The sequence below is a fragment of the Pseudomonas sp. EL_65y_Pfl2_R96 genome, assembly GCF_963970905.1.
In the GTDB taxonomy this organism is placed as follows: domain Bacteria; phylum Pseudomonadota; class Gammaproteobacteria; order Pseudomonadales; family Pseudomonadaceae; genus Aquipseudomonas.
Window position 1 is genome coordinate 1 of sequence record NZ_CAXAQH010000002.1, and the last position, 115,343, is coordinate 115,343.

The 115,343-nt window shown below is 60.5% G+C and carries 24 protein-coding genes and 1 pseudogene (1 of these 25 running past the window's edge); 14 read left to right on the forward strand and 11 right to left on the reverse strand.

What is annotated here, in order from left to right; all coding sequences use genetic code 11:
- The first annotated feature begins 226 nt into the window (after window positions 1-226).
- The 6 genes and pseudogenes from AACY49_RS03040 to AACY49_RS31740 form a co-directional block, all read left to right on the forward strand.
- Window positions 227-2,950 (forward strand): type I polyketide synthase, encoded by a 2,724-nt coding sequence (locus AACY49_RS03040; RefSeq protein ID WP_339521567.1) that lies wholly within the window; start codon window positions 227-229, stop codon window positions 2,948-2,950.
- The gene (locus AACY49_RS03045; RefSeq protein WP_339521568.1) at window positions 2,947-13,470 is read left to right on the forward strand and encodes a non-ribosomal peptide synthetase; all 10,524 of its coding nucleotides are present in this window, start codon (window positions 2,947-2,949) and stop codon (window positions 13,468-13,470) included. Before AACY49_RS03040 ends, AACY49_RS03045 begins: the two co-directional genes overlap by 4 nt.
- Window positions 13,471-13,635: 165 nt before the next feature.
- Window positions 13,636-23,496 (forward strand): non-ribosomal peptide synthetase, encoded by a 9,861-nt coding sequence (locus AACY49_RS03050; protein ID WP_339521569.1) that lies wholly within the window; start codon window positions 13,636-13,638, stop codon window positions 23,494-23,496.
- Complete coding sequence (locus tag AACY49_RS03055) at window positions 23,493-27,911, forward strand: HAD-IIIC family phosphatase (RefSeq protein ID WP_339521570.1); 4,419 nt, start codon at window positions 23,493-23,495, stop codon at window positions 27,909-27,911. The genes AACY49_RS03050 and AACY49_RS03055 overlap by 4 nt, the downstream gene beginning before the upstream one ends.
- A gap of 528 nt (window positions 27,912-28,439) precedes the next feature.
- Complete coding sequence (locus AACY49_RS03060; protein WP_339521571.1) at window positions 28,440-29,090, forward strand: tyrosine-type recombinase/integrase; 651 nt, start codon at window positions 28,440-28,442, stop codon at window positions 29,088-29,090.
- Between the two features lie 283 nt (window positions 29,091-29,373).
- A pseudogene (locus AACY49_RS31740) lies at window positions 29,374-30,495 on the forward strand (TolC family protein); the annotation flags it as partial.
- 201 nt (window positions 30,496-30,696) lie between these two features.
- Here AACY49_RS31740 and AACY49_RS03070 read toward each other — a convergent pair.
- From AACY49_RS03070 to AACY49_RS03110, 9 genes are all read right to left on the reverse strand, one after another.
- Complete coding sequence (locus tag AACY49_RS03070) at window positions 30,697-31,695, reverse strand: helix-turn-helix domain-containing protein (protein WP_258700288.1); 999 nt, start codon at window positions 31,693-31,695, stop codon at window positions 30,697-30,699.
- 88 nt (window positions 31,696-31,783) lie between these two features.
- Window positions 31,784-33,262 carry an aldehyde dehydrogenase family protein gene (locus tag AACY49_RS03075; RefSeq protein ID WP_339521572.1) on the reverse strand — a complete coding sequence of 493 codons (1,479 nt, stop codon included), beginning with the start codon at window positions 33,260-33,262 and terminating at the stop codon, window positions 31,784-31,786.
- A 73-nt stretch (window positions 33,263-33,335) separates the two neighbouring features.
- The gene (locus AACY49_RS03080) at window positions 33,336-34,184 is read right to left on the reverse strand and encodes a VOC family protein (RefSeq protein ID WP_339521573.1); all 849 of its coding nucleotides are present in this window, start codon (window positions 34,182-34,184) and stop codon (window positions 33,336-33,338) included.
- Between the two features lie 22 nt (window positions 34,185-34,206).
- A complete protein-coding gene (locus AACY49_RS03085; RefSeq protein ID WP_339521574.1) occupies window positions 34,207-35,853 on the reverse strand; it encodes a bifunctional 3-(3-hydroxy-phenyl)propionate/3-hydroxycinnamic acid hydroxylase in 1,647 nt (548 codons plus the stop codon).
- 21 nt (window positions 35,854-35,874) lie between these two features.
- Window positions 35,875-36,696, reverse strand: a complete 822-nt coding sequence (locus tag AACY49_RS03090; protein ID WP_339521575.1) for an IclR family transcriptional regulator — start codon at window positions 36,694-36,696, stop codon at window positions 35,875-35,877.
- A 2-nt stretch (window positions 36,697-36,698) separates the two neighbouring features.
- Window positions 36,699-37,550 (reverse strand): fumarylacetoacetate hydrolase family protein, encoded by an 852-nt coding sequence (locus AACY49_RS03095; RefSeq protein WP_339521576.1) that lies wholly within the window; start codon window positions 37,548-37,550, stop codon window positions 36,699-36,701.
- 347 nt (window positions 37,551-37,897) lie between these two features.
- Window positions 37,898-39,346, reverse strand: coding sequence for a carotenoid oxygenase family protein (locus AACY49_RS03100; protein WP_339521577.1), 1,449 nt, complete (start codon window positions 39,344-39,346; stop codon window positions 37,898-37,900).
- 35 nt (window positions 39,347-39,381) lie between these two features.
- On the reverse strand, window positions 39,382-40,563 hold the full coding sequence (locus AACY49_RS03105) for an MFS transporter (protein WP_258700295.1): 1,182 nt from the start codon (window positions 40,561-40,563) through the stop codon (window positions 39,382-39,384).
- A gap of 55 nt (window positions 40,564-40,618) precedes the next feature.
- On the reverse strand, window positions 40,619-41,611 hold the full coding sequence (locus tag AACY49_RS03110; RefSeq protein ID WP_258700296.1) for a SphA family protein: 993 nt from the start codon (window positions 41,609-41,611) through the stop codon (window positions 40,619-40,621).
- A 564-nt stretch (window positions 41,612-42,175) separates the two neighbouring features.
- On the opposite strand from AACY49_RS03110, the gene AACY49_RS03115 reads away from it, so the two are divergent.
- Window positions 42,176-42,442 (forward strand): Arm DNA-binding domain-containing protein, encoded by a 267-nt coding sequence (locus AACY49_RS03115; RefSeq protein ID WP_258700297.1) that lies wholly within the window; start codon window positions 42,176-42,178, stop codon window positions 42,440-42,442.
- Between the two features lie 396 nt (window positions 42,443-42,838).
- Here the strand turns inward: AACY49_RS03115 and AACY49_RS03120 are convergent, their stop codons facing one another.
- Window positions 42,839-43,048, reverse strand: coding sequence for a hypothetical protein (locus tag AACY49_RS03120; protein ID WP_258700298.1), 210 nt, complete (start codon window positions 43,046-43,048; stop codon window positions 42,839-42,841).
- A 740-nt stretch (window positions 43,049-43,788) separates the two neighbouring features.
- Here AACY49_RS03120 and AACY49_RS03125 point away from each other — a divergent pair.
- The 6 genes from AACY49_RS03125 to AACY49_RS03150 all read left to right on the forward strand — a co-directional run bounded on the left by AACY49_RS03125 (window position 43,789) and on the right by AACY49_RS03150 (window position 112,333).
- Entirely contained in the window at window positions 43,789-63,765 is a 19,977-nt protein-coding gene (locus AACY49_RS03125) for an amino acid adenylation domain-containing protein (RefSeq protein ID WP_339521578.1), read from the forward strand.
- A 57-nt stretch (window positions 63,766-63,822) separates the two neighbouring features.
- Window positions 63,823-78,702, forward strand: a complete 14,880-nt coding sequence (locus tag AACY49_RS03130; RefSeq protein ID WP_339521579.1) for an SDR family NAD(P)-dependent oxidoreductase — start codon at window positions 63,823-63,825, stop codon at window positions 78,700-78,702.
- Window positions 78,699-90,785, forward strand: coding sequence for an SDR family NAD(P)-dependent oxidoreductase (locus AACY49_RS03135; RefSeq protein WP_339521580.1), 12,087 nt, complete (start codon window positions 78,699-78,701; stop codon window positions 90,783-90,785). Before AACY49_RS03130 ends, AACY49_RS03135 begins: the two co-directional genes overlap by 4 nt.
- Window positions 90,782-92,191, forward strand: coding sequence for a cytochrome P450 (locus tag AACY49_RS03140; RefSeq protein ID WP_258700302.1), 1,410 nt, complete (start codon window positions 90,782-90,784; stop codon window positions 92,189-92,191). Before AACY49_RS03135 ends, AACY49_RS03140 begins: the two co-directional genes overlap by 4 nt.
- 67 nt (window positions 92,192-92,258) lie before the next feature.
- Complete coding sequence (locus tag AACY49_RS03145; RefSeq protein WP_339521581.1) at window positions 92,259-104,636, forward strand: SDR family NAD(P)-dependent oxidoreductase; 12,378 nt, start codon at window positions 92,259-92,261, stop codon at window positions 104,634-104,636.
- 80 nt (window positions 104,637-104,716) lie between these two features.
- Window positions 104,717-112,333 (forward strand): SDR family NAD(P)-dependent oxidoreductase, encoded by a 7,617-nt coding sequence (locus tag AACY49_RS03150; protein ID WP_339521582.1) that lies wholly within the window; start codon window positions 104,717-104,719, stop codon window positions 112,331-112,333.
- A 37-nt stretch (window positions 112,334-112,370) separates the two neighbouring features.
- On the opposite strand, the gene AACY49_RS03155 is transcribed toward AACY49_RS03150, so the two are convergent.
- A complete protein-coding gene (locus AACY49_RS03155) occupies window positions 112,371-113,237 on the reverse strand; it encodes a class I SAM-dependent methyltransferase (protein WP_339521583.1) in 867 nt (288 codons plus the stop codon).
- 211 nt (window positions 113,238-113,448) lie between these two features.
- Here AACY49_RS03155 and fabD point away from each other — a divergent pair, with 211 nt between their 5' ends.
- On the forward strand, window positions 113,449-115,343 hold the 5' portion of the coding sequence (gene fabD, locus AACY49_RS03160; RefSeq protein WP_258700306.1) for an ACP S-malonyltransferase. The gene runs 103 nt beyond the window's last position; only the first 1,895 of its 1,998 coding nucleotides appear in the window; it begins with the start codon at window positions 113,449-113,451; the stop codon falls past the right edge of the window.

Genomic DNA, 115,343 nt, shown 5'->3' on the forward strand with positions numbered 1-115,343 from the left:
CCGCGACGATTGGGAGCAGACACTGGAGACCCTCGGGGCGCTCTATCGTCAAGGATGGGTACCAGACTGGAAAGCGTTTTATGCCGGTTGCGGTGGCCTGCAGGTCGAGCTGCCAGCGTATGCCTGGGACCGCCCCGTTACGCTCTCGACGCGCCCTACGTCGACTAATCCATACCATTTGCCACTCGCACCTGTCGTACCTCAACGGTTTATGAGAGCCGACACCATGGACGCTAGCCAGGTGTGCTACCTGAAAAGGCTGGTGGCGAGTAATGACATCTATTTGGAGCACCATCGCCTGTTCGGCCACATTGTGGCCCCTGGCGCCATGCATGTGGCGATACTGATTACCGTCTTTAAAGATCTCTATAACGATCAGCTGTTTTCGCTCAAGGACATCATTTTTCTCCAGCCATTGCGTTTTGAGGATGATGAAGAACGCGAGATCAAAGTGGATATTCATGTCAGTGCTGACGCGATGGCGCGTTATACCTTGTCCAGCCGCAGAGTGTTCCACCAGGACGTAGTCGTGGACGCTGAACAGGATTGGATGACCCACCTGGAAGGTTACGCACTGCCTCTGGGAGCGAGCGACCTGGATGTGGATCGAGTCACACCACTCACCGCTGCATTGTTCGACCAATCGCGGCAATTCGATGCACAGGCTTTTTATCAGGACTTCAAAAACCGTGGGTATGACCTTGGCAAGGAATACCGCTGGCTGCAGCAGGGTACGTTTGATCGACATCTGTGCACCTGTTCGCTGGCCAATCCTTTGGCCGTGAATACTTCCGGGGAGTACCTGCTGTCGCCGGGTCTGATTGACTCTTGCTTCCAGATGATGGGGGTCAGCCTGACAGCCGATACCGCGATCATGGAAACCGGTGACATTTACATCCCCTTCCATATTGAAAACATCACGGTTCACCAGTGCGAGCTTACTCAAGGTGGCCTGATAAGCCAGGCCCGCGTGACCCAAGGGGATGAACGCAGCAGTGAGGTGTATGGGGCGATCAGATTGCAGAACAATCACGCCGAGCTGATTCTCGATATCCAGGGTTTCTCGGCAAAGAAAGTTGAAGGCTTCGTGCCAGAGTTGTCTCGCCCTGGCCTCTCGAGGCTGCTCTATCAGCCGGTCTGGAAGCGGGGCGAGTTGGTAGCGCAGGGTGATGCACAGACGCAACCGAACTACTGGTTGATCTTTGGTGATGATGGGGGCGTCGCCTCGGAGTTGGTTTCGTTGTTGCGAAAGGCTGGAGCTGAATGCTTGCTGATACGCAGAGAGGAGGCAGCTGAATATGCCCTTTCTGCAGACACAACACGTCCATCACTTATGGCGTCATTGCTTGCTTGTGCGCCAGCCGCCGGCAAGCGTGTTGGCGTGGCTTATTTATGGGGAGTGGACACGCCTGCCGTCATGGGCACGCAGGAGCAAGCAGCGAAGCACCTGCTGGAGCCATTGTTGACGATAGTACGCGAGTGTGCCGAATACGAGCATGCCGAGGCGATCAGGAAAGTTGTTGTCGTGACGCGGGCTGCGCAGACCCTGGATGGGCAGCGGGCCGCCACGTCACTGTTGCCGGCCTCGCTCTGGTGTGCGGCACGTGTCGCGGCCAATGAACTGACCTCTTTGTCGACGCTGTCTGTTGATCTCGACCCAGCTGCAACTCAGACGGATATTGCGATTTTGGCACAGTGCATGAGTGCTTCGACTGGTAAGGAAGAGTATGTGATCAGGGAGGGCAGCATCCATGTGCCTTCGCTGGTGGCCAAGAGCCTTGGCGGTGCGGTAGAGGGCGCCGTGGTGCATCCGGATAGTACTTACCTGATCACCGGTGGCCACGGTGACCTGGGCATGCTGACCGCTCAGGCCCTCATCGAACATGGGGCGAAGCATATCTTGTTGATGGGGCGCAAACCGCCGACCAGCCTACAACTGACGCGCCTGGCTTCGATGAAGGAGCAGGGAGTGAACGTTGCCACCTGTTGCTGTGACGTCGGTGACAGGCAAGACCTGGAGCGGGGACTTGCTCCTGCGTTAGCACTGCTTCCTCCGCTCAAGGGAGTTGTGCACGCAGCGGGTGTCAGTGACGACGCCTTCGTGCTCAATGAAACCTGGGAACACTTCTGGCAGGTCGCTCAATCAAAGATGGCCGGCGCCTGGAACCTTCACGAGGTGACCCGTCCACATGAGCTTGATTTTTTCATTCTTTATTCGTCGATAGCGTCAATTCTGGGCCCGGCAGGGCAGGCTGCTTATGCCAGCGCGAATGCCTACATGGACGCCTTAGCCCAGTACAGGCGCACACTTGGCGCTCCTGCGCTGACCGTTAACTGGGGTGGCTGGTCAGAGACGGGAATGATGGCGAAGGTCAGCCAACGCAACATCGGCCGTATGCAGAATGCCGGTATCGAACTGCTACAGCCAGAGTCCGGGTTCGCCTTGATGAAGAGGATGTTCAGCTCTGCCGATGACCAGTGGCTGGTTGTCTCGCTGAATGAGAAGAAGCTCAAAGCCAATGTGAAACGAGCTGACTTCCCTCTCATGTTTAAACGAATGGCCTTCCTGACCGACCCGCTCATGGTTGAAGGCGTCGGTGGTGATGCGCAGCCCTCCAGCGAGAGGCGAGCAGAGCCTCTGGAGCTCAACGAGGCAGGGATCAGAACCTATCTCACGGGACTGTTGGAGTCTACGTTGCTGGAAAAAATAGAAGCGTCTCAACATCACAAGTCGCTGGTTTCCCTAGGGCTTGATTCGATGATGGCTTTGGAAATTAAGACATGCATAAAAAATGATGCAGGAGTGGACATCCCGATCCTCAAGCTGCTGGAAGGCGCTTCCATCGACTCCCTCTGTACGCTCATTTCGTCCCAGGCTGTTCCGAATGGAAATGCGGGCGATGCTCATCAAACCTTGAACGCCACTCGTCGCGTGAGAATTGAACTATGAATGCTAATGAACTCTTGCGGGTCCTGTCAGAGGCGAACGCGGAACTTGAAGTGAGTGGCGACAAGTTGTTCGTCGACTGCGGTGAGCATGCCTTGACCAACGCCCACATGGAGGCCTTGAAAGTCCACAAGGCGGTCATCAAAGACATCATCGTCAATGAGATAGGGGAGGGGACGGTTCTGCCGCTGTCGCACCGGCAACGTGATATGTGGACAGTCTGGAAACTCAATCCTGCCAGCGCGGCCTACAACATCGCGTTTTCAGCAAAGCTGCAGCCGGGTGTCGACCAAGTCAGATTGTGCAAAGCGTTTTCCATACTGTTGATGCGTCATCGCATCCTGCTGTCACGCTTTGTCGAATTGGCCGGTTTACCTTTTCAGGCGTTTGACAAGGGCCTGGCTCCTCAGGTTGTCAGTCACTCGGCCAATAACCTGACCGCCGAACAGGTCAATGAGCTGCTTGAGATGGAATCGGATCGCGCGTTCGATCTGAAGCGTTGCGCACCGATCCGGGCCTCGATTCTGGAAAATACGTTCCCTGATACAGGGGCAGCAGAAGCTTACCTGACATTGACGGTACATCACATTGCAGCTGACTTCGTCTCGCTGGGAATATTGACTCGGGACCTGTCGCATATCTATTTCGGCCTGGAGCAGGGGGCGTTGGAGGCCCCCGAGCCAAAAAACGCCCAATATGTAGATTTTGTCCGATGGGAAGCCGAACAGCTTCACGCCCGGGGTGAGGCATTGGCCGAGTACTGGATTCAGAGAATCCCCGAATCCCTGCCGACACTGGAGATGCCGAGTGATCGTCCGCGGCCGGTAGTCTCATCGGGGGCAGGGGAATGCCATTCCGTTCCAATTGATCCGGAAACCTGGCAGCGCTTTTCAGCACTGTCCAAAAAGTGCGGTGTAACGCCTTACATTGCGACGTTGGCATTGATTGAAATATTGCTCTACCGCTACACAGGGCAAAAGGACTTGCTGATTGGTTCGCCTGTTTCCAACAGGGACATGATGGCGGCGCAAGAGGCTATTGGTGACTTCGTAAACCCGGTGGTATTCACGTCCGATATTGAGCCCGGCGAGCACTTCGAAGTGTTGCTGACCAAGGTCAGGGATACGGTGCTGGGGGCGTTGGAAAACCGTATCTATCCGTTCTCCTCTCTGGTTCAGGCCGCGAATCCGCCTCGAGTGGCAGGGGCCTCGCCATTGTTCCAGGTGTCGTATATCTGGCACCAGGGCAGCTTTGAGGGCCTGGCAGAAGAAAACGCACCAACCGACAACGCACTGTATAGCCAGGTCATGGACTCCTCTCGCGTCAGAGGCTCGGCAAACGATATCAGCTTCATCATCGTGCAGATGAATGAAGAAGTTCAGCTGCGACTGACTTACAGCACCGACCTGTTCGACAGGCCGACCATGTCTTTGTTGGCGCGGCACTTTCTGACGCTGATGAAAAATGTCATTGAGCAGCCACGTCAAGCGATCGGGCAGTTATCCATGCTGGCCGACGAAGAGCGGGCGCTGCAACTCGAACAGTTCAATCAGACACAGGTCGCTTATCCCGGGCAACGTTTGATCCATCATTACTTTGAGCAAGAAGCAGGGAACAACCCGAATGCGTTGGCTGTTATTGCCGGTGCTGACAAACTGACTTACCACGAGCTGAACGAGCAGGCGAATCGACTTGCTCATCAACTTATCCTGCTCGGTGCCGCCGCTGACAAACCGATCGCGATTTGCGTTGAGCGTTCTACCAGCATGATGATCGGGCTATTGGCTATTCTAAAGTCTGGCGCCCCTTACCTGCCGCTGGAGACGTCGTACCCCCAGCAGCGTCTGGACTATATGCTCGAACATGCGGCGCCCCAATTGCTGGTCTCGGAAAGCAAACAGGCAGCTCGATTTACCGATTATCAAGGGCTCACTGTACTGCTTGATCGTCCTGGGGACTGGGCGGATCAATCCTGCTCAAACCCTGGTCGGGCGATAGGCGGCGAGCAGCTTGCCTACTGCATATATACCTCGGGTTCCACGGGTGAACCCAAAGGAGTAATGAACACGCATGGAGCGATCCTGAACCGGCTGCAATGGATGCAAGCAACCTATCCGATAGGGAGCAATGATCGTGTTTTGCAGAAGACCTCATTTTGCTTTGACGTGTCAGTCTGGGAGCTTTTCTGGCCTTTGATGACCGGTGCCGCTGTCGTAATGGCCGATCCGGTTGCATACCGTGACCCCGTCTATCTGCGTGACCTTGTCGAAAGCGCTGGCATTACCGTCTTGCACTTCGTGCCCGCCATGCTGCAAGGGATAATGGATGCCGGCCTGAAATGGGAAGGGGCCAGGCTGCGCTACGTTTTCTGTAGCGGCGAAGCGCTGAAGTCCGCCACCATGCACAAGGCCTTGCGACTTTGGCCCGACTGCACGCTGCATAATCTTTATGGTCCGACGGAAGCTGCCGTTGATGTGACCTATTGGCAATGTGTTCCCAGCCAAGAGCACACCGGTGTCCCTATTGGCATGCCGATCGCCAATACCAGAATTTATATTCTCGATGCCGAGATGAATCTCTTGCCGATAGGGGCCAAAGGGGAGATTCATATCGGTGGCAGTGGGTTGGCCAGAGGCTACCTGAAGCGTCCCGATCTCACCGCAGAACGTTTCGTCCCTGATCCTTTTGATCCGCAGGGAGGTGGGCGGTTATACCGTACGGGGGACCTGGGCCACTACCTGCCTGATGGCAACATTCAATATATCGGTCGAGTCGATCACCAGGTAAAGATTCGTGGATTTCGCATCGAGTTGGGTGAGATAGAGGCAGTCCTCAGTGGCCTGGACGACGTCAGCGATGTCGCCGTGCTGCTGCATGAGGAGGCCGATGGCGATAAAAAACTGCTGGCGTTCGCCGTTGCCTTGACGGGGCGTGAGTTGAACGCTGATCGCTTGCGCGAAGCCGCATCAAAAAAACTGCCGGAGTATATGGTGCCGGGAGTGTTTGTTCTTCTCGATGCGATGCCCATCACGGCCAACGGCAAGATAGATCGCAAACAGTTACCCATCCCCCAGGACCTGCGCGTCAATCGGCGCGACAGCTACATCGAGCCGAGTGGTGAAGTCGAGGTGGCGTTGGCCTTGTTTCTGGCCGAGTTGCTCAAGCTTGATCGGGTGGGAGCACAGGACAGTTTCTTTGACCTGGGTGGGCATTCCCTCCTGGCTATTCAGCTGTTGTCGAAGATCCGGGAAACCATGGGCCTGGATATTTCACTACTCGATTTTTTCAATGCGCCTACGGTCGCCGGGCTGGCACGCAAGATAGCAAAGGTCCAGACGCCAGCCAGGGAGCTACCGCCCATGATGGCAGTGCCTCGTGGAGAGTTGTTGCCCCTGTCTTTTGCGCAGGAAAGACTTTGGTTCCTGAGCCAGCTTGAACCCGAAAGCGGGGCGTACAACGTGCCCGTGACGTTGAGAATCACCGGCCCATTGGATACGCATGTCATGGAGCGGGCGCTGAATGCACTCGTAGCGCGCCATGAAATCCTGCGCACGCGTTTTGTGACACGAGAAGGCAAGCCACTGCAACATATCGAGTTGCCTGCGTGTGTGAGCCTGTCGGTCATTCGCCTGGAGCATCTGCCTGAGCAGGAGAGGGAGCGTTCGGCGTTGGCGCTGTGCCGTGAACAGGCCGCGCTACCTTTCACATTAACCGACGCAAGGTTGATCAGGGCGCACCTTTATCAGTTGTCGGCGCGGGTATTCATTTTCAACGTCACTCTCCATCACATCATTACCGATGGTTGGTCGCTCGGCGTCATGGTCCAGGAGCTGGGTGTGCTCTATCGGGCGTTTTGTAATGACACAGAGACCGGGCTTGCTGCGACAGAGCTGCAATATGCCGATTACGCGTCATGGCAGCGTGAATGGTTGCTGGGAGGGGAGCTGGATCATCAGCTGCAGTACTGGCGTGAGTCGCTGGCGAATGCACCTACGGCGCTCAATCTACCGACTTCCTTCCCGCGCCCGGCGAAACAGGGCTATCGCGGTGCCGTTCACGCTCATGTGCTGGATGCGCAATTGATCGACTCCCTCAATCGCCTCAGCCAAGCGCAGGGCGCAACGCTGTTCATGACCTTGATGAGCGCCTTCAGCGTGCTGCTTGCCCGCTACAGCGGACAGAACGACTTGTGTATCGGTTACCCGATCGCGAATCGTAGCGGCGAGAGTCTTTCGGGCATGCTGGGCTTGTTTGTCAACAGCCTGGTACTCCGTACTCAACTGGATCCGCAGCAACGGTTTACGGAGCTTTTGTCCATGACTCGGCAAAAGACTCTCGAGGGGTACATGCATCAGGATGTGCCTTTTGAAAAACTGGTCGATGCCTTGCAGCCTTCTCGCGCCTTGACGCGCTCACCGCTGTTCCAGGTCATGTTCGCGCTGCAGAACGTCTCACAGCAGATGCCTGAGATCGCGGGGCTGTCTTTTGACAGGCTCGATCTGGACATCGGCATCGCCAAGTTGGATCTCAACGTTACGGCCAGCGAGTCGTCGCTTGGTCTGGAAATGGGCTTCGAGTACAACACCGATCTGTTTGATGCTGATCACATCGCTCGTATGGCGATGCATTTCGAACAGCTCCTGCGAGTCGTCGTGGCGGCGCCGGAAACCCGCATTGGTGGTATTCAGTTTCTTGGCCGGCAAGAGCAAGTCAGGCAACGTGAGTGCTGGAACTCGACCGCAGTGGCCTATGATGACCGTGCAGAGAGCGCAGTGGCGTTGTTCGAGCAGCATGCCATCCGTACACCAAAGGCGATAGCCATCGAACTGGACAATGGTCAGCAGGTTTCCTATGAGGTCCTGAATGCCAAGGCGCAGGAGATTGCCGATTTCCTTCACTGTGCGGGTGTCGAGAAGGGGGCCATCGTAGGGCTCAGCGTCGAGCGTTCTTTCCTGCTCATTGCCGGTGTATTGGGGATCATGAAGGCCGGGGCGGTGTTGCTCCCGCTTGATCCTGGCTATCCCGTCGCTCGCACCAGGTATGCACTCACCCACGCCAGCGCCGCGATGGTCCTGACCCAGAAGCACCTGGTTGCTGAGTTGCCGGAAACCCCGGCCCGTCAGGTCTGTCTGGATGAGCCGTGGCCTTGCGCTGTGCAGGGGCAAGTAGAAACAGCTGTTCAACCGGCCGATCTCGCCTATGTGATATACACCTCCGGGTCCACCGGCAATCCTAAAGGTGTGATGGTGACGCAGGAGGGGCTGACAAATCTGCTGCTTGCAATGAAGGAGAAAACCGGCCTCGACCATCAAGGCGTGGTACTGGGGTTGACCTCCTTCTCCTTCGATATCGCTTATCTGGAAATGCTGCTGCCGCTTGTCTGCGGCGCTCGGCTGATTCAGCCTTCCTCGTCGAGGGTGGCTGACTTCCAGGCGTTGGCCAAACTGTTGAATCGCAGCGACCTGACCCTCGTGCAAGGAACGCCTGCCACGTGGCGAATGCTGCTGGAACAGAAGGTATGGCAGCGCCAGGCTTCATCGTTCTCGATCTTGTGTGGCGGCGAAGCGCTGCATGCTTCCCTGGCGGACGAACTGCTAAGCGCCGGTATTCGCGTCTACAACATGTATGGCCCGACCGAAACGACCATCTGGTCCTCGATGTATCAACTCACGTCTGATGAAACACTGCAGACGGTCCCCATTGGCTACCCTCTGGCCAACACGGCCATTTACATTACTGATGTCGAGATGAACCTTTTGCCTACAGGAGCAATTGGTGAGATTTACATTGGTGGTGTTGGGTTGGCACGGGGCTACCTGCATCGGCCGGATCTCACGGCCGAACGGTTTGTCCCTGATCCCCTCAGTACTCGGGGAGGAGAGCGGTTATACAAGACCGGTGATCTGGGTTTCCTTTCTGAAGAGGGTTGCCTCAACTTTGTGGGGCGCTCCGATCATCAGGTAAAAGTACGTGGGTTCCGCATCGAACTCGGCGAAATTGAATCGGTACTCAATGGGGCTCCCGGTGTCAGTGAGGCTGTGGTGCAGGTGCATACCCAAGAGGAGGGTGATGCACGGCTGATCGCTTACGTGGTTGTTGAAGAACAAGCACAGGTGAAAACCGCATTTCTGCGCCAGTACCTTGGCCAGCGGCTGCCGGACTATATGTTACCTGGGCTGTATGTCTACCTGGATAGTCTGCCCCTTACGCCTAACGGGAAAGTCAATCGCCTGGCGCTTGCTGCTTTGGAGCATCAAGTTCAGAGTGTCGAAGAAACACGTGCCATGCCCAACACCCAGACTGAAAAGCGCCTGGCCGGGATCTGGTCTCACGTGTTGAAGCGCGACGCCAGCAGTCTCAGTGAAAACTTCTTTGAGTCAGGTGGCCATTCGCTTTTGGCTGCTCAAATGATATCGAAGATACGTGAAGACTTTGAGATTGAGCTACCACTGCTGGCCTTGTTTGATAATCCGACACTGGGTGCACTGGCTCGCGCAATTGACGAACAGGACCAGGTGACGAGCGACGACGTTCCACTGTTGGTAAGCGATCTTTCCCGTCTTGAGGAACCGTTCGCCTTGACCTCTGTGCAACAGGCCTATTGGGTCGGGCGCCGTGAGTCGATGGTGATGGGTAATATCGCTACCCATGTTTATTCCGAGATCACCTTCCCTGAACTGGATGTGTCCCGGCTGAGCACTGCCTGGAACCGTGCGATTCAACGCCACCCGGCATTACGCAGTATTTTTCTGGCCAACGGGACTCAGCAGATCCTTCGCGACCCGGGTACCTACGAGATTGTGTACCAGGACCTGAGCGCCGCCGCCCCCCAGGAGTCGGCAAGACAGTCTGAGACATTGCGTGCCGCCATGTCCCATCAGGTATTCGAGCCTCACGTCTGGCCTTTATTTGAGCTCAAGGTGCTGCGAAGTGCGCAGGAATTCAGGTTGTTCGCCAGTATCGATGCGCTGATCATGGATGCCTGGAGCTACCAGATTCTCCTTGCGGATGTCGTTGCCAGCTATCAGGACTTGCAGGTTGAGCCTGAGCCGCTGTCGCTTTCTTTCAGGGACTACGTTTCATGGACGGAGAAAGTCAGGGAGACCTCCGGTTTCAGCAACGCCAAGCGTTACTGGCTGGACAGGCTCGCCACGTTGCCGGCCGCCCCCAATCTACCGTTACTGAAACGACCTGAAGAGGTCAGGAAACCGCAGTTCGAACGCCGTGACCGCTTCCTCAGTGCCGCACAATGGCAAGGCTTGCAGAAGCGTGGGCAGCAACTCAACGTCACGCCGACAGTGGTATTGCTCACCGCGTTTACTCAGGTGTTGTCGCGGTGGAGCGGTGATGAGACGTTTGCCCTTAACTTGACGTTATTCAATCGTCCACCTCTTCATCCCCAGATCAATCAGTTGGTCGGCGATTTTACATCGACGACGCTGCTTGAGGTCGGTGGCATGGCAGATGCCTTCGGTACCCGGGCCGTTGCCATGCAGAGGCAACTCTGGGCAGATCTGGAGCACGTTGCCTTCAGTGGACTGGATGTCATTCGTGCATTGGCCCAGCGCAGCTCTGATGGCAAGCCGGGCTTGATGCCGGTGGTCTTTACCAGCGCGATTGGTTTTGGCTCGGCGCAGGAGGGTGAGCTGGATGCCGATGGGCTGCTCGCAAAACTTGGAGCGGATGTCGACTATCAGATCAGCCAGACCCCTCAAGTATGGCTCGACCATACGGTACGCGAAGCGCAGGGGCGTCTGTATCTGTGTTGGGATGCCGTCGAGGAGCTTTTCCCTGACGGCATGCTCGATGCGATGTTCGAGGTGTATCTGGAGCTGCTGGAGAAACTGGCAAGCGATGAATCCGCTTGGCGAGTCCCTTTCGGCAATACATTACCTGCTGGCCAGCGGGCCACGCGTGAGCAGTTCAATGCGACGAGCGTCCCTCGTCAAGCCGCCACTCTTTCAGGGCTGTTTGTCGACTCCGTGGCTCGGCGTCCACACGCGCTGGCACTTATCGCGCCTGACAGGACGTTCACCTATGAGGAGCTTTATCAGGCTGCCGCGAGTGTCGCACAACAATTGATGCGCATCACCCAGGGGCGAAATGAACTGATCGCCGTAGGGCTGGAAAAGGGATGGGAGCAAGCAGTGGCCTGTCTGGGCATTCTGCTTGTTGGGGCTGCGTACGTCCCCATTGATCCTGATTTGCCGCAGCAGCGCCAATCCGCGCTATTTGTGCAGTCGGGTGTACGCCTGGTGATTGTGGGGGCACTGCCGATGGCGTCAGCGACAGTCAATGGCGAGCCGCAATTTCTGTCACTTTACGCGCTGCTTGAAGCATCTTCCGTGCAGGTACCGCTGATTGAGCCGAAGCAAGATGATCTGGCTTATGTCATTTTCACTTCCGGTTCTACCGGAACGCCCAAGGGTGTAGCCATTGACCACCAAGGGGCTTGCAATACCCTGGTCGATCTGAACAAGCGCTTTGGTGTTGATGAGCACGACAGAGTCTTTGGTCTCTCATCCTTGAGTTTCGATCTCTCGGTGTTCGATATATTCGGTACGTTGGCGGCCGGTGCAACGCTGGTTATTCCCGGGAAGAAAGCTACACACAATCCAAGCGAATGGTGCCGGCTGATTGTCGAACACGGAGTAACCATCTGGAACTCGGTGCCTGCGTTGATGGGGCTATTGATCGATTACGTCCACGACCGAAAACTCGACATATCCGCGAAGCTGCGCCTGGTCATGCTCAGTGGCGATTGGATTCCTCTGCCTCTCGTCGCTCAAGTGCACAACGCATTGCCATGCGCCGAGTTGATCAGTCTGGGGGGCGCGACGGAAGTGTCTATCTGGTCGGTGTTTTACCCGGTGGAGACGGTCCCGGATGGCTGGTTGAGCGTGCCATATGGTGGTCCGCTGGAGAACCAGTGCTGCTACATCCTTGATGAAAAAGGAAATGACTGCCCTGACTGGGTAACCGGCGAGCTCTACATCGGTGGACGTGGTGTAGCCAAGGCGTACTGGGGCGACGCCGTAAAAACAGCCAACAGCTTTATCCCTCACCCTAATACCGGAGAGCGGATTTACAAGACAGGCGATCTGGCCCGTTTCCGTCCTGAAGGGCTGATTGAGTTTATCGGCAGAAAAGATACCCAGGTCAAACTGCACGGTAACCGAATTGAGCTGGGGGAAATCGACGCTGCCGTTGCACCGTCGCTGGCCAGTCAGTGCATTACATGCCTGGAGAAGAGAGCAGGAAAAGTGGATGCTCTGGTCTCATATGTCGTCGCGCCGAAGGAGGCGAGCGGTATGGGGGGCGAAGGTGCAGCGAGTGAGCTGAAGGCGCGGATACGCAAGCATCTGTTTGCCACTTTGCCAAGCTACATGGTGCCCAAGGAAATCATCCTCATTGATCAGCTACCGCTGACGGGCAACGGGAAAGTGGATCGGCAGATGCTGGCCCGCAAGTACGACAGCGTGCTGGCCAGCGCCTCTGTGATTTCTGATGACAACGCCCCGGCCAGCGTGAGTTCGACGGCCCGGGATATTGCACAGATGGTGGCAGGCATCCTCGCCCTTGACAGCGTTGAGCCTGAGGAAAACTTGCTCGAGAAGGGAATGACCTCCCTCGAATTCATTCGAGTTTTCAACCTGATTGAGGAGCGCTACCAGGTACGCCCGGACATTGCCGAGCTCTATCGTGAGCCCAGGGTTTCAACGCTGGTCAGAAGTATCGAGAAGCATCAAGGGGTCGTCAGTCAAACGGTAAGCAGCTCCGATGAGCTCCTGGTACTTCCCGAACAGCGAGCGGCGTTCAAGGGCTCACGAAAATATCTGCGGGAGCAAGGGATTACTGGTGAAAAAACCTCGTTCCAGTATGGAACCGGCTTTACCGAGGCTACGCATATCCAACGCCTGATGCAGAGAAAGACGGCCAATGAGTTTGCCGATCGGCCGGTGGGGTTCGATGAGTTTATTTCCTTGCTCAACATGCTGTCTTTCGTTGAGCAGGGTGGAGCATTACGCGCACTTTATCCTTCCGCGGGTGGGCTCTATCCGGTGCAGGTTTACGTACAGATAGAAAGGGGGCGAGTCGCGGGCTTTGAAGAGGGCGCTTATTACTTCCACCCGATCAACAAGCAACTGGTCCGGTTGAGCCAAAGCACGCCGATCACGGCGCAAAATCATTATCCTGCGAATCAACTGATGGCGGCAGCCACCTCGTTCACGTTGTTCCTGGTGGCCGACTTGTCTGCGATCAGTCCCTTGTATGGCGATGCAAGCAGAGACATGAGCTTGATTGAGGCGGGAGCAATGCTGCAGTTGTTGATGACGGACTGTCAGAACTACGGAATCAACTTGAGGCCCATCGGCGGCGTTGTTTTTGATGGTGCCAGGGACGCATTGCAATTGTCTTCGCGGCATCTGCTGCTGCATACCATTCTGGCGGGGGCCTCGCCGCAGGCCGCTCATCAACTGTCCGATCCCGAGACCAGCGGGTACATACATCTGAGTATTTAAGGGCTGTACGGCAGCGCACGCCACGCATCCGAGTGAGGTTTCATACCGATGCGTGGTTCTGCGCGCCCCCTCAATTAAAGCTGGTATGTCCAAGAGCGTATTTGTTCGCGTGGATATCTCCAGGATGACTTCGCGCCTATCAGGCAGATCAGGAAGGATCGACGAATGGAAAACTTGCTTGAAAGCCTCTTTCACCTAGGTGTTGAGCTTCGCTCACAATCGGAAGAGCTCAATATTCGCTGTGAACAAGAAGGTGTTCTCAATCAATGGCTTCCGAAAATACGGCAGTATAAGAAGAGCATTATCAATTTCATCCCGGATGGGCATTGGGTAGGCCTGGACTTCTGGGAAGAAAGAAGAAAGAGCGGGATTGCAACGGTTTCACCCGTGACGTTTGCTCAAAGGCGCCTGTGGTTGATGCATGAAATGATGGGCGCCGATAGTGCGCCCTACAACGAGACCTCGATATTCTTGTGTCGGGAATCGCTGGATATCCCACGATTCAACCAGGCACTCAATGACGTCATAACAAGGCACAGTGCTTTACGTACCCGATTCGAGCAGGACGTTACCGAGCTCAACGCAGTAGTCGAAACAGGCGAGCAATATACGGTCGAGTTGGTCGACCTGCGTTTTGTACCTGGGCGTAAACGTCCATCCCTGAGAGGCCTGGTGCAGGAGCTGGCCAAGCGTCCTTTTGATTTGAATGTTGCTCCGTTGTTTCGGGTGAAGTTGTTTCGCCTGAAAGATAGTGCCTATCTCCTGTGTTTTGTGTTTCACCACATCATCACTGATCGGTGGTCGGGCAATATCATCGCCAGCGACCTAGTCACGGCTTATTTGCATCGCTGTCGGGGCGAGAAAGACTCCCCTTTGCCTTCTCTTCCCTTCAGTTTTATCGATTATGCGTACGAGGACGCCCAGGGCGGCGATCAAGCGCATCTGAAAGTGTGCACGGACTATTGGTCCGCAACACTTGCAGACTCGCCCGCTACATTGAGTTTGCCTTTGGATCGGGCACGGCCGCCGGTGCAAACCTATCAGGGCGCACGCCATCGCTTTGCTCTGAAACCTGAGACGGTTGATCGACTGGCCACACTGGGGGCACAGCATGGATGCTCAAGGTACATGTCGCTGCTGGCCATATTCGCGCTGTTTCTGTCCAAATATGCTTCGCAGAATGACGTGGTTATTGGTACCCCGGTTTCAGGTCGATCGAAGAAAGAATATGAGTCACTGGTAGGGCTGATGGTCAATACCGTCGCTTTACGTATAGAGCAGCATGACAACGACAGCTTCTATCAGTACCTCGAAAAGGTGCGTGAGGTCTGCCTGGGGGCCTTCGCTCATCAGGACTTGCCATTTGACGCCGTGGTCGATGCGGTACAACCGGCGCGATCCAAGAGTTATTCTCCGTTGTACCAAGTGATGTTCACCCATCAAGTGAACAATCGCTCGTCAGGTACGGAATCCGGATTCTTTGAAATGCTGGATTTCGATGCGCAACTGGCAAAGTTCGACTTGACGCTATCCATTGACGAAATGCCGGGCGCGGCCGTCTGCTTCTTCGAATACAACACGGATTTATTCGACGCAAGTACGATCGCCCGCTTTGCTGAGCACTTCAATAATCTTCTGCTGGACGCGATACAGCACCCGGAGAACCGTTGTTCGTCGCTGCGTTTAGAAGACCTCAATGCATCGCTTGGTCAGTTGGCCGACTGGAACATGACGGGTCGCGCCTATCCACAGGGAACCCTGGTCCATCAGCTTTTTGAACAGCAGGTGGAACGAACGCCTGATCAGGTCGCGGTAGCCAGCAAAGGTCAGCAATACACATACGCCGAGTTGAACGCGCGTGCCAATCAGTTGGCGCGCTACCTGCGGGCTCAAAGTGTCGGGCCCGACAGCCTGGTGGCGGTTTTCGTAGACCGTAGTGTTGACATGATGGTTGCGATTCTGGGGATATTGAAAGCCGGTGCCGCTTATTGCCCCGTGGATCCTGGCTACCCACTCGAGCGTATCGAGTACATGCTCGAAGATGCAGCCCCCAAGGTTGTATTGACTCAGGAAAAACATCGAGCAGCCTTGCCCGCATGCTTGGCACCCGTACTGGCGCTCGATACGCAATGGGCCTCTGTCGACCCGTACGCCCGCGATAATCTGAGCGACGTCTCTTCGCTCACTACTCCCGATCATCTGGCCTATGTCATCTACACCTCCGGTTCGACAGGAAATCCGAAAGGGGCAGGTGTTCACCATCAAGGTGTCGTGAACCTGCTGAGCTGGTATGCCAACGACTTCGCCTTGGACAATAACGATCGGTTCCTGATCGTGACCTCATTCAGTTTCGACCTGACTCAAAAGAACCTGTTCGCAAGCCTTCTCTGTGGAGGGAGGCTGTGTTTGAGCGAAGAGCCCTTCGATCCGGACGTTATCCTTGAGGAAGTGGAGTCCCTGAAAGTCACGACATTGAACCTGACACCCAGTGCCTTCTACGCTCTCGCAGAAGCGGATTCGCCAGCGGGCCAACTGTCGAGCCTGCGCCGGGTATTCCTGGGTGGGGAGCCGATCAATATGTCGCGCTTGTTGTTCTTGCGCGAGCGGTATCCCGAGCTGGAACTGATCAACTCTTACGGGCCAACAGAGTGTTCCGATGTTGTTGCGTTTTATCGCTTGAACTCGGACTGGAGTCGTTATTGCAACACGTTGCTGCCCATTGGTCAGCCGATTGCAAACACTCAACTCTATATCCTTAACTCACGGGGGCAATCACTGCCTATTGGCGTCAGTGGCGAGATTTTCGTGGGTGGTGTCGGTGTCGGGCGCGGCTACTTGAATCGGCCAGAACTGAATGAAGAGCGGTTCGTACCTGATCCTTTTCTCGGGCTGGCGGGTTCACGCCTATACAAAACAGGGGATCAGGGATTCCGCCGGGCTGACGGCACCCTAATTTACCAGGGACGCGACGATCATCAGGTGAAAATCAGAGGGTTTCGCATTGAACTGGGTGAAATCGAAGCGCAACTGGACAGTTCTCCTCATGTGAAAACGTCTGTGGTGATCGCCCGTGAGGATCATCAGGGTGATAAACGGCTGGTCGCCTACATCACCGCCAAGGAAGGTGAAACCGTTGAAATAGAGCCGTTGCGCACTTCAATAAAATCGACCCTTCCTGACTATATGCGGCCCTCGGCCTATGTTCTGCTGGAGGATATGCCGCTGACACCCAGCGGAAAACTCGACCGTCTGGCTCTTCCCGTTCCAGAGTTCTCGCATTTGCAGATGACCGCCTATGCGCCTCCAGTGGGGCCCCTGGAAATTGCACTGGCCGAAGTTTGGCAAGATATCCTGGGTATTGAAAAAGTAGGTCGTCACGACGACTTTTTCGAACTGGGTGGTCACTCGCTGCTGGCGATGCAGATGAACGGAAGGATTCGTCAGAAACTCAAGCATGAAGCCCGACTGAAGGATGTGTTTGAGTACGCGACGATTGAGCGTTTGGCGACTCGCCTTCGTGCGGTCACTCAGTCTTCCGAGCGGTCGATGGTTGCCATTTGCCGAGAGGATCCATTACCGCTTTCGTTCAGCCAGCAAAGAATGTGGGTCCTGAATCAATTTGATGGGTTAGGCAGTACTTATTCGATACCGGCTGCCGTGCTGATGAAAGGTCCGGTGCGATCGGAGGTTTTTTCGGCGGTGTTCGATACGCTTGTCGAGCGGCACGAAACCTTGCGCAGCGTCTTTCCATGTGTGGATGACACGCCTGTACAAGTGATCAAACAGGTGGTCAAAGGCTCGCTCAAGCACATCGACCTCAGTTCTGTGCCCGTTGTGGCGCGGGAAAGAGAGAGGCAACGCCTTCTCTCCAGTGAGGCGGCGGCGCCTTTTGATCTCGAGCGTGGCCCGCTCATCCGTGCCAGCCTGGTGCGTCTGGACGTGGACGAGCATTTGCTGTTGGTTACGATGCACCACATCGTTTCCGATGGCTGGTCGATGGGCGTACTTATCAACGAAGTGGCTTCGCTCTACCAGGCCTATGTGCAAGGCAAGCCATCCCCGTTACCCGAACTGCCGGTGCAATACGTTGACTTCGCCCACTGGCAACGGCAGTGGCTGGCAGGTGGGGTGCTGGCTGACCAGCTTGCCTACTGGACCCAGCGCCTGGCCGGTGCGCCAGTACTGTTGACGTTGCCCACGGACCGCCCGCGGCCGGCGATGCAGAGTTACCGTGGCGACAGCCTGACATTCAGCGTACCGGCCGCGGTCAGCGGTGGGTTGGCCGCACTGGGTAAAAAGGCCCATGGCACCTTGTTCATGGTGTTGACGGCAGCGTTCAACCTGCTGTTGTCACGCTACTCTGGCCAGAGCGACATCTGCCTGGGCACGGCGGTGGCCAACCGTACGCGGATCGAAACCGAGGCGCTGATCGGCTTCTTCACCAACACACTGGTCTTGCGGACGCAGGTCGATGAAACGGTGACGTTCGAGTCGCTGCTCGATGAAGTGCGCCAGACCACGCTGGATGCCTACGCCCATCAGGACGTGCCGTTCGAGCAACTGGTGGAGACACTCAAGCCGGTGCGTCATACCAGTCATTCGCCGTTGTTCCAGGTCATGCTGGTTTTGCAGAACGCGCCGCTGGGCAGCCTTCAATTGCCCGGCCTGGTTCTCGAACCGATGGAGATGCCGAGCACGACCGCGAAGTTCGATTTGCTGCTGGTGATGGAGGAGCGGGGCGGGGAGTTGCATGCCAGCCTTGAATACAACACCGATCTGTTCGATCGCAGCACGGTGCAACGGATGGCGCAGCATTTCACGCGTCTGCTGGAATCGGTGGTGGAGGCGCCCAACTGTCCTCTGCATGAACTGACGATGATTGATGAGGCGGAGTTGACCCGGGTCACGCTCGACTGGAACGACACCCAGGTTGATTACCCGGCGATGGCAACCTTGCAGCAGATGGTCGAAATGCAGGTGGCACGCACGCCGCAAGCCCCGGCCCTGGTATTTGAAGGGCAGGTGCTGACCTATGCGCAGCTCAATGGTCGGGCGAACCGGCTGGCCGGTTATTTGCGTGAACGAGGAGTGGGGCCTGATGTCCGGGTGGGCGTGTGCCTTGAGCGCTCACTGGAAATGGTGATTGTCCTGCTGGGGATCGTGAAGGCCGGTGGCGCGTACTTGCCGCTGGACCCTGGCTTTCCGACGCAACGCCTGGCGTACATGTTGGAAGATGCAGCACCGGCCCTGGTGCTGACCCAGGCCGCGAGCGCCGCCTGCTTGCCTGAGCACTACCCTCATACCTGGATCATCGAGGAGTCCGAGCTGGCAGGCTACAGTCTGGACAACCCGGTCACCGATACCGGTGCCCAGCACCTGGCCTATGTGATTTACACCTCCGGTTCCACAGGTCGGCCAAAAGGTGTGGCGGTGGAGCATGCCGGGATCGTCAACCGGTTGCAGTGGATGCAGGAGGCTTATCGGCTGGAAGCGACGGATCGGGTGTTGCAGAAAACGCCGTTCAGCTTTGATGTCTCGGTCTGGGAGTTCTTCTGGCCGTTGGCCTACGGTGCGACGCTAGTCGTCGCCAAGCCAGGTGGGCACCAGGATGTGGACTACCTGGCGCGGCTGATCGCACATGAAGCGATCACCACGCTGCACTTTGTTCCGCCGATGCTGGAGGTCTTTCTCACTACCGCGGACATGGCCGACTGCCGCTCGCTGAAGCAAGTGATGTGCAGCGGGCAAGCGTTGCCATTGGAGCTGCAGCAGCGGTTTTTTGAAGGTCTTCCCGACGCTGCCCTGCACAATTTGTATGGCCCGACCGAAGCGTCGGTGGACGTTACTTTCTGGACGTGCGACCCCGAGTACACGCAGGGCTGCGTGCCGATCGGACGACCGATCGCCAACACCCGGATCTATCTGCTGGATCAACAGATGAACCCGGTTCCCGCAGGCGTGGCGGGCGAACTGTACATTGGCGGGATCGGATTGGCGCGGGGCTATCTGGGGCGCGCCGACCTGACCGCCGCAGCCTTCGTGCCCGATCCTTTTGGCCCGGCGGGCGGGCGCTTGTACAAGACGGGCGACTTGGCTCGTTACCGTTCGGCGGGCGAGATCGAGTACCTGGGGCGTCTCGACCACCAGGTGAAGATCCATGGGCTACGTATCGAACTGGGGGAAATCGAGTCACGACTGGCGCGTTACCCAGGTATCCGAGAGGCGGTGGTGTTGGCGCAGGAAGATCGGCCGGGAGAAGGCCGGCTGGTGGCGTATTACACCCTGGTGAGCGGCGACGAAGCGATCGCGTTGGGCGACCTGCGCGAACACCTGGGCAGTGCACTGCCCAGCTACATGGTGCCGCACAGCTACCTGCTGCTGGCTGCGTTGCCGCTGAGCGCCAACGGCAAGCTTGATCGACGTGCGTTGCCGAAGGTAGCGAGTGGGGAAGAGGCACACCGGGCATACGAGGCACCGGTTGGCGAGGTGGAAGAGCAACTGGCGGCGCTGTGGGAAGAGATGTTGCACGTGGCGCCAGTAGGGCGTCATGACAATTTCTTTGATCTTGGCGGCCACTCGTTATTGGCGACCCAGTTGGTTTCCAGGATTCGGCGATCGTTCACTATTGAGTTGCCTTTACGCAACCTGTTTGAAATGCCGACAATCAAGAGCCTGGCCACGTACATTATCCAGGAACAACAGAGCAGTACTGGAGCCTTGCCAACGGTTACGTCGATAACGCGCAAGGAACCACTGCAATTATCCTTTGCACAGCAGCGTTTGTGGTTCATTGATCAGTTGTCGGCGGGTGATTCAACCTACAACATGACGGTGGCTCTTCAGTTATCCGGAGAGTTGGATCTCACTATCCTGGCCAGCATTTTCAACGAAATCATTCGTCGTCATGAAGTACTGCGCACCACCTTTACTACCTCTGACGGGCAGCCAAGCCTGCGTATTGCTGCAAGTCAGACGCTAGAGCTGATAATTACCGACCTGGCAGTCGACCCTCACGTCGATAAAAACCATTCGATTCAGCAAGAGCTACAGAGGGAAACACAGACTGGATTTGATCTGAGTAGCGGGCCACTCATGCGGGTGCGTTTGCTTCGCCTTGGCACCAACCAGTTTATTGCCGTGATAACGATGCACCACATCGTTTCCGATGGCTGGTCGATGGGTGTACTTATCAACGAAGTGGCTTCGCTCTACCAGGCCTATGTGCAAGGCAAGCCATCCCCGTTACCCGAACTGCCGGTGCAATACGTTGACTTCACCCACTGGCAACGGCAGTGGCTGGCAGGTGGGGTGCTGGCTGACCAGCTTGCCTACTGGACCCAGCGCCTGGCCGGTGCGCCAGTACTGTTGACGTTGCCCACGGACCGCCCGCGGCCGGCGATGCAGAGTTACCGTGGCGACAGCCTGACATTCAGCGTACCGGCCGCGGTCAGCGGTGGGTTGGCCGCACTGGGTAAAAAGGCCCATGGCACCTTGTTCATGGTGTTGACGGCAGCGTTCAACCTGCTGTTGTCACGCTACTCTGGCCAGAGCGACATCTGCCTGGGCACGGCGGTGGCCAACCGTACGCGGATCGAAACCGAGGCGCTGATCGGCTTCTTCACCAACACACTGGTCTTGCGGACGCAGGTCGATGAAACGGTGACGTTCGAGTCGCTGCTCGATGAAGTGCGCCAGACCACGCTGGATGCCTACGCCCATCAGGACGTGCCGTTCGAGCAACTGGTGGAGACACTCAAGCCGGTGCGTCATACCAGTCATTCGCCGTTGTTCCAGGTCATGCTGGTTTTGCAGAACGCGCCGCTGGGCAGCCTTCAATTGCCCGGCCTGGTTCTCGAACCGATGGAGATGCCGAGCACGACCGCGAAGTTCGATTTGCTGCTGGTGATGGAGGAGCGGGGCGGGGAGTTGCATGCCAGCCTTGAATACAACACCGATCTGTTCGATCGCAGCACGGTGCAACGGATGGCGCAGCATTTCACGCGTCTGCTGGAATCGGTGGTGGAGGCGCCCAACTGTCCTCTGCATGAACTGACGATGATTGATGAGGCGGAGTTGACCCGGGTCACGCTCGACTGGAACGACACCCAGGTTGATTACCCGGCGATGGCAACCTTGCAGCAGATGGTCGAAATGCAGGTGGCACGCACGCCGCAAGCCCCGGCCCTGGTATTTGAAGGGCAGGTGCTGACCTATGCGCAGCTCAATGGTCGGGCGAACCGGCTGGCCGGTTATTTGCGTGAACGAGGAGTGGGGCCTGATGTCCGGGTGGGCGTGTGCCTTGAGCGCTCACTGGAAATGGTGATTGTCCTGCTGGGGATCGTGAAGGCCGGTGGCGCGTACTTGCCGCTGGACCCTGGCTTTCCGACGCAACGCCTGGCGTACATGTTGGAAGATGCAGCACCGGCCCTGGTGCTGACCCAGGCCGCGAGCGCCGCCTGCTTGCCTGAGCACTACCCTCATACCTGGATCATCGAGGAGTCCGAGCTGGCAGGCTACAGTCTGGACAACCCGGTCACCGATACCGGTGCCCAGCACCTGGCCTATGTGATTTACACCTCCGGTTCCACAGGTCGGCCAAAAGGTGTGGCGGTGGAGCATGCCGGGATCGTCAACCGGTTGCAGTGGATGCAGGAGGCTTATCGGCTGGAAGCGACGGATCGGGTGTTGCAGAAAACGCCGTTCAGCTTTGATGTCTCGGTCTGGGAGTTCTTCTGGCCGTTGGCCTACGGTGCGACGCTAGTCGTCGCCAAGCCAGGTGGGCACCAGGATGTGGACTACCTGGCGCGGCTGATCGCACATGAAGCGATCACCACGCTGCACTTTGTTCCGCCGATGCTGGAGGTCTTTCTCACTACCGCGGACATGGCCGACTGCCGCTCGCTGAAGCAAGTGATGTGCAGCGGGCAAGCGTTGCCATTGGAGCTGCAGCAGCGGTTTTTTGAAGGTCTTCCCGACGCTGCCCTGCACAATTTGTATGGCCCGACCGAAGCGTCGGTGGACGTTACTTTCTGGACGTGCGACCCCGAGTACACGCAGGGCTGCGTGCCGATCGGACGACCGATCGCCAACACCCGGATCTATCTGCTGGATCAACAGATGAACCCGGTTCCCGCAGGCGTGGCGGGCGAACTGTACATTGGCGGGATCGGATTGGCGCGGGGCTATCTGGGGCGCGCCGACCTGACCGCCGCAGCCTTCGTGCCCGATCCTTTTGGCCCGGCGGGCGGGCGCTTGTACAAGACGGGCGACTTGGCTCGTTACCGTTCGGCGGGCGAGATCGAGTACCTGGGGCGTCTCGACCACCAGGTGAAGATCCATGGGCTACGTATCGAACTGGGGGAAATCGAGTCACGACTGGCGCGTTACCCAGGTATCCGAGAGGCGGTGGTGTTGGCGCAGGAAGATCGGCCGGGAGAAGGCCGGCTGGTGGCGTATTACACCCTGGTGAGCGGCGACGAAGCGATCGCGTTGGGCGACCTGCGCGAACACCTGGGCAGTGCACTGCCCAGCTACATGGTGCCGCACAGCTACCTGCTGCTGGCTGCGTTGCCGCTGAGCGCCAACGGCAAGCTTGATCGACGTGCGTTGCCGAAGGTAGCGAGTGGGGAAGAGGCACACCGGGCTTACGAGGCACCGGTTGGCGAGGTGGAAGAGCAACTGGCGGCGCTGTGGGAAGAGATGCTGCACGTGGCGCCAGTAGGGCGTCATGACAACTTCTTTGATCTTGGCGGCCACTCGTTATTGGTTGTCCAAATGATTTCCCGGATCAGGAAAACGTTTGAGGTGGAGCTACCGATCGCCGAAGTTTTCAAGTTGCCGGTTCTATCCGCGCTGTCCGATGTCATCTATCAGTCGTATCTCCAACAGTTCGACGCGTCTGAGCTGGAGCGTATCGCTGCCGAGTTTGATGGGTTGAGCGAAGCGGAGCTTCAACTGATGCTAGCCGAGAGCGATGACGATTTTGAAAGCCTCCAAGGCCAGACACTACCAGGAGAGAGTCAGTGAGTGATTTGCAAGGTATGGAAACCCGGCCATCGAACTTGGAATTGATCAAGCGTGAGCTGTTGATGAGACGGCTCAAGCAGCAACCAGCGCTTCGCGTACAGAAAGGCACCATGGCCCCGATACCGCGTGCGGACAGAACCCGGGGATGCGAGTTGTCGTGGGCCCAGGAGCGAATCTGGTTTCTGAGCCAGCTGGAAGGTGTGGGCGAGGCCTATCACATGACCTGCTTGTTAAGGCTCAGAGGAGTGCTCGATCATGGTGTTTTGCAAGCGGCACTCAACACACTGGTGGAGCGGCATGAGGCGCTGCGGACCACGTTTATCAGCGAGGAGGGGCGTCCTTTGCAGGTCACGCACCCTTCACAGAGTCTGCTGATCGATTATGTCGATTTGAGCGACCAAGGGCCGGACGTGGCTGATGCCCAGGCCCGCCAGCTCGCGCAGAAACTGTCCCGGCGGGCTTACTGTTTCGAGCAGGGGCCTTTGATTCGGTGCCAGCTTGTCTGCCTGACCGATGAACAGCACCTGCTCACGATAGCGATGCATCACATCATTTCGGACGGTTGGTCCCTCAATATTCTCATGAATGAGTTGGCGGCACTGTACAGCGCTTATTTGCAAGGTGCCGACAATCCCCTGAAGTCATTGGCGATACAGTACGGTGACTATGCGGTCTGGCAGAGAAGTGCCCTTTCAAGCGAGCTGTTGAACATTCAGTTGGATTACTGGAAGTCTCGCCTGGAGGGTGCGCCGGCGACCCTGGAACTGCCTGCGGACTTCCCTCGTCCAGCGATCCAATCGTTCACCGGTAATACGCACACAGTTGTCCTGGCCTCATCTGATCTTGAGAGGGCGAGGCAGTTAGGCAAAGACAAGGGATGGACTACGTTCATGATCATGTTGGCCACGCTTCAGCTTCTGCTGGCGCGCTGGTCGGGCCAGAACGATATTGTCGTGGGAACCGTGACTGCGGGGAGAAACCGATCTGAAACTGAGTCATTAGTCGGTTGCTTCATGAACTTTTTGCCCTTAAGGGGCAGCGTGGATTATGAACTCAGTGTGGAAGCGTTCTTGAGACAGACGCACGAACACGTGGTGACGGCTTTTACCTATCAGGAATGTCCATTCGAAAAAATCGTGGAGGCTATCAACCCGGTCAGGAATGTGGCTTACAACCCTCTGTTCAACGTGGGTTTTCTTCTCCAGAACTATCGCGATGCCGTCAGTTTTTCCCAGGGCAGCAACAATAAGGGTGGAGTTGGCGAACGCTCCCTGGTCGCCGAAATCGTCGATCTGCCTGTGGTGTCTTCACTCTTGGATTTACGTTTTGTGGCGACGGAAGAGGGCGACGGTATAAAGCTGAGCTGTGAGTACAACACGCAGTTGTTTGAAGAAAAGAGCATCAAGGACCTTCTGGGTGCCTATCAGCTGTTCTTCTCTCGATTGGTCTCGTCTTCAACGGTGCCGCTCGCCAGTTTCAAGCTTGGTGCGCCGCTGGTCGAGCAGGTCAAAGCGTCGAGAAAAAGAGAGAAGAAACTGCATGTCAACATCTCGTCCAGCTTCACTGCAGAATACATTCTCCCCGCTATCAAGTTCTGGAGCGACGCTCTGGGTTCGACGGCTGTCGTTAACTTTTCACCCTATAACCAAGTCATTCAGACACTGCTCAATCCTGCCGGGATATTTTCCAACGGTCTCGGTGACTTGAATGTCTGCTTGCTTCGCTTAGAAGATTGGCTGAATCAGGCGGACTTGAAATCCGCGACGGGGCCGTCCGTGGAAAGAATGACCGAGCAGTTGCAAAGCCATCTGCTGGAGTTTGTTCATGCGGTAAAAACATACGGTAGCCATAGCACGCGCCAGCTAATGCTTTTGTGCTGTCCATGTTCGGATGCAGTTAGGCAGGCCCCGCAACTGTATGAAGCCTTGGCGTCGGCTGAGCGGCATCTAAGTGAGCAGGTCTCATCGATGAGCAATGTGCATTGTATTCTCTCGTCTGCTTTGATTGCCCGCTGTCCGGCGCTCGAATGGAACGACAGCTATGCCGAGGAGTTGGGACATGTTCCATACACCAGTGAGGCGTTTGTCGTACTGGGTGAATCTATTCTGCGGCATTATCACGCGCTCAGTTATCCGCCGTATAAGGTGATTGTTCTAGATTGTGATAACACCCTGTGGAGCGGTGTGTGTGGCGAGGTGGGGGCAGAAGGTGTATTGCTTGACGAGCCAAGTGAAACGCTGCAGCGCTTCATGCGTGATCAGTTGGAACAAGGCATGCTGCTATGCCTATGCAGCAAGAATGTCGAGGAGGATGTGTGGGAGGTTTTCTCCAAACGCAAGGATTTTCCTTTGCAACGCGAACACTTTGTCGGCGCTCGAATAAATTGGCAGCCCAAGAGTGAAAATATCCTGAGCCTGGCGAGAGAACTGAACCTGGGAGTCGATAGCTTTATTTTTATAGATGACAACCCAGTAGAGAGCGCTGAGGTTCTGGCCAGCCTTCCCGACGTATTGACGTTGAATCTGCCTGCCGATCGCACGCAGACGGCAACCTTTCTGCAGGGCGCATGGGCTTTTGACAAAGTCCGTGTGACAGATGATGCCAAAGGTAGAGCGGCTCAATACGTGCTTAACAAAGAGCGGGATGCTTTGAGAAAAACGGCCTCGAACTTTCAGGAGTTTTTGGCGGGGCTTGAGATAAAAGTCAATCTCGGCGAAATGCGGGAAGAACAGCGACTACGCATTGCCGAGCTGACGCAGCGTACAAACCAATTCAACCTTTCTACTCGGCGGCGTAGCGTGGCCGAGATTGAAAATTTACAAAACGAAAAGGAGCTGACTTTTCTTACCGCTCAAGTTGAGGACCGTTTTGGCGACTATGGCTTGACCGGTGGCGTTTTCTATCGGGCGTGTGCCCCCGTGCTTGAATTAGATACGTTTCTCTTGAGCTGTCGAGTGTTGGGCAAGGGTGTCGAATATATTATTTTGAATAAATTGGCCACCCTCGCGCTTGAACAGGCTTGTCGATATATCATCGCGCCGTATCTACCCTCCGCAAAGAACGAACCTGTTCATAACTTCCTGATATCGTTGGGGGCGATAAGCTGCACGGGGCGTGATGGTGTTACACACTATTTTGTTATTGAAGCACGTGAGGCGCTGACGGCACGTTATGAAACCGGCTTGAGTCAGGAGGGGGGTGGTGACTTACCCACGCTGGTCGTTGCTGGCCACACCAGTCATCAGGATGCCAGGACGCGCGTGGAAAATTTGCGCAGAATTTCAGAGGCGTTCAGCGTGGCCGGAAGCGTCCTGAGTCACATCGAGAAAAACGAAGTCGCCCAAACCTCGTGCTCTCGTCAGGCGTTCGTTTGCGCATGCACGCCCATAGAAGTCGAAATGGAAAAAATATGGTGTCGCGTGCTGGGTATCGACCGAGTGAGTCGAGAGGATAATTTTTTTGAGATTGGCGGTCATTCCCTGCTGGTTATCAGGCTTTATCAATCGGTCCGTGACAAGTTCGGTGTAACCCTTCCCATGTCTACCATCTTTACGTCTCCCTCATTGAGAGCGTTTTCCAACTTGTTAGAGGCTCCTTCAATCACACATTCATTGCTGACGCCACTTGGCGGCATCGGCGAGCAGCGCATATTTTTCATTCATCCCGCAGGCGGTACGGTGTTTGGCTACAGGCCTTTGGCGCAGAGGCTGCCGCAGTCGATGAGTGCTTTCGCAATACAGTCCCCAGAGGTGGCGGGATACGACTTGGCCGATTACACCCTTGAAAGCCTGTGTGAGTGCTATGTGGAGGTGATCAATGAGTTTTACCCCGTAGGTAAGCTTCGGTTAGCGGGTTGGTCACTAGGTGGAAAAATTGCCTTTCGTATGGCGATGCTGTTCGAGTCGAGGGGACGGAAAGTGGAGTGGCTGGGCCTTTTGGACTCAGGCTTTGACACCGACTTTCATGACAGCCATGAAGCCTTCCTGGCCTCCGTTTTTCTGCACTTAAATGCGGACGATCTGATGCTAGATCCCGATTTGCGTGCTGTGCTGACGCGGGTCCAGGCGTTCGCGCGGACGATAGAGGGGGATTTTGAGCACGTTATTCGTGAAAATCCTGAATGGCTACTGGAGCATGGCGTGGCCGATCATCATTTGGAGTTCTTGCATCAGCAGTATCTTATTCAGCGTGCGCATGCCGCCTTGGACTCGCAATTCGAGCCTTATGCCATCAATGCTCCGTTGCATGTGATATGGGCGGCGGATTCGTTGCACTCGAAAGAGTCGACACCAATGGACTGGTTGTTGTGGACAAAAGAAAAGTCGGGCAGTACGCAAATGACTCTTCACGGTAGACACTCCAACGTAATCACTCTGCCAGAGAATATTGATTTGATAATAAAGTCTTGGACTTGATTGAATGGTAAGGAGCCGATAAACCTATCTACCCACGCCCTTTAAGCGGTGACATGGTGTCCACCATCAAAAGATGGTGGGCACTATCTTGGCTAGCTTTTGCGTGGGTCAGGAGTGGGTATTGAGCGTACGGTTATGGGTAGAATCCAATAGCGTAGCTTGGAATCACTCCTTCTTGACCCTTGATACACCCCAAAAACAAGACCAGAATTGAGTCCTTTCCTGCTCTGGCAAGAAAAGAAACCCCTTGGATTTCAATGGGTCGGACGCCAGATGTGAGTCTCGTTTCCCGCTCCAGATGTTGATCTACAGATGTCTACTGAGATCTGTAAGTCATTGAAAATAGAGGCTTTGGCCTCTTTTTTCGTTCCAGTGATTTCTACTGAAAACCACCCCCAGCCACGCTTTTTTTGTACATCAAAACGTACATCGAAATCCGGGCTCAGGATGTGCCAGTTTTCAGATAGATGATGCATTGCTGGAACCCGTACATCTCTCCTCAATCGATCGAGACGAGGAGATGTACATATGCCTTTGACTGATACGGCTGTTCGCCACGCAAAAAACCTCGGAAGAAATTACAGCCTCAAGGATATGGACGGCTTGCACCTATTCGTCAGTTCGACGGGTGCCAAGAGCTGGCATTTTCGTTTCACCTGGTTAGGCAAGCCGGCTCGCATCTCCTTGGGAATGTATCCGGAGTTGAGCCTTAAAGACGCTCGTTTTGCTCGCGACAATGCGCGTACCCAAGTCGCGAAGGGGATCGATCCTCGAGCCGCTCGAAGAGAGGATCGTCTCGCTGCCTTGGCTGCTGATGAGAATTCTTTTGCTGCAGTCTTTCTTGCCTGGCGAACCTTCAAGGCGGTTACATTGAAGCTCGGACGCCAAACCTCGCTTTCTCAGATTGATCGTATTTTTGCCAAAGACGTTTTGCCTTTGCTTGGGCCTCTACCTATTGCCGAGATTTCTCGTCAGCACTTGATCGAATTGCTGCGTAGGATTGAGAGTCGTCAGGCGTTCACTACCGCGGAAAAATGCCGGACCTGGCTCAACCAATTGTTCCGCTATGCCATGGTTGAAAAGGGACTGATGACCAATCCCTCAGCAGATCTCGATATTGTCGCCATTCCCAAGCCGCCAGTGACAAACAACCCTGGGAGGTATTGCGAACGGAGATAGAGCCATGTGCACCGTTGGTCTAAGGGGTTTCCACTCACCGTTCAAGCAGCAAATCCGGATACCTACCATCGTACTTTGCGATGGCTCATAACGCAGGATGCGATTGGTGTCGTTGAGGTCCGACTCACTAGAGTTGGCGCTGCACCGCGCCGTTGGTTGGCGTTTGGGGCGCCACAACAACAAGAACAAGGTATCGGCAGATGAGTGAGTCCAGATCCGGCACAGCGATCATCCCGTGCGCCAAGGGCAGGCTGTTTTTCCATGACCGTGCGAGGAGTTGGACATGCTCGTATTGAATCGCGTGCTCGGAAATCTGTCGGTTGGGGGTAAGCTATTGTTGGGTTTTGGCTTGGTGCTGCTGGTGACCCCGGGGGTCGCGCTCACGGCGTTTCGTTCCCTGGGTGTGCTGCAGCAGCGCGGTGAGCAATCGCGTCAGGAATCATCGATCCAGGCCCTGATCCTGCGTGCGCGTATCGACGAGAAAGCATTCGCCCTGGATCTCGCCCCGCAGCGCCTGGAGCAAGTCCGCGAGACGATCGGAAAACTGAATCAGCAACTCGATGATCACCCGACCAACAGCGCAACGCACGCCACCGTTCGCACGGCCGTCAGCGTTTACCTGGAGCAGTTCCTCGGCTATGCCGATTCGTTGCGTCGGGCTCGCGAAGCGCGACTGCGCATGCAGGCACTGGCGCAGACGGCTGGCGACAGTTTTACCCTGCTGTTTCTCGACCAACTGGATGCGCTTAACGCTCGGTTAGGGCAGGGGACGCCGCCGAGCAGCGATCAGATGGTGTTGCTTGAGCAGACGGCCGCGTTGCGGGATAAGCTCGCCAAGCTGCGCTACAGTGAGCTGGTGGCCGAAGTGGCCACGGCCTGGCTGACCCTGGCGGCTGACAACGAGCGCCTGCACCTGGCCCAGGAGACCTTGCGCAGCCAGCAGGCGACCTACGAATTGACCCAACGCAGCCACGCCTTGGGCGGCTCCTCCGGTCTTTCCGTGGCCCAGGCGCAAACCACCGTGGAGTCGGCGCGGGTCGACGCGGCGGCGTATGAAAGCCAGATCCTGCAGGATCGCAACGCATTGCGCCTGCTGGTGGGCAGCGACATTCCCGAAGAGTTGTTACCGGGCGCGTACCTGGAATCGGCCGCGGCGCTGGTGCAGGTGCCGGCAGAGCTGCCTTCCAGTCTGTTGCAACGACGCCCCGATGTGCTGGCCGCCGAGCACACGCTCAAGTCGGCCAATATCGACATCGGCGCCGCCCGTGCGGCGTTCTTTCCCAGCATCAGCTTGACCGCCAATGCCGGTTCCTCAAGTTCGGCCTTGTCCGGTCTCTTCAAGTCCGGCAGTGGTGCCTGGACGTTTGCCCCGAGCATCAGCCTGCCGATCTTCGATGCCGGCAGTATGTGGCAGTGAGTAAGCTCAGTTCCCACAGAGGATTTGTGGTGAACACTGAATCCATGAACCCCTGAGCCACCCTTGTGGGAGCGAGCTTGCTCGCGATAGCGTCAGCACATTCAACATCCCTGCCAGCTGATCCACCGCCATCGCGAGCAAGCTCAGCTCCCACAGGGGAATGGTGAACCATAGGAATTGGAAACTGGCTCAAGCCGCCGTCGATTTTTCCCGACAGTCACTCGCGGTGTCGCGGAATAGCCGAGGCGACATGCCGAACGTCGATTTGAAATGCCGGCTGAAGTGGGAGCTGCTGCCATAGCCCCAGGCGTAGGCGATCTCGGTGAGCGAGCGGTGGGCATGTTCCCGGTTGCGCAGGTCTTCGGCACAACGTGACAGGCGCCGCTGCCAGATGTATTCGCTGACACTGCACCCCAGTTCATCCTGGAAGGCGCGGTGCAGGCTGCGCACCGAGCACTGTTCGGCGTTGGCGATGCGTTCGATGGTCAGGTCGCGGTCGGCCAGGTGGCGCTCGATGTACGCCTTGAGGCGGTTTTGCTTGAAGAAGCGGAAGTCGTGTTCGAGTTGCTTTTCTTCCTGTTTGTTCTTCAGCGCGTTATCCAGCAGCCCGGTGATGCTGTCACCGATCAGCCCGGCCGAATGGTTGTTCAGCAAGGGGTATTGGTTGTAGGCATCGCTGATCAGGTGCATGAGCATCCGCCCCAGTCCATTGCGACCGTTAAGGTGCATGTCGGCGGTTTGCGCGAGCTGCCCGGATGCCCCCTGGAATAGCAGGATGAAGTGTTCGCAACCTTGCGTGCTGGTCACGTTGAAAGGTTTGCCGCAGTCCACCAGGAGCATTTCGTCAGGGGCCAGCACGCTGCTTTGCTGGCCCTGCTCGAAATGACTGACGCCAGCTACCTGCATGATCAACATGCGCGGCGTGTCGAGGGCGTCGATCGCTTTGCTCAGGTGGCGCGAATATCGATGGGCGCTGGCGGTCATTCGACAGAAACGCAACTGGCCCAGGTCCCCGTACTCCAGCCGACCCTGGAAGTTGCTGTCATGCAACGGGTCGATGAACGTCGATTCCAGCCGTTTTATATAGTCCGGCGTACGCCCCAGGTGATCGCTCATGAACTCTTTCCATTTCATCAGGCGGTCGGAGCGAACAACCTGATCGGTGGACACGCAGGCTAAATGGTTCATTTTTCGCCTCTATTTATTATTGTTTTCTGACGGATCGGGCAAAGGGGTCGATTTGCCCGATCCGGGTCTGATCAAGGGTGCCAAAGACTCAGAACGGGTAGTGATGGCCTCCGGGCTGCCAGGTCACCCAATGGGCACGGGTAAACTCATCCAGGGCATAGTGACCGTTGAAGCGACCGAGGCCGGAATTCTTTTCACCACCGAACGGGGCATTGGGTTGGTCATCGACGGTGATGTCGTTGATATGGGTCATGCCCGCCACAATGCCACGGGCGAAATTCAAGCCACGGGCCATGTCCCGGGTGAACACGGCGCTGGACAGGCCATACTCGCTGGCGTTCGCCAACGCCAATGCATGGGTTTCGTTTTCTGCGACCAGCAGCGGTAGCAGGGGGCCGAACGTTTCATCGCGGGCCAGTTCCTGATCGGCTGCTACTTCGCCGAACACGTGGGCCGGTAGCACCAGCCCGGATGCCGGACCGCCGCAAAGCGGCTTGAGGCCGGCACGCTGGGCACCATCGATTTTGCGCAGCAGGCCATCGAGCTGGCTCTGATTGACCACTGGCCCGATCACCGTATCCGCCAGGGCAGGGTCACCGGTCTTGAGGTTGCGCACGCGCTCTACTACCAGCGCCGCGAAATCGGCATACAGCGAGCGGTCGACGATCACCCGGTTGACGCTCATGCAGATTTGGCCCTGGTGCAGGAAACGCCCGACCACCGCAGCGTGCGCCGCAACTTCAATGTCGGCGTCATCCAGCACCACCAGCGGCGCGTTGCCGCCCAGTTCCAGGGCCACGCGCTTGATGTGTTTGCCTCCGGTGGCAATACGGCCGACATTGCGTCCCACATCCGTCGAACCGGTGAAGGAAATCAGGCTCGGCACCGGGTGCTCGACGAAGGCATCGCCGATTTCCGAGCCTGCGCCGACCACGACGTTGAGCGAACCCTCGGGGAAGCCGGCTTCTTCGAACAGGTGGGCAATCAGCAGGCCGCCGGTCACCGCTGTGTCGCTGGCGGGCTTGAGCACGATCGTGTTGCCCAGGGCGAGTGCCGGCACCACCGAGCGCATGCTCAGGTACAGCGGGAAATTCCATGGGCTGATCACGCCCACCACACCCAAGGGCTCACGGAAGACAAAACTCTGTTCGCCGGGCTTGTAGCTGGTCAGGATCCGACCTTCAACCTGCATCGGCATCGTCGTGCATTCACGCACCAGGTTCAGCGTGAATTGCCATTCCATGCTCGCCTTGATCCGGGTGCTGCCGGACTCGTGGATCAGCCAGTCGATGATCTCTTCACGGCGGTTCTGGATGACTTGGGCGAGCTTTTCAAGTTGTGCGCCGCGCTGGGTGGGGTGCAGCTGTGCCCACGCTGCCTGCGCCTGGTGTGCGGCCTGATAGGCGTCGTCGAGATCGGCAATCGAGGCCAGGGGCATCTCCAGCAATTGTTCGCCACTGAAGGGATTGCGGTCGTCCAGGCGGCGTGCGGAGCGCCCTGCACGCCAGGTGCCGTTGATGTATTGGTCGCCGTTGATGACGTAGGGTGCGAGCGGTTGAGTCGTCATGGTCTTTTACCTTTGGAGGCAGGTGGTCGCCTCGTTTAGAAATTAAGGTGCAAACGCCGATGGGGAAAACTGCTCAGCTCCTGATCCAGGCGCGGCCCCAGGAATTGAGTGTGTATTCCTCCTGTGCCCAGACACCGGGCTGGCGGGAGGCATCAGTGACTTCGAGCTCGGCCGAGAACTCCAGGCGGTTGCGATCGGCATCGACCACCATGAAGAACAGATTGTTGCCCGGCCCATGTCGGCCGGGGCCGAAGAAAATGGTGATGCGCTCCTTGGCGAAGCGATCACCCCAGTCGCGGATGTCATTCCATTCGTTGGTTTCGTAACAGTGGTGGTCCCACTCGTTTTTCGAACCGCGGAAAAACGCCAAGGTGTGGTGTTCGTCGCCCGAGCGCAGGAAGCACGTCGTGAGTTGGCCGGTCTGCTCGTCCACGACATTGTCCGAAACGGTAAAGCCCACCGTGTTGACGTAGAAATCAATCATGGCTTCCAGCTCCGTGGTCTGGAACACCACGTGTTGCAAGCGGCCGGGCATGCCTTGGCCTGAGGCCTGGAGAGCAGGGTGAGCGACGCCAAATATCGTTTGCCGGCCCTGGGGATCACGGATCAGGAAAGCCCCCGTTTCGAGCAGCGGCGAGTCGACCTCTTCGATGACGCAGCCGTTGCCGAGCAGGCGAACCCGCAGTGCTTGCAGTCGAGGCTGACTGCCCAGGTCGAACGCCGCCGCGAGCAGGCCGCTGTGGTCGGCGGGAGACACGAGCATGGCGCGTTGCGGGCCGCTGAGCATCCAGCTGCCATCGGCTTGCGCCTGGCTGTCCATGTCCAGCATCCGTCGATAGAAATCGATTTGCCGTTGCGCGTCCTTGCTCGCCAGGTGCAGGTAGCACAGGCGTGCAGGTGTGGAAGTCTGGAGTGTTTGCATAACCACCTCTGTGCTTGAAGGTTTAATGAAAGACGGGCGCGATGCTCGGCTCGATTGCGCTGCTGTGGGCCACGGTGATGCCGAACAGCGACTGCAACGATTCGGCGGCCCGGGTTTCGGTAGCCTTGTCGAAAATCGCGGCGATATAGCGATCCGGGCGCAGCAGCAGGAACGGGTGCGAATCGCCCAGCAGGGTTTTGAGCTGGCCTTCACGGTCCTGGAGCACCGTGCAGCCCGGGATCGATGGCATGGCCTGGACAGACGCGGGCAGGATCAGGATGCGTCTGGCTTCAAGGTGGCTCCAGAGGCCATGCTTGAGTTCATCGATACGCTGGCGGGTCGGGTCGCCGTATTGAATCAAGGCGAAGCCGGCGCCTATGGCGTCGTCGAGCAGGCGTTCCTGGCCGTGGGCGTCGGTGAGCATCGGTTGCGGGAACATCTGTCCGCAGGACAATGTGCCTGCTTGCCCCTCGGTCAGCACCAGGCCCCGAGTGAAGCGGGGTTTGGGCTTGAAGCGCATTTGCAGGAAATAATCGCGCAACGGCGGCAACAGGCCGATCAAGGCGAATGCCCCACTGATCAGGCGAGCGCGCAGGACGGTGGCAGGTGCCATGACCACGCCGAGGTTCAAGGCCAACTTGATCAATGCCCACGCATGATCACGACGCTCGCTTTCGTAGGACAGCAGTGCGCTTTCCGCCATTTTTCCCTTCAGCACGCCGACCAGCTTCCAGCCCAGGTTGTGGGCATCGCGAACGCCGCTGTTCATGCCTTGCCCGGCATAGGGCGGGGTCAGGTGCGCGGCGTCGCCGGCGAGAAACACCCGCTGCACCTGCCACTGCTCGGCGACCCGGGCGTGGAAGGTGTAGACCGTCTTGCGCACGATGGAAACCGGCGTGTCTCCCTTGAACGGGCGTAGCAATGCTTGCAGGCAGGTTTCGTCGAGCACCTGTTCGTCCGTTTCATCGGGCTTGAGCAGGAACTCGAATCGGCGCGTACGGTGAGGGCCGGGCACTTCCACCACCGGGCGCCTGGCGTCGCAATACACGCGGGTCTGCCAGAAGGGGTCGTCGTCCTGGTCGGTATCGACCACCAGCCAGCGCGAGGAGAAGCTCGAGCCGACCATCTCGATCCCGAGTTGCTTGCGCACCGGGCTACGGCCGCCGTCGCAGGCCACCAGGTAAGCCGCGTGGACTTCCATCAGTTGTCCTTCGGCGTCACGCACCAGTGCGCACACGCCGTGTTGGTCCTGGGTGAATTCCACCAAGTCGTGGCTGAACCGAGCCGTCAGGCTGGCAAAACGTTCGAGACCTGTCCTGAGGGTGTTTTCAAACAGCGGTTGGCGAAAGGCGTTGCGCTTGGGGAAGCCATACAGCTTGCCGGTCGGCTCGACCTTGCCGAAGCAGCGACCGCCGGGCCGGGTGAAGTAATGCACGCCGTAGCCGGGCACGACATCACGCAGCACGGCGGCATCGAGCCCGATGGCCTGCATGGTGCGCAAGGATTCGTCATCGATTGAAACCGCCCGCGGCTCGGTCACGGTGCCCGGCTTGCGGTCGATGATCAGGGTGTCCACATCGGCTTGGCCGAGCAGGTTGGCCAGGGTCAGTCCGGTGGGACCGGCGCCGATGATCAGGACCTGGGTGTTGATGCGTTTGAGGGTTGTCATTGTTATTCCCTTCCGGATGGCTCAGCCCAGTGGCTTGGCGCGGTTGGCGAGCGCAGCCATGCGTTGTGACAGATCCTGCGCCAGGGCAAGGATCTGCTGCCCTTGTGTCTCTTCCTGGGCACTGTCGCGTTCTCGCACCGGGCGCACGCAACTGATGCTGCCGACGACCTTGCCATCGCCGTCGAAAATCGGCGCGGCCAGACCATAGACGCCCGCGTCGACTTCACCTGCGCTGGCCACATAGCCTTGGCGACGCAGTTGCTGCAGCGAGCGACGAAACGCCTCCCAGGTCTGGCCAAGTTGACTGGCGCGCACTTCATCGGGGTGGTCGAGAAACAGTTGGCTGTGTTGGCGCGAGGTCATGTTGGCGAGGATCGCCTTGGACGTCGCACCCAGGAACAACGGCCTGGGCGAACCACGGGAGTAGCTGACCTCACTGAACAGGTCTCCGTGCTGGTGAATGCACACGACCTGGTCCTTGAACAGCCGGCAGATCAGCCACACCTGTTGTTCGCTCCACTGCGGGAAGCTGGGCTCAAGCGATTGTGCGGCGCGTACGAGGGGGTCGCTCAGGCGCAGCTGGCGGTCCCAGGTAATGATCCGCGCGCCGAGGGCATAACGCCCGGCTTCGACCTGGAACAACAGGTTGGCCTCGGCCAATTCGCGCACATAGCGGTAGATCGTCGAACGGGTAAAGCCCAAGGCGCCGCCCATGTCGTCCACCGCCCAGATCGGGCTCTGTTCGGTGAACAGGTCGAGTACCCGCAGCATGCGCTCCAGGCTCGAGCCTTTGCTGTCGCCATCCTGCTCGGGCAGGGCGTCAGGGGTGTGTAGGTTTTCCATGCTTATTGCTCGTCCACGATGCTGTTGCGCAGGGTGCCGATTCGAGCGATTTCGACCTCGACCTGATCGCCCGGCTTCATCCATACCGGCGGCTCGCGGAACGCACCGACGCCGCCGGTGGTGCCGGTGACAATCACGTCACCGGGAGCCAGTTCGGTGAAGGTGGAGCAGTATTCGATCAATTGGCGCACATCGAAAATCATGTCGCTGGTGCGGGTGTGCTGCATCACTTCGCCATTGAGGCGGGTGGTCAATTCCAGGTCCTGTGGATCGCCGATCTCGTCGCCGGTCACCAACCAGGGGCCGAAACCGCCGGTGTTCGGGAAGTTCTTGCCGGGGACGAACTGAATGGTGTGCTTCTGCCAGTCGCGGACACTGCCGTCGTTGTAACAGGCATAACCGGCGACGTAGTCCAGCGCGTCGGCATGCTTGACGTGGCGGGCCGCTTTACCGATCACCACCGCCAGCTCGCCCTCGAAATCAAGCTTGTGGGACGCGGTTGGGCGAACGATGGGTTGCAGGTGGGCGGTCTGACTGTCAGCGAAGCGGGTAAAGATCATGGGGTAGGTCGGCATCTCACGACCGGTTTCGCGCACATGAGTGGCGTAGTTGATGCCGATGCACAGCACTTTGCCCGGGTTCGGGATCACCGGCAGGAACGTCACGTCAGCCAAGGGGATACGCGGCAGGCTTGCCAGGCGCGCAGCGCTCAGTTCGTTCAGGCGGTTGTGGCCGATGGCCTGTTTGAGATCGCTGCCAAGGGTTGGCTTGAGCGATTCCAGGTCGATGATTTGATCACCTTCGACCACACCGTAGCTGCTACGGCCTTGGACAATAAAGCTTGCGAGTTTCATGGAGGCTCCTGGAGAGAGGGAGGGTGCAATGAGGGTTAATCTAGTCTTGCTATAAAATCCTGTAAAGCAGGATTTATACAAAAATCCTAAAATATGGAATTTATGTATTTTTTTGGCGAGGCTGTCCCTTTGGCGGACTTGGGGAGCAAAGGGAGGGGAGGCAGGCAGCCACCGCAGATGGCAGGGGCCGCGAGAGGTGCGCAAAAGGCTCTAAACCTGTGGGAGCGAGCTTGCTCGCGATGAGGTCTGCCAGTTCAATACTCATGTCACTGAACCGCCGCCATCGCGAGCAAGCTCGCTCCCACAGGGATTGTGCTTAATTGACGGGCATCAGGGCCCGATGCCAATCAATTGCTTGGTGCCCAGCAGCCATGCAGCGACATGCGCATCCGGAAGGGAATCCTGATCCGGGCAATGGGACCGCTGGCCATGTCACGGGTGTCCAGCACGACCAGTTCACTGCGCCCTTCGGCAATGAGGTTGAGCAGGGCAACCACGTAGCCATCGGCTTCCTCTGCATCCGCCGAGCGCGGTATGAAGATGGGTTCCTGGAAGCATCCGCTGTCGCCGGGAAACCAGGCGTCGGTGCGGCCTGTTTGCAGGTCCAGGTGCGTCAGCAGGTTGAAAAACTGGAAGGGTATCGGCCCATTCGCCGGGTTGTAAGGACGCTCAGGATCAAAGGCGAGCAGGAAACCATGCTGGTACTTTCGACCGATGTAGCGATCATCACACCGTGGAAACTCGCAGGGATATTCCGTCAGAGGCTGCGGTTGAACGTCCTCCTGCGCGCCATTCAGGTCGAAGGTCCAGCGCATCAGGCTGGCGGCCAGGGTTTCAGGCGGTGGTACGTAGCCGTCGGCCTGGGGGAAGAAGTAGAAGATATTCCCTCCGGTGACCGGCATGTCCACATACACCTTGCCGTCCTCATCGAACGCATTGAGCGTATGCCCCTGGAAACCGTCCTTGGGCCCCTTGAACCAACGCACGTCTTGCGCGCTACCGTTGCGCGGCACGATGGCGAACAGTTGAGGCAGGTCGGGTTGCCACTGGAAATGCGGACCGCCGTTTTTCATGCGCTCGACGTCCACCGTCAATGGAATCAACGGGAACACCACGTACCGTTCGGTCACCGCGAAATCGTGCACCATTGCCGCATAAGGGGCCTGGAACCAGATCTCGTGCAGCAGCTTTCCGTCCGGCGAGAGTTCGAAGTAGGCCAGGTCGGGCGTGCCGTCGCCTTTGGCCTCATAACTGCAGGCCAGCAGGTTGCCTGTCACCGGATCGAGCTTGGGGTGGGCGGTGAACGTCGCAGCTTTGATCTGCCCATCAAAGCTCCATTCGCCGAGGGTTTCCAGGGTTTCGAGATCCATCGCCCAAGGCAGGGCATCTTCCTTGAGCGCCAACAGGACGCCGTTGTGAGGGATAACGGTGGTGTTGGCGGTGGTGTTGTTTTTCGCCGCGAGGGGGTCATTGGTGTAGACGTTTCGATAGACGCCGTTGAGCGAACGCCCTTCACGGCGCTGGGCCAGCAGGCGATCGGTCTTCACGTAGCGGCGTCGCATCGAGACCTTGCCATTGGCAAAGTTGAAGCGGCTGACCACGCCGTCGCCGTTGAAGAAAATATCGTGACCCAGCATGGGGGGGTACTGCGGGTCTGGCGCCACCTGATAAAAAGTCCCACAGATCGAAGCGGGCAGGATGCCTTCGATCTCAAGATCGAACACCTCTGCTTCCACGCGGCTGGGCGTGTAGAGAGCGCCGGAAAATTCAGGGGTTTGAGGGAATGGAATACTCATCAGGCAATCTCGTCAATGTGCGGGTTCGTTCATGTTCAGGCCGTTTGCGGGGACATCGCCGGCCCGGATGGCTTCACGCCGCGGCGAAAGCGTGCAACGACCAGGCACGAGATCACCAAGGCTAGCAGATAGGCTGAGGCGGCCAGCCATCCGACCGCGCGGAAGTGTCCCTCGCCCACGACCAGTGCGGCGCCAAACGGGCCGAGTCCCTGGCCGATGAAAATCGCAGCGTTACCCAGGCCTGCCAGTCGACCGGAAGGGTCCAGTTCCGCCGCCATGGAAAGCAGGTAGGGCAGGCTGAAAAACCAGACCATATGGATCAGGCAGGCCGTGGTGATAAAGGCAACGGGGCTGGTGCCATAGACCATGATCAAGGTCGCCAGCAATGCCGTGCCGAAGCTCAACAGTTGCGGAAACAGCAGGCCCAGGCGCCGTCCGATCAGCCCGGCGAGCCCGGCGCCAAGGGCACCGGCAAGGATGCTGCCGCCGAGGATGCCGCCAATCTGCTGGGGCTCCAGGCCGATGCTCTTGCCGATGCGTTCCTGGTACACCCACAGGGCCGAGTGGCCGAAGAACAGCAGGGCAAACAGCAGGATCAACAGCATGGCGGTGAGACCGAATGGCTGGGTCGAGCCATTGGCCGCGCGATGGGTGTCCGGGTAGCGCTTGGGCACTCTCCAGCAACCCAGCGCCGCTAGCACGCTGGTGATCGCCAACAGGGAAAACGCCCCATTCACGCCAAATGTTTGAAGGACCAGCGGCATGGAGGTCACCAGCAGCATGCCCCACAGCAGGTTGCCGATGTTGATGACGGCGAAGGTCGCATCCTTGGACGTGCGCAGCGCTGCGGTGGCATAGACCACCGCCATGACCGCGCCGCCGCTGGCGCCGCAGATCATCCTGGAAATGACCAGCCCGGTCTGACTGTGCAGTTGTGTACTGGCCAGGTTACCCAATGCCAGGATCAACAAGGCCACCAGGGCGAAGCGGCGCCGGTCGACGCTCGCCATGAACAGGGCGCAGACCCCGCAGGCGATGGCCATCGCCATGAGTTCCGCGGCGAAGATCGCGCCGATTGCATTGAGTGGCAGGCCGAGCTGGTCGATCAAGGCACCGCCCAGGATCGGCTGGATCTGCAGCGTCCCCAGGGAAATGACCATCATCAGGCAGATGGCGCCCAGTGATTTTTTGCTGTCGATGGAGTCGAGTGCGTTCATGAAGCATCACCTCAAGTAAAGAGCCCGCTCATGCGTGAGCCGGCCTACACGTCAATCAGAACTTGTGAACGTAGCGAACCTGCACCTGGTAATCCGCTCGGGAGCGATTCTCGACGCCGGTTTCTTTATAGGTGTTGAGCCAGAAGGCTTTGTCTTCGGTGATTTTCCAGAACAGGCCCGGGCCAAAACCCAGCACCTTTTCCCGGGAGTCGGTCAGGGTGTTGCCGTTGACCTTGTCATCCGAAATCTGCCGGAAGTAGTAGCCGTTGATGCCGACCGAGACCTTCGGGAACACTTCGTACGAGGCGGTGAAGTTGGCCCATGCCGACTGTCCTGACTGGGTGTCGCGCACCGCTTGCCCTTCAAAGAACTGCTGCGAACTGCTCGCCGGATCGTCGTTCTTGAAGTTGTACAGATAGTTCAGTCTCCAACTCACTTCCCAACGGGGTGCCGGCATCCAGGTCGCTGCCCAGTAGGGGTTCAGGGAGAAGTGGTTGGAGCCAGGGTTCATGTCTTTGTCTTTGTCGTACTTGCCCGTGGGCAGGATGGTGTCGAAGGCCATGCGCTGCACGAAAACCGGCCGGCCGCTGGCGTCGACGATCGGATCGAACTGGACCTGTGGCCCCACCGTGACATCGCTCAGGCCGGTAGCGTTGTCCTTGAGCTTGGCACCGTTGTCACCAAAGTCGCCGTCCAGGGAGACGACGGGGACCAGCAGGCTCCAGCCCAGGTGTGCCCCACCCGCGAAAGTGTCGGGTGAGTAGTAGCTCAGCTGATTGATCATCGTGATGACGTTGATCTTCGGGTCATCGAAGGCGCCGTTTTTCTTGCCGCCGTTGGTCCTGATGCTGCTGGCGGTGCTGAACTTCAGGTAGGTCTGGTGAGTCAGCCCGGGTGGCCCCGCAAACCCGTCGTAGAAGCTGGTGCCGCCCAGGTTGATACCGCTGGGTTGGCTTACGGAAGGTGGAGGAGGGCCGTCGGCTGCATGGGCGGCAAATGACGCGAAGCTGAGTGCCAGGCACGCTGGCAGGGATTTGGTCAGGCTCATTGAAGTGGCTCTATTCTTGGAATTGTGAGCGGGGGAATGTCCCCTGGCACTTCGACTTTAAGTCCCGGTGGTGGGTGATGCTTGAGCGCAACGGCCAGAGTTGACTGAGCGTGCCATGATAGGGGCGATGACGCTCAACGCGCACTATGCTGCGGCCATCGGCGAGTTGAAACTGGCTTGAGGTAGAACCCAGTAGCGTGTCTTGGATTAATCCCTTTCTTTCTCTTGATACAGCCAAAAAACAAGTCCAGGATTAAGTCTTTTCCTGCCTCGGCAAGAAAATAAAACCCTTAAATTTCAATGAGTCGGACACAAGATACGAGTCTCGTTTCCCGCTCCAATTATTGTTCTACAGGCTTCTATTGAAGTCTGCAGAAACTGAAAAAAGAGGCTTCGGCCTCTTTTTTCGTTCCAGTAAGTTCTTCTCGGAAGTACTAGCAGCCACGGTTTTTAGTACATTGTTTAGTACATTAATCCGGCGCTTGGTAGATCACTTTTTCGTGGGACTCGCCTCTCTGGAAACCGTACAAATCTCCTCTATTCAAACGAGACGGAGATTGTCCGATGGCTCTCACCGATACGGCAGTCCGGCACGCCAAACCCCGCGCCAAGGACTACACCCTCCCCGACTACAACAGCCTCGCCCTTTTCGTGAATACGAAAGGCGCCAAGTGCTGGCACTTCCGCTTTTCCTGGGCGGATAAGCAACCCCGTATTTCTCTCGGTACCTATCCTGAAATTGGCTTGCGAGATGCTCGCGCTCTGCGTGATGTTGCGAGGGGTATCGATCCACGCGCTCATCGGCGGCAGGCGTGTAATGCCAGCGCCTGACCGCGCAAAATACCTAAGGAGCAGTCTTTCAGCGTCGACGTGACTCAATACGTCGAGTCTGAGGGTGCGCTGGAGGTGGTGTGCAGATTGAACGTCGTGGTGCGCTGACGGCGGCGGAGAAGTGTCGAATTTGGTTAATCAACTTTCCGGTACGTCATCGTCGAGGGAGGGCTCGAGACCAATCCGGCCGCCGACACTCGATACAAACCATCCGAACTGGATCGTGGGATTTATCCGCCGTGCCAACGATGCGTGCTGGCTTTGGAGTGCATGTGGTAGCAGACGGGGATACTGGGGCAACGCTTGATCAGCGTGGGTCTTGGGTCCTGAGCTTGGCCAAGCCCTGAAAATACGCACGCCAGAACTCGACCGCTTCTTGCGCTGTTTCCCGGTGTTTCACGCATTCGATCTCGAAAACATCCGTGCCTGCAGTGGTGTGGTTTCTCGCCAGACGCGTAATGCCGGGTCAGGTGTTTCCTGTATGCGCTGCAGCAAACTGCTTTCGCGATCCTTGATTTCGTCGAGCACGTAGTCGACGAACAGGCAGTAATTTTTTAGCGTGCAGACGCCAAAAATATGAAAACGATCCGTGTTGGGAGTGCTCACGAATGTCATCCTTTTCCATGGTGGTAACGTGCCTTACACCGACTGGCGCGTAGATCGTTAGCCTAATACCGATCTGGAAAATTGCGATTGCGAATGTTTTCTTGAGGGGGGGGAAGTCAGCTTTTAATCTACGAAACTGGTGGGGCAGAGCCCCGTCGGGGGGAAGCCTGTCTGGTCGGTCAGTATCCGGCTGGCCGTCCGTCCTTCATTTGTAAAGTATTCGAATCTGGATTTGACAGGTCATCTCTTCCTACTAGGCTGGTACCGGTATTCTGTAGGAAGAGGTCCAGACCTGCAGGCGCAAGCGAGAAAATACGATCTCAAGTGGTGCGAGTCTACAATGGCGCAAGGCTGCATCATTGTCGCTGGCAAGCCTCAGGCACTCACTGGTAAAGGGAATTACTGTGTTCAGGAACACGGATGTGTTGGTCTTGCTCCTCACTGAATCTACATTGAACAGCCCAAATTCTTGCCACCGCAGGAAGGCCGAGGGCTGCTTTCCGCTTTTCTCTCTCACGGGCAGGCGCCTGTGAGTTTGTCACAAGCGTCCCTTCGAGGACGGTTAGCTTGCGCAGCAACGCGCCCCTCAATCATTAGCTGCACAAAAAACCCGAACAATCCCCCGGTAATCGACTGAAGGCTCGCACGGCAAGACGCTTACATGAGCGTGCCGCGCTGACGGGTGACACGGATCAAAAGTCGCCGATGACGTCGGCCCAACTTGACAGGGAAGTCGCGCAGTGTCAGACAACCACTCAACGAATGACGGTGCACAGAGCACTACGCCCGCAGCTCAGCTCGGTGATCGTCTCCAGGAACGCGCGATCATTGCCGGCTGGAACGATACCCACCACGAATACCCGCTGGACCAGTGCCTACAGCAGCTGATCGAGCAACAGGTGGAACGCAGCCCTGACGCCGTGGCGGTGCGCTTCGACGATCAAAGCCTGAGTTTTTGCCAGTTGAATCGCCGAGCCAATCGCTTGGCCCGTTACCTGCGCGAACTCGGCATCGGCCCCGACAGCCTGGTCGGCGTGCAGATGGAGCGTTCGCTTGAGCTGATGATCGCGCTGCTCGCCATCCTCAAGGCCGGTGGCGCCTACCTGCCGCTGGACCCGGGTTACCCCGAGGAGCGGCTGGCCCTGATCATCGACGACGCCTCGGTCACCGTGGTGCTGACGCAGCAGCGTTTTGAGCTGCGCCTCAAGGCCCATGACGTTGCAGTGCTGTGCCTGGACGATCCCGCGAACGAAGTGCTGCACGAAAACGACGCCAATCCCGCGTCCATCAATCGCCCTGATGATCTCGCCTACGTGATCTACACCTCGGGCTCAACCGGTCGGCCCAAAGGCTGCATGTTGCCGCACAAGGCGATCTGCAACCGGCTGCTGTGGATGCAGCGCCATTACGCCGTGGGGCCGGCTGACCGGATCCTGCAGAAGACGCCTTACACTTTTGATGTGTCGGTCTGGGAGCTGTTTCTGCCGTTGCTCAGCGGTGCCTGTCTGGTCATGGCGAGGCCGGAAGGCCACAAAGACGCCCACTATCTGGTGGACATCATCAAGGCGCAGCGGATCACCATCTGCCACTTCGTGCCATCCATGTTGCGCTTCTTCCTCAAGCACCCGGCGGTTGGCGAATGCCGGTCACTGAGCAAGGTGTTTGTCAGCGGCGAAGCACTGACCCACGACCTGCTGCTGCAGTGTCGCGCGCTGCTGAGCGCGCAATTGCACAACCTCTATGGCCCGACCGAGGCGGCGGTGGACGTCACCTGGTGGCTCGCCGAACCGCGCGAGGACCAGCGCGTGCCGATCGGCCGGCCCATCGACAATATTCAAATCCACATCCTCGATGCCGGGTCCAATCCGGTGCCGATAGGCCAGACCGGCGAGCTGTGCATTGGCGGCGTCGGCCTGGCTCGGGGTTATCTCAATCGGCCCGAGCTGACGGCTGAGAAATTCGTCCACGATCCGTTCTCCACTGAACCCCACGCCCGGCTTTACCGCACCGGTGATGAGGCACGTTTCCTCGACAATGGCGAGATCGAAGTGCTGGGGCGTTTCGACTCGCAGGTCAAACTGCGGGGTTTTCGCATCGAGCTGGGCGAGATCGAAAACACCCTCAAAAGCCATCCGTTGATCAGCGATGCGGTGGTGCTGGTCAAGGATCCCGGCTCTGAAGATCCCAAACTGGTGGCCTATGTCGTCGCCGAGGGACTGGATAAAAAGGCGATACGCGACTTCGTAAAATCCCGTCTGCCCGAGTACATGACGCCGAATCTGGTTCATTTCGTCGAGCAGATCCCGGTCACGCCCCATGGCAAGGCGGATCGTCAGGCGCTGCTGGCCGGTGACGGCCTCTCGCCAGGCAGTTCCCAGGCTCCAGCCGTGGATCCCCAGGCACTGACCGCCTGGCTGCAACACTATTTTATCGAGGCGCTCGGCATCAATGAGCTGGCGGTTGACGATGATCTTTTTGATCAGGGCGCAACCTCCTTTACCCTAGTGCAAGCGGTCCACAGCATCCATCAGCAGTACCAGGTGACGCTGCCGGTCGAGATGTTCCTTGAGCAACCGACCATTGCCGCCGTCACGGCCTTTATTCTCGAGGCCAAGGGCGTTACACCCGAGCAGGCGCCGCTGGTGGAGGCCGCGCCGCCGCCACAGCCAACCGCCCATGAGTTGATTCGGCTGGAGACGGTGCGCTTTGATTCGCGCGCTTATCAGCGAACCGACGACGCTTCACCCGCCAGCCTTGAACGGCTGGGTTGCCTGCTCTCGTTATTGCGCGAAGTGACGCTGGAGGGCGAGGGCAAATACCTCTATTCATCGGCTGGCGGCCTCAACGCCATCCAGTGTTATGTGTATGTCGCCGAGGGGCGGATCGGGGGGCTGCCGGGCGGCGCCTGGTACTACCAGCCACGGCTCAACCGTCTGTTACCCGTCAGTGTGCCGGCCATTCTGGACTCGCAGGCCCTGCGTGCGGAGCAGCGCGCGCAACTGGCCGAAGCCGGTTTTGCGCTGTTTCTGGTCGCCGAAACCGCGGCCATCACGCCGCTCTACAACCATGCCGCCCCGTCACTGCTGGTGCTTGAAGCGGGTTATATCGAGCAACTGTTGCTGTCGCGCCAGGCGGACTTCGACATCGCGTTGACACCGGCCTATGACGTGGACGTCGCGGCGGTGGTCGCGCTGTTCAAGTTGCAGCCGAGCCACCGTTTGCTGCATTGCCTGATCGAGGGCGACTCACCGGCTGTTCTGACTGGGCAGCCCGGCCACTTGTTCGCTGAGTTCCTGGCAGAAAACAACAACGGTTTTGACCTGCCGGGCAAGGAGGCGCTGGAGCAACTGCACCGCCAACAACGCCAGATTCGCCATGATCTGCCGGAGCAGGGTGACAGCGTCATCGAACTGCCCACTGCCCCGGTCAGCGCCGATGCACTGCGACTGCGGGCCGCCAAGCGACAGTACGGAGGCGAGCCACTGAGCGTGGCGCAGTTGAGCCGGTTGTTGAGTCTGTTGAAAGCCGGGCAGGGCAGCGGTTATTTGTACAACGCCGACGCCGCACTGGACCTGAAGATCTACCTGCACCTGGCCGGGCCGACCACCGGGCACGGCGAGGCACAATGTCCGCCTCCCGGCATTTACCGCTACCATCGCGACAGCCATAGCCTGAGTCGCATTGGCGAAGGCGATCCACTGGCGTTCAATGGCAGCTACACACCGTTCAACCGCAAACACGCGCAGCAGGCCCGGTTGCGGATCTTCATCATCGCCGGTCGCTCACCGGCTTACGGCGGTGAAAGTCGTTATTTCAACCTCCTCCAGGCCGGACGAATCGGCCAGTTGCTGTTGGAGAAACAGGCTGAGTTCGGCATCGGGCTGTGCCCAATCGGCTCGATGTACTTCGACAGAATTCGCGGCGCTTTTGACCTGGATGAGGGCGACGAACTGCTGCACAGTTTCGTTGGCGGCACCGTCACGCAGTTGCTTCCGGTGGGCTGGCCACGGCTGGAGCTCCACAGTGGCAGCCGTAGCGCCTCTGTGTATGCGAATGACGGCGCGCTGGCGATCATCGGCATCAGCGGTCGCTATCCCGGAGCCGCCAATCCGCAAGAGTTGTGGCAAAACCTCAGCACTGGCCGCTCGGCGATCAATACCGTCAGCCGCGAATCGCTGCTGTATGGCGACGACGTCAGCGCGGATTCGCCACAATGGGCGGTCGGCGCGCTGGCCGGCAAGCAACTGTTTGATCCGCTGCTGTTCAAGATCACTCCCGCCGAGGCGAAGACCCTGGATCCTCAGGAACGCCTGTTCCTGCAAACGGTCTGGCATTGCCTGGAAAACAGCGGTTATACCGCCGCCGGTTTGCGGCGCAGGGCCGAGCGGGTCGGTGTATTTGTCGGCGCGATGTGGGGCGATTACCAGCACCACCAGCCCGGCGAACAAGGCGAGCGAACCACCTCGTTCCTCTCGGCGATTGCCAACCGTGTGTCGTTCTTCAACGACTTCAATGGCCCCAGCGTTGCATTCGACACCTCATGTTCGTCAGCGATGACGGCCCTGCATTTTGCATGCAGCAGTATTCGCCAGGGTGAATGTCAGGCGGCGATTGTCGGCGGCGTGAATCTGATCAGTCATCCTTCACACCTTGAGCTGCTGACGTCGCTTGCGCTGTTGTCCGGCGACGGCCAGTCGCACCCGTTCGGCCTTAACGCCAACGGCTGGGTGGCGGGCGAAGGCGTTGGCGCGTTGTTGATCCGGCCACTTGAAGACGCCAGGCGCGACGGTGATCAGATCCTCGGTGTCATCCGCACCACCGCTATCAGCCATAGCGGCAAGACATTTCGCTACGGCACCCCGAGCGCCGACAGTCAGGCCGCGTCGATGCGCCGGGTGCTGCAACAGGCGGGGCTGCCTGCCGAGGCGATTGGCTACGTGGAAGCCGCAGCGCCTGGCGCCAGTCTGGCGGACGGGGCCGAGTTTGCGGCGATCAACAAAGTCTTCGGCAGCCGCCTCGGTGATCTGCCGCTGAAAGTCGGGTCGATCAAGGCCAATATCGGCCACCTCGAATCGGCGTCGGCATTGTCGCAGATCACCAAGGTATTGATGCAGTTCAAACACCGACAAATAGCGCCGACTCTCGGCTGCAATCCGTTGAGTCCACTTGTGGGACTTGAGAACAGCAACCTTGCCATCGCCGACACGTTGAGTGAGTGGCAAGGGCCGCAACGTGCATTGATCAACGCCTTCGGCGCCAGCGGCTCCGGTGGTCACCTGATCCTTGATGCGCCGCCACCACAGGCCGCAACGACGCAGGCCGTCGGGCCCTGGCTGTTTCCCTTTACCGCCGCTAGCCGCGCGCAGCTTGAACAAGTGGTGACGGCTTTTGCCGACGATCTGCAGGCAGGACGCCTGGGCGACGCCAGCCTCGGCGATATCAGCTACACCCTCTGTGTCGGCCGGGTCCCGCTCGGCCATCGTCTGGTGCTGGTGGCCGACACCGAAGCCGAGCTGCTGACGTTACTCAAGGCCGAGCATAGCCAGTCAGCGCTGCGTGGCACCCTCGCCAGAGAGGCGCAACCGGCTGCTCTCGAACTGGACTTGCGCGGCCTCGACCGCCACGCCCTGAACGCTATCGCCAGCCGCTGGGTCGTCGGCGAGAGCGATCTGGCCGAGATTGCCCGGCATGACTCTCGGCGAGTGGCGTTGGCGCCATACCCCTTTGCAGCCGTCGACTGTCATATCGTGGCTTGTGCCGGAGACGAATCTGCACAGCCGCCAGCGCGAGATGACACGCTGCAAACGGCGCTTGAGGGCTATCTCAAGCAGCACTTTTCCAGGGTGTCGGCAATTCCCGAGAACAGCATCGACAGTCTCGAAAGCTTTGATCGCTACGGCTTGACCTCGCTGATGATCACCTCGCTCAACCAGCGGCTGGCAGAAGCGTTTGGCGAGTTGTCCAGCACGCTGTTCTTCGAGCACCAGAGTATCAGCGCACTGGCGACCTGGTTTGCTGCCGAACATCCATCGCGCAGCCGCCAAATACTGGGGATTCAGGCGCCCGCCAAACAAGCCGCCCAGTCCGCCAGAGCAGCACAACGTCCTGAAACAAACCGACGCCAGGGGCGCGACGAACCGATTGCGATCATCGGCCTGGCCGGGCGCTTTCCCGGTGCACCGGATGTCGACAGTTTTTGGGACAACCTGAAAAATGCAGTCGACAGCATCAGCGAGATCCCCGCCGAGCGTTGGCAGCACCATCATTACTACAGCCGCGACCGTAGCCTCAAAGGCAAGATCAACACCAAGTGGGGCGGCTTCATCGACGGCGTCGACCGCTTCGATCCACTGTTTTTCAACATTTCGCCGCGCGACGCCGAACGCATGGATCCGCAGGAACGGATCTTCCTCGAAACCGCCTGGCATACCCTCGAAGACGCGGGCTACGATCGGGCCGCACTGCAACGTCATTACCAGGGACGAATGGGCGTGTTTGTCGGCGTGATGCATGGCGAATATTTGCTGTATACGCGCTCTGCTGCCGCCGATTGCGCCGATGACGCGGTGGATTCATCGTTTGGTTCGATTGCCAATCGCGTGTCCTACGTCTTTGACTGCAACGGCCCGAGCATGGCCATCGACACCATCTGCTCGTCCTCACTGACCGCGCTGCACCTGGCCGTCGAGAGTCTGAAACGCGGCGAGTGCCAGGTGGCGCTGGCCGGTGGCGTCAACTTGTCGTTGCACCCCAATAAATACTTTATCCAGTCGCAGCTGACCATGTCCTCGACCGATGGCCGCTGCCGCAGTTTCGGCGAAGGCGGCGATGGTTTTGTGCCCGGCGAAGGTGCTGGTGCGGTGTTGCTCAAACCGCTGGCCCGGGCGCAGGCCGATGGCGACAATATCTACGGCGTCATCCGCGCGACCTCGGTCAACCATAACGGCAAGACCCATGGCTACACCGTGCCGAGCCCCAATGCCCAAGGCGCAATGATCGCCGAGTCGCTGGAAAAGGCCGGCATGAATCCACGCGAGCTGAGCTATATCGAGGCGCACGGCACGGGCACCGCGTTGGGCGATCCGATTGAAATCAGCGGTCTGCAACAGGGCTTTGCCCGACGCAGCGCGGTACTCGGCAGCGAGCCGGCATTGGCGCAACAGTGCGCGCTCGGTTCCGCCAAATCGAACATCGGCCATCTGGAGTCGGCAGCCGGCATCGCCGGGATCGCCAAGGTGCTGTTGCAACTCAAGCATCGCCAATTGGCGCCGTCGCTGCATTCGAGTCGTCTCAACCCTGGAATTTCCTTTGCCGACTCGCCGTTCTACATTCCTCAGCAACTGCAAGCGTGGCGTCGACCGCTGCTCAATCTCGATGGCCGCGAACGCGAGTATCCGCTGGTAGCCTCGGTCTCGTCTTTTGGCTCTGGCGGATCGAACGGCCATGTGATCATCGCCCAATACGTGGCGCCTGTCCGGGACGAGCCGGTTGCCGGGCAGCCCGCGATCATTGTGCTGTCGGCCAGAACCCCGGCCCAGCTGCAACAGCAAGTCGAGCGTTTGCAGCAGTTCCTGCAACGGTGCGACACGGAAGGCGAGCTGCCGCGTCTGGCGGACCTGGCCTTTACCCTGCAACGGGGCAGGGAAGCGCTGGAATATCGCCTGGCCTTCAGCGTCGCCGCAATCAGTGAGCTGCAGGAGCGTTTGGCGCAGGGCCTGGCGCAACTGATCAAGGCCCCGGAACACTGTGGCTGCTTCGACGGCCTGCATATCGGTCGGGTGCAAGACAACAAGGCCGCAATAGCGGTTCTGGCCCACGATGAGGACATGGCGGCAACGCTGGCGGCCTGGGCCGATAAAGGCAAATACCAGAAGTTGCTGGAGCTGTGGGTCAAAGGGCTGACGTTCGACTGGGCGCTGTTCGGGGCGGCGACCACGGGCGCGGCCAGACGGATCAGCCTGCCCGGTTATCCCTTCGCCCGCGAGCGGATCTGGGTGTCCGGCGACTTCCATTTTCCGCCTCAGGCTGAGCAGGTCGGCGAGGCCCGCTTGCACCCGTTGCTGCACCGCAACGTGTCCGATCTGTCGCAACAGAAATTCACCTCGGTGTTCAGCGGCAATGAGTTTTTCCTGAGAGATCATCGCGTGCGTAACCAGAAAGTGCTGCCCGGCGTGGCCTACCTGGAGATGGCGCGAGAAGCCATCAGCCGCTCCCTCGGCGAGCTGCCATCGTCCGGCGCCGTGAGTCTGTGCAATCTGGTATGGTCGCAACCGCTGATGCTCGGCGAGCAGGGCGATGAACCTGCCACCGTCGATATCCACATCAACAGCGTCGAGCCCCATCGGCTGACGTTCGAGATTCGCGAACACCAACAGCAAACCCTGTGTTGCCAGGGCGAAGCCGTGTTGCTGCAAAACTCGCTCGAACCGGCTGCATCGCTGGCGTCCTTGCAAGCCGCTATCAAGGGTCATCGCCTCGACGCCGATGCGCTTTACCGGCTGTTCGATAGCATCGACATCCACTACGGCCCCAGCCACCGACCGGTTCGCGAACTGCATATCGACGACGGGCAGTTGCTGGCGCGGATCGAACTGCCCCCGTCCCTGAGTGCCGGCCACCGACAATTTGTTCTGCACCCGAGCCTGATGGACGGCGCCTTGCAGTCGACTGTGGGCCTGCTGGTAGCAGATCAGCTTGACCAAGGTGCAGCACCGCAACTCAGGCAAACCCGAGTGCCTTTTGCGCTGGCCCGGTTACAGCAGAACGGTGGGGCACTGGGTGAGCAGATATGGGCTTGGGTGCGGCCCGGTGCCGAGAACACGGAGGCGGGGCAGTCGAGCTTTGATATCGACATTTACAATCAGCAGGGCGAGCATTGCGTCGCACTTCAGGGTTTTGTCTTGCGCGAAATGAAGGCGCCGTCACCGCTGGAGATGATGCTCGACGACCGCCCACAGACCGACTGCTATCTGGTGGAAAAATGGCGCCGGGTCAGTCCTCAACCGTTGCCACCAAGCAGCGCCCGGCTGTTGCTGATAGCCAATGATCTCCAAGGCCAGCAACAGTTGACCGCCCGTTATCCGCACGCCGTTTCGCTGTTGCTGGATGGCAGCGAATCCATCGAAAAACTCACCGGGCTGCTGGGCGAGGCAGGCCCGGTGGAGCATCTGCTGTGGCTGGCGCCGACGGAAAAGGCGATGGGCGAAAGCGCCGACGGCATGATCAACGCCCAGCAGACTGGCGTGCAGAGCTGCTTCCGCTTGATCAAGGCGCTGTTGGTATTGGCGCTGGATCAGCAACCTCTCAAATGGACGGTAATCACCCGCGCAACGCTGACGGTGTTCGGTGAAGCCAGCCCGCTGCATCAGGCCACCACTGAACCGGTGGCGCCCGCTCACGCCAGCCTCCACGGGCTGATCGGCGTGATGGCCAAGGAATATAGCCACTGGCTAGTGCGGCTGGTGGACTTGCCGGCAGGCGATAGCTGGCCGAGTCTGGATCTGTTGTCGTTACCCGCCGATCCGCGTGGCGACACGCTGGCCTGCCGTAACGACGTCTGGTATCGCCAGTATCTGGCGCCTTGCCTGCCGCCAGCCGAAGTGGCTGCCGAAAGTCTTTACCGCGATGGCGGCGTGTACCTGGTCGTCGGCGGCGCTGGCGGCATTGGTCGGCTGTGGAGCGAACACCTGATCCGCACCCGTGGCGCCCAGGTCATCTGGCTGGGGCGTCGCGAGCAGGACAGCCGGATTGACGCGGCGATCAGCGAACTGGCCCAGCTTGGCCCCGCGCCACACTACATCAGCGCCGACGCCAGCAACCACGCCGCGCTGCAACAGGCGGTGAAGCAAGTGCTGGCCGAGCATGGCCGGATTCACGGGGTGATCCATGCGGCGATCCAGCTTGAGGATCAAAGCCTGGCGCGCATGGACGCGCAAAAATTTGCCGCAGGCCTCGCCGCCAAGGTCGATGTCTGCGTACGGCTGGCCGAGGTGTTCGAACACCAGCCGCTGGACTTCATGCTGTTCTTCTCGTCGTTGCAAAGCTTCACCAAGTCGGCTGGCCAGAGCAATTACGCCGCCGGTTGCACCTTCAAGAACGCCTTCGGCCACTATCTGGCGCAACACCGTGGCTACCCGGTGAAGGTGATCAACTGGGGTTATTGGGGCGATGTCGGCTCAGTGGCCAGTGATGACTATCGGCGCAGAATGGCCGACGTCGGACTCGGTTCAATCGAAGGCGAACAGGCGATGCTGGCGCTGGAAACACTGCTGGGTGCCCGTGATGAGGGTGCCCCGCTCAGCCAGTTGACCTTCCTGCGCACTTCGCAGCGATTGAGTGACACGTTCAACCACCTGGCGCTGGCACGACATCCTGCCGGGCCTTTTGGTGAGTACGGCGAAATTCATCCGCCTGCCTACCCATCGCTGATCACCCGGATGCAGAAAAATCTACGGGTGGACAATCAGCAGGTTCGCAGCGCAACGGCACAGGTACAGACACACAAGGCGGCCCTCGACGAACTGCAAGTTCGCTTGCTCTACGCCCAGTTGCAGCAACTGGGCTACTTGCGTCGCGAGCGCGAATCGGTCACCGAAATGATGCAACGCAGTGGCCTGTTGCCGATGTATCAGCGCTGGCTCGACAAGAGTCTTGAGGAGCTGGCCCAACGCGGCTACGTGCAGCTGGAGGGCGACATCTGCCGTGTCACCCACCCGCAACCGCTGGCGGTCGAAGCCCTGTGGCACGAATGGGAAGCGCAACAGCCGGCCTGGCTCGAACAACCCAGCCTTAAAGCCGAAGCACTGCTCGCCGAAGCGACCCTGCGTGTATTGCCGCAGATCCTCGATGGCCGGATCGTTGCCACCGACATCCTGTTCCCCGACGCCTCGATGTCCATGGTCGAGGGCATCTACAAGGACAATCCGGTGTCCGACTTCTTCAACGAAGTGTTGCTCGATGCCATGCTCGAATTTGTCAGGGGCCGTCTGGAACAGTCGCCACAGACGCCGCTTCGGATCCTGGAAATCGGCGCCGGCACCGGCGGCACCAGCGCGCGGGCCTTTGAAAAGCTGCGGCCGTATCAAGCGCAGATTGCTGAATACTGCTACAGCGACGTCTCCCAGGTGTTCCTGATGCACGCACGGCAGGTCTATGGTCCGCAAACCCCGTACCTCAGCTATCAGCTGCTCGATGTCGACAAGCCGCTGGCAGCACAGGGCATCACGCCTGGCGCCTACGATCTGGTGATTGCCACCAACGTCCTGCATGCGACGCAAGACCTGCACCGGGCCCTGAAAAACGCCAAGGCCGCGCTCAAACACAATGGCTTGGTGCTGATCAACGAGATTGCGCGCAATGGTCTGTTTACCCACCTGACCTTCGGTCTGCTCAAGGGCTGGTGGCTGTTCGACGACCCGGAGCTGCGCATGCCCGGCGGCCCGGCGCTCGCGCCAAAACAGTGGAAGCAGGTGCTGGAAAGCGAAGGGTATCGGCAGGTGTACTTCCCGGCGCTGGCCGACCACGACCTCGGGCAGCAGATCGTCATCGCCCAGAGCAATGGCATGGTCTGGCAGGACCGCAGCGATAAAGTCGAACCGGCCAGAACAGCGCCCGTCAACTGGGCGAAAGTGGCTGCTCAGGCGCCGCGAGCGCCACAATCCGGCGTTATCGCAGCACCGATGGCCGAAGTCAGCAGCACGCAGCTCAAAGCCGAGACAGTCCGCTACCTCAAGCAGGTCATCGGCGGGCTGTTCAAAATTGTGCCCGAGCAGATCGACGCCCGTGAAGCGCTGGAAACCTATGGCATCGACTCGATTCTGGTGGTGCAGCTGACCAACCTGTTGCGCGACAAACTGGCAGGGATCAGCAGCACGCTGTTCTTCGAATACCAGACCGTCGAGGCGCTGGCAGATCATTTTGTCGTCACGCAGAAAGACCGGCTCAAGACGCTGCTGGGTCTTGATCAGACAACGGCAACCGTGGCGCCATCCGCAGTCGAAAGCGTCGAGCCATTGATCACACCGGGCAAGTCGCGCTTTATCGCCAAGGCAACCGACAACACGCCAGCAATGGCGCGCGGTTCAGATGTCGCCATCGTCGGTCTGGCGGGGCGTTACGCCAACTCCGACAATGTTCGCGAGCTCTGGCAGCACCTGAAAAATGCCGAGAACTGCATTGATGAAGTGCCGGCTGATCGCTGGGACTGGCATCAGTATTTTGATCAGGCACCGGGCACGGCGGGCCGCATCTATACCCCGTGGGGTGGCTTCATCCGTGAAATCGACAAGTTCGATCCGCTGTTCTTTCATCTTTCGCCCCGCGAAGCACTGAAAATGGACCCCCAGGAACGGCTGTTCCTGGAAGAGGCCTATCACTGCATCAGCGATGCCGGCTACACGCCGGGACGGCTGGCCGAACGGCATCGGGTCGGGGTGTTTGTCGGCGTAATGAATGGCACCTACGCCCGCCAGTCCACTTACTGGTCGGTGGCCAACCGCGTGTCTTATCAATTCAATTTCCAAGGCCCGAGCCTTGCGGTGGACACCGCCTGTTCGTCATCAATTACCGCGATTCATCTGGCGCTGGAAAGCCTGCACAGCGGTGTCAGCGACTGTGTGCTGGTCGGCGGGGTCAATCTGGTGGTCGACCCTGTTCACTACAGGGGCCTGACCGAGATGAAGATGTTGTCCGCAGGCAGGCAGTGCAAGGCGTTCGGCGCCGAGGCCGACGGATTTGTCGCGGGCGAGGGCGTGGGCGCATTGCTGCTCAAACCACTGGCGCAGGCCGAGGCTGATGGCGACCGTATCTACGGCGTGATCAAAGCAAGCATGATCAATGCCGGTGGCAAAACCAATGGCTACACCGTGCCAAATCCCTTGGCCCAGAGCCGACTGGTAGTTGATTCGCTGGCTCGGGCCGGTGTCGATGCCAGAGCCGTGAGCTACGTCGAGGCCCACGGCACCGGCACCGCGCTGGGCGACCCGATCGAGATCGCCGGTCTGACGCGGGCATTCAATACCGGTGTGCAAACACCCGTCAGGCAGTACTGCGCCATTGGCTCGGTCAAATCCAATATCGGCCATTGCGAAAGCGCCGCCGGCATCGCCGGTATCACCAAGGTGCTGCTGCAACTTCAGCACCGCCAATTGGTGCCGTCACTGCACGCCGATGCACTCAACCCGGAGATCGATTTCGTCAACAGCCCGTTCGCCGTGCAGCAGTCGCTGGCCGAATGGTCGCGGCCGCAAGTGCTGATCGACGGCATGTTGCAGACGTTCAAGCGCATTGCCACGGTGTCTTCCTTCGGCGCGGGTGGCGCCAACGCCCACGTGGTGATCGAAGAATACGAAGACCACAGGGTGCGGCCACAGATTGCCGTCAATGAGCAGCAACCGGCGATCATCCCGTTGTCTGCCAGGACCCGCGAGCAATTGGTGCAGCAAGCCAGACTGTTGCTGGACGAGCTTGCGCAGGACGCACTTGGCGACGCCGATCTGCCGGCGCTGGCCTTTACCTTACAGGTCGCTCGTGAGGCGATGGAGCATCGCCACGGATTGCTGGTCAGTTCACTGACCCAGTTGAAAACCCGGCTGCGGGATTTCATCGACAACGGCGGCGCGCAGGCGCGTGGCCGGCTCAAGCCTGACGCTCAGGCTTCGAGCGCCGACATCGTCGGCTGGATCGAACGCGGCGAGCAACAAAAACTGCTCGACGCCTGGCTCAGCGGCGTCACCCTGGATTGGCGCCTGATGTACCCGCAGGGCGCGCCCGCGCCGCTCAGCTTGCCGGGTTACCCCTTTGCTCGCGAGCGCTACTGGCGCGATCCGCAGCAATCAGTCGTGTCGGCTATCGCGAACGAGGAACGGCTGCACCCACTGCTACATCGCAACGTGTCGGACCTGCGCGGCTTGCGTTACCTGACCCGGTTCACCGGTGGCGAGAGCGTGTTGGTTGAGCATCAGGTCAACGGGAAGGGCGTTCTGCCGGGGGCGGCGATGATCGCCATGATTCAGGCGGCTTTGACCGACGCCTTGGGCGGCGCGGTGCCTGCGGGCAGGTCGCTGGTGATTCGCAATCTGGCCTGGCTTCAATCATTCAGCATTGACGCCGCCAACAAGGGCGAGCTGTTCCTTGAGCTGTCGGTACAAGCAGAGGGCGAATACCAGATCGGGATTTGCTCCTACGATCGCGCCGGTCAGTTGCAGCTGCATTGCCGGGCCTTGGCGGCCACCGCCGTGGTCCAGGCGGCGCAACTCGACTTCAACAGCCTCGGCGCCCGAGTAATGGACGTTGAAGCCTGCTACCAGTGCTTTGCCGTGATGGGCATCGACTATGGCATCGGTCATCGTCGTCTGCTGTCGCTGTTGCGCCAGGACGATAAGGCGTTGGCGCGTGTCGCCCTGCAAGACCCGGCGTTGAACGCCGGTTTCGCCCTGCATCCGGCGTTGCTGGATGCCGCCATGCAGGGTGTCATGGCCTTGCTGTTTGATGAACTGGGCGAGCGTCCGGCGTTGCTGCTGCCCGACGGTCTGGGTGAATGCGTGTTGTTTTCCGACTGCCCGGCGATCCTGCAAGTGCAGATCCGCAGCGTCGGGACCACGCCGGGCGGTTATCGCTTTGATCTGGCGTTGTTCGATGAAAATGGCCAGTGCTGCGCGACGTTGAATCAGTTGTCGTTCAAGACCGTATCCGGCCAAGGCCTTGGCGCCAGCGGCGGACTGCTGTGTCACAAAAACTGGCGCGACGCTGAGCAGACGGGTACGTCAGTAGCGCAGGGCATTACTCAGGTGGTGCTGACGCACGCGTTTTACGACTTGATGGAGCCTCTACAGGCGCGGGGCATCAGTTGTTTCGCCTTGCCAGAGGGTGACTATCAACACGCCGCGCTGGCGCTTGCCGAACAGCTCAAATCCTTGCTCCGCACTGGCCAGCCCTGCCTGACACAACTGCTGGTCCCGATCAACGACCCTCACGGTTATTGCGGTCTCGGCGGCCTGTTGTGCAGCGTCAGCCGCGAACAACCGGCGCTCATCAGCCAACTGATAGAAGTGGCACCGGGGCTCGACACGCAGCAACTGCTGACGCAATTGTCAGCCGAGGCTGCAGACCCTGGCGAGCGCCAACTGCGCTATCTGGCCGATGCCGGCACACTGCGCCGTCAGCAACTGAGCTGGCGCCACCAGCCGCTGGACCATGCTCCCGCGCCTTGGCGGCCAGAGGGTGTCTACCTGATTACCGGTGGTTTGGGCGGTGTCGGCACGGTCATGGCGCGAGCGATCATCGCTGCCGCGCCTCAGGCCCGTGTCGTGCTCTGTGGCCGCACGCCGACCGATGCACCGTCAGTGGTCGACAAGCTGGCGCAACTGGGTACTGGCGTTGATTACCGCGCAGTGGATCTGGCCGATGCCGATCAGGTTCAATGCCTGATCGCTGATGTCGTCAACCATCACGGCGCATTGCACGGGATCATCCATTGCGCCGGCATCACCCGCGACGCCTTGCTGACAGACAAACCCAGGGAGGACTTTGCCGCTGTGTTCGCCGCCAAGGTTGACGGCGTGCACCATCTCGACCGCTTCAGTGCCGGCTCGGCGCTGGATTTCTTCGTGCTGTACTCCTCGATTGCCAGCGTCCTGGGCAACGCCGGACAGACGGATTACGCCGCTGCCAACGGCTATCTGGACGCCTTCGCCAGCCTGCGCAATCAGCAGGTCGCAACGGGAACGCGGCATGGCCGCACGCTGGCGATCAACTGGCCGCTGTGGCTCGAAGGTGGTCTGCATATGAGCGATACGGCGCGGCGCGTTCTGGCGCAACGCACCGGCATCGAAGCGATGGCCAGCGCCACCGGCATTCAGGCGTTCTGTCAGGCGTTGCACAGCAATGAAGACCAACTGATGGTGCTGGCCGGCGACACCGACAAACTGGTCGCGTTGCTCAGCCACGAATCGACCCCGGCTGTCGAGGCAGCGCCTATAGACGGTGAAAACCTGCTGGCCTGGCTGCGTCAGTTGTTGGCCAATACGGTGAAGATCGGCCCGTCGCGGTTGGATAACGACGTGCCGTTTGAACAGTACGGCATTGATTCGCTGATGATCATGGAGATGACCGCCGCGCTGGAAAAACGCTTCGGCGCATTGTCCAAAACATTGTTTTTTGAATACCCGAGCCTGCAGGGCCTGGCTGACCATCTGGCCACGCGGCAGGCGCGAAAACCGCCACAGGAGCCATTGATAATCCAGCTGCGGACCTTGCTGGCGAGTACCTTGAACACGCCGCCGGAACAGATCGATGACCAGCAGTGTTTCGAGGACCATGGTATCGACTCGTTGCAGATCCTCGACCTCACGCGGCGCCTCGAACAACGTTTTGGCGCGCTATCGCCCGCGCTGCTGTTCGAGCATTCCAGCCTCCGGGCCCTGGCGGACTATCTGGCATCAAGAAACACCACGGCGGTTACCGAACCCGTCGCCGCAACCCGCGATCAACAGCGCCGGCTATTCGACAGCCCCGCGTACCATCTGCCGCCGACCCCGCAACAGCGCGACGATGTCGCGATCATTGGCATCGCCGGGCGCTACCCTGACGCCGATAACCTTGAAGCCTTCTGGCAGAACCTCAGCCAGGGCAAAAACAGTATCGGCGAAATTCCTCCCGAACGCTGGGACTGGCGCGACTACTACAGCACTAACCGCAGGGTGAGCGGGGTGCACAACAGCAAGTGGGGCGGCTTTATTGACGGCATCGATCAGTTTGATCCGCTGTTCTTCAATATTTCGCCGCTGGAAGCCGAGCTGATCGACCCGCAGGAGCGACTGTTTCTGCAAACTGCCTGGGCGGCCATGGAAGACGCCGGCTACAGCCGCCAGCTCGGTGATAACGGCCAGCAGGTCGGCGTCTATGCCGGCGTGATGTACAGCGAATACCAACTGCTGGGCGCAGAAGCCAGCCTGCGCGGCGAGCGCATGGGGTTTGCCGGCTCCAGCGCGAGTATCGCCAACCGGGTGTCGTTCTGCCTCAACTTGCAAGGCCCGAGCCTGTCGCTCGATTCGATGTGTTCAAGCTCACTGACCGCTCTGCATCTGGCCTGTCAGGACCTGCGCAGTGGTCGCACCACCATGGCCATTGCCGGTGGTGTCAACCTGACGCTGCATCCCAACAAGTACCTGATGCTCAGCAGCGGCCAATTCATCTCCAGCCAGGGCCAGTGCGCCAGCTTCGGTGAAGGCGGGGACGGTTATGTGCCGGGCGAAGGCGTGGGTGTGGTGATCCTCAAGCGACTGGCGGATGCCGAGCGCGATGGCGATCAGATTTACGGGCTGATCAAGGGCAGCTACCTCAACCACGGCGGCAAGAACACCGGTTACAGCGTGCCCGATCCACGGGCGCAGCAGGCCGCGATCAGCGGCGCGCTCAAGGATGCGCAGGTTGACCCGGCGGCCATCAGTTACATCGAGGCCCACGGCACCGGCACTCGTCTGGGCGATCCGATCGAAATAGCTGGCCTGGCCAATGCCTTGGGTAAGCGCACACCTGCGCAGACCTGCTGGATCGGCTCGGTGAAATCGAACATCGGTCACTGCGAAGCGGCTGCCGGCATCGCCGGCTTGACCAAGGTGCTTTTGCAGCTCAAACACGGGCAAATCGTGCCCTCGCTGCACTCCAGGACACTCAACCCCTTTATCGATTTTGCGGCGACCCCGTTCGAGGTCAACCAGCACCTGCGCGATTGGCCGCAGCCGTCGCACGACGGTCAGCCAATGCCGCGCATCGCCGGGATTTCCTCGTTTGGCGCGGGCGGCTCCAACGCCCACTTGATCGTTGCGCAGTACTTGCAAGCAAATCGGGTATCCGTTGCCGATGGCAAGCCCGAAATGATTATGCTGTCTGCCCGCGAGCCTGAGCAGTTGCGCCAGACCGCCAGCCGTCTGCTCGCCAGACTGGAGCAGGCGCCGGCTACTCACAGGCTGGCCGCTATTGCGTACACATTGCAGGTAGGTCGCGAGGCGATGGAGCATCGCGCGGCATTTATCACGGCTTCGATGGCAAGCCTGCGCGACGCTTTGCGCGGTCTGGCTGGCGGCGACAGCCGTGGCTGGATTTGCGGTGACACGAACGCCAGCAGCGACCACGTCGAACAGTTCAAGAACCGCTTCCCGAGCCAGTGGCGCGAGCAGTTGGCCAGGTTGTTTGCCAACGGTGAGCAGCAACAATTGCTGGAGCTGTGGAGCGCGGGGCTGCGTATCGACTGGACGGCGTTGTGGGCCGCCAGCGGCGAGCGACGCCAGCGCATCAGCCTGCCAACTTATCCCTTCGCCACCAGCCGGTACTGGGCGCCCACGGGTGCCCGTTGCTTGACTTCGGCACCGATGGGCTTGCATCCGTTGCTGCGTCGCAACAGTTCGACCTTCGACCATCAGCAATTCACCAGCGTCTTCAGCGGTGATGAGCCGTGGTTGCGCGACCACGTGGTGAACGGGCGTAAAACGCTGCCCGGTGCTGCCTGCCTGGAGCTGATCAGGGCGGCGGTGACGCATTCACTGGTGGGCGGTGAGGCGCAGGCCATGGTCATCGAGCAGCTCAACTGGCTGGCGCCGCTGACGGTAGAATCCGCACCGCGTCGCCTGCGGGTCAACCTGGAACGCGTGAATGGTCAGCTTGCGGTGACGGTGCTTGGCGAAGACGGCGATCAACCGCATTGTCAGGCCCGAGTGATAACGGATGTGCAGCCGGTAGCCGAGCGACTGGATCTGGCGCACTGGCGCGACCGCACTTGGCAACGGCGCCTGGACGACCGCGAAGTCTATCGATTGTTCGACCAGATGGGCCTGGCGTACGGCGCCAGCCATCGCGGTATCCGCCAGCTGCTGATAGCGGAGCAGGGCGGCCAGCGCGAAGTGCTGGCGCAGTTGAATCTGGAGGGCAGCTTTCCCGATGGCGAATGGTGGCTGGAGCCAGGGATGACCGACAGTGCATTGCAGGCCGCCATCGGCATGCTGCTGCCACTGGACGACCGCGGCGCTGCGCCGCTGTCGCTCGTGATGCCCTTTGCCTTGCAGCGGCTGGAGATTATCGCGCCGTGTCAGCGGGAGATGTGGGCCGTGTTGCGCAGCGACCTCGCCGACAACCCGGCTGGCCGGATCAATATCGATCTGTGTGACGATCAGGGACGTATCTGTGCGCGGTTTGTCGGCTTGAGCTCGAGACAGCTTACGGCGGCTGCGAAAAAGCCGGTGACGAAACAAGTACAGCAGCTAATGACGCCAATCTGGTCGGTGGTCGACGGCACGGTCAGCGAGCGGCAGCACATCCATGGCGCGAGGTTGATCTTCGGTGCGACCCCGGCCCGTCGTCAGGCGCTGGCCGAGCTCTATCCTCAGGCTGCATGGGTGGACGACTCGCCGCCCGACTACGAAGCCGAACTGCACGCCCGGCCCGGATTGGCCGAGGTCATGTGGCTGGCACCGCCCGACGATGGCAGCACTGACCTGATCGCGGCGCAGCAGCACGGCATCGTGGCGTTGTTCAGGTTGATCAAGGCGCTGCTGAGTCAGGGCTACGGTCCTCGGCCTCTGCGCTTGACCCTGGTCACCAATCAGGCGATCGGCATCCGCCCCGGCGAGTCCTGCCGTTCGGCTCACGCGGCGGTGCATGGACTGGCGGGTTCACTGGCCAAAGAGTATCCGCACTGGATCGTGCAGCTCGCGGATTTGCCTGATGAGCGTCTGGCCTTGCTGGACGCAGTACCGTTCGCCGGCGTCGCCTCAGGTGAACTGCTGGCACTACGTCAAGGCCAATGGTGGTTTCGCCAACTGGCGCAGGTGAAGGCCGACACAACGCCAACCCGCCTGCCGGTCTATCGGGACGGCGGCGTCTATCTGGTCATCGGTGGTGCCGGGGGAATCGGGGCCGTCTGGAGCCGACACATGATCAGCCAACATCGCGCCCGGGTGATCTGGATCGGTCGCCGTGCGCTGGATGCGCAACTGGAAGCCAAACTTGACGATCTCACCGCCGTCAGCCTGATGCATGACGCCCCGGCACCGGTTTACCTGCAAGTCGATGCCGCAGACGAACAGCAACTGGCCATGGCGAAACAGCAGATCACCGAGCGTTTTGGCCCGATCAATGGCGTGGTGCATTCGGCCATCGTTCTCAAGGATCAAAGCCTGGCCAACATGGATGAGCAGACATTCACCAGCGTGCTGAACGCCAAGGTCGCCACCAGCGTGGCACTGGCCCGCACGTTCGGGGACAGTGCTGCCGCGCTTGATTTCGTGATGTTTTTCTCCTCGATGATGTCCTTCAGCACCTCCGCCGGCCAAAGCAACTACGCGGCGGGCTGTACCTTCGCCGATGCGTTTGCCGATCAGCTCAGGGGCCAATGGTCGTGCCCGATCAAGGTGATCAACTGGGGGTATTGGGGCAGCGTCGGTACGGTGAGTGATGCCCGTTATCGGGAGCGGATGACCGCGCTCGGCCTGGGCTCCATCGAACCCGAGGAAGGCCTGCGCGCGCTCGAGCAATTGCTGGCGGGCGAGCTGCACCAACTGGCGCTGCTCAAGCTCTTGCAAAGTGACGAAATCGACGGGCACCACAGTCTGGCCGGTCTTCTCGGCCATGAACACATCGCGCTCTCTGCGCACACATCCGGCGCCATGGCGGCGATGCAGGACAGGTTAGGGGAGAGGCTGGCGGCGTTGGCAGCGATCATGTAACGCCCCAGGGCAAACACCCATTCACCCACAGCAGACGCGACACAGGGAAGTTGAAGCATGCAAACAGCTGCACATCAGACAACCGCCGCCGGATCCGGCGAACTCGATGCACTGGCGCGCCGCCTGCTGGCGAGCCAGTTGCAGGTGCTTGGGCTGTCTTGCGCCGAGGACCTGCAACGCCTCGCGACGCAGCACGGCCAGGTCACGCCGGATTATCTGCACCTGTGGCTGGCTGAAAGCTTCAAATATGTCGCCGGTATTGAAACCGGCGCTGCCGATGCGCTGTGGCAGCAGTGGAATGAGCGCTTGCCGGGCTGGTGCCAGGACCCGGATCTGGCGGCCAGGGCGCAGTTGCTCGACGCCTGTCTCAAGGGACTGCCGGCTTTGCTGCGTGGTGAACAGACCGCGACTCGCGTGCTCTTTCCTGACGGCTCGATGACGCTGGTAGAAGGTATTTACAAGAACAACCGGATTTGCGACTACTTCAATCAGGTGCTGATCGAGGCGGCGCTGGCCTTTATCGAAAGTCGTCCTGCGGGCGCCGAACCGCTGCGCATTCTCGAAATTGGCGCCGGCACGGGCGGCACCACCGCGGGCTTGCTGGCGGCGCTGGCACCGTGGCGGTTGCAGATAAGCGAATACTGCTACACCGATCTGTCGCGTGCGTTTCTGCAACATGGCGCCGACCAATTTGGTCGGGACAACCCGTTCCTGCAAACCCGGCTATTCGATGTTTCGCGCCCTTGCGCCGAGCAGGGCATCGACACCGATCATTATCATCTGGTGGTGGCGACCAATGTGCTGCACGCCACCCCCGAAATCCGCCAGACATTGCGCAACGCCAAGGCCGTGCTGCGCAAAGGGGGATTGCTGATGCTCAACGAAATCAGCGAAGCGTCACTGTTCACCCATCTGAGTTTCGGTCTGCTCGAAGGCTGGTGGCTGCACCGCGATGGCGTCCTGCGCATACCCGGTTGCCCCGGACTTTCGCCGGCTGGGTGGCAGGCGGTGCTGGAGCAAGAGGGCTTCAGCCCGGTGTTGTTCCCGGCCCGGCAGGCACATGACCGGGGTCAGCAAATCATCCTGGCCGAGAGCGACGGCATCGTGCGTCAGCCAGTCGCCAGCAGCGACCGGCCAGCGGCACCGCCCGCCGATAACCGCCAGCCTCAAGATACGTTTACACCGAAGCATGACGAGACCGCTCCGGACGGCAGGTGGCGTCGGGTCGCCGACTACCTGCGCAATCTGGTCAGCTCCACGCTGAAGATCCCGGCAGAGAAGATGAGCCTGTCGCGGCCACTGGAGGACTATGGCCTGGACTCGATTCTGGTGGTCCGGCTGACTCATGCGTTCAGCGAGCATTTTGCAGCCATCGACAGCGCGTTGTTTTTTGAGGTGCCGACCCTGGCGGCGCTGACCGAGCATTTTATCCAGCACCGCGCCGACGAGCTGGAAACGCTGTTGGGGCAACCCGAGGTCGAATATCGCGATACGACGGCAAATATCACCGTTCAAGAGAAGACCTCAGTTCCGGTCGAGAAGGGCGATGCCAGCGACATCGCCATTATCGGTCTCGATGGTCGTTATCCCGGCGCGCAATCAATGAGTCATTTGTGGCGCAACCTGGCCGACGGTCATTGCGCCATCGACGAAATCCCCGCCGAGCGCTGGGATTGGCGGCGCTATTTTGATGCGCAGAAGGGCACGTCCGGGCATCTCTATACGCGCTGGGGCGGGTTTATCGAAGGCATCGATCAGTTTGATCCGGCCTTCTTCCGCATCTCGCGCACCGAAGCTGAACGGATGGACCCGCAGGAACGGCTGTTTCTGCAAGTCGCCTATCACAGCATCGAAGACGCGGGCTACAACCCGGCGACCTTGCATCAACAGGGCGAGGTCGGGGTGTTTGTCGGGGTCATGAACGGCAGTTACAACCCCATCAGCAACTACTGGTCGATTGCCAATCGGGTGTCCTACCAGCTGGATCTGCAGGGCCCGAGTTTTGTCGTCGACAGTGCCTGTTCGTCATCGTTGACGGCGATTCATCTGGCGGTCGAGAGCCTGACCAGTGGCAGTTGCAACATGGCGATTGCCGGTGGCATCAACCTGATCATCAATCCGCAGCACTACCTTAACCTGTGCGAAATGATGATGCTGTCACCCGGCGAACAATGCCGCGCCTTTGGTGATGACGCCGATGGCTTTGTCGATGCTGAAGGCGTCGGCGCGGTCGTGCTCAAACCACTGAACAAGGCGATTGCCGACGGCGATCGGATCTACGCGGTGATTCGTGGCGGCGCGATCAACGCCGGTGGCAAGACCAACGGCTACACCGTACCGAGCGCCGGAGCCCAGCAGCGAGTGCTGGAAAAAGCCCTGGCGCGGTCAGCCATCGACGCCAGCCGCATCAGCTACATCGAAGCCCACGGCACCGGCACCGCGCTGGGCGATCCCATCGAAATCAGCGGCCTGAGCCGGGTCTTTGCTCATAGCGCCGGCGCCCGCTGCGCGATCGGCTCGATCAAAAGCAATATCGGTCACTGTGAAAGTGCCGCCGGCATCGCCGGGTTGAGCAAGGTGCTGCTGCAATTGCAACACCGCCAACTGGTGCCGTCGCTGCATGCTGTGCAGCCCAACCCGAACATCGATTTCGAACACTCACCGTTTCGCGTGCAACAGCAATTGGCGCCCTGGGCTGCCAACGGCGCGACACGTATTGCTGCAATTTCCTCGTTTGGCGCCGGGGGGGCCAATGCCTCGTTGATTGTCGAAGAACACCTCGGCGCGACGGACTCACGCCCAGCCATGCGCGGCCCCTGGTTGATCCTGTTGTCGGCCCGTGATAGGCAACGCCTGACGGAATCAGCGTCGCGCTTGCATGCGTTTCTCGACACTGAAGACGCGCAACAGACGGTCATGACCGACCTGGCGTGGACCCTGCAAACCGGGCGCGAAGCGATGGCCGAGCGGCTGGCGCTGCGGGTTGAATCCATTGCGGATTTGCAGCGTTGTCTGGCGCTGTGGATTGCGCGCGAACCGCAAGACAACGTGTTCTGTGGCCATAGCGATCCTTATGACGCAGCGCTGGACGAGCCCATCTCGCTGCCGATCGATCACTGGCTGCAACATCAGCAGTTGACCGAACTGGCGACGGCCTGGGTACGTGGCGAGGCCATCGACTGGCAGCGACTCTATCTCGACAGTACGTATCGGCGGCCCATGCGGATCAGCCTGCCGGGTTATCCGTTCGCCAAAAACAGCTACTGGATGCCGGGCCTGGCACATCCAACAGGCGATGCGCCCCTCGTCGAAGCGCCAACCGAGCAGGACCTGACCGAGTGCTGCTACCTGCCGCGCTGGCAGGCTCAAACCGCAGACGAGCAGGCCACGGTGCCAGGCGCCGGAGCGGTTGTGCTGGTGACTCTGGGCGAATCCGGCAACGCGACCGGGATGCTATTGGCGGCACTTGCCGAGCATTATCAGGGTACCCGGAATGTGCTGCGGATCGACTGCGGTATTGGCGCCACGGCCGAATTAGCGGCAGGTCATTGGCATTGCAGTGACGATGATCCGGCAGGCTTTGCGCACATTCTTTCGGTCCTTGTCCCGGTGGCGCAGATCATGGTGATCGGCGCGCAATCCGCCAGCGACATGACGCCGTCGGCGCTCGTCGACAGCCTGCAACACCACGAGTTACCGCTGCTGCGGCTGTTCAAGGCGTTGCAACAGCAAGCGGTCGACGGCAACGCGACGGACTGTTTCCTGTTGTCGTTTGGCCGCTACGCCTTTGCCGGAGCGCCGCAACGGGGCAATCCGTTGGGGGCGGGCATGGCCGGGCTGGGCTATGCCATGGCCCAGAGCGAGCACCGGGTGCACCTGCGCAATCTGGACCTCAACCTCGACGAGCTTGAAACGCCGCACAGCCGCCAACGGCTGCTCGCGCAGATCCTTGCCGAGCCTGCTTCAGAGCGCGGCGAGCTGATCAAACTCAGCCACGGCGAGCGCTTTATCCAGCAGTTGATGCCCCTGGCTTTGCCGCCGAGTCGCACCAACACTTCGGTGCTGAAACAGGAGGGGGTTTACCTGATCCTGGGCGGTAGCGGCGTGATTGGTCAGGTCATCAGCCGTCAGCTGATCGAGCACTATCAGGCCCGGGTCATCTGGCTGGGGCGCAAGCCCGCCGAGTGTGAGCAGGTGCAACAGAGCCTGAAGACCGAGCAGTTTCGGGGCCGGGTCGATTATCTCCAGGTCGATGCGACAAATCTGGCGCAATTGCAGCAGGCCGTGGCGCAGATCAATCAACGGTACGGGCGAATCAATGGCGCCGTGTTCTGCGCCATGGTCTTCGACTTCGAGAACAGCATCCAGCACACCACCGAAGCCCAGTTCCAGCAGATTTTCGACATCAAGAGCCGTGGCAGCCTCCATTTTTATCAGGCTCTGGCCGAGCAGCCGCTGGATTTCCTCTGCTATTTCTCCTCCGGGCAGGGCTTTGCCTTTTCCGGCGCGGCGAAGCTGTCGGCCTATGCCTGCGGCATCACCTTTGCTGACGCTTTTGCCGAGGCCATCGGCCCGGCAGCGCGTTTTCCGGTCGGCGTGATCAACTGGGGGTTCTGGCGCGCTTCGCTACAAGCGCAAACGGTCAGCCAGCATCTGGACGCGCTTGATGACGACGAGGGCTTTGCCTGTTTCAGCCGCTTTGTCGCGCACCTGTCCAGCGGTTCGCTGCGCCGTTTGCTGTGCATCAAGGCATCGCCGGCGGTGCGCCAATTGATGAACGTGCCTGAGGGTCAGCAGCTGCGGTTTGATCCAGGCGTACTGCCGCCAGTAGCGGCGCCGGGCGTGGAGCTGGAGCCCGCCGAGCGCGAACTGTTGCAGCAGATCTTTGATCCGCAAACGCTCGATCAATCGATTGCCGTGCTGCTGTTGATCCAGTTGCAGACCCTCGGCATCTTCACCGTTCCCGGTGCGCACAGCGCCGAAGCCTGGCGTCAGCAGGCCGGGATCAGCGAGCGCTATCGCCGCTGGTGGCAGGAATGCCTGGCGATTCTGGTGGAGCACGGTTATTTGCAGCAGCAAGGTGCGGCGTTTGCCGTGGCGACGCCCATTGCCCGGACACGACACGCTGCCATCCTGGCCGCCTGGAAAGTCCAGCGCGATCACTATTTCGAGGACCGCGAGCGCCGGGTTCAAGTGACCCTGATCGATGATTGCCTGCTGCAGCTGCCGCAGATTCTCACGGGGCAGATTCAGGCGACGGACCTGATGTTTCCGGACGGTTCGATGGGCAAGGTCGAGGGCATCTACAAGCACAACACCTTGTCGGACTTCTTCAACGAGCAACTGGCGTCGCAGGTGATCGCGCATGTTCGGCGGCGGGTTTTGGCCGAGCCGGCGCGCCCGGTGCGCATCCTGGAAATCGGCGCGGGCACCGGCGGGACCACCGCCGCGCTGCTGGCCGCGCTGGAACCGCTGGCCGGGCATATCGGCGAATATTGCTACAGCGATCTCTCCCGGGCATTTCTACGGCACGGGGAAACCAGCTTCGCTGCAGGCCGGCCTTACTTCACCACGCAAATTCTCGACATCAGCCAGCCCGCTGACGGCAGTGAGGCGTATGACATTGTTGTCGCCACCAACGTGCTGCATGCCACCGCCAACATGCGCAGCACCCTGGCGCATGTCCGGTCGCTATTGCGCAGCGGCGGCTTGCTGGCGCTGAACGAACTGAACCGCAAAACCACCGCCGCGACCGTCACCTTCGGCCTGCTCGATGGCTGGTGGTTGTATGAGGATCCCGCGCTGCGAATCCCAGGCTCGCCGTTGATCGCCGAGCAGACCTGGCTTGAGTTGTTGTGGAGCAGCGGCTTTCAACAGGTCGATCTGCACCTTCCACCGGGAATCGCCCTGGGTCAACAGATCATCACCGCCCACGGTGACGCACTGACTCTGCACACCTTTGAGCCGCAACTGCCCGCCACGTCCGCACAAAACAAGGAGTTTACGTTGAACGAGCATCCTGCCAGCCGGACCGGAGCGTCTGTGGACGTTGCAGACAGACTGCAACACGTGATCATTGAAGCCCTGGCCAAAACCCTCAAGGCCGATGGCCAGAGCATCGCGCTGCGCACGCCGTTCTCCGATTACGGCGTGGATTCGATTCTTGGGGTGGGTTTCGTCAAACAGCTGGGCAATCAATTGGGGATCAAGCTCAACAGCGCGATCCTGTTCGAGCAGGCGACGGTGAGCAAACTGCACAGTTACCTGCAAAAGTCTTATGGCTTGCAGATTGAGCGAGCGCTGGCGGCGACAGCCACGAATAGCCCGCAGGCAGCAACTCCCCCCGCCTTGATGACCAACCCGGTCATGGCGGCTGCGCTGGCGGGCGAAGAAGAAACTCCGAGCACAAGTCCGCAGACCCGCAAAAACCGGCGAATTGCCGTGATCGGAATGGCCGGGCAGTTCCCCGGTGCCGATAACATCGAGCAACTGTGGGACAACCTGCTGGCCGGGCGCAACGGCGTGCAGGTACTGGGGCCGGACTATCTCGAATCCCGTGCCTACAGCGCCGATAAACAGCCGGGCAAAAGCTATTGCAATCGCGCCGGCATACTCAAGGACCGCGACTGCTTCGATCCGCTGTTTTTCAACCTTACCCCCCACGAAGCAGAGTCGATGACCCCGCATCAGCGGCTGGTGCTGCAAGAAAGCTGGAAGGCGCTGGAAGATGCCGGGTGTAACCCGATGACCCTGGCAGGTCAGGCGGTCAGCCTCTATGTCGGCGCCGAGCCGGGGGGCTATCACCACGACTCCTTTACCGGCAGCTCCGAGGCCATTGTCGCCTCTCGCTTGTCGTACTTCCTCGACCTCAAAGGCCCTGCGATGGTGGTCAACACCGGTTGCTCGTCTTCCGCGGTGGCGATCCACCAGGCCTGTGAAAGCCTGCGCCACGGTGAAAGCCGCATGGCACTGGCCGGCGGGGTGTATGCGCTCCTGGATCAACGCGGGCTGATCAGCCTGTCAGCCATCGACATGCTCAGTACCAGCGGCCAATGCCATGCGTTCGATGCGGCAGCCGACGGCACCGTGATTTCCGAAGGCGTGGGCATGGTCGTGCTCAAACGCCTGGAAGACGCCGAGGCCGAGGGCGACCCGATCTACGCCGTCATCGAGGCGTCGGGGGTCAATCAGGACGGCGCCAGCAACGGCATTACCGCGCCCAATGGAGATGCGCAAGAGCAATTGCTGCGCGACACCTGGCTGAAATTCGGCGTCGATCCCGCACAGATCAGCTATGTCGAGGCGCATGGCACCGGCACCCGGCTGGGTGACCCGGTCGAGGCCAACGCGTTGATCCGGGCGTTCCGCTCGTTCACCGACGCCCAGGGGTATTGCGTGCTGGGTAGCGCCAAAGCCAACCTTGGTCATGCTGCGGCGGGGGCCGGTGTCATCGGCCTGATCAAGGTACTGCTGTCGATCCGCCAACGCACGTTGCCGGCCATGCCGGGCTTTGCGCAGATCAACCCGCTGATCGAACTCGAACATTCACCGTTCTACATCAACCGTCAGGCGCTCGACTGGCAAGCCAGTGGCGGCGAACGACTGATGGCGGCACTCAACTCCTTTGGCCATAGCGGCACCAACGCGCATCTGGTGATTGGTGAATACCAGAGCGCACAAACCGCAGGTCAGTGCGCAGCGCCACCTGCGATGAGCCGGGTCATTCCCCTGTCAGCCAAAACCGCCGCAAGCCTGCGCGACAACGCTCGGGCCCTGGCGCACTGGCTGGACAAGACCGAAGCGCCGCTGAGCCACATTGCCTTTACCTTGCAGACAGCCAGGGAGCCGATGCAGGTGAGGGCGGCTTTGATCGTCAGCGATGTTGCGCAATTGCGCACTCAACTGGCACGGCTGGCCAACGGCGAAAAACCGACTGTTACGACTGACGACGCCGGGCGGCTGGCCAACGAGTGGGTCGCCGGAAGCGATATCGACTGGGCGGCACTGTGGCCGACTGGCTCGGCTCAGCGTATTCATCTGCCGGCTTACCAGTTTGCCAAGGAGCGCTACTGGGTCGATCAGACGCCACAGCCCATCGTCGAGCGCGATACGCCTGAAGCGTCGAGCGCAGTGGATGAGTCGGCCACCGGCCTGTTTCTGGCGCGTCCCGTATGGCAGGAACCGATGGGTGCAAGTGTTGATGCAGACGACGACATCGGCCAGCGCTTGCTATTGTGGGTCGGCTTCAGCCGCGAGCAAGTGGCGCAGTTGCAAAGCCTGACCAACGCCGCAGGAGCCGGCGTCAGCGGTGAAATTCTGGCCTGCGGCAAGACCGCCCCGGCAGCGCGTTATCAGGAGCTGGCGATTGCGCTGTTGCTGCGATTGCAGACGCTCAGGGGCCGGGTCCACATTGAACTGATGATCGCCGACCAGGCACCGGAACACCTGCTGTACGCCGGTCTCGACGGCCTGCTGAAAACCGCATGCCTGGAACAACCGTCACTGAGTGCCAGGTGCCTGATGATAAAGGTCGAGGTCGGCCAGCCATTGTCGGCTGCGCAGCTCAAACAGTTGACGATCACGCTTGGCGAAAGGCGTCAGCGCGCCCGCTCGGTGTTGCAGCGCAGTGGCCCACAAGGCGAGCACCAGGAACTGCAATGGCAGGAGCTGGCAGACGATGTCGCCGCCAGCCGTGAGCACGACCGCATCACCTGGAAAGATCAGGGGGTTTACCTGATTACCGGCGGCGCCGGTGGCCTGGGGCTGATATTTGCCGGGGCCATTGCCGAGCAATGCCGCAACGTCACGTTGATTCTGATTGGCCGCTCGGCCCTCGACTCGCGCCAGCAGGCGCGCTTGCAGGAAATTCGCGACGCCGGTGCTGTGGTCAGTTACCAGCAGGTCGACCTGACCGACGCCGAAGCGCTGGAGCAGTTGATCGACGACATCTGCGCCAGACACGGCAGCCTCAATGGTGTGCTGCATGGCGCCGGGATCAACCGGGATCGGCTGCTCGCGCATAAAACCCCACAGGAGATGGTCGAGGTGTTTGCCGCCAAAGTGGTCGGCACAGAGCTGCTGGACCGTGCTTGCCGTCGGCTATATCTGGATTTCTTTGTGCTGTTTTCATCCTGCTCGGCGGTGCTGGGCAGCATCGGTCAGTCGGATTACGCCGCCGCCAACGGCTTCGTCGATCACTTTGCCGAGCTGCGTAACAAACGCGTCGATCAGGGCCTGCGATTCGGTCACACGCTGTCGATCAATTACCCGCTGTGGCGCGACGGCGGCATGCAGGTCAGCGCCGCTGATTGCGCGCACATCCGCCACAAGACCGGCATGGCGCCGATGCAGTCGGTGCATGGCATCCAGGCATTGCAACTGGGCCTCAATGCCGGCCTGGAACGGCTGTTGGTGATCGAGGGCGATCTGGCGCAGATTCGTGCGCACTTTGGTGCCGCCGAGGAAGGCGATGCAGAGCCAGCGCTGACGCCGACTTCGGTCGCGATTGACCGCACGCGGCTCACTGGCGTCATTCTCGAACGGCTCAAAGCGGTGTTCTGTGCCGTCACCAAGCTGCCGTCGGCCCGGGTCGAGAGCCAAGCGCCGCTGGAACAGTACGGCATCGATTCGATCATGATCACTCGGCTCAACAAGGCGCTGGAGGATGTCTTTTCGGCGATGACGCAACTGCGCCCGGCAGAACGCCAGTTGTCGAAAACGCTGTTTTTCGAATACCACAGCCTGGACGCGCTGACCGGCTATCTGGTCGCCGAATATCATCGTGCCTGCCTGCTGTGGAGCGGTCTGGCCGAGGTGCCGACGCCCTTGCCGACTGCGCCGTTTGTCAGTCAGACAACCCAGGCCCCAGCAGCGATGTCGGCCGCCGAGCCCATCGCGATCATCGGCATCAGTGGCCGTTATCCGCAGGCCGACAATCTCGACGAATACTGGCGCAACCTCAAGGAGGGCCGCGACAGCATCACCGAGATTCCACCGCAGCGCTGGCCGCTTGAAGGCTTCTATGTCGATTCGGTCGCCGAGGCGCTGAAGCAGGCCCGCAGCTACAGCAAGTGGGGTGGCTTCATCGACGGTTTTGCCGATTTCGATCCGCTGTTTTTCAATATCTCGCCGCGTGAGGCAGTCAACATGGATCCGCAGGAACGGCTGTTCCTGCAATCCTGCTGGCAGTCGCTGGAAGATGCCGGGATCACCAAAGCCGATCTGGCCGAACAGTATCAGGGCAATGTCGGGGTCTTCGCTGGAATCACCAAGACCGGGTACAGCCTCTACGGGCCGACGCTGCGGGAGCAAGGCCACATGGTCTTTCCGCGAACCTCGTTCGGCTCGACCGCCAACCGGGTCTCCTATGTGCTGGACCTCAACGGGCCGAGCGAACCGGTGGACACCATGTGTTCCTCGTCGCTGACCGCGCTGCACCGGGCCTGCGAAAGTCTGCGTCGTGGCGAGTGCCGGATGGCCTTTGCCGGTGGCGTCAACCTGTACCTGCATCCCTCCAATTACGTTGAGTTGAGCGCCGGGCAGATGCTCTCCAAAGACGGCCGCTGCCGCAGTTTCGGCGAGGGCGGCAACGGCTTTGTACCGGGCGAAGGCGTCGGTTCAGTATTGCTCAAGCCGTTGTCCCGGGCACTGGCGGACCGCGACAACATCCACGCACTGATCCGCGCCGTGGCGGTCAATCACGGCGGTAAAACCAACGGTTACACCGTGCCCAATCCCCAGGCCCAGGCCAAGGTGATTCGCCTGGCCATCGATCAGGCCGGGCTCGACGCCAACCAGATCAGCTACATCGAGGCCCACGGCACCGGAACTGAACTGGGCGACCCCATCGAGGTGAGCGGCCTGAGCCAGGCCTTTGCGCTTGATGGTGTCGACCCCGGCCACTGCGCGCTGGGTTCGGTGAAAGCCAATATCGGTCATCTGGAAGGCGCCGCCGGCATTGCCGGGGTCAGCAAGGTCATTCTCCAGCTCAAACACAAGCAGCTCGTGCCGAGCCTGCATGCCACCACCCTCAATCCCAACCTGACGCTGGACGCCACGCCGTTTTACCTGCAACAGACGCTGGGCGATTGGCGCCCGGCAGATCATGGGCCGCGTATCGCCGGGGTCTCCTCCTTTGGCGCTGGTGGAGCCAACGGCCACGTATTGCTGCAGGAGCACGACGAATACCGCGAGCTGCCAAACGCCAGCGGCGCCGAAGTGATTCTGCTGTCGGCTCGCGACGGCGAACGCTTGCGTGACTACGCGCAGGCGCTGCTGGCCTATGTGGATGCCCGGCCATCGCTGTCGGGCGCCGACCTGGCGAACCTGGCGTACACCCTGCAAACCGGACGGGAAATGATGGCGGCGCGGCTAGGGCTGGTGATTGATTCGCCCGCCGCACTGGCGACGAAATTGCGCACGTTTATCGACCGTGGCGTACAACCGGACGCAGGCCTCTACACCGGCGACATCCAGCGTAACCGCCTCGTTGCCCAGGCTGATGCGGAGCTGGCGCCGGTAATTCGCCGTTGGGCCGAGAGCGGCAAGCTGCACAAGTTGCTGGAGTTGTGGGTCAACGGCGAAGTCATCGACTGGTCACTGCTGCATGCTCAGCGTACCGGTCCACTGCCGTATCGGATCAGCGTGCCGGTCTACCCCTTTGCCCGCGAGACGTTTTGGTTGCCGGGTATTCAGTCGACGGCGGCGCCCGTCACTGAAACGGCTCTCACCGCACCGATGGCCTCCACCAACAGTGACCGCGTGAGCTATCTGGCGCGCTGGCAGGCCGACGGGCAGGGTGGTGAGCCACAGACTGTCGAGCACCGTTGCGTGCTGATTGTCGGCGATGCGTCGACCCGGCCAGCGGCAGAGGCGATCACCGCGCACTACCTGCTCAGCGCCGGTTTTGCCACCGGCGCAGGCCGGGTGATCCGTCTGGAGCCAGGCCTGCAAACGGTCTGTCTGGCACCGGATCACTGGTCGCTGGACGCGGCCGATCCGCAAGCGCTGGAGCAATGCCTGAGCGCGGGGCCGGCCATCGATTGCCTGTATTTCTTCGGCGGCAACGCCGAGGCCACTGACTGGCAAGCGCAGCTCGACAGCCCGAAAACCAATGAGAACCTGCTGCTGCGGTTGATCAAATGGCTCAAACAACACAGCCCTTGCCAGGCGATCGACAGCTACATCATCAGCCAGGACAACTTCGACATTACCGGCGAGCCAGTCAGCGCCGTGGGTGGCGGCCTGACGGGCATGGCCTATGCGATTGCCCAGGGCGAGCATCGGTTCCGGGTGCGCAATCTGGATGTCGACAGCCGTGAGCTGGCCGACAACCGACGCCGGCCACACTTGCTGCGTCAGGTGCAGGGCGAGGGCGGGTTGGCTCGAGGTGAGGTGCTGTGCCTGCGCGATGGCGTGCGCTATCGTCAGCGCATTTTCAACCTGAGCTGGCAACCCCAGCCACCGTTGGCCGAAGGCCGGTTTGTCAGCTCGGGGCTCAAGCGTGGTGGCGTCTATGTGATTCTTGGCGGCAGTGGCACGGTGGGCTCGATTATCAGCCGCTATTTGCTGGCCGATTATCAGGCCCGGGTTATCTGGCTGGGACGCAGCGGTGCCGACGATCCCAAGGTGCAACAACGGCTCGCGAAATGCCTGCAACGTGTTGATGGCACGGTCGATCCGGCGCAGTTGCAGTATTTGCAGGCCGACGCCAACGACCCGGCATCGCTGCAACGGGCCGTGGCGCAGATCAAACAGCGTCATGGCGCGATCAACGGGGCGATTTTCTCCGCAGTGGTGTTCAACCATGAAGACCCGATCACCCGCATCCCCGAACCGCAGTTCGACGAAATCCTGCAAGTGAAAAGCCGTGGCGGTATCGAGTTCTACCGGGCACTGGCCCATGAGCCGCTGGATTTCATGTGCTACTTCTCGTCCGGGCAAAGCTTTGCCTTCTCCGGCGCGGCGCGGTTGGGCGCCTATGCCGCCGGCATCACCTTCGGCGACACGCTGGTGCGCAGCCTGCGTCGGCAGGCGGCGTTCCCGGTGGGCGCCATCAACTGGGGGTTCTGGCTGTCATCGCTGACCGAGCAACAGGCGGCGGACCCGTCTGCGCAACCGATGAGCCGCCACGCCGGAGCGCTGGAGGACCGCGAGGGCTTTGAGTGTTTTGCCCGCTTTGTCGAAGCCCTGAGTCACGGCCAGCTCGATCAGGTGCTGTGCATGGCCGCCTCGGCGCCGGTCCAGCAGTTGATGCAGCTGCAACCGGAACCGATAGTCCTTGGCGAGACCGGCGTTCAGCCGCCCGACGATGGTTTCGAGCGCTACCGTATAGCTGCCGCGCCGTTGCTGGCGGCTCATGATCCTCTGCCGTTTGACCGGGCCATGGCCGGGATGACGCTGGTGCAACTGTGCCGCATGGGGCTGTTCACCCAGTCGGGGCAGTTTGAGGACAGCGAAGTCCTGCGTCGTCAGGCCGGGATTGGCGAGCACTATGGCCGCTGGTGGGCGACCAGCCTCGAACTGCTGCAACAGCAGGGGCTGGTGCAGCGTCGGGGCACGCAGATCGCGATCACCGAGCACGCGAACCTTCAGCAACTGGAGCAACGCTGGAGCATGCTCAGGGATGAGTTGGTCGCCGTGCCGCAACGCAAGGCCCAGGTGGAACTGGTTGACGCCTGCCTGCAACAGCTGTCGGCAATACTCGGCGGGCGAACCCAGGCCACCCATGTCATGTTCCCCAACGGTTCGATGGACAAAGTCGAGGGCGTCTATCGCCACAACGCCTTGTCCGACTACTTCAATCAGGTGGTCGCAGGCGTGGTGCAGCAGCACATCGAAGCACTGTTGATCCGCGAGCCGCACCGGCAACTCCGTATTCTGGAAGTCGGTGCAGGCACCGGCGGCACCAGCTCCATCGTGCTGCCGGCGCTGCAACCCTGGCGCAGGCAGATTGCCGAATATTGTTACACCGACATCTCCAAGGCGTTTCTGATGTACGCCAAAAAAACCTATGGTGCGGCCAATCCGTTCCTCACCTATCAGGTATGGAATGTCGAACAGCCGCCGCAAGCCCAGGGGCTGGAGCTGGGCGGCTATGACATCGTGATCGCCGCCAACGTGCTGCACGCCACCAGTAGCATTCGGCGCACGCTTGCACACGCCGCAGCGTTGCTGCGCCGTGGCGGCATTGTAGTGATGAATGAAATCAGCGACCGGTCGCTATTCGCCCACCTGACGTTCGGCCTGCTCAAAGGTTGGTGGCTGTACGAAGACCCCGAGCTGCGCATCTCCGGCACGCCGGCCCTGTATCCGCAAAGCTGGGCCAGTGTGCTGGGCGAGACTGGTTTTCATAGCGTCGCGTTCCCGGCGCAATGCGCCCACGGCCTTGGTCAGCAGATTATCGTCGCGCAAAGCGATGGTGTGGAGTGTCTGGCGGCGCTGGATAAGTCCGAAAAACCGTTCGGCAACCCTGAACGAATTCTGCAACCGGCATCTGCCACAACCGGCGACGGCCGTGAGGTGCTGACCGCGTTGGCGCTGGACGGTCTGGCCACTACGTTGCAACTGACGCCTGGGCGCATTCAGGTGGATCAACCCTTTGCCGACTACGGCATTGACTCGATCCTTGGCGTGAGTTTTGTCAGCCACATCGGCGAGGCCCTGGGCACGGAGCTCAACACCGCGTTGCTGTTCGACTATCCGTCGCTGGAAAGCCTGGTGGACTACCTGCTTGGCCAATACCCGGCGCAGTGTGCCCGGTTGGGCGCAGGGACAGCGCAGCCTGTTGCACCCGAGCCAGTCGCACCCGAGCAGCAACTCGAGGCAGCGTTTCTGTGCGGTGAACTGGCAATCGATGAATTGCTGAAAATCGTCAACGACAGCGCCATGGCAAACCACGGCACAGCGCAGGCAACGACCGGGAAAGTACAATCATGAGCAGCCAAGCATTTCAATCCATTATCGCCCGGCTCCAACAGCGCCAGATCACGGCTGACGAGGCCCGGCAGTTGCTGCAACAACTCAAGGCTGGCGCCCAGGCCACAGTGGAAACACCGCCAGCCGCTCGCCCGCAGGCGCACGACGAGATTGCCGTGATTGGCATGTCAGGGCAGTTTCCCGCCGCCGACAACGTCGAACGCTTCTGGCACAACCTCAGCACGGGTAACGATGGTGTGGTTGAGCTGGGCGAGCGTTATCTGGACGCTGAGCGCAGCTATTCGGCCCAGCGCCAGCCCGGCAAGACGTATTGTAAGTGGGGCGGCGTCCTTGAGCGGCGGGATGATTTCGATCCGCTGTTTTTCAATATTTCGCCCCGCGATGCCGAGTCGATGAACCCGCATCAGCGGCTGATCCTCCAGGAGAGCTGGAAGGCCCTGGAAGATGCCGGCTACAACCCGAAAAGTTTTCGCGATCAGTCGGTGGGCATCTTTGTCGGCGCAGAACCGACCGGCTATTTCCACGAAACCTTTATCGGCGCCTCCGACGCGATCATTGCCTCACGGCTGTCCTACTTCCTCGACTTCAAAGGTCCGGCGCTGGTGGTCAATACCGGCTGCTCGTCCTCGGCCACGGCCATTCACCTGGCCTGCGAAAGCCTGCGCAATGGCGAGGCGGACCTGGCGCTGGCCGGCGGCGTTTTCGCCACCCTCGGCGAGCCCGGCCTGATCAGCCTGGCGCAAATGGACATGCTCTCGCCGACAGGGCATTGCCATACTTTCGATCAGCGCAGCGACGGCATTGTGCTGTCCGAAGCGGTTGGCATGGTGACCCTCAAGCGTCTCTCCCAGGCGCTGGCCGACGGCGACCCGATCTACGGGGTGATCTGTGCCTCGGGCATGAACCAGGACGGCGCCAGCAACGGCATTACCGCCCCCAGCGGCCAGGCCCAGGAGCGGCTGATCAGCGAGCTGTATCGGCGTTTCGCCATCGATCCCCGGCAGATCAGCTACGTCGAGGCCCATGGCACCGGCACGCCACTGGGCGATCCGGTCGAGGTCAACGCGTTGGTCCGGGCTTTCCGCCAGTTCACCGCCGATACCGGTTATTGCGCGCTGGGCAGCGCCAAGGCGCATATCGGTCATACCTCGGCGGCGGCCGGTGTGGTCAGCCTGATCAAGATCCTGCTGTCGATGAAGTACCGGCAGTTGCCCGGGGTATTGAATTTCGAACAGCTCAACCCACGGATCGAACTGGCGGGCTCGGCGTTTCATATCCATCGCGAGCCCCGAGAATGGCTCGGCAGCGGCCCGAAGATGGCGGCGCTCAACTCCTTTGGCCATAGCGGCACCAATGTGCACATGGTCATCCGCGAGGCCCCCGAAGTCGCCGCGCCGCCGGTTACCGACGAGGCGCGGCCCTGTCTGCTGCCACTGTCGGCGCGCACTGCCGACAGCCTCAAACGCTATGTCCGCCGGGTACATCAGGCACTGCGAGATCCGGCCCTGCGCCTGACGGACCTCGCTTACACCCTGCAAACGGGGCGGTTGGCGCAGGAGCATCGATTGATCTTCCTGTGCTCCGACAAGGACCAATTGCGGCAACAACTGAATGACTGGCTGGACGGCCGTTCGCCCCGGCACTGCTGGTCCGGGCAGATCGAAACGGGTGAACGTGCGGACATCGAGCTGCCTGCCATCGCCGACGCGGCGAGTCTGCAACCGTTGGCTGAGGCCTGGGTCACGGGCGGCAAACTCGACTGGGCGCAATTCAATCGTCAGCACCGTGGCGACGCCCGCCGTGTGCACGCGCCGGTCTATCCGTTTGCCCGGCAGAATTTCTGGATACCGCCCGCGCAACGTGGCGCGGCGGGAGGCGAGGTCAGCGCCGGTGCCGTTTCCAACATCCGCCCTCTGCATCCATTCCTGGCGCGAAACACCTCAGATCTGCACCGCCAGCGCTTTAGCAGTGTGTTTGATGGCGAGGAGTTTTTCCTCAAGCAGCATGTGGTTGGCGGGCAACGAATTTTCCCCGGCGTCGCGCATCTGGAAATGGCCCGGGCGGCGGTGGCGATGGCCACGGCGGGGCGGCAGCCGTCATTCAGTCAGGTGGTGTGGTTGCGGCCATTGATCGTCGGTGCCCAGGCACGGCAGGTCGATATCGAGCTGACGCTGGAAGACGACGAGCAGATCCGCTTCGAGATTTCCAGTCGCGAGCTTGATTCGCTCACCGGCCAAACCACGGGTGAACCGCTGCTGCACAGTCAGGGGCTGGCGGGTTTTGCTTCGCCATCGGCGGCGCATCAGGTTGATCTGGCAGCGCTCAAGGCGCGGATGACCGGCGGCCAGTTGAGCGCTAAACAGTGTTATGACGCCTATCAGGCGATGACGTTTGAACACGGCCCGGCCTATCAGGGTCTGCAATCAGTGGGCCTCGGGCGTGGCGAAGTGTTGGCGCAACTGCTGCTGCCCGCTTGCCAGCGCGACAGCTTTGAGGGCTATGTGCTGCACCCGTCGCTGATGGATTCGGCGCTGCAGGCAGCCATCGCCCTGAGTCTCGGTGCCGACGTGGTACTGACCGAAGACGACCGGCAGCAACTGCCACCGTTGACGCGCCCGACGCTGCCGTTTGCCCTTGAAGGCTTGCAGATACTGGATCGTTGCAGCGAACAGATGTGGGCCCGGGTGAGTTACGCCGAACGCCGCGACGATCAGCAGGCCGACAGCGGTTTGCAGCGCTTGAACATCGAGCTGTTCGATCAGCAAGGCAAGCTCTGCGTGTTGATGCAGGGTTTCACCTCACGGGTTCTGGGCAACCAAAGTGAGCCGGCAACCACTGACCAGCCATTGATGGAAACCCTGTTATTCCAACCACAGTGGGTTGACGAGGCGGCACCGTCGGTTGAAGCGCCCGGCTTCAGTCAACGCCTGATCCTGCTCAGTGGCTTTGATTCCCGGATCGCCGCTCAGGTGCAACAACAACTGGCCGCTTGCCGCTGCACGGTGCTGGACGTTCCCGAGCAGGATTGCGCCGTTGATTATCAACAGACGGCACTCGCGCTGTTGCAAAAAATCAGGCTGCTGCTCGGCGCGGGCGGCGGACGGAGGTTGCTCCAGCTCGCCGTGCATGACCCGAATGGCGAGCGGATGACCGGCGGCCTGGCGGCGATGCTGCGCAGCTTGCAGCTGGAAGTACCGGATGTGACCGGGCAAGTGATCGAGCTGGACGAGCAACAATCGCTGGCGCAGCGGCTGGCGGAAAATGCCGCCGCCGGCGATGTCGGGATTCGCTACCAGTCGGGCCGGCGCCAGGTGCAACACTGGCGTCCTTGCCCGGTGGTGGATCTGGCAATTGACGCGCCGTGGAAGGACCGTGGTGTGTACCTGATTACCGGTGGCCTCGGCGGTCTGGGGCGCTTGTTTGCCCAGGCCATCGCCGCCAGTGTCAGTGACGCCACCTTGATTCTCACTGGCCGCTCAGCGCCGGTCCCGCAGTTGCTGACCGGGATTGACGCGGGCCGCAACCGGGTCGAGTACCGGCAGCTGGATGTCAGCGACGCTGAGGCGGTACAGCGCCTGATCGACGGGATTGTCGGCGAACATCATGGCCTCAACGGCGTGCTGCACAGCGCCGGGGTGATCCGCGACAGCTTGCTGATCAATAAACAGGATGAAGAACTCAAACAGGTGATGGCGGCCAAGGTAGCCGGCACCCGCAATCTGGACCTCGTCACCGCCGGATTGGCGCTGGATTTCTGGATCTGTTTTTCATCCGGGACCGGCGTCGTCGGCAATGCCGGTCAGGCCGACTATGCGGCAGCCAATGCTTTTGTCGACCGCTACGCCGCCTACCGCAACCGATTGACTGCCCAAGGTCTCCGTAGCGGCCAGAGCCTGGCGATCAACTGGCCGTTGTGGAAAGAGGGCGGCATGCGGGTCGACGAAACGACCGCGCAGCAGATGGCGTACAGCACCGGCATGGTCGCCATGCCGAGCAACGCCGGGATTCATGCCCTGCGCCAGTGCGTTGCGCTGGCGCTGCCGCAGGTGCTGGTGATGCACGGTCGGCGAGCGCCGATCAGCGCGCTGGTGACGGGGCGTGGCACTGCCGAAACGTCGAAGCCGCAAATCGTCGCGCAGGTAGCCCCCGACCATGACGCACCGTTGACCGAAGCACTGCACCGGGCGCTGATCGAGCTGGTGTCTGCGCAGATGAAAATCCCCGCTGGCGAAATCCGCCTCGATGTGGAGTTCAGTCAGTACGGCTTCGACTCGATTAGCCTGACCACGCTGGCCAACACACTGAAACAGCAATGGCGGCTCAACCTGGCGCCGACGATCTTTTTCGAACACGCCACGGTTGGCCGTTTCGCCGACTACCTGGAACGCGAGCACCGCAGTGCGCTCGCGACCAGACTGGCGCCGCAACAAACAGCAGCGCCGGTAGCGCAACCCCGGCAACGACACCCGCAAGCAGCAACAGCCCGGCGCCCGCTGCAAACCGCCAGCGTTGTCATGGCTAAACCGTCTGTCACCGAAGCTGACGATGACATCGCAGTGATCGGCGTCAGCGGCCGTTTTCCGATGGCCGAGGACATCGAGCAGTTTTTCCATAACCTCAACGACGGACGCGACTGCATCAGCGAGATTCCCGCCAACCGCTGGGACTGGCGCGAGTACTACGGCGATCCGCACCGCGAGGTCGACAAGACCAACGTGAAGTGGGGCGGCTTTATCCACGGCGTCGATCACTTCGACCCGCTGTTCTTCGCCATCTCGCCACGCGAAGCGCAATTGATGGACCCGCAGCAGCGCCTGCTGATGACGTACGTGTGGCTGGCCATCGAAGACGCCGGCTACGCCACCGCTGATCTGGCGGGCAGCGACACCGGGATTTTCGTCGGCACCGGGGTGACCGGCTACAGCAGCCTGATCGCCAAGGCCGGCGTACCGGTCGAAGGCTATAGCGCCACGGCGATGGTGCCTTCGGTCGGCCCCAACCGCATGAGTTTTCTACTGGATTTTCACGGTCCCAGCGAACCGGTCGAAACCGCCTGCTCGTCGTCACTGGTGGCGATCCATCGCGCAGTGCAGGCGATGCGCAGCGGTGATTGCCGGATGGCGGTGGTCGGCGGGGTCAATACGTTGATCGCGCCCGAGGCGCAGATCAGCTTCAGCAAGGCCGGCATGCTGGCCCTGGACGGGCGCAGCAAGACCTTCTCGGCCCAGGCCAACGGCTATGCCCGTGGCGAAGGCGTCGGGATGATCGTGCTGAAGAAACGCAGCCAGGCCGAGGCCGACGGCGACCACATTTATGCGCTGATCCGCAGCACCGCAGAAAACCACGGCGGCAAGGCCAACTCGCTGACGGCGCCCAATCCACGCGCCCAGGCCGAGCTGTTGAAGTCGGCTTACCGCAAGGCCGGGGTCGATCCGCGCAGTGTCGGCTACATAGAGGCCCATGGCACCGGTACGGAATTGGGTGACCCGATTGAAATCAACGGCTTGAAAATGGCCTTCCGCGAACTGGCCGAAGAGTTTAGCGCCGATGAACCGGGACAGGGCTTTTGCGGCGTCGGTTCGGTGAAGTCGAACATCGGCCACCTTGAACTGGCCGCCGGGATTGCCGGGGTGATCAAGGTCCTGCTGCAACTCAAGCACAAGACCCTCTTCAAGAGCCTGCACAGCGAACAGCTCAACCCTTATATCGAACTCGACAACAGCCCGTTTTATGTGGTCCAGCAAAGCCGTCCGTGGGTCGCGGTCAAGGACCGTCACGGCAATGAGTTGCCGCGTCGGGCGGGTGTCAGTTCGTTCGGTTTTGGCGGCGCGAATGCACATATTTTGCTGGAGGAATATCGGGTGTCGTCGCCGGCTCGCAACGAAGTCGCGTCGGGTGCCAGACCGTTTCTGCTGTCGGCCAAAACCCCGGAACAGCTGCGTGAATCCGCGCGTCGCCTGGCCAGTTTCATCGCCGCCGCGCCTGCGCAAAGCCAGCACTACCTCGATGAGCTGGCTTATACGCTGCAAGTTGGCCGCGACCTGATGCCGGAACGTGTGGCGCTGTTGAGCGATTCCCTGAGTGACCTGCAACACCAACTCGGCGACTTCGCGGCAACAGGCAAGGCGCTCTATCGCGGCACCAGTGAAGGCGACAACCCGGCATTGGCGCTGTTTCGTCAGGATGAGGACATGGCTGCCGCGCTTGCGGCCTGGATCGACAAACGCAAGTACCACAAGTTGCTGGAACTGTGGGCTCAGGGCCTGACGATCGACTGGCGTCAGTTCTACCGTGACGGTCAAACGATGCGCCGCCTCAGCCTGCCGGGTTATCCCTTTGCCCAGGAACGCTACTGGGTCACGGATCTCGCCACCGGCCAGGTGGCCAGCCCCGTTCAAGGCAGCGTGTGGCTGCACCCGATGCTCGAACGCAATACCTCGGACTTTTATCAGCAGCGTTTCAGCAGCCGTTGGCAGGGTGACGAGGGCTGGTTTGTCGATCATCAGGTCCACAGCCGCAACACCATGCCCGGCGTCGGTTTTCTGGAAATGGCCCGGGCGGCGATTACCCGGTCGCTGGATTCGCAGGCACTGGATGCCGGCTTGCTGCAATTCAAGAACATCGTCTGGCTGACGCCTTACACGCCGACATCGCAAGACAACGAACTGCATATCGAACTGACGCTTGAGCAGCAGAAAGTCGACTTCAGAATTTACTCGCAGGTCGAGGGCGTAGCGCTGGAACACTGCAAGGGTAGCGCGCAGGTGATCCCGGCGGCCGATGTGCAACCGCTGGACCTCGACAGTCTTTGCGCGGCGCCCTGGCAGCGCAGCCTTGAAGCGGATGGGGTGTATCCACTGTTTGAAGCGATGGGCATTCACTACGGTCCCGGCCATCGTGGTGTTTCGCGGCTGTGGCTGGGTGAGGGCAGGGTATTGGCCCGGCTTGAGCTGGCTCCGGGGTTGTTTGACGGTGATTGGGTGCTGCATCCGGGCATGCTCGATTCCGCCGTTCAGGCTTCGATTGGCCTCCTGCTAAACAGCGACGGGATGGGCGAGACGCTGTTGCCCTTTGCCCTTGAGCAACTGAACGTATTTGGGTGTTGCCAGCCGCTGATGTGGGCACTGATCAGCGTCGATGGGCGCAATTCGGGCAGCGCTGTGCAGCGGATCGATATCGACCTGTGCGACGAGCAAGGGCAGATCGCCGTGGCGTTACGCGGGTTCAGCTCGCGGCCAATTCGGGCCGGGCGCGACCGTCCGGCGCCAGTCAGCGCCGATCAGTTACTGCCGGCGGGCCTGAGCCTGCTCGCGCCTCAATGGCTGATTGCCGATAGTCCGTCGTTGTCGCTGCAAGCGTTGCCGACTCTGGCCATTGGCGCAGCCGGTGAGCGCCACGACTGGCTGGCCGGACAACATCCGCAGATCGAATTCTTGCCGTCGCAGGCGTCCACCATTGACGGAATCGCCGCCCAGCTGTCGGCTTGCGCACCGTTCCAGCGCCTGATCTGGCTGGCGCCGGCAGAACACAGCACGCTGATGCTGTTCCGCTTGATCAAGTCGCTGTTGCAGCTGGGTTTTGCCCAACGAGCGTTGCAGTTGCAACTCATCTTTACGGCCAGCATTGCGCTGCACCCCGATGAGCCGTTGGCGCCAGAGCAGACGGCTTGCCATGGCCTGGCCGGGTCGTTGGCCAGAGAACAGGAACAGTGGCGGGTTGAACTGATCGATCTGCCGGCGGACAGCCAACAGCTGCCGCAGACAATGCTCGAGCCAGCGTTGCCCGGTGAATGCCTGGCCTGGCGTGAGGGCGAATGGTTTCGCCAACGTTTGTTGCCGCTGACCGAGCGTGCGCAAACAGCCGCTGGCGCTGTGCATTACCGTGAAGGCGGCGTGTACGTGGTGATCGGCGGCGCCGGTGGCATCGGCGAAGTGTGGACACGCCATTTGATCAGCCATTGGCGTGCCCGAGTGATCTGGCTGGGCCGCCGCGTTGCTGACGATGAGATCAATCACCAACTCGCGGTGCTGGCGCAATTTGCCCGGCAACACCACGCGGCGCCGCCGCTGTATCTCCAGGCCGATGCCACCGACGCCGGGCAACTGACCCGGGCCAGGCAACAGGTGGTCGAGGCCTGCGGGCCGATCAATGGCTGGGTGCACTCGGCACTGGTGCTGGACGATGCTCGTCTTGCGCAGATGGACGAGGCGCAGTTCAGCGCCGCGTTCGACGCCAAGCGGCTGACCAGTATTGCGATGGCGCAGGTCTGTACGGCGGCGGACAACCCGGCGCTGGACTTCGTACTGTTTTTCTCGTCAATGATTGCCTTCAGCCGAGCCGCCGGCCAGAGCAACTACGCCGCTGGCTGCGCCTTCGCCGACGCCTTTGCCGCTCAACTCGATCAGCACGGCCCATGTCCGGTCAAGGTCATCAACTGGGGCTATTGGGGGTCCGTGGGCGTGGTTGCCGATGCGGGTTACCGGGCGCGGATGGCCGCGCAGGGGCTGGGTTCCATCGAACCGCAAGAAGGGATGGCGGCACTGGATCGCCTGCTGACCAGCCCCTTGCCGCAGTTAGGACTGATCAAACTGCTGGCGCCGATGGCCATCGCCGGCATCGACAGCGGCTGGAAGCTCGATTGCTACCCGGCGCAGGAGTCACTGGCGTCCGATGACTGGGCGCAGGTCGCCCGGCACTGCGCTCCGGCGCCGCAACATCACCCGGCGGCCAACGAGATGAACCGGCTGTTGCTGACGCAGACCTTCGCCTGCCTCGGTGAACTGGCTGCTGGCGGACCGCTGACAGAGCAACGGATCGCCGCCGAGCCGGCAGTGGCGGCCAATCTGCAAGCTCACCCGTTTTACCGTCGCTGGCTGCGCGAAAGCCTGCGTTTGCTGACGGACAACGGTGATATCGATGCACACGGCCAGTTGTTGTCGGCCCTACCTGACCGGGGGGCACTGTGGTCGCAATGGCAGCAGGCCAGCGAGCAGTGGCGCCGCGACGCTGATTTGCACGCTCAATTGCAACTGGTGCAAACCTGCGTTCGCGCGCTGCCGGCGATCCTGCGCGGTGAGCAGCAGGCCACCGGGGTGATGTTCCCTGACGGCTCAATGACACTGGTGGAGGGCATCTACAAAAACAACCGGGTCTGCGACTACTTCAACGCCGTGCTCGGCGAGGTGGTGGCCGATGTCGCTCGCCGTCAGGCGCAGAGCGGCAGGCCGTTGCGGATTCTGGAAATCGGCGCCGGCACGGGCGGCACCACCGCCGGGCTGATCGACACACTGCGCCCGTGGCAACAAGGGATCGGCGAATACTGCTACACCGATGTGTCCCAGGCATTCCTGCGCCATGCCGAAACGCATTTCGCGCCCCAGGCGCCTTACCTGCGCACGGCGATTTTCGATGTCGGCCAACCCTGCGCCGAGCAAGGCATCAGCCTGCAACACTATGACCTGGTGATCGCCACCAACGTGCTGCACGCAACGCCCGACCTGCGGCGCACGCTGCAAAACGCCAAAACCGCGCTGCGTCAGGGTGGTCTGCTGTTGCTCAATGAAATCAGCGACCGTTCGATGTTCACCCACCTGACCTTTGGCCTGCTCGAAGGCTGGTGGCTGCACAACGACACGGCGCTGCGCATCCCCGGTTGCCCCGGCCTGTATCCCGAGCGCTGGCAACAACTGTTGCAGGCGCAGGGCTTTGACGACATTGCCTTTCCGGCTTCGGCAAGTCATCCGTTGGGCCAGCAGATCATCGTCGCCGCCAGCGATGGCGTGGTGTGCCTGCCCGCGCGGGCCGCCGCTGTCGTGGCGGTCGCCGAGCCGCAGGCGCCAGGTCCTGTCCCGACAGCAGATGTCGATGAAGAAGTGTTGGCGGGGCAATGTCGGCAACTGATCACCGAGGTGCTGTCGAAGCTGGTGAACATGGCGCCCGAGCGTTTGCAGCGCGACACCGCGTTTGATCGCTACGGCATCGATTCCATCTTGCAGATCAGCCTGATTCAGGCGCTCGAGAAACGCACCGGCGAGCTGTCGCGCACCATTCTGTTCGAACACAACACCATCAATCAGCTGACGAATTACCTGCTGACCGAACATCGTCCCGCGCTGGTCAGCTATTTTGCGCCGGTCCGGCAGGTTGAACGCCCGGTGGCAGCGCAGCCCGTTGCGCCGCTCGCGGTCGGTCGTCACACCCCGGTCAGGCCCGCGCCGCAGCAGTCAAACAGCGTTGAAGCGCCGGCAACAAACCGCGACATTGCAATTATCGGGGTCAATGGCCGCTACCCGATGGCGGCTGATCTGGACAGCTTCTGGGACAACCTGCGCAATGGTCGTAACTGTGTCAGTGAGGCCGATGGTCGACGTTGGTCAACGGCCTTGAACGCAGATGAGTGCTACTACGGCGGCTTCCTGGAACAGGTTGAGGCCTTTGATCACGGCCTGTTCGGGATTTCCGATACCGAGGCGCAGCACTTTTCGCCAGAGTTGCGGCAGATGCTGGAAGTGGCCTGGCTGACCTTCGAAATCGCCGGTTACAACAGCGATGCGCTGGCCCGGTTTCAGCAGGGCGATACGGCGGCGGTCGGGGTGTTTATCGGTTCGATGTACAACCAGTCGCCGTTGCGCGCAAGCAGTCCTGCGCACGCGGCGATCAAGGCCAATGTCACCGACTGGCAGATCCCCAACCGGATTTCCCACTACTTCGATCTCAAGGGCCCGAGCCTGGCGGTCAACACGGCGTGCGCCAGTTCGATGTCGGCGATCCACCTGGCCTGCCAGAGCATTTTGCAGGGCGACTGTGCGATGGCGATGGCCGGTGGCGTCAACCTGATCCTCGATCCGTCCAGATACCAGACCCTCGAGCTGGCCAACTTCCTCGGCAGTTCGGACCTGAGTCGCGGCTTCGGCCAGAGCGACGGCATGCTGCCGGGTGAAGGCGCCGGCGCCGTGCTGCTCAAACCATTGGCGGCTGCGGTGGCCGATGGCGACCGGATTTACGGGGTGATCAAGAGCACCGGCCTCAACCATGGCGGCGGCAAACTGATGTACTCGGCGCCCAACACCCGCCAGCAGACCCGCTTGATCGCCGAGACCATCAAGCGCGCCGGCCTGCAACCCGCGCAAATCAACTACGTTGAAGCGGCGGCCAACGGCTCGGAGCTGGGTGACCCGATTGAAGTGGCGGCGTTGAAAAAGGTCTTCGGCGAACTGCCGCCCGGCACCTGCGCGCTGGGCACGGTAAAGTCGAATATCGGTCACCTAGAGGCGGCATCGGGGATTTCCCAACTGACCAAAGTGCTGCTGCAACTGCAACACCGGCAGTTGGCGCCTTCGATCAATGCCGAACCGCTGAACCCGCATATTCGCCTGGAGGGCAGCGCCTTTTTTTTGCAACAACACGCTTCGCCCTGGACGGCTGATGGCAACGGTCAGCCGCGCCGTTGCCTGATCAATTCTTTTGGGGCTGGCGGAACTTACGCCAGTCTGGTGGTCGAGGAGTATCAGGAGAGTCGGGCAACGTTCAGAAACACAGGCGGTGAGCAACTGTTGATTGTCGCCGCAGCCAGCCGGGGCAGCCTCTTGGCCTATCTGAAAAAACTCCAGACCTTAATCGATGCGAATTCGACTTTCGATCTGTCAGATCTGGCCTACAGTTTAGCCCTGCGTGAACACCGTCTGGCCCACCGCGCCGCGTTGGTGGTCGGCGACAAACAGCAACTGCGGGCACGCTTGCAATTGCTGTTGGCGGGCACACCAGATAGCGGCTGTTGGCTATCACCGGTTGATGGCATTGAAGAGGGCGAGCCTGGGACCGCGTCGGGGTCACTGATGCAGAGGGGAGAAGCCTGGTGTCGCGGTGCCGAGCTGAGTGTCCCGGCGCTGTACCCGGACGGCGGCAACCGGATCGCGCTGCCCGGCTATGAGTTTGAGCATCCACTGGCGCCGCCGCAGTCTGGCACAGCGCCACCCGCGTTGTTTTCCAGTGAACTGTATCGGCGCATCAGCAGCGGCGAACTGGACGCCGCGCAATTTGAACGACTGCTCACCACCTCAACCAATGAACAGGGAACGTTATGAGCCAGATTCAAGACACTACCGTACCCGCGCAAAGTGATGCGGTTGTCGGCCAGCAAGCGGCCAGACTCGCTCATCCGGTTGCCGGCAACGTGAAGATGAAAGACGGTTTCCCGGTCATGCCCGGCAAAATTCCCTTGCTCGGTCATGTGCACAAGATCGGCAAGGACGCGCTCGGTGAGCTGCGTCAGGCCGAGGCCGCGTGCGGGCCGATCTTCTGGACTTATTTCGGCACCCAGCTGCCGGTGCTGCAAATCATGGACGAGGCAGGCCTGGAGATCCTGCAGAACAAGTACACCGACAATTCGTTCCTGCGCGAACAGATGCCGGTGATTACCGGAGAGGCCATGAACGCGTTTGACGGCCCGCGCCATCGCAATGCACGGCGGGCCAGCACCGATGCGTTTACCCCCAAGGGACTGACCCGCGCGCAGGTGGGCCAGTTCATCGTGGAAACCATCGATCAACGCCTCAAGCACTGGAGCCGCGAAAGCAAACTGGCGATATTTCCGCAGACCAAGGACATCGCCCTGGAAGTAGTGTTCCGCATTCTGGGCATTGAGACGCACGAGCTGGAGTTGTGGCGTCACCAGTACGAAGAGTTTTTCCTGGGCATGATTCCACTGAAGGTCAACCTGCCCGGGTTTCCGGCGTGGCGCTGTCGAAAGGCGCGGGGCTGGCTGGAACAGCGGGTGGCGCAGATTGTCGCCACCACACGGGCCAACAATGACCACGACAGCCTGGTCGGGGCGATGATCTTCGGCCGTGATGACCACGGCAACGGCATGTCCGAGGTCGAGTTGGTGCATAACATCCTCGGCCTTGGCTTTGCCGGTTCGGAAACCACCGCCGCCGTGATGGCCTGGTCGGCGTTGATGCTGTCGCAGCATCAGGAAATCTGGCAGCAGTTGTGCGAGCAGGTCGCGGGGCTCGACAGCATGCCCTTTACCCACGAGGAACTGGTCAAACAGGTACCACTGGCCGAGGGGATATTCCGCGAAACCATGCGCCTCTATCCACCGGCGCCTTTTGAAATGCGCAAGGTACACACCGAGTTCGAATTGATGGGGCGCACGATTCCGGCCGGGGTGATGGCCGGGGTCAGCCTGCTGCATGTTTCGCGCAACCCCGAGCGCTACCCGGATCCCGACAGCTGGCAGCCGGAACGCTGGCTGGGTCTGGACCGTGCGCTGAACCAGGTGGAAACCTGCCAGTTTGGCGGCGGTCCCCACGCGTGCCTCGGGCGGCATGTCGCCGCGCTGGAGATCACTCTGTTTATCGCGATGCTGGCCCGGGAGCTGGGGCCCAAGGGCATTGTGCCGCGTCTGGTGGGCAAGATGCCGCCGCCGGCCTACTTGCCATTTTTACGTCCCTCGAACAAAGCGTTCCTCGACCTCAGCGGCGCCTGATCGGGCAGGGCGCACATCGTATTTGCGGTATTGCAGGCACTATCAGAACCAGGGATTGGAGAGAGCAGTGGACAGTAAAATCAGGGTTCTGCACGGCAAAATCCAACGGCAGGAAATCAGCGTCGAACAAGCGGCGCTGGAATTCGAGAAGCTCAGAGCCGGCGCTCGCCACGACCCGGTGCCGCGACTGATCGAGGCACCACCGGCCAGCGCCGACCTGATCGCCGCCGCTGTCTATCGCTACGACGAGCCGTGCCTGCGCGATCACCAGTTCAATCACCAGCAGATCCTGTTGGGGCTGACTTATGCCAGCCTGGCGCTGGAGCACGGTCTGGGTCAGCTCTCCGAGGGTGAAGCGCTGCAACTGAAAAAACTGACGTTTGCCGCACCCATTGCGCTGGTCGAGGGCGAGCAGCTTGAAGTGGCGATCCGTGCCAGCCAGCCCGGGTTCGAGGCCGTGTGCCGCCGTACGCCGCTGGCGCCCTGGCAAGTGGTGGCCAGTGGCGAACTGTCGGCGGTCGCTGTTGAACGCCAGCAAGTGTTGCCTGCTGAACTCATGACCGGTATGACGGCGGTGGAATTGGCTTCGATCTACCAGATCAGCGAGCACATCCACATTGGCGAGAGCTATCGCACCCTGCAAGCGCTCTACCAGCAGCCGGACGGCTGTCAGGCGCTGTCGCGGGTGGAGCTGAGCGATGCGCGCCACTACGGCCTGCATCCATTGCTGATCAACAGCGCTTTTCTGACAATCATTCCTCTGCTGGCCGGGGAGCAGCTCGCCAGCCATTACATTCCCCTAGGAATCAAGTCCCTGACGTTTCATCGGCGCCAGGCACCGGCAACCGGCTGGATCCACGCCCGTCTGGTGAAGAACTCCGGCGAACTGGTGTTGTTTGATGCCGAGCTGTACGGCGACGACGGCGCATTGATTGCTCAGTTCAATGGCTGCTCGTTGAAGCGGCTGCGCGGTGCCAATCTGGTTGATCAGGCTGAGCCGCGCGCGGTTGAGATTGTCGGCAGCAGCGTAGCGGTCGAAGACTATCTGCTGACCCAGTTGCACGCCATCGGCGCCAGCCAGATTGGAAAAAAACAACGCCAGCGCAACCTGATGGACTTGGGACTTGAGTCCATGCAACTGGTCAATCTGGCGCAACGTATCGCCAGCGCGGCGCAGATCGAACTGGAACCCACGGTGTTTTTTGAATACCCGAGCATCGCCGAGCTGGCGATGTTTCTCTGGCAGGAGCACCGCACGGCGTTCACCCCATTGCTGGGCGAGCAGGGCATGACGACCGGGATTATCCCGGTGACTGAACCCGCCGCCACTGCGCACAGCAGTAGCAATCCTCAGACCGATATTGCAATCATCGGAATGCACGGGCAGTTCGGCGAGGCCGGCGATCTGGATCAGTTCTGGCGCAACCTCTGGCAGGACCTGGAACTGATCAAGCCAGTGCCGGCGGATCACTGGGATATTTCTCCGTGGTTCGATGCCGATCCCGACGCCAAAGACAAAACCTATTCCCGCTGGGGCAGTTTCATCGACGACGTCGACAAGTTCGACGCCGGCTTTTTCAACATGTCCCGCCGCGAAGCCCAGTGGATGGACCCACAAGTGCGGCTGCTGCTGCAGAGCGCCTACACCAGCGCCGAGAATGCCGGGGTGGTCCAGCGCTTGCGCGGCAGCAATACCGGCGTGTTCATCGGTTCCTGTTTCAACGAGTACGTCGACAAGATAAGCGAACTTGGCCTGCCAATGGACCCGTACATCGCCACCGGCAGCGGCACGATCGCGGCCAACCGGATTTCGTTCTGGTTCGACTTCAAAGGCCCTAGCCTGATGTTCAACACCGCCTGCTCCTCGTCGCTGGTTGCGTTGCATGCCGCCTGCGTGGCGTTGCGCAACGGCGAGTGCGCGATGGCCTTTGTCGGTGGTAGCAACTTGTTGCTGTCGTCCTGGCACTACCGCTATTTTTCGGCGATCCGCGCGCTGTCGCCGACGGGGCGTTGCCACACCTTTGACGCCCGCGCCGACGGCTATGTGCCGGGTGAATGCGTCGCCACGCTGTTGCTCAAACCGTTGTCACAGGCGCTGGCCGATGGCGACCCGATCCACGGCGTGATCAAGGGTTCGGCGGCGCTGCATGGCGGTTACACACCTTCGCTGACGGCGCCGAGCGTGGCGGGAGAGGAAAACGTGATCGTGCATGCCTGGCAGAACGCCGGTATCGATCCACGCACCTTGAGTTATATCGAGGCCCACGGCACCGGCACCCGACTGGGCGACCCGATCGAGATCAATGCGCTCAAGCGCGCCTTTGCGCGATATACCGACGATCGGGGTTTCTGCCATATCGGCTCGGTCAAGGCCAACATCGGCCATACCGAGGGCGCAGCCGGCATCGCCGGGGTGCTCAAAGTGCTGCAGCAGATGAAGCACCGGAAACTGCCGGCGCTGGGGCATTTCAAAGAGCAGAACGCTCATATCAAACTCGAAGACTCGCCGCTGCTGATCGACACCGAGGGCCGTGACTGGCCGGAACAAGACACACCGCGACGAGCTGGAATCAGCTCCTTCGGTTTTTCCGGCACCAACGCCCATGCGGTGCTGGAGGAGTATCGCGAGCAACGCCAGTTCGCCACGCATCAGGGCCAGCAGGTGCTGGTGCCGTTGTCCGCACGCAATGAACAACGCCTGCGAGAGCAGGTGGTGCGGTTACTGGAACACCTGGAGCAGCACACGCCGGACCTCGCTGCACTGGCGTACACCCTCCAAACCGGGCGAGAGGCGATGGCGGCGCGGGCGACTTTCATGGTCGACAGCCTTGAACAGTTGCAACACCGGCTGCAAGCCTGGATCGCTGGCGAGCGCGATATCGATTTTGCTGCACCGGTCATGAGCGCCGAACAGGCCCTGGCCGGTGCTGACCTGCGGCAGCTGGCAGCGCTGTGGCTTGCGGGTGCTGACAACGAGGACAATATCGACTGGTCGCGTCTCTATGGCGCGGGGCGGCATCCCGCACGAATCAGCCTGCCGGGTTACGCCTTTGCCAGGGAACGCCACTGGTTGGAAGCGCCGATGCCAACCGCCGCGGCAGCGGCCGCCGACAGCACGTTGCTCACTCACACCGAACAATGGCTTTCGGTCGAGGAACCGGTTGGAGGGAGCGGGATAAAGCGGGTGATCTGCCTGTTGGCTGAACCTCGGCTACGCCAGCAACTGGCCCGTGAAATCCGCGACCTGAGCCCGCACACCGAGCTGCTCTTTATCGCTGCCGGTGACGCCAATGGTCGCGATGAGGATGGCCATTACCGCGTAGCGGCGCACGACCTGCAACAGTTGCAGGAAGGACTGCAACAGGCGCTGTCGACCCACGGCGCAACCCGGATTGTGTATTTGTGGGGCATGGATGATCGACGCTGGATTCGCGACAGCAGCCCGATAGTTGCCTTGCTTAAGGCCATGGCTGCCACCACGACGCCTATCGAACGCTTGCTGCTGGCTGGCCGGGCTGACGATGCGCTTGAACGATGCCACCTTGAGTCCTGGATAGGCATCGAACGCTCCCTTGGCGCGGTGATGGATTGCCCCGTCGAGGTGGCCATCGATTTGCCTCACCGTGCCGCCGACGACAACCGCTGGCTGCGCCGCGTGTGGCTGCAACTCAGCGGCAAACCGGCGGGCAGCAGGTTGTATCAGGACACGCTGACCCTGCGGCCGGTCTTGACGCCGACCCTCGCCGAGCCCGCCGTCGAGCCGCTGGCTCTGGATCAACTTAATACCCTGCTGATCACTGGCGGACTCGGCGAATTGGGCTTGCTGCTGGCGGGCGAACTGTCGAACCAGGCCAGGCAACGCGGCAGCGGTCAACTGAATCTGCTACTCAATAGTCGCTCGCCATTGTCGGCGGCCACACAGGCGCGAATCGATGCGCTGAGCCATGAATGCTGCAGGGTATTCCATGTGCAGGCCGATTGCGCAGATCGTCTGGCACTGACGGCTGCACTGGTTGAGGTGCTGGCGCAGAGCGGGCCGATCGACGGCCTGATTCATGCCGCCGGCCTCAAGGCCAATGGCAGTGTATTTGCCAGTTCACCTGCGGATTTCGATGCAGTGCTCAACGCCAAGATCAAGGCCACACAAGTGCTGGACGACGTGCTGGCGGCGCAACCGCTGGCGTTGATCTGCCATTTCTCCTCAAGCTCGGCATTGCTGGGGGATATGGGTGCGTGCAGCTACGCGATGGCCAACCGTTTCCAACAGACCTATGCGCGTTACGTCCAGACCGGGCGCGCACGGCGGGTCGTGGCGATCGATTGGCCGCTGTGGCGTGATGGCGGCATGCTGGTGGGCGAGTGCGAGTCGACTGAGTTCTACCTCAAGTCCAGCGGCCAGCGGATGCTGGAAAGCGCCGAAGGCCTGACATTGCTGCGCCGGATCGTCAGCAGTGACGTCGAGCAGGTATTGGTGTTGGCCGGGCAACCGGCGCGGTTGCAACAGCTGGTAGCCGGGATCAACGAACCGGCGCAAAAAACCAGGGCTGAAACACCGCCGGCAGCCCCCGCACGCAACCCGGCGCACCGCCGTCCCGAACTCAAAGGGTTGAGCCTTGCGCAGTCGCTGTTATGGGACTTGCGGGAACTGGCGAGCCGGCCGCTGAATGCCGAACGGCAGACGCTCGGCGAAGACACCAATCTGGCCGATTTCGGTTTCGACTCCATCAGCCTGGCGGAGTATGCCGGGCTGCTGAGCCGGCACTTTGCCCTGAAGTTGACCCCGGAAGTATTTTTCAGCCATTCGACTTTGGCAAAACTCGCCGCGCATTTGCTGGAACAGCACCGGCAGGCGGTAGAGGCCTGCTACTTGCGTACCGTGACCTGCGCACCTGAACCGTTGCCGGGGCCGGCCAGTGCAATCACCTCAAGCCCGGACACCAACGCCATCGCGATCATCGGCATCAGTGGCCGCTTCCCCGGCGCCCGTACGCCCGATGAATTGTGGCAATTGCTGGTCGAGGGCCGCGACATGGTCGGCGAGATCCCGGCCGAGCGTTACGACTGGCGCGAGCATTATGGCGATCCGCGGGAGAACCCGGCCAAGACCCGCTGTATCTGGATGGGCAGCGTGCCGGGGATCGACGAATTTGATCCGCTGTTTTTCGAGATTTCACCGCGCGAGGCAAACAATCTTGACCCCCGGCAGCGCCTGCTGTTGCAGGAGTCCTGGAACGCCCTGGAAGACGCCGGCATCGGCCCGCGTCACCTGGCAGCGCAGCGGGTCGGCATGTTCGTCGGCGTCGAGGAGGGCGACTTCCAGCGACTCGCCGGCGAAGAGAGTCTGACCTCCAGCCATAACGGCATTCTCGCGTCGCGGCTAGCGTACTTTCTGAACCTCACCGGGCCGACCATGGCGATCAACACCGCCTGTTCGTCGGCACTGGTGGCGCTGCATCAGGCGGCATCGAGCCTGCGTAACCACGAATGCGAGATGGCCATCGCCGCTGGCGTCAATCTGATTTTCTCGCCAGACGCCTTTATCGGCATGACCCAGGCGGGGATGCTCTCGCCGGATGGCAAGTGTTTCACCTTCGATCACCGGGCCAACGGCATGGTGCCGGGCGAGGCGGTGTGCTGCGTGCTGCTCAAGCCGCTGGCCCGTGCCGAGGCCGATGGCGACCGGATTTACGGCGTGCTGCGCGCCAGCGGCATCAACTACGACGGCAAGACCAACGGCATCACCGCGCCCAGCGGCGTTTCGCAGCAACGCCTGCTGGAAGACGTTTATCGCCGCGCCGGGATCGACACCCAGACAGTGGACTACATCGTCACCCACGGCACCGGCACCCAGCTGGGTGACCCGGTAGAAATCAACGCCCTCAACGATGCGTTCCGGGGTAACACGGCGGGCCATTGCGCGCTGACCTCGACCAAGACCAATCTGGGCCACACTTTTGCCGCCTCGGGGCTGGTCAGCGTCATCAGCCTGTTGCAGGCGCTGCGCCACGAAACCATTCCGGCCAGCCTGCATTGCGAGCAGGAAAACGACTATATCCAGTGGCAACAGAGCCCGTTCTACGTCAACAAGGCCAGCAAGGCCTGGCCGCAGGCAGGCCGCGACCGCGAACGCATCGGCGCGGTCAGCGCCTTCGGCATGAGCGGCACCAACGCTCACGTGGTGTTGCAAAGCTACAGCCAGCAGCACGATGGCGCTGCGCTGCGGCGACCTTGCTACTTGCTGGTGTTATCGGCCAAGACCGCCGAAGCCTTGCAGGAAAAAGTCGCACAACTGAACGTGGCGCTGGAGCAGGGCGGCTACGTTGATGAGCAGTTGCCGTCGATCAGCCATACGCTGCTCGAAGGTCGGCATCACTTCCGTTATCGCCTGGCCTTGGTGGCGGCGGATCTGGAAGAAGCGCGCTACGGCCTGCAGCGTTATCTGGTCGGCGAGAAGCGGCCCAACCTGTTTGGCGGTGAAGTCGAGCGCGAATTTTCCCCGCGCAAAACCGTCAGCCGTTATATCGAACAGTTGCTGGGCGACAGCCTCAATGCCGATGAAAACGAGCTCCGCGAGCTGCTGTCGGGGCTGGCGGATAGTTATCGTCAGGGCTATGACATCGACGGTCGGCGCCTGTTTGTGGCGTCGCCGCCACGTGTATCGCTGCCGGGTTATCCGTTTGCTCGCGAGCGTTATTGGCCTGAAATCCATCAGCATTCACAGCGCGATACTGGCCAGGGTGTGGAGCGACTGCACCCGCTGTTGCATCGCAATATCTCAACCTTGGCTCGTCAGTGTTTTGTCAGCCGCTTCAGCGGTCGCGAAAGGTTTCTGGTCGATCACCGGATCGGCGATCAACTGATTTTCCCGGGCACCGCTTATCTGGAAATAGCTCGCGAAGCGATTGTCAGGGCCAGCGAGCTGCCAGCGCAGCACATCACGCTGCGCAACATGGTCTGGTTGCGGCCACTGGCATTTTCAGTTACCGGCGACCCGCGCGAGACCGAGCTGTTCTGTGAGTTGACACTCAAGGCCGGCGATAACCTGTCCTTCAGGATTTACAGCCTCGACGGCGTGACACAGCAACTGCATGCTCAGGGCGACGCGCTGCTGGCAACCGTTGCCGCTCCCGCGCCACCAGCGCTTGAGCTGGCGCAATGGGCGGCTGAGTGCAGCCTCGGCGAGCGCAGCCACGACGCGTTGTATTGCGACTTCGAGTCCATGGGTGTGCATTACGGCAGCAGCTTCCGTGCTGCCGGGCAGATCCACATGGGACGCGACCGGGTGCTAGGCCAATTGTCCGACGCAGCGCTCGATCCGCAGATGGACGGCGTGCTGCTGCCACCGGGAATACTCGACAGCGCGCTGCACATCGCCGCTTTACTGGGTTCCGGGCAGCAAGCTGCTGAACCGGCACTGCCGTTTGCCCTGGAAAGCCTGCGCCTGTACGGCTCGGTCGAACAATCGCTGCGCCTCGGGCCGCTGACAGTGATCGCGACGCGCCACGCGATGCCAGACGGCGCTCCGGTCGAGAAGATCGATCTACACATCTGCAATCACGCCGGTGAATGCCTGCTGCAACTGGAGGGCTTCAGCTCGCGCCGGACCGGCGCTGAACGGCACGCGATTCAGGCACAGGACACGACGCAGCCGATCGAAGCCCTTGGCCGTTTGATCCGCACCCCGTTCTGGCAGCCCCTCGACAGTCCCGGCGAAGCGCTGCCCGTTGATGTCCGGCCGCACCTGCTGCTGTTGGGGTTGCCCGACGCGGTGGTGGCCGAGCTGCGTCGGCAGTTCGGCACCCAGGTCAGTGTTTTGTCCGGTGCGGCGGGCGAAACCAGTGCCGCGATTTACCAAGCGGCGGCGCTGGCGCTGCTCAAGTGCTTGCAGCAATGGGACGCCAAGGCTGGCGACTATCTGCAACTGTACGTCGGCCAGGGCCAGGATGACCTGCGCCTGAGCGCGCTGGATGCGCTGTTGAGCACCGCGATGATTGAAAATTGCGAGTTGAAGGCCCGACTGGTGGCGGTTGATCCCGACATGGGCGACGCGGCGATGAGTCGTGTGATCGCCGAGCAGAGCCGCTTCCACTGCCAGCAACGGGTGCGGATCTTCGCCAGCGGCAACCTGTATGGCAGCCAATGGCGTGAGCTGGCCGCGGAACCGGTGCAAGACCCTGAGCCCGTGCCATTTCGCGATGCCGGTGTCTATGCGATCACTGGCGGTGCCGGGGGCCTCGGATTGATCTTCGCGGAACAGATCGCCAGCAGTTGCCACAACCCGGTGCTGTACCTGGCGGGCCGCTCGGTGCCGAGTGCGCCTGCACAACAGAAATTCGAGCAACTGGAGGCGCTCGGCGCCCGCGTGCTTTACCAGCCACTGGACGTCAGCGACGCAACGGCGGTCGGGCAGTGGATTGACGGCATTTACGCCGAGCAGGGCACCCTGCACGGGGTGATCCATGGCGCGGGGGTGATCCGTGACAGCCTGATCATGCACAAGTCCTCCAGTGATTTTGAACAGGTGCTGGCGGCGAAAGTGGCCGGTGTCGAGGCGCTGGACCGGGCCATCGGCGAGCGGCCGCTGGACTTTCTGGTGTGCTGTTCGTCCCAGGCGGCGATGGGCAATCTGGGGCAGGCGGACTATGCCTGCGCCAATGCCTGGATGGATGCCTTCATGCACTACCGGCAAAACCTTACCGCCGATGGCAAGCGCAAGGGGCGCTCGCTGAGCATCAACTGGCCGCTGTGGCGCAACGGCGGCATGCGCCTGGCGCCGGTAATCGAGCAACAGATGCGCGAACAGTTCGGCATCGTACCAATGCCGCTGGAGGAGGGCCTCGGTAGCCTGCGGCGGCTGTTGACGAACTCAGTCAGCGCTCAGGCGTGGGTGGTGTATGGCGAGTCATCGCGGCTGGCGAGTATGGGTCAAGCGGCGCCTGCCCAGCAGCAAACCCCAGTAAAACAGGCGCCGCAACAATCAGGCAGGACGACGGGGCTCAGCGACAGCGAACTGCGAAAACACATCGAAACGTTTGTCACCCGGATCATCGCCAAGGTGACCCAGATTGACGCAGCGAAAATCCATCCGGCGGAGAAGTTCGAAGTCTATGGCTTTGATTCGATCATGGCAGTGGGCGTGACCAACGAGCTGGAAAAACACCTCGGTTCTTTGCCCAAGACCCTGCTCTTCGAACACGTCAACATTGCCGGCATGGTTGACCATTTCGCGGTGAAATATCGCGACCGGTTTGCCGCGATGTTCGGCGATGATGAGCAGCCGCCGCTAAGTGCTTCGGTCGCTCAAGCACCTTCAATTGAACCGGCGTTCAATCGTTTCGCAGCCGCCAGCCAACCCGCCACGCCAGTCTCCCCTGCACAGATCGAAGACAGTGATCTGGCGCAGTACGTCGCCGTGATCGGCCTGGGCGGTTATTACCCGGGTGCGGACAACATGGACCAGCTGTGGCAGAACCTCGCCAACGGCGTCGACTGCATGAGCGAGTTCCCCGCCGAGCGCTGGGACCACAGCAAGCTCTACTACAAGAACCGTGACGTGCTGGGCAAGACCACCTGCATCAACGGCTCCTTCATCAAGGACGTGGACAAGTTCGACTACAGCTATTTCAAAATGCCCAAGGTCTATGCCGATCACATGTCGCCGGAAGTCCGGCTGTTCCTTCAGGCGGCGGTGCATACCTTTGAAGACGCCGGTTATTCGCGTGAAACCCTGCAAAGCCGTTATGGCGGCAACGTCGGCGTGTTGCTGGGCGCCATGACCAACGACTATCACTACTACGGCTTCGAGCACAATTTGTCCGGCGGTTCGATTGCGTCGGGTTCGGGCATGGCAACCATCCCGATGACGGTATCCTATTTCTACGGCCTGACCGGGCCGAGCCTGTTTATCGACACCATGTGCTCGTCGTCCTCGACCTGCATTCACACTGCGTTCCAGATGCTGCGTCACGACGAGACCATGATGGTGCTGGCCGGCGGCCTGAACCTGATGTACCACCCCTATACAGTGGTCAATACGTCACAGGGCAACTTCACCTCGATCACCTCCGAGTCGGTCAACAGCTATGGGGTTGGCGCCGACGGCACGGTGATCGGCGAAGGGGTCGGGGCGGTGCTGCTCAAACGCCTGGACCGGGCAATTGCCGATCGCGATCAGATCTACGGCGTGATCAAGGGCTCGGCGATCACCAATGCCGGCGAACGCAACGGTTTCAACGTGCCCAACCCGGACCTGCAAACCCTGGCGATCCGTCAGGCGATGGAGCAGGCCAAGGTGCACCCATCGTCGATTTCCTATGTGGAAGGTCATGGCTCAGGCACGCGGCTGGGGGACCCGATCGAGGTGCTGGGGCTCAATAACGCCTTTAACCGCGACACCGACGACAAGCAGTTCTGTTACCTCGGTTCGATCAAGTCGAACATCGGCCACCTGCTGGCTGCATCGGGCGTGGCCGGGTTGACCAAGACCCTGTTGCAACTCAAGCATGGGCAGATTGCACCGTCGATCCATTCGGGCCTGCTCAATCAGGACATCGACTTCGCCGACACACCGTTCGTGGTGCCGCAGCAGTTGACAGAATGGCGTCGCCCGGAACGGCTGATCAATGGAGAAAAACAACGGTTTCCACGACGGGCCGGGCTGACTTCGATTGCCGCAGGTGGCATGAACGCGCACATGATCGTCGAAGAATATCCGCAGCCAGGGGACAGCGCCGGGCAGATTGCCGATGACCGCCTGGCGTTTGTGTTCTCGGTGCACAAGCTGTCGGTACTGGTGGAAAACCTGACCCGTTTCAGGGACTGGCTGGCGAGCAGCGAGGCGTCGTTGGCACAGATCGCCTATACGCTGCAGGTCGGCAAAAACAACCTGCGCAACCGATTGGTGATTCGCTGCGACAGTCGACCAGCGCTGCTGGACGCGCTGACGTCCTGTATCGAAGGGCGTTACGACAGCACGACGTTCTACCGCTTTCAGGAAAACGATGCGGCGCAGCTACCAGAGGTGGATGGTCCGTTGACGCCGCTGTTGAACCAGTGGCTGAACGGCGATAACCAGGTCGATTGGGCCAGCCTGTATGGTCAGCAGCCACAGCGCATCAGCCTGCCGGTTTACGGTTTTGAAAAAAACCGCTGCTGGTACACCGAGCCAGGCTACGAGTCGGCGATCATCAATCCCTTGATGTTCACCAAAAAACTGCACCCGCTGGTGACCGAGAACTGTTCGACGCCGCAACCGGGCGCGCTGTTTCGCAGCGACTTCGTCCAGGCGCAATTGCTCGATTACGTTTACAAGGCCGCAGACGGGCAACGCATCAGTGCCTTCAACTTCGCCGACGTCGCGCTGGCGATACCGGCGCTGGTGTCGCGGTTTGACGGTTGCACGCTGTCGGTGTCCTGCGCGTTCGAGCACTTTATTGCCGACTGGGCGTCGGTTACCGGGCTTGCGTACCGCTTGCTGGAAATTGACGAAGGGCAGTTGGAGCTGGAGTTCGATGTGCGACGCCAGGGCGAACAGTCGGTCAACCTGGGGTTTGCCCTGATCAACCCGTTGACCGGCAACGAACCGGCATTGGCGCAGTCGTTGCTGGACGCCGCCAGTGAGCTGTTGAACCGCCAGCCAGGGCACCGTGGTGGCGATGGCGCGTCGGGCACCGCCGATGTCAACCGGCGACTGGCCCAGGCTGGCTACGATTTTTCGCCCTACCTCGACAACGAGGGCGAGCTGGTGATCAGCCGCAATGGCTTGCTGCTGGAAGGCCGGCCACCGGTCAATCGGCACAATCACCATGCCGGCAACGTTCAGTTGTCGCCTTATCTGGCGACCACCCTCGACAAGGCGTTTTACCTGTTGCTCGAAGAGCTGGGGCTGCCGCAAGGCCGGGTCATTGTGCGCAATATCGAGCAGCTGTGTTGCTACGAACAGCCCGTCGGCAACTTCTCGGTGATCCTGACGCAGATCGGGCTCAACGCTGATGTGCTGTCGTTCAGCGTGCTGGTGCTGGATGAGCAGGCCCGGATTTACCTCAAGGCTGATCGGGTCAGCCTGCATCTTGGCGAGCAGGAACTGGCGAACATCCGCCGCGATCACCATTGGCTGGCTGGGAGTATTGCAGCGGTCGTACGGCCATCGTTTGAGCCAACGACTCAGCCTGTTGGTGCCATTGCGCAAACGCAGGGTGGCGATGGTGAAGCCACTCTCGGCGAGCGAATTCTCGCGTTTATCCAGCAAGAGTTGCAGCACAAGCTGGGGTTTGCGCCGCAGGAAACTGGCGAATCGGCGCAGGTCCATGACCTGGGGCTGGACTCGATCATGGTGGTGCAACTGACGGACAGCGTGAACAAGCGCTTTGGCACCAGACTGATGCCCGACCTGTTTTATGAAAAGCAGCAACTGGGCGAGTTGGCGGCAAAGCTGCAAGCCGTTTAGAAACCATTCAATTGATCTGAAGAATTGACCCGGCAGGCCATGCCGCCGGGTAAACCAGGACGGTAAGGGCATTCAGAACAATGAACGACTCAACATCGAACAATGCACATGACATCCGCCTGCCTAATCAGCGGCCCGCTCAACTACACTCGACCACGCCGGCGCAACGGACCCGGCGGCAGATCGGCGAAGGGCCACAAGGCACCGCTCCATCGCGAGCGCCGACTGCCAGGGTGGCGATTGTCGGGTTCGCCGGGCGTTTTCCCGGCGCCGACAATGCCGAGCAATTCTGGCAACTGTTGATGGAGGAGCGCTCGCAGATCAGCGAACTGCCATATTGGCATTTGTCGGGCATTGCCGAACGCGCTTACCTGCGCCAGACATTCACCTGTCCGGGCGGTTTCATCAACGACCCGACCGCATTCGACGCCGACTTCTTCAACATCTCTGCACGCGAAGCCGAGGCCATGGATCCGCAGCATCGTCTGGTGCTGGAGCAGACCTGGGCCGCTTTCGAAGATGCCGCTATCTGCCCGCAGAACCTGCGCGGCAGCAATACCGGGGTATTTATCGGCATCTCTTCCGCCGACTACAACGGCCTGCTGGCCCGTTCCGAGGCCGGCGCGCACGACGCCACGGGCAATGCGCACTCGATCATCGCCAACCGCATCTCCTACCTGTTCGATTTCCATGGCCCCAGCGCGCCCATCGATACCGCCTGCTCCAGTTCACTGGTGGCGGTACACAGGGCCGCGCAGTCGATCCTCAACGGCGACTGCACGGTGGCTGTCGCCGGCGGGGTCAATCTGTGCTTTGAACCGATGGTGTTTATCGGTGCGGTCAAGGCCGGCATGCTCAGCCCCACCGGGCGCTGCAAGGCCTTTGCCGCCGATGCCGACGGCTATGTGCGCGGTGAAGGCGTCGGGGTGTTGGTCCTCAAGGACTATCAGCAGGCATTGGCCGATGGCGACAATATTGTCGCGACAATTATCGGTTCCGCGGAAAACCACGGCGGCCACGCCAACTCCTTGACCGCACCCAATCCCAGAGCCCAGGCCGACCTGATCAAACAGGCCTGCCAAGGCATCGACATCAACAGCATCGGTTACATCGAAGTCCACGGCACCGGCACGCGCTTGGGCGATCCCATCGAGATCAGCGGACTCAAGCAGGCCTTTGCCGAACTGGGCGCCAGCGCCGAGCAGCGCTGTTACCTAGGTTCGGTGAAAACCAATATCGGCCACCTCGAATCCGCTGCCGGCGTCGCCGGGCTGATCAAGACCTTGCTGGCCCTCAAGCAGGGGTACCTGCCCAAGAGCCTGCATAGCGAACAGCTCAATCCGTATATCGATCTGGCCGGCAGTCCGTTCGAGGTTTTGCAGGCTGGCCGGGAGTGGCCGCAGCCGTCCGACCGCCAGGGCAACAAGGCGCCGCGCCGGGCGGGAGTCAGTTCGTTCGGTTTTGGCGGGGCCAATGCCCATGTTGTGCTGGAGGCGGTTGAGCCTTTGACCACCGTAACGGAACAGGGGCACGCCGCGACGATATTTCCACTCTCGGCTAAAACCCCCGAAGCGCTGCAGTCGCGGGTTGAACAGTTGATCGATTTTCTGCAATGCCAGCCTCAACTGCCGTTGGTGGATGTCGCCGTCAGCCTGCAACTGGGCCGTGAGGCGATGGAATACCGGCGGGTGATTGCGGCGGACAACCGCGACAGTCTTTTGAGCCAACTGCGTGCCAGCGAAACCGGCGAGGGCGGCAAACCTGCCAGCAAGATTGCGCCGGACGAGGTGATTCGGGCGTTGCAACAACAGGATATCGACAGCGTGCTGGCACTGTGGCGCCAGGGCGCAACCGTGGACTGGCGTCAGCTTTACCAACATGCTCAGCCGCGCCGAATCCCGCTGCCGACCTACCCGTTCAGCCGCGAGCGGTACTGGATCAGCGAATCTCCTGCGGTCGAACGCATGGGCGAGGCGTGGCTGCACCCACTGGTGCAGCGCAATACGTCGGACCTGGCAGGCCAGCGTTTCACTAGCCGGTTCGACGGCAACGAATGGTTTTTTGCCGAACACCGGGTCAACGGTCTGAAGGTCCTGCCCGGCGTGGCTTATCTGGAAATGGCCAGGGCTGCGCTTAAGCTGTCACTGACTGATGACGGCGCGGTGGTCCGCCTGAAGAACATTGCCTGGCGTCAACCGATGCGCCATGACGGCGGCGAGCTGTCCATCGATATCGATCTGGCCGAGCAGGACAACGGCGAGATCCGTTTCGAGATTCGTGGCGCGACGGCCGATGGCCCGAGCTATTGCGCCGGTGTGGCGACAGTTGGCAGCGCCGAGAGCCTGGCGTCGCTGGACCTTCCAGCCATCGCCGTGGCCACTGCCGGGCAGCGACTGGCACCAGAGCAGTGCTACGAGATTTTCGGCGAGATGGGGCTGGCGTATGGCGTGCACTTTCGCCGGATCAGCGCGTTGCAGGCGGGCAACGGTCAGGTGCTGGCCAAACTGGTGTTGGCGGGTGAAAACGCTGAGCGCGGTGAATCACTGCTCCTGTCGCCCGGTCTGCTTGATGCTGCGTTGCAGGCCGCACTCGGACTGGCGTTACTGGAGCCGACCCAGCCGGGCCAGCAGCGTCAGCCTCTGGTGCCGTTTGCGCTGGACACGATGATTTTTGGCGACCTGCGCCTGCTCAATCAGCCCTGCCATGCATGGGTGCGCTATAGCGCCAGTCACCAGCCGGAACGGATCAATAAACTGGACGTGGACATCTGCGATGAGCAGGGCCGCGTGGCACTGCGCCTGCAAGGTTTTTCGTCGAGAAGACTTGAACCGGCAGCCATGCCCATGCTGACCATGATGCCGGTCTGGCATGACAAAGCGCTCGTCAACAATGCTCCGCGAAGCTACGCCCGGCAGGTGATTGTGTTGGCCGCAGATCAACCTGTTGCCGTAGACGAACTGGTGGATCGCTGCCGGGCGCTGGCGGGAGGCAGTTGTCAGATCCACATCGAGCGGTTGCCAATGGCTTCGAATGATCCCGCAATCGCTCTGCCATTGCTGGCCGGGTTCCTGATCGACCTCGTGCAAACGTGCCCGGCGGACACTCTGGTGCAACTGGTCCTTTGCGACCTTGATGAAACCGACGCGGTTTTCGCCTCGCTGCTGGCGCTGCTGAAGACAGCAAAAAACGAAGGGCTGATCGCCGCCGTGCAGTCTATCGAGGCTCGCGGGAGCCTCTTGCCGCAGTGGCTGATCGACAATGGCCATCAGAACGATGAACGGGTGCGTTACCAGGGCGGTCGACGTCAAGTGGCGTCCTGGCAGGAAGCTTCGCTGCCGGATGCTGACGCCGCGCCGTGGCGCGATGGCGGCGTTTACCTGCTGACCGGTGGTGCAGGCGGTTTGGGTTTGTTGCTGGCTGAAAGCATTGCCCGGCAGGCGCGGGGCGTCAGGTTGATCCTGGCCAGCCGCTCGGCCAGTCAACCTTCTCCCGAAGTCAGCGGGCGAATCGAGGCGATCAAGGCACTGGGTGCCGAGGTGCGGCTTGAGGCGCTGGACGTCGCCGACCAGAGCGCTGTAGAGGCACTGCTTGCACGGTGCGAGCAAGCGTTCGGCGTGATCAACGGTATCTTCCACTGCGCCGGTATCACCCGAGACAGCCTGCTCAAGAACAAAAGCGAGGCCGATCTGGCGGCGGTGCTGGCGCCCAAGGTGGCGGGCGTGCTGAACCTGGACCGGGCCAGCGCGCATCTGCCGCTGGACTGCTTTGTGTTGTTCTCCTCGGTGAGCGCGGTGATCGGTAATCCGGGGCAGGGCGACTATGCGCTGGCCAACGCGTTCATGGACGAGTGGGCCGGCTGGCGTAACCGCCAGACCCGGGCCGGCCAACGTCAGGGCCGTACGCTGGCGATCAACTGGCCACTGTGGCGCAACGGCGGGATGCAGATCGATGCCCGGCGAGAACAACAGATGATCGAGCAGACCGGGATTCACCCTTTGAGTGACAGCGCCGGCCTGGCGTTGCTGCGCCGGGTCTTGGCCGATACCCGCGGGGCCGAACGCTGGATGGTTCTGCAAGGCGATATCACCAGGATCAAGACGTTTATCGCTGGTCAGTGGCATGAGCCGGTGGCGGTCATGTTCGATGAGCCGCCAGCGCCGCCAATGATGCAAGCGCCGGTCGAGGCGGCACCCTTGGCGCAAACCGTGGAGGGCGACCTGAACGCGCTGGCGATCCGGCATTTCAAGCAACTGCTGTCGAAAACGCTCAAGCGACCGTTGGACAAGATCGACAGTGACGGCTCGTTCGAGCGCTACGGTGTCGACTCGATCATGCTCACCGAGCTGACCAGCCAACTGGAGCGCACGTTTGGCTCGCTGCCCAACACGCTGTTGTACGAATACCAGACGGTGCGCGAGCTGAGCGAGTATTTCATCCAGCAGCACCTCGAAACGATGCGCCAGTTGCTGGTGCCCGAACCAGCCAAGCGCAGCACGTCCAGTGAGAAAGCCGCGTCGATACCCGAGGCGCAAGAACCCCGGCGCCAGCACAGCCGCCGCCAACAGCGCGCGACGCCGCCAGGGACCAGCAACAGCCGCGATCTGGCGATCATCGGTCTCAGTGGTCGCTACCCCGGTGCCGAAGACCTGGAGACGTTTTGGCGCAAGCTCGCTGGCGGCGAAGACCTGATCAGCGAAGTGCCGACCTCGCGCTGGGATCATCAGGCGTACTTTGACGAAGCGCGCGACCGATTCGACAAGACGTACTGCAAGTGGGGCGGTTTTCTCGACGGGGTCGAGGACTTTGATCCGCTGTTTTTCAACCTCTCACCCCGAGAGGCACAAATCATCAATCCCAACGATCGGCTGTTCCTGGAAACGTGCTGGAACCTGCTGGAAAGCGCAGGGATCACCCGGCAACACGTCAAGCAACGCTATCAACAACAGGTGGGTGTGTTTGTCGGCGTGATGTACCAGCAATACCAGGCGTTTGAGTCGGATCTGGTCCGGGAGTCGCTGGTTTCGGTGACGTCCTACAGCGCCATTGCCAACCGGGTGTCCTATTTCTTCGATTTTCAGGGGCCGAGCCTGGCAATCGACACCATGTGCTCGTCGTCGATCTCGGCGATCCATGCCGCGGGCGAGGCGCTGCGCAATGGCGACTGTCGACTGGCGATTGCCGGCGGTGTCAACCTGACCCTGCATCCGAAGAAGTACATCGGCCTGAGCGTAGGCCAGGTGCTTGGCAGTCATGTCGGCAGCCGCAGCTTTGCCGATGGCGACGGTTATCTGCCGGCAGAGGGCGTCGGCGCAGTGTTGCTCAAGACGCTGGCCGACGCCGAACGAGATGGCGACCACATTCTGGCGGTGATCAAGTCGACCGCCACCAACCACGGCGGCCACACTCATGGTTTCTCGGTGCCGAGCGCCAAGGTGCAGGCCGCGCTGATCGACAGCAACTTCAAACGCGCAGGGATTGACCTGCGAACTGTCAGCTACGTCGAGTCGGCGGCCAATGGTTCAGCGATGGGCGATGCCATTGAACTGAGCGCGCTGAGCCGCATTTTCGGCGAAGCGGGAGTTGCCAGTCAGTCCTGCGCCATTGGCTCGGTCAAATCCAACATCGGTCATGCCGAAGCGGCTTCGGGCATGTCTGCGCTCAGCAAACTGGTGCTGCAACTGCAACACCGGCAGCTGGCGCCGTCGCTGGTGCTCGGTCCGCTGAATCCCAAGCTGGACTTCGAGCACTCACCATTCGTGCTGCAACGCACGTTAGCCGACTGGCCTCAGCCGGTGGTCGAGATCAATGGCGTGCGCCAATCCGTTCCGCGTCGGGCATCGCTCAGCGCGTTCGGTGCCGGTGGTTCCAATGCCCATCTGATTATCGAGGAATACCCCGAGGCGCCGGTGACCGATGTGGCACAGGAAGAGGACGGCGTTTTGCATATCGTGCCGCTGTCAGCGAACAGCAGCGGTTCTTTGCGGCAGGCAGTGGCAAGGCTGGCGCGGCATCTCGATGTCCATACGGATCTTCGACTCAAGGATCTGGCCCACACCCTGCAAATCGGCCGAGAGGCGATGCCGCTGCGGCTGGCCTTGCTGGTGGCCAGCACGGGCGAATTGCGCACGCTGTTAGCCGATATTCAGCGGGTGCTGGAGCAGGGCGAACCCATGGCCGCGCTGGAAACACTCGATTTGCCGCTGGCCTTCGGCAATGTCGACGAGGTGCCGGCGGCGCTGGCCAGCCTGCTGTCTGGCCCAGGTGCCGTAGCGCTGAGCAACGGCCTGATTGCCGCCGATGACCGGCAACAACTGGCGCTGCTCTGGACTCAGGGCGGCGAGATTGCGTGGGACAAACTTGCACAAAACACCGGCGCGAATCTCATTCAGTTGCCCACGTATGGCTTCGACAAGAAGCGCTACTGGCTGGAACAGTCAAACACGGCGTTGCGTGACGACATCACGGGCGCAGGCCCGGCAGTGGGCAAGGACCGGGAAACTGCCGCCGAACAGGGTTTGCGTCTGCTTGCCGACTTGCTGGGCATGCAACCCAACGACTTGTCGCCGGCCAAGCCACTCAACGCCTACGGTGCCGATTCCATCGTGATGCTGCAGTGGGCAATGCAGGTGCAAGCGCACATTGATCCTGGAGTTACCCTGGCCGAAATCCAGCAGTGCCTGACTCTCGGTGATGTCCTTCAATTGCTGAGAGCATCTGCCAGTTTCAAAAAGCCGGTGCTGCCTCCGGAAATCATCGGCCTGTTGAGCGGTTCGACGACGCGCTTCCCTGAGCTGCAACGACTCAATCAGGTGCAGCATGGCCGACCCGTGTTCTGGTTCCATGGCGCCTTGGGCGGCAGTGAAATCTATCAGGGCCTGGCCCACCATATTCAGCGCCCGTTTTTCGGGCTTCAGGCCCGAGGCTGGATGACCGACCGCGCGCCGTTGCAGGGGATTCAGGCTATGGCGGCTTATTACGTTCAGGTTATCCAGTCGGTTCAGCAGCAAGGTCCCTACGACCTGGGCGGCTATTCGCTGGGCGGCATGCTGGCGTATGAAGTGACCCGGCAGTTGCAGGAGCTGGGGGAAACCGTCGCCAGCCTGGTGATGCTGGACTCACCGGACGTGACCGGTGAACGTACCGCCCGCCTTGCCGACAAGACCCGCTTGTTGCAGACCGTCAACATGTCCTTGCAGATGACCATCGGCCAGACCCCGGAGCGCTTCGCCGAGGTGTTGATCCACCGCGACGCGGTCGATCTGTCGCTGTCGCCAGCGGACTATCTGCAGCAACTGACGGCGCTGGCCCGGGAGCGGGGCCTGAAGACCAGCGACGAGCGTTTACAGCAGCTTCTGGCACAAGTCACGCAGATCCAGCAGGCATATCAGGTGGAGCATTATCGAATCCAGCCATTGCCCAAGGCCGGTGACGTCGCCTGTTATTACTTTCGCAATGCCAGCGGCTTGTGGATGGGCGCCCTGGAGCCATTTTTCTCCACCGATAGCCAGGAATTCGCCGCTTTTAATCACGCCGATTACTGGCAGGAGTGGCAGCGGCAATTACCGAACTTCGAGATGATCGAGGTGGCATCGGCCAACCATATGACGCTGCTGACCCAGCCGGAAGTGTTCAGAGTGATCGCGCAGTTCTGCGCGTCCTTATATGGCGAAAAGCGGGTGGAGAATGCCGTTGGATAACGCCCGAAGCTGTCTCTCCACCCGCCGCCCGAATGGACTAGGCGGCCCGTTTCAAACGCCAGTATTTGTACACCAGATGGCCGTTTTTATAGGCCTTGACGCCGCTGTCGTTGAAGAAATGGAACATGGTGTCGAACGCGTGCCAGACCTCGGGCGGCAGCGAGTCACTGTGCTGTTTTTTCTCGTCCACCAGGCTTTTGAGCAGGTGCTTGAGGTGACCTTGCTCGCTTTCAAACGCCCTGATCACACCTTCGGAAATGTCGGCATGCTCCTCAACCTTGAAGCCGGCGTGGCGAATCATTGCCTGGTGCTGCTCCAGCACGTTGGTGAAGAAGTCGACACCAATGCTGTCACGCTCGGACAGGGCACTGGTGTTGTCGCCTTTCATGGTGTCGGCATAAAAAAACAAGCCATCCTTTTTCAACACACGCTGCACCTCTTCACCAAACGTGTTGAGGTCAGGGTAGCAGTGGGACGACTCGATATTGATAACGACGTCGAATTCGTTATCGACAAACGGCAGTGCCATCGCGTCGCCGTCAACGAAGGTCAGCCCTTCAATAGGGTGCACCCGGTTGCACAACTCGATATGTGCCGGGCAAAAATCCAGCCCGGTCACGGACGCGGCGCCGGTATAGCGGGCGAGGTAGGAGCAATTACCGCCGCGTCCCGAGCCGATTTCGAGGACCTTCTTGCCGCGCAGATCGGTATCGCCCAGCAGGGTGCGAATCAGGTTTGCCGAGCATTTTTGCTCAAGATCTTCGTCGTTGATCCAGTCAAAGCTACTGTCTTTAGCCAGGTAGCCGTAGTTGAGGAAGGTCAGACGTTTGTCGGGGAACATCCGGGTCATCATGTCGTACCACTGACTGATTGGCGATACGGTTTCTTGTCCTTGCGTCGTCATGTCTACCTCCGTGTCGAAAAAACTGCAGAGTTTGCATTTCACTGTATTCGCGACAACAGCGCCGATTACAGGGCGCTGATGCGGCCGCCTGAGGAGCATAGCGGTCATGGGCCAAGGCCCCGAAGATTTTTTTGTCGATGTCGCAGGCCGTTCCAGATCGGCTCCTATACTGCGAGCCGTAACGTCAGCTATCCATTTCAGGACGAAATTTATGCCGTATCTTTTTCAGGGACAGACGTCTTGCGTGGTATTCATGTTTCCCGGCCAGGGCTGCCAGTTCTATCAGATGGGCCGCGAGCTCTATCAGAACAATTCGGTATTCCACCGCTGGATGAACGAACTTGACACACTGATTCACGCCGAACTGGGTCAGTCGGTAATCGCCGGGATCTATCACGACAACAATCCGCGCTCGAAGGCGTTCGATGATATTCGCCTGAGTCACCCGGCGATCTTCATGATCGAATACGCGCTGGGCAAGACGCTGATCGAGCACCGGATCACCCCTGATTATCTGCTGGGCACCAGCCTCGGCGAACTCGCCGCCGCTGCGTTGGCAGGCGTCATTTCGCTGCCTGACGCGATCCGCCTCGTGGTGCGTCAGGGGCAACTGTTCCACCAGAGTCAGTCACCGGCAGGCGACGGTGCAATGCTGGCGATCCTGGCCACGGAGTCGCTGTATCAGCAGACACCGGTGCTGCGCGAGCACTGCGATATCGCAGCCTACAATGCACCTTCGCTGATCGTCGTTGCCGGCCCGTCCGGCACGATTGCCGATGCCGAATTTCACCTCAGCGCTCGGGACATTGTGTTCCAGCGTTTGCCAGTCAATCAGGCCTTCCATTCGCGCCATATCGATTTTCTCAGGCTGCAAGTCGAGGCGCTGATAAGCCAGACCACCCTGCACAAGGCGCAGATCCCGGTGATCTCCTGCCATAACACCGAGACCTTGCAGCAACTCGACAGCGACCACTTCTGGCACACCATCCGCCAGCCGATCCGTTTTTCCCAGACACTGGCGCGGATCGAGCGTGAGGCCGCCGAGCGTGGCGAATCGATGATCTACCTTGACCTCGGCCCCAGCGGTACGCTGGCCAACCTCATCAAACAGAATATTCGTGACCGTGTCTTGCCGGCGATTTTCCCGGTGCTTAGCCCGTTTGGCCGCGACCTGGAAAAATTCGACGAGGTGCTGACCCTGGGCCGTGCCTTGCAGCCGTTGCTTGCCAACGCAGCCCCGGCAGCCCCGACGGCGCCTGTGCCGGTACAGGCTGCTGTGCAACCTGCGGCACTTCAGGTCCAGCAGCCGACCCGCCTGGTACAGCGTCCATCGACGCCATTGCCGTCCGGGCCGAAACGCGTCTATGTGTTTCCGGGGCAGGGCTCGCAGCGGTTGGGCATGGGCGCGGCGTTGTTCGAGCAGTTTCCCGAGCATCTGGCGCAGGCGGACCAAATTCTTGGCTATTCGCTGAAAACACTGTGCCTGGAAGATCCCGATCAGCAGTTGTCCAACACCCGGTTTACCCAACCGGCGCTCTACACCGTCAGTGCCTTGGCGTTCCTCGCCAAACAGCAAGCGGACCCGCGTAAAGCCGATTTTCTGGCTGGTCACAGCCTGGGCGAGTACTGCGCGTTGTTTGCCGCTGGTGCATTCTCCTTCGAAACCGGATTGAAACTGGTGAAAAAACGCGGCGAGCTGATGGGCCTTGCCACCGGCGGCAGCATGGCGGCCGTCATTGGTCGCAGTCCTGACGAAGTCAATACGCTGCTGTCGCGCCACGGCCTCGGCGCGCTGGACATCGCCAACTACAACTCACCGTCCCAGGTGGTGCTCGCCGGTCCTGTCGAGGCACTCAGCGAGGCGAAGGAAATTTTCCAGGCGATGGACATTACCTTTGTTGCGCTGCCGGTCAGCGCTCCTTTCCATTCGCGCTACATGCACAGCGCGATGGGGGCATTTGGCGAGTACCTCGCAACGTTCGACTATTCGCCGCTGCACACCCCGGTGATCGCCAACATCCATGCTGCGCCTTATCGCGATAATGAACTGGTCGACAACCTGACCCGGCAAATCTGCGGTTCGGTGCGCTGGCTCGATACCGTGCA

Bases quoted from the DNA above. Each gene is read 5' to 3' on its own strand.
- AACY49_RS03040 (WP_339521567.1), top strand. From the start codon at position 227: ATGGACGCTAGCCAGGTGTGCTACCTGAAAAGGCTGGTGGCGAGTAAT.
- AACY49_RS03045 (WP_339521568.1), top strand. From the start codon at position 2,947: ATGAATGCTAATGAACTCTTGCGGGTCCTGTCAGAGGCGAACGCGGAA.
- AACY49_RS03050 (WP_339521569.1), top strand. From the start codon at position 13,636: ATGGAAAACTTGCTTGAAAGCCTCTTTCACCTAGGTGTTGAGCTTCGC.
- AACY49_RS03060 (WP_339521571.1), top strand. From the start codon at position 28,440: ATGCCTTTGACTGATACGGCTGTTCGCCACGCAAAAAACCTCGGAAGA.
- AACY49_RS03070 (WP_258700288.1), bottom strand. From the start codon at position 31,695: ATGAACCATTTAGCCTGCGTGTCCACCGATCAGGTTGTTCGCTCCGAC.
- AACY49_RS03075 (WP_339521572.1), bottom strand. From the start codon at position 33,262: ATGACGACTCAACCGCTCGCACCCTACGTCATCAACGGCGACCAATAC.
- AACY49_RS03080 (WP_339521573.1), bottom strand. From the start codon at position 34,184: ATGCAAACACTCCAGACTTCCACACCTGCACGCCTGTGCTACCTGCAC.
- AACY49_RS03085 (WP_339521574.1), bottom strand. From the start codon at position 35,853: ATGACAACCCTCAAACGCATCAACACCCAGGTCCTGATCATCGGCGCC.
- AACY49_RS03090 (WP_339521575.1), bottom strand. From the start codon at position 36,696: ATGGAAAACCTACACACCCCTGACGCCCTGCCCGAGCAGGATGGCGAC.
- AACY49_RS03095 (WP_339521576.1), bottom strand. From the start codon at position 37,550: ATGAAACTCGCAAGCTTTATTGTCCAAGGCCGTAGCAGCTACGGTGTG.
- AACY49_RS03100 (WP_339521577.1), bottom strand. From the start codon at position 39,346: ATGAGTATTCCATTCCCTCAAACCCCTGAATTTTCCGGCGCTCTCTAC.
- AACY49_RS03105 (WP_258700295.1), bottom strand. From the start codon at position 40,563: ATGAACGCACTCGACTCCATCGACAGCAAAAAATCACTGGGCGCCATC.
- AACY49_RS03110 (WP_258700296.1), bottom strand. From the start codon at position 41,611: ATGAGCCTGACCAAATCCCTGCCAGCGTGCCTGGCACTCAGCTTCGCG.
- AACY49_RS03115 (WP_258700297.1), top strand. From the start codon at position 42,176: ATGGCTCTCACCGATACGGCAGTCCGGCACGCCAAACCCCGCGCCAAG.
- AACY49_RS03130 (WP_339521579.1), top strand. From the start codon at position 63,823: ATGCAAACAGCTGCACATCAGACAACCGCCGCCGGATCCGGCGAACTC.
- AACY49_RS03135 (WP_339521580.1), top strand. From the start codon at position 78,699: ATGAGCAGCCAAGCATTTCAATCCATTATCGCCCGGCTCCAACAGCGC.
- AACY49_RS03140 (WP_258700302.1), top strand. From the start codon at position 90,782: ATGAGCCAGATTCAAGACACTACCGTACCCGCGCAAAGTGATGCGGTT.
- AACY49_RS03150 (WP_339521582.1), top strand. From the start codon at position 104,717: ATGAACGACTCAACATCGAACAATGCACATGACATCCGCCTGCCTAAT.
- AACY49_RS03155 (WP_339521583.1), bottom strand. From the start codon at position 113,237: ATGACGACGCAAGGACAAGAAACCGTATCGCCAATCAGTCAGTGGTAC.